A 115,343-nucleotide genomic window follows, 5' to 3' on the forward strand; every position below is an offset into this window, starting at 1 on the left:
CAGGCCCCACAGGTCGGTGTACTCCTCGGCGGAGGGGAAGTACGCGGCGTTCATGCGTTCCTTCTGGATGCGCAGCAGCATGACGGCGTCGGGGTTGGTGGCGATGGCTTCGTCGAAGTCGTGGAAGATTTCCAGGCCGGCTTCTTCAACCCAGGAGGCGGTGTTCAGCGGCAGCAGGGTCGGCGGTGCGACGAAGACGACCTGCGCGCCGAGGGTGTGCAGCAGCCAGAGGTTGGAGCGTGCCACACGCGAGTGCAGGATGTCGCCGACGATGAGCACACGCATGCCGGACAGGTCGGTGCCGCGGGGGCTGTCGAGACCGTCGCGTTCTGCCTTGTACTGGCGCAGGGATACGGCGTCGAGCAGTGCCTGGGTGGGGTGTGCGTGGGTGCCGTCGCCCGCGTTGAGTACGGGGATGTCGGTCCAGCCTGCCTCGGCGAGGCGCTGCGGTGCGCCGGATGCCGAGTGGCGGATCACGAACGCATCCGCGGCAATCGCCTTGAGGGTCTGCGCGGTGTCCTTGAGCGACTCACCCTTAGACAGGGAGGAGCCAGAAGCGGAGAAGTTGGTGACGGCGGCGCCCAGGCGCTTCTCTGCGGCTTCGAAGGAGAGGCGGGTTCGGGTGGAGTCCTCGAAGAAGAGGTTGACGACGGTCTTGCCGTTGAGCACGTTGAGGGTGCGGTTTTCGGCTTTGACCTGCGCCATGTAGTCGGCGACGTCAAGGATTTCGATGGCTTCTTCGCGGGTTAGTTCGCGGGTGTCGAGCAGATGCTTCATGAGAGCCCTCCCAGCTGGATAATGTCAACTCGGTCTGTTGCGTTGTCGGTTTCAGTCAGTACGACGCGCACGGTTTCGCTGGCGCTGGTGGGCAGGTTTTTGCCCACGTGGTCGGCGCGGATGGGTAGTTGCCGGTGTCCGCGGTCTACGAGGACTGCCAGGCGTACGAGGGCGGGTCGTCCGTGGGCGTTGAGTGCGTCGAGGGCGGCGCGTACGGTGCGGCCGGAGTAGAGGACGTCGTCAACGAGGACTACGGTTTTGCCTTCAATGCCGATGGTGGGCATGATGCTTTCCCCTGCGGTTTCTGGGGAGGTGGTGCCGCCGGTTCGCTGGTCGTCGCGGTAGGCGGTGATGTCCAGGGCGCCGATTCGTGTTTCTGCGTTGAAGTTCGGCTCGATGGCTTGGATGCGGGCGGCGAGTCGTACGGCGAGGGGCACGCCGCGGGAGCGGATGCCGATGAGTACGAGGTTTTCTACGCCTTTATTGGTTTCAATAATTTCGTAGGCGATGCGGGTTAGGGCGCGGCGGATTTCGTCCTCGCTGAGGATGGTGCGGCCGACGGTGGTCGTGTCCTCGGAGGTGCTTTGAGGGGTTGCCAAATGGGGGGCTGCGGTTAGATTTCGCCCCTGATTCGCGCCGGGTGTGGGTACAGTTGACCCAGGCATAGCCGTCTCCTTCCCCGCCTCACGGGACGGATTTAAAGGTTTTGTGCTTCTAGTAGGGTACCACAGTTCACAGGCTACGTTCAGGTTCGGCGAGAGTCCGCTCACGGTGAGACGGCTGCGGGAATGAGACACACACCAAGTCCCTAATCTGCTCCGCAATGAGCAGGCTCTCGACAAAATGGGCAAATAATATGCCGGGGTGTGTGTTCTACGAATGTATGTTAGGGTAATGGCATCAACCGATAACATTCCGCTGAATTCCACACGTTGCTGTATGGATAATTCTGCGGTTTACACAACCACACACCAGAAAAGAACCAACAATGATGTTTAACCGTAGTTCTATTGCCGCGCTTTCTGCGGCAATGATGCTCACCCTGTCCGCTTGTTCCGGCGGCGCGCAGGTCAGTGCAGAATCGAGCGCTTCTACTTCCGCGAGCGCTGAATCGGCAAGCGCCGAGGCTTCTGCAACTCCTGCCCCTTCGCCCACCCCGACCGGTCCGTCTGGCTCCGAAATTGTGCTGGTTCGCCCGAGCGTGGACACCAATAATGATTCGAAGGAAGCTGAAAAAGCGGCGCTTGTCGCAGCCTATGCCGTATTGGATCAGTATCTGCGTGTTAAGAATGCATGGGTACACGGAGATCTGGAACATACCAGTGATGAGGAGCTACTGCAGTACGTAGATAAGCGCATTCTTGAAAGCGTTAAAAAGCAGGTAGAGTCTATGCGTGAGCTCGCTACGTCCACCCCCGTGGAAGGCGATATTATTTTCCGTGATGTTCGCCTTCCCTCTATCTACAGTTTGGAGCACTCTGACGGTTCTAAACCGTCGCAGCCTAACGCGGGTATAGCCGTCACCTTCTGCGAAGATACTAGAAATGTTCGTCTGTCTGACGGGTCTAGGCTGAATGTTAGCCAAACGCGGAGGATTTTTATCGTTCGACGTGATGACGGGGCATATGTTCTTGGCACTATCGATATTGACCACAAAGGTTGCGACTATGAGGAAGATGAAGTCGTCTAACCCCCGCACCTGATGTATCGGGGCGCATACCGGGCACGCGAAGAGGATACTCCCGCCCGTGTTGCCCGGTGCGCCCCCCAACAGTCACCATTTCCATAGCCGTCTTTATCGGCACAACCACACACCAGAAAAGAACCAACAATGATGTTTACCCGTAGTTCTATTGCCGCGCTTTCTGCGGCAATGATGCTCACCCTGTCCGCATGTTCCGGCGGCGCGCAGGTCAGCGCAGAATCGAGCGCTTCCACCTCCGCGAGCGCTGAATCGGCAAGCGCTGAGGCTTCCGCAACTCCCACTCCTTCACCCACTCCGACGGGTTATGAGCCCGTGCTGATTCGTGCGAACGTTGATTTGGAGAACCCGTCGAAGGAAGCAGCAGATGCGACCCTCAAGGCTGCATACGATGCGTTGGAACAGTACCGACGCGTTTGGAATGCATGGATGCATGGGAGCATGGAGCACACGAGCGATGAAGAGCTGCTCCGATACGTGCATAAAAACTTCCTGGAAGACACAAAGGAGGAAGTGGAGAATATTCAAAAGTTCACAGAAGAAAACCACGGTCCTATCAAGGGCGAAATTGCCTTCAATAACATCGATCCAGTCACCTATGGAACCATGAACGACGATGGTTCTGTCTCATACAACACCGGCGCAACCATCACGTTCTGTGAAGACTGGAGCAACGTTCGCTCTGCTGAGGGTAAGAAATTTAAGGACCCGCAGCTAACGCGACGGGTCTTTGTTGTTCGCCGTTCTGAAGATAATGCGTTTGTTGTTATCAAGGCTGAGACCCTTCATAACGGTTGCGGAGACGAAGCAGACGCTACGAGCGAGGCGACCGCATCCACTCAAAGCAAGTAGCTGATACTGCACGAGGCGCATGCCGGGCACGCGGGGCGACCGCAGTTGCCCAAAGCGAGTAGTTAACACTGATGGAGGCGCATACCGGGCACGCGAGGCGGGGGCTCCGTCCTCAAGGCGCTCAGCGCCGCAGAGGGGGCACTCCCCCGCCTGCGTTGTCCGGTGAAGCCTCCATTGCTGCTACCACCAAACCTAGCCAGCGCATCCGGCTCAGCATCCCAGACCTGAGCACACGACAAGCGCAACCTAGACACAGAAAACCCCCGCCATCCTGTAGCGAACTACAGTACGGCGGGGGTTTCACGTACGCTCCCCTGCGGGCACATCCTCAAACAGCGAACCAACCAGCTACAAGCCAGCAGGCCGCGGCGGGATGTCTTACGCGAGCAGGGTCGGCTTCACCTGACGGAGCTTATCCAGCAGACCGTTCACGAACTTCGGAGATTCATTCGTGGACAGCGCACGCGCCAGACCGACAGCCTCAGAAATTGCGACAGCATCCGGAACTTCATCATTGTACAGAAGCTCCCAAGTGCCAATACGCAACACGGCACGGTCCACGGCGGGCATACGCTCGAAGGACCAGTCACGGGCGTAAGTCTCCACAAACTCGCGGATCTCTTCGTCGTGGTCGCGAACGCCACGAATGATTTCCTCAGAGTAAGCAGAGATCTGCGCTACCGTGTACAGTCGGCGGCGGCGGAGTACCTCAATATAATCTTCGTTGCGCTGATCCGCCTCGAAGAGCACTTCGAGGGCGCGCAATCGGGCTTTAGTACGCGAATTCATTAGTCGTTCACGCGACCGAGGTACTCACCGGTGCGGGTGTCAACCTTGACCTTGGTGCCGGTCTCCAGGAACAGGGGAACCTGGATCTCGTAGCCGGTCTCAACGGTTGCGGGCTTGGTGCCGCCGGTGGAGCGGTCACCCTGCAGGCCGGGCTCGGTGTAGGTGATTTCGAGGACCACGGATGCGGGCAGCTCGATGTACAGGGGGCTACCCTCGTGCATTGCGATGGTTGCGGTCTGGGACTCGAGCATGTAGTTTGCTGCGTCGCCGACAACGGTTGCGGGAACGTTGATTTGGTCGTAGGTCTTCATGTCCATGAAGACGTAGTCGTCGCCGTCCTGGTACAGGTACTGGTAGTCGGAGCGGTCAACGGTTGCGGTTTCGATCTTAGCGCCAGCGTTGAAGGTACGGTCGACGACCTTGCCGGAGGTAACGTTGCGCAGCTTGGTGCGGACGAATGCGCCACCCTTACCGGGCTTAACGTGCTGGAACTCTACGACGGACCAGAGGTTGCCGTCAATCTTCAGGACGGCGCCGTTCTTAATATCGGTAGTGGATGCCATGGGGCTCTCCTTCGTGTCATCGACGCTCACGCCGTAGTGGTACCCGGCGCGGCGCTAAGTTTTCAATGAGCAAAAATATGTCCCGTATATTCTACAGGATGCGCACGAATTTGCCTAGCAGGGGCGCCACAGTTTCTGTGGCACCCCGCTGGCTGTCGCGTACTGACTGTCATGTGCTGGCAGATACGTGCCGGGTGCGTCCGGTGAATGTACGGGACTCATCACCTACTCGGTAATTTCCTGGTAGGTCATGTACAGGATCGAGTCGTCCGGCACCTCGTAGACGCGCGGGCGAGCCAGACCGTCAAGAATGATGAAGCGCAGCAGGTTGCCGCGTGCCTTCTTGTCGCGGCGCATTGCTTCGAGCAGCTGGGGCCATGCGTCTGCCTTGTAGGAGGTGGGCAGGCCCAGGGATTCGAGAATGCGGCGGGTGCGTGCCACGAGTTCTTCGTCGGCGTGGCCGGTTGCCAGCGCCAGTTCGGCGGCGTAGACCATGCCGACGGACACTGCCGCGCCGTGACGCCACTGGTAGCGTTCGTTGCGCTCGATGGCGTGGGCGAGGGTGTGGCCGTAGTTCAGGATTTCGCGGCGGCCGGATTCGCGCAGGTCCTCGGAGACGACCTCGGCCTTCACGCGCACGCTGCGTTCAATGAGTTCACGCATCACGGCGGACTGCGAGTCTCGTACGGCGTTCGGGTTCGCCTCGATCAGGTCGAGGATTTCGGGGTCTGCGATGAAGCCGCACTTGACGACCTCACCCATGCCGGTCAGCAACTCGTGCTCAGGCAGGGTGCGCAGGGTGCCAATCTCGCAGAGCACCGCGGCGGGCGGCCAGAACGCGCCGACCAGGTTCTTACCCTCGGCGGTGTTGATGCCGGTCTTACCGCCCACGGCAGCGTCCACCATGCCGAGCAGGGTGGTCGGAATGTGAATAACGCGCACGCCGCGCAGCCAGGTTGCCGCGACGAAGCCGGCAACGTCGGTAATGGCGCCGCCACCCACGGAGATGATCGCGTCGGTGCGGGTGAAGTCGTTCTGGCCGAGCACCTGCCAGCAGAACGCCGCCACCTGGTAGTGCTTCGCCTCCTCAGCGTCCGGAATTTCGGCGCTGAACGATTCGTAGCCCATAGCGCGCAGGTCTTCCATGACCAGCTCACCGGTGGAACGCAGGGCACGCGGGTGAATCACGAGCACCTTCTTGGTGCGGTTGCCCAGAATTTCGGGGATTTTACCGAGCAGGTTGTGGCCGATGAGAACCTCATAGTTCTCACGCGGGGAGCTGCCGGTCACCGGGATGCGGGTGATATCTTCCGCGCCGGAGGCACCGAAAGTGGGGGTGGGCTGAGTGCTCATCATGTGTCCTTTCACAGGTGAGGGGTTATGCTTGGGGGCGCTGCGCTCGGGAGGCGCGGGTTGCGGTCACGTACGCCTGGATTTCGGCGGTCATCTCGGTGATGGGGCGGCCGCCTCGTGCGTCCAGGGTGAAGTGCGCCAACTCTTCGTATCGGCTGCGGCGGCGCTCAAAAATTTCGGTCCACCGCTCGACCGGGTTCGGCTGCAGCAGCGGGCGGGTCTTGTTGCCGGTAATGCGCGGAGTGACGGTGTCAGCATCAACGAGGATGTACACCACGCATTCGTCCTTGAGCAGCTCCGCGACCGAGTCGGTCATGGGCGCGCCACCGCCCAGGGAGAACACCGTGTTGCGGTACACGGGCGAGGTGAGGACCTCTTCGATGGTTTTGCGTTCGAGCTCGCGGAAATACGCCTCACCGAAGATCTCGAAGATTTCGGAGACTTCGCCGTAGCGTTCCACGATGAGCTGGTCGGCGTCGAGGAACTCGTAGCCGTAGAAACGCGCCAGGTGCGTACCAATGTAGGTCTTACCTGCCGCCATGGGGCCGATGAGCACAATGGGTCGGGAGCGTTCCGCGAAGTTCTCGTGCATTTCACGCACCTGCTGCGGGTGGATGCGCGCGCACTCCTCAAGCTCAACGGTCTCGGACTCGACATCCAGCTCCGCCTCGGATGCGGCGCGCGCCTCGGTTTCGGCAGCGGCCTCAGCAGAATCCACCGCCGCGATTTCCTCGGCCACAGACTCGGCCGCAGAAACCTGAACCTTGCCGAACAGCGCCGGGGTCGGACGCAACGGCTTGGGCGCAGCGGGCTTGGGTGCGGGGGCAGAGGTTGCGCTCTCCCCCGCCGCGGGCTGAGCCTGCTGAGGTGCGGTCGGCTTGGGAGCTACCGGCTTCGGGGCGGCGGGCTTGGGTGCGGGGGTTGCGGAAGTTTCGGCCTGTGCCGACTCCTCGCGAGGCTCCTTCTCAGCCATGCCCTGCAGGGCGCTGAGCAGCTTCAGGCGCAGGTCCTCGTCCAGGCCCAGCGCCGGGTCGGCGTCCTCAGACACCGAGGAGGCGTACAGGCGCACACCCTGCGTGCTCGCGGCAGCGGCGGGCAGGCGGCGAACCCCCGAACGCATCAGGTCAGCCGGGGTCGGCACGCGAGAAGCCGGGCGCGCAGAAGAAACCGACGCGACAGCCTCACGAGCCTCAACGCCCGCAACCTCAGTGCCCGCCGCCTCAACAGCCTGCTCAGCCGCGGCAGATGCACCGGATTCCGGGCGCGGCGAAGCGCCCCCTCGCGCACGCTGCGCAGCCGCAGCAATACGCGCAAGGGGGCTCGACGCGACGGGGTGAACGCCCGCAGGCTCAACCGGAAGAGGCACTACGCGTCCCAACCGGCAACGTTAGACTCCCACGCCAGAGACGCCGGAATAGCGTCCAGGTAGGAATCCATGTTGCGGCGAGTCTCACCAATCGAGTCGCCGCCAAACTTCTCCAGTGCCGCCTCAGCGAGCACCAGGGCGACCATGGCCTCCGCCACCACGCCGGCGGCGGGAACAGCACACACGTCCGAACGCTGGTGGTGGGCGCGAGCCTCTTCACCGGTGGAGGTGTCAATGGTCTTCAGTGCCTTCGGCACGGTCGCAATAGGCTTCATTGCCGCGCGCACGCGCAGCAGGTCGCCAATGCTCATGCCGCCCTCAATACCACCTGCACGGTTGGTATCGCGGGTAACGCCGTGCTCGCCGATGGAAATCTCGTCGTGAGCGGCAGTGCCGGGGCGGTCAGCGGTCGCGAAACCGTCGCCCACCTCAACGCCCTTAATAGCCTGAATACCCATCAGGGCTGCGGCAAGGCGCGCGTCCAGGCGGCGGTCCCAGTGCACGTACGAACCCAGTCCGGGAGGCATACCGTACGCGAGCACCTCAACCACGCCGCCGAGGGTCTCGCCGTCCTTGTGCGCCTCATCCACACGCTGAACCATAGCTTCCGAGGTGGGCTTATCGAAGCAGCGCAGCGGGTCAGCATCCAGCTGCTCAACGTTGCGGGGCGAAGGCACCGGAGCGCCCTCGGGAGCGTGCACGCCACCCACAGCAACAGTGTGAGAAACCAGCTCAACACCCAGAGCCTTCAAAATCTGGGCGGCAACCACGCCAAGAGCCACGCGGGTCGCAGTCTCACGAGCGGAGGCGCGCTCCAGCACCGGGCGAGCCTCAGAGAAGTTGTACTTCTGCATACCCGCAAAATCGGCGTGACCGGGGCGCGGACGGGTCAGCGCAGCATTACGCGCACGACCCTCAATCAGCTTCGGATCCACAGGGTCGGAGCTCATCACGTCAGTCCACTTGGGCCACTCGGTGTTCGCAATCTCAATCGCGACCGGGCCGCCCTGAGTCAGTCCGTGACGCACACCGCCCAGGATGCGCACGCGGTCCTCCTCGAACTTCATGCGGGCACCGCGGCCGTAGCCGAGTCGGCGGCGAGCCAGGGCGTCACGCACCATGTCGCTGGTGAGTTCCACACCGGCGGGTACGCCCTCAATGATGCCGACGAGCGCCTCGCCGTGGGATTCTCCGGCAGTGAGCCAACGCAGGGCCATAGGTTAACCTCTTTTCATCGCACCCGCACCGAAGCGCAGGAGGAAGGAATAATAATTCTTCACGTGTATAAATAGTGTATAAAATGCCCGTTTACTGAGCGAGTGAAAGCACGCTTTTTTCACGAAACGGAAGCACGAGGCTCAAGATCAACCGCCGCACACATCGCGTTGATTAGACCCAGCAGTTCGGCGGGCTGCAGTTCGCGGCCGGTAAACAGCAGAACCTGCTCCACCGCCTGGTACAGCAGCATCTCCAAACCGGAGACCACCGTGCCGCCGTTCGCCTCCCAGGCGCTCGCCAGCACCGAAGGCCACGGGTTATATGCAACATCCAGCAGTACCGGGCGGTGCGTCGCGGAAGCGCCCTCCAGCTGCTTCAGCTGGCTCGCCCACTCATCCGCCGCACGAGCAGGAAGAGTAGACACCACCGGATGGTGACCGCGCTCAGCAAGATTCTGCGGCAGCTCAGCTAGGGAAATCTGCTCCAGCTGAACGCCCAGACGGTCCGCCGCCTCCTGCACGCTACCGAGCTTATGCAGAGAACGGGCGTACACGCTCACACGGGAATACCCCAGCTGATGCAGTGCGGTCAGGGCGGAAATAGCGGTCGCTCCCCCACCCACAATCGCGGCAGAATCCTTGAGTGGCTGCGGCTCCAAACCGGCGTGGCGCAGCGCGTTCACAATGCCGATCACGTCCGTGTTATCGCCCAGCACCTTCTCACCGCGCGGATACACCGTGTTCACCGCACCGGTCACGCGGGCAGTCTCACTCAGCTCATCGCAATACTGAATGACCGCGGTCTTCAACGGCATCGTCACCGACAGACCCGCAATATACGGGGCGTCCTCCGTGCCGTCCGGATGGCGCACACCGTGCATAATCGCCGGCAAATCATCGGGCAGAGTATCGCGGCGATCATAACCCAAATTCTGCTCACCCAAAAAGTCATACGCGGCACGATGCAGCGCAGGCGACAGCGAATGCGCAATAGGGTGCCCCAGCACGTAGGCGCGGCGAAGATACGGGGCTTCACGGTACGGCTCAGTCTTCATCGATACTCTCTCGCTCTCAACGCTGGGGAACGCTCTCAACACTTGGGGCTTGCGGGCTTGCGGACACGCACGCCACGAACCCGCGTTCATAGGCGCACCCTCCCATTTTAAGGGACAAACCACTATTCGGGTATAGCCAAATAACCGACCGCAACCGAGTACAACCGAGCACCCCCGGCATTCGGGTACAGCAAAGGCGGGCACCTCCCCCACTCTCGTGGAGGCGGTACCCGCCTCAGCAAGAAACCTTCAGTCCAAAGCTACCGAATCGTAGCTACCGGCTGAACCAATCAGTAGCAGCTTAGCTACAACGGTTCGGATGCTTAGAACACCACTGGTTGTACTCTTCAACATAACGCTGGTGCTCAGCGTACGTGCGGGAGTACTTAGTCTCACCGGAATCCAGATCCACAGTCACCCAGTAGAAGTACGGGTTCTTCTCAGGAGCCGCAGCAGCCTTAATCGAAGCCAGCTGCGGAGAACCAATCGGACCCTTAGGAAGACCCTTATGCGCATAAGTGTTGTACTTATTGCTCTTATCGGCCTTCTGCTCTTCCGTCAGGTGGTACGAGCGGACACCCAGACCGTAAGTCACGGTCGCATCCGACTGGATCAGACCGGAGGTCTCACCATCGGGGTTGTTCAGACGATTCTCAATGATGCCTGCAACCGCCACGTAGTCCTTCGGCTGAGCCTCAAGCTCCACGATGGAGGCAATAGTCAGCACCTCAAAGATCTTCTGATCGCCGCTCACGCCGGCTTCCTTCAGGTCAGCCTTGGTCTTATCAACCATGGTCTGAATGACCTTCTTGATGTCGGTGCCCTTCGGGAAGCGGTACTCACCCGGGTGCAGCCAACCCTCAATCGAGGGGAAGTTGCTCGGCACACCGTACTGGGTGTAGTTGCTGACTGCGTCCTCAACCTGCTTGCGGGTGAACGCACCATCGGAGCCAGAAACAATCAGATCGATGGTTTCGCTCACGCGCTTACCCTGCGGAATCGCCAGGTACAGTACGTTGCTGTTCGCCTCAATAATGGTCTTAATCGCGCTCGAGCTGCTCATGTGCTGCTGCAGTTCATAGGTGCCAGGCTGCAAGTACTTACCCTTGCTCTCCTTGGTGTACACCTCAAGGAACTTATCAGCATCAGCAATGACGCCAGCGCTTTCCAGCTCCTCAGCCACCTGCGCGGTGGACTGACCGGAACGAATCGTGAACGTCACGGTCGTGCCGTTACCGCCACCCGAGTAGTCACGATTCTTGAACGGGTCGTAGCGAGTAATCAGGGCACCAGAAATGATGACCAGAGCCACGACAAACAGGGAAATTGCGCTCAGCATGACGGCGCGGCGGCGGCGCTTACGCGCACGCAACGTAGCCACCGACACGATTTCCTGTTCCATCGTAATGCCGGTAATACCCTTACGTTCGTCCTCGGCCGTGGGCCTAAAGAGGTCGAGCCCGCTCTCTTCGGGATGTTTATTCTGTTCGGTCACTGAAGGTTCTCCGTTTCGTTGACGGCACCAACCGCGGTCCCTTCTGACTCGGACGGTCGGTTTTCTTCGTGGGCCGGATCGCTCACCTTGTACCCGGCTACGGACTGCCCCGCCTTGAGGGCATCCAGGCTGTACTGCAAAATATTCACAGCCGCCACCTGGTCAACCATAGTCTTGAAATCTCGGCTGGAAACCCCAGCCTCGTGCAGTGCACGGTGAGCGCTCACGGTGGTGAGTCGCTCATCCACCAGCCAAATGTTAATGTGTGTTTTCTCTTCGGCATCCAGCTCGGAGCGCAGAGCCTGCGCGTACTCCCGAGCCATTTCCGTGGAGGGAGAATCCCCACCACGCATGGTCTTCGGAAGCCCGACGAAAACCTCCACCACCTCGTTCACCTCAATCAGCTTGCGCAAAACACGGCGGTCAGAGTTCTTCTTCGCGTCGCGGCGCAGCGTCTTGAGCGGGGTGGCGAGGATACCGTCGGGGTCGCTGAGGGCGGTGCCGACGCGGGCGTTACCCACATCGACGCCCATCCGCACTCCGCGCTGGAATTCTGCCATATTTAGGCCTGAGCCTGTGCGATAGCGTCGCGGACAGCGTCCAGAGCAGCACCAATCTTGGATGCATCCTGGCCACCACCCTGAGCGACGTCGTCCTTACCGCCGCCACCGCCGCCGAGAACACCGGCAGCAACGCGGACCAGAGCACCAGCCTTCACGCCAGCCTCACGAGCACCCTCGTTAGTTGCCACCAGGATGACGGGGCGGCCATTAGCCACACCCACCACAGCAACAACCGCAGCCTCGGAACCGAAGCGCGAACGCAGATCCAGAGCCAGCTCACGAACACCGTTAGCGTCCAGTTCGCCAGCGTCATGCGCCAGAACGCGAACAGAACCGATAGTCTGTGCGTTCTCCAGCAGCTTGCCAGCCTCAGCCTGCAGCTTCTCGCGGCGCAGCTGAGCCAGTTCCTTCTCAGCAGCCTTCAGCTTAGCCAGAGTCTGGTTAATCTTCTCCGGCAGATCAGCGGAGGACTGAACCTTCATTAGGCCGGTCAGCTGGTTCACCAGGGTACGCTCAGCAGCCAGGTGGTTGAAGGAATCCAGACCCACCAGAGCCTCAACACGGCGGTTACCGGAGCCAACAGAGCTCTCAGTCAGCAGGGTCAGCGAACCAATCTCAGCGGACGAACCAACGTGGGTACCACCGCACAGCTCGCGGGAGAACTCGCCACCGATTTCAACAACACGCACCACGTCGCCGTACTTCTCACCGAAGAGGCTCATAGCGCCCAGAGCCTTAGCCTCAGCCAGCGGCATCTCACGGGTAATCACCTCGTGGTTATCGCGGATTGCGAGGTTAGCGACCTCTTCAACCTCACGCTTAGCGGACTCGGACAGGCCCTCGTTCCACGCGAAGTCGAAACGCAGGTAGCCTTCCTTGTTGAAGGAGCCACGCTGAGTAGCCTCGTTGCCGAGCACCTGGTGCAGGGCAGCGTGAATGATATGGGTACCGGAGTGTGCCTTCTCACCGTCGCGGCGGCGCTGAACATCAACCTGTGCCACAACATCGGCACCGACGTGAACCTCGCCCTCACACACAACGGCGCGGTGAACGCTCAGACCCTTCACGGGCTGCTGAACGTCCTGAACGTCAATGATGAAGCCGTTACCGGTAATAACACCGGTGTCAGCTGCCTGGCCACCAGCCTCCGCGTAGAACGGAGTCTCATCCAGGACAACCTCAATCTTGTCGCCAGCCTTAGCCGCGGGAACAGACACGCCGTCCACCAGGATTGCGCGCAACTTAGTCTCAGTACGCAGCTCGGTGTAACCGGTGAAGATAGAACCGCGCTCGTCCACGAGCTTACGCAGCTCGGACAGGTCAGCAAACGCACCCTTCTTCGCCTTAGCGTCAGCCTGCGCACGGTGACGCTGCTCAGCCATCAGCTCACGGAAAGCCTTCTCGTCAACCTTCACGCCAGCCTCAGCAGCCATCTCGAGGGTCAGGTCAATCGGGAAGCCGTAAGTGTCGTGCAGAGCAAACGCCTCAGCACCAGAAACAGAGTTGGAGCCGTCCTTCTTAGCGGCTGCAACAGCCTCTTCCAGGCGCTCAGTACCGGTCTCAATGGTGTGCAGGAACGCCTTCTCCTCAGCGTACGCAATGCGGGAAATACGCTCGAAGTCCTCACCCACGTACGGGAAAGCACCCTTCATAGCCTCGCAAGAAGCCGGGAACAGCACGGGCAGGCAGGGCTCAGTAACGCCCAGCAGACGCATCGCACGAATCGCGCGGCGCATCAGACGGCGCAGAATGTAGCCGCGACCCTCGTTGGAGGGGGTCACGCCATCAGCAATCAGCATCAGCGAGGAGCGGATGTGGTCCGCCACCACGCGCATGCGCACGTCATCCTCGTAGCCCTCGTCCTCGGGGGACTCGGAGCCGTGGTACTTCTTACCGGACAGCTTAGACGCAGCGTCCAGAACGGGGCGGACCTGGTCGGTCTCGTAGAAATTCTCAACACCCTGCAGCAGCATTGCCAGGCGCTCAACACCCAGGCCGGTATCGATGTTCTTCTTCGGCAGATCGCCCAGAATCTCGAAGTCGTCCTTGCCGATGCCCTCGCCACGCTGGTACTGCATGAACACGAGGTTCCAAATCTCAATGTAACGGTCGTCGTCAGCCGCCGGGCCGCCTTCCTTACCGTAGGCGGGGCCACGGTCGTAGAAGATCTCCGAGTCGGGGCCTGCAGGGCCGGGCTGACCGGTGGACCAGTAGTTTTCCTTCATGCCCATACGCTGAATACGCTCAGCGGGGAAACCAACGGTCTTAGTCCAAATCTCGAATGCCTCTTCGTCACCCTCGTAAATGGTGACCCACAGGCGCTCGGGATCCAGGCCAAAACCACCCTGATCCTGAGGGGTAGTCAGCAGCTCGTAAGCGAAAGGAATAGCCTTCTCCTTGAAGTAATCACCGAAGGAGAAGTTACCAGCCATCTGGAAGAAGGTACCGTGACGTGCAGTCTTACCGACCTCTTCAATGTCCAGGGTGCGGATGCACTTCTGCACGCTGGTCGCGCGGGAGAACGGAGGGGTCTCACGGCCCAGGAAGTAGGGAATGAACGGCACCATACCTGCGATGGTGAACATAGCGCCGGGCTCGTTCGAAATCAGCGATGCCGAAGGCACCACAGTATGGCCGCGGGAAGCGAAGAAATCAATCCAGCGCTTGGAAATCTCCTGTGAGAGCATCTCGTTCCTTAGAGTAATCTGTGCGAAATTCTATATTAGTCTACTGACCTATGGTGCCTGCCCGAGAGCAAAATGGCTAATCGAGCCACCCTCGTACCGTGGTTAACGGACAAAAGCACCACCTTTTAAAACCTAGTTGAAGAAGCCGTCGCCGAGCTGACGGTCACGCGCAATACGCTGCTCACGCGCTCGCTTCTGAGCCTCTTCCAAGGAGGCAATCTCAGCCTCCACCTCAATGAGTTCACGCTCCGCCAAGCGACGGTTCGTGGACTCAATCTCAGCCGAGCTCATCTGTCGGTCCCAAGTATCCAGGGAGCCAGGACGCAAATCCTGCTTCTGGCGCTCCACCTTAGCGTTGAGCTCCATCTCCTTCTCCTGCATGCCCTCACGCACGCGGGCGGCGAACTCAACAGCACGCAACGCATACGGCTGCAGGGGCTTGCCAATCGGCGAATCGAAGAACTTTCCCATCTGAGACTCCGGGTTGAGGGCAAGCTCACCGTGCTCACGCATGAGCAGGGCGCTGCCGGGGGTACGCTGAGCAGGTTCGGAGGCGGCACGCCTAGAAGCGAAGTAACCAACCGCCGCGCCGGCGCCAAGCAGAAGAGCTGAACGAAGCAGACCCATTAGTTCTCACCGCCTGCAGAGTAAGAGCCACCCTGTGCCGAGCCGTACTGACCACCAGCGTTGCCGGCGCCGTGTGCATCGCCGGACTTACCGCCACGGAATGCCTGACGCACACCGTACGAGAAGGAAGCAACCTTAATCAGCGGCTGACCCACAGTCGAAGTCACCAGCGAGGACAGTGCAGAAACGTTCGCGGATGCGTCCGAAACGTTCGAGGTGATGTCGTCAACCTTCTCCAACTGCTCATTAGTAGTCACCACAGTGCGGGTCACCTCTTCAATGAGGGGGCCGGTGCTCTGGTTCAGCGAACGAATCGTCACGATCAGCTCATCAAACACCTTAGTCAAGCGAATAATGGGTAGCGCAAGCAGAGCCACCAGAATCGCAAAAACTCCCGCTGCAATCAGGCCCGCAATATCTCCGCCGGTCATCTATAACCCCATTCCGCTCAATGCATGATGCTTATCAATAGTCGTACAGGACCGCGTGCCACCGTGGCACGCAGCCGGACTGCATACACAGTTCAGGACTATATACACAGCTCAATCCCTTATTTTAGTCGATAAATCCTTCAAGCGCCCCTTAAACTCTCATGAAACTCCCAGCGACGGAAGATTCACAGGTTCAGCGGCGCCACTCCCCTCTGGTGTATAAGCCCCAAAACCCGCGCGTTAAACGGGAACAACCCGCCCCCACCGAACCGGTGCAGGACGGGTTGCTTCTCGAAAAATCGAGATTATGCCAGACGCGAGTAGTACTCAACGACCAGCTGCTCGTCGCAGATCACGGGGATCTCTTCGCGCTTGGGCTTGCGCTCAAGCTTTGCGTGCAGCTTCTCGATCTCAACGTTCAGGTATGCGGGAACCTCGGGCAGAACTGCCTGGTGCTCGCCAGCAGCCGCAGCCTGGAAGGGGGCAGTCTTCTCAGCCTTGGGGTGAACGTGGATCAGCTGGCCGGGCTTGACGTGGAACGAGGGGCGGTCCACGCGAACGCCGTCAACCATGATGTGACGGTGAACAACCATCTGACGTGCCTGTGCAATGGTGCGGGCGAAACCTGCACGCAGAACCAGGGCATCGAGGCGGGTCTCGAGCAGCTCGACCATGTTCTTACCGGTCTGGCCCTCGGTACGCTTTGCCTCGAGGTATGCGCGGCGCATCTGTGCCTCGCGGATGTTGTACTGAGCGCGCAGACGCTGCTTTTCCTTCAGCTGGGTAGCGTAGTTGGAGTCAGCCTTCTTGCGGGCACGGCCGTGCTGGCCGGGGCCGTAAGGACGACGCTCGAGGTACTTTTCTGCCTTCGGGGTCAGTGCAATGCCCAGGGCACGGGACTGACGCACGGTACGGCGGGTGCGGTTGTGCTTAGCCACAATCTACCTTTCTATGTGAGGCTCCTGCACCCTCACGGGTGGGGCCTCGGTCTGTTGAATACTGGCCTCCTCGGTTGACCCCGCCGGGACCCGTACGCGACCGACTCGGTCGTTGCTGTACGGTGGTGGGGCGGAGAGCTCGGGGCAGAGTACCCCGCAGCTACATTACTGACGCTCGCACAAATGCGGGCATAGTAATTGCCAGACCCGTCAAGCTTACCGGATGCACCCGGGCTTTACCAGCCTTTTGGGGAATCTTTGGTTCAAATCACTGTGCGTGTGGGTTTTTGATGGCTACCCACACGACCCCAACAGAAAATATTTGCACCCGTCAGCGCTATTTAGGTGCACCTTCCCCGAAAAATCACGGCGCCAAGATGTTGGATTGTAATCATTTCGTTATTTTTAACCTGTGAATCTATGGGAATAGCTTGCCTTCAGGCTCCCATATCGCCTAGACTAGAGACCATAACAAGCTTGACCTCCGCCCTTCCGGGATTGGCCGACAGTCAAGACGTCTATCACAACTCAAAACTCTGATGCGGTGCGCAGTACTACCGAGGTACTACGCACCGCTTTCTGTTTACCCTCATTTAGGCGGGGCGGTAAGCTGCCCGGCGAGCCCTCACGCGCGGCTAGTTTGGTGGCTAGTTTGCATGATGAATCCGCGCGCGGGCTGGTTTGGGCGATGAATCTGCGCGGCTGGTTTGGGGGATGAGCCGGCGCGGTTAGTTGCCGCCGTCAAGAATCCTGCGGATACGCTCACGACGCTCCGTCAACGTACGCTCAAAACCGTGCTGAGTCGGCTCGTAGTAGACTGTGCCGCGCAGGGTATCCGGCAGGTACTGTTGAGCCGCCACGTGGCCCGGCGCATCATGCGCATAAATGTAGCCGTCACCGTGACCAAATTGCTTAGCCCCCGCATAGTGAGCGTCACGCAAATGCACCGGAACCTGACCCGAAGCGCCCGCACGGACATCCGCAATCGCGCGGTTAATCGCGTTATACGCGGCGTTCGACTTCGGCGCGAGCGCACAATAAATCACCGCCTGCGACAGGATAATACGAGCCTCCGGCATGCCCACCAGTGCCACCGACTGCGCCGCAGCCGTCGCCACCTGCAACGCCTGCGGATCAGCCAAACCAATATCCTCACTCGCCAAAATCATGATGCGACGCGCCACGAAACGCGGATCCTCGCCGCCCTCCAACATGCGCGCCAGGTAGTGCACCGCGGCATCAGCGTCAGAGCCGCGCATGGATTTAATGAACGCGCTCACCACGTCATAATGCTGATCGCCCGAACGGTCATAACGAATCGCGGCGCGGTCTACCGCCTCCGTAGCGTGCGCCAGGGTGATGCGCACGGGCGCGGCGGGTTCGGGGTCCTTCTCCCCTGCTTCCCCCGCCGGTTCAACTGAGCCCTCGGCGGAAACGGCAGGTTCTGCCGAAGCCTGTTCGGCCTCGCTGAACGCGATGGCGGCCGCCGCCTCCAGCGAGGTCAGGGAGCGGCGAGCGTCGCCTCCGGAAACCGCCGCGAGGTGGGCGCGCGCATCCGCATCAATCACCGCCGCACCGCCAAAACCGCGCGGGTCAGCCAGAGCACGGTCAATCAGGTGCTCAATATCGGACTGCTCCAGCGAATGAACCCGCAACAACAGCGAGCGCGAGAGCAGCGGCGAAATAACGCTGAACGACGGGTTCTCCGTCGTAGCCGCAACCAGAATCACCCAGCGGTTCTCCACGCCGGGCAGGAGCGCATCCTGCTGGGCCTTCGTGAAGCGGTGAATCTCATCGAGGAAGAGCACGGTGGTCGTGCCGTACATATCGCGGTCGAGCAGCGCCTGGTCCATGACCGCGCGAACGTCCTTCACGCCCGCGGTAATCGCCGAAAGCTCCACGAACTTGCGGCCCGGCGCGCGCGCAATCACATGTGCCAGAGTGGTCTTACCCGTACCCGGCGGGCCGTACAGAATCACCGAGGAGGGGCCAGCCGGGCCGGCATTCTCCCCCGCCAACACGCGCAGGGGCGCACCCGGAGTCAGCAGGTGATCCTGGCCGAGAACCTCATCAATAGTGCGCGGACGCATCCGCACCGCCAACGGTGCACGAGACGCCGAACGGGCAGAGCGCGCACGCGACGCAGAAGTGCGCGAGGAGGCGGGCTCCTCAGCGGGCGCACCAATCAGGCTCACGCGGTCACCGTCGTCGGGCAGCTCAAGATCAAAGAGGGAATCAGCCATAGTCTTACTCTATCGTTTCACAGGCTTGAGGTGGGCGCGGGGTATGGACTTACGGGTGCGGATTTAGCTCGCGGCGTGACGCCACACGGGTTTTCGATGGGGTTTCGATAGGTTAGTGTCTTCGCCGTGGGTTTTAAACCCCTGGGCAATCCACTAACCTATCGAAAGCGCTGACCTTAGAGGGTCTCGCTGTCGAGGATCAGGGTCACCGGGCCGTTGTTGACGAGCTCCACCTGCATGTCCGCGCCGAACACGCCGGTCTCCACGTGTAGGCCACGCTCACGCAGCGCCTTAACGTAATCGTTGAACAGCGGCTCACTCACCGGACCCGGCGCTGCTGCAGACCAGGAGGGGCGGCGGCCCTTCTTCGCATCCCCATACAGGGTGAACTGGCTGACCGCCAGCACGGGTGCGCCCTCATCAAGGAGTGACTTCTCCCCCTCCAGCAGGCGCAGGTTCGCGGTCTTATCGGCAAGCTTCGCAACCTGGGCCGCGCCGTCGCCGTGGGTGATGCCGACCAGCACCAGGTAGCCGGGCCGGTCAATCGCGCCGACCGTCTCGCCGTTCACGCGCACCGCCGCGCGGGTTACGCGCTGAATAACTACTCGCATCGTTCACCTTTCATTTGGAGCCGACTCTCGCCGGGCTCATACATCTTCTTTTAGTATCGCGGCGGTCAGTCGGCAACAGCTTCAGAGCCCGCCGCGCAGCTGCACGGCACGCAAAAACTGGTTCGCCGCCCGCGGGGTACGAAACTCAATAAAACGCTTCTGCAGATGCTGCCCGCGAGCCTCCGCCAGCAGCTGTCCGACGTGCGGGTAGCTCCTCCACGTGTACCGAATCATGTTGTCCGGGTCGCGCAGAATATCCTTCAGCGGCGGCTCCACATTATCCGCCCAGAGCTTCTGCCCCGTCACCGCGCGGCGCACCGTCCGACGAACCACACGCCACATCACCACCGCGCGGCTATAGCGCAGATAAATCACCACATCCGCACGCTCCAGCAGGCGGCCACGCACCTGCGGATACTGCCACTCCGTAATCCACGCGGGCCGCTCAATGAGCGCCTGAACATCCGCCTCAAAACTAGGGCGCGGAGTCCAGTCCGGACCCCAATGCAACGAATCCATCTCCGTATGCGGAATATTCAGGATGCGCCCCAACCGCGCCGCAAACGTCGTCTTACCGCTACCGCTCGGGCCCGCAATCAGGATGCGCATGCTCCCCCTCCCCCTTGGTTAGTACACAGATCGGCACGCACGCCAGTTGATACAAAAGGTGGGCTGCGACCCTGCACAGCAGAATACACAGCCCACCCTCAACGGCGCCCCGGCAAGACCCGAGCCTCACAGCCCAGAACACCCTACCGGGTTCACGCCGCACGCCTCACACCCCAGCCGGGGCGCAAGACCAAAGACTGGAGAAGATTACTCCTCGTCCTTCTTCTTCGGCTTGAAATCAACGCCAGCTTCCTTACGCTGCTCCGGGGTAATCGGTGCAGGAGCCGCAGTCAGCGGATCGTAGCCGTTACCGGTCTTCGGGAACGCGATAACCTCGCGGATCGAATCAACGCCAGCCAGCAGAGACACAATACGGTCCCAGCCGAACGCAATACCACCCATGGGCGGTGCGCCGTACTTGAACGCATCCAGCAGGAAGCCGAACTTCTCCTGGGCCTCTTCCTCACCAATGCCCATCACAGCGAACACGCGTTCCTGCACGTCACGGCGGTGAATACGGATCGAGCCGCCACCAATCTCGTTGCCGTTGCAGACAATGTCGTACGCGTACGCCAGAGCCGAACCCGGGTCAGTGTCGAAAGTGTCCATGAACTCGGGCTTCGGAGAGGTGAACGCGTGGTGCACAGCAGTCCAAGCAGAGTGGCCCAGAGCCACGTCACCGGACTCAGTAGCCTCAGCGGAAGACTCGAACATGGGAGCGTCAACAACCCACACGAAGGACCACTCGCCGTCCTTAATCAGGCCGGTACGGTGACCAATCTCAACACGAGCAGCACCCAGCAGCGCACGGGAAGCCTTAGCCTCACCAGCAGCGAAGAAGATGCAGTCGCCGGGCTTCGCGCCGGTAGCCTCAGCCAGGCCAGCACGCTCAGCGTCGGTAATGTTCTTAGCCACCGGACCGGTCAGCTCACCGTCCTCCTGAATGAGAACGTAAGCCAGACCCTTAGCGCCGCGCTGCTTAGCCCACTCCTGCCAAGCGTCCAGGGTACGGCGAGGCTGAGAAGCGCCACCGGGCATCACAACGGCGCCCACGTAGGGAGCCTTGAACACGCGGAAAGTGGTGTCCTTGAAGTACTCGGTCAGCTCGGTCAGCTCCAGGCCGAAGCGCAGGTCGGGCTTGTCCGAACCGTACTTCTCCATCGCGTCCTTGTAGGTCATGCGCTGAATCGGGCGGGGAACCTTCACGTCAATCAGGTTCCACACGGCCTCAACGATGCGCTCGCCCAGCTCAATGATGTCTTCCTGATCAACGAACGACGCCTCAATGTCCAGCTGAGTGAACTCAGGCTGACGGTCCGCACGGAAATCCTCGTCACGGTAGCAGCGAGCAATCTGGTAGTACTTCTCAATACCGCCCACCTGCAGCAGCTGCTTGAACAGCTGCGGGGACTGCGGCAGAGCGTACCAAGAACCCGGAGCCAGACGAGCCGGCACCAGGAAGTCACGCGCACCCTCGGGGGTGGAACGGGTCAGGGTCGGGGTCTCAACCTCAATGTAGCCGTCCTCGGCCAGCAGGTTACGTGCCGCACGGTTCGCGTCCGAACGCAGGCGCATGATGCGAGCCGGCTCCGGGCGGCGAAGATCCAGGTAGCGGTAGCGCAGGCGCGCCTCCTCACCCACCTCAACGTGCTCGTCAATCTGGAAAGGCAGCGGGGCCGCGGTGTTCAGCACCTCGACGGCAGACACCTCAACCTCAATCTCGCCGGTCGCCAGGTTCGGGTTCTCATTACCCTCCGGACGCTTAGTCACCAGACCGGTCACACGCAGAACATACTCGTTGCGCAGGTGCTCAAAATCAGCCTCGTTGTGGAAAACACACTGGGTGACACCCTCACGGTCACGCAGGTCAACGAAGGCGACACCACCGTGGTCGCGGCGGCGAGCCACCCAACCGGTCAGGGTGACGGTCTCTCCAATGTTTGCGGCGGTCAGCTCGCCGTTGGTGTGAGTGCGAAGCACAGACATTCCTTTCATAGCGGGCACCTCACGACTATAGACAGTAGCCGGGTACTCGCGGTTGATGATATGCGCACACTGCGTGCGCCTCATATATTGTATCCCCTCCGGGCAGGTCGAGGGCGGGTCAGAGCAGGTTGGGGCAAGTCAGGCGCCAGTCAGGCGGCAGAAAATGGGGTGCGGAGGCGGGATGCGGGTAGGGCGGCAGGTTCGTGGGTGTCTGCGGTCGATAGGTTAGTGTCTTCGCCATGGGTCTTTAACCCGGGGTGAAGACACTAACCTATCGAAAAGTCACTAACCTATCGAAGTATTACCGAGGAATCCGCTCCATCTGCCTGTGGACAAACACTTTTTCGGTAGAATCCGCGAAGTTATCCACAGATTTCACAAACAAGCCCCACAACTCCACACAGCCTGCCAGGATAAAGCCTATGAACACCGCAACCATTCCATGGCAACGCAACCCGCACAAGCCACCGACTACACCAGAAATCACCCGTGCCGCAGAACTACACCCATTCGTGCTGAACTCCCAGATGCTCAACCTGCGAGGAATCGGGCCGAAACGCATTCGCAAGCTAGTGGCGGAAGGGTCTCTGCAGCGCATCCAACGAGGAGCCTATATTTATACCCGCGATGCCCAAGCGCTCACCCCCGAAGAACGACTCACGGTACGATGCATCGCTGCTCAGACGATGGGTCTTCAAGGGGTCTTCTCCCACACATCAGCCGCGGCGCTATGGGGACTTGATGTGCTCTCTGTTCCCCAAACGATAAGCGTGTATAGCTGCAGTCATAGCACCTCTGACAAGGGAAGAATCACCCGGCATTACAGTGCCACCGGCCCCGAGGAGGTCACCCGATTACCGGGCACATCCATCATGGTTACGACGGTGGCTCGAACGTTGCAGGATTGCGCTCGCAACATGCCCTTTCGGGAGGCAGTAGTTCTCGCTGACTCCATCATGCGGCGGGGACTCTTGGAACCCCACGAGGTAACCGAGATTCTGCTGAATCTTACCGGCTACGGCGGTTCCTCCGGGCGCATCCTGGCGCAGGCGGTGGATGCATCCAGCGAGTCAGCAGGTGAAAGCCTCACCCGGTGCCTACTCATGGAACACAGGCTACCCTCACCCGTTACGCAATACCCGGTTTCTTGCGAGGGTCGTAACTACCGGGTGGACTTCGCCTGGCCCGAGGCGCGGGTCATCCTCGAGTTCGACGGTGAACAGAAATACGTGGATTACCCCGGCAGGGACCGGTACGAGGCTGCTCGCGACCGTGCCCTAGCCCGCGCCGGGTGGACGGTCGTGCATCTAACCTGGGCTGACATTTTTCAGAAAGAACAGGAAGTCATTACCCACCTGCGGAAACTGCTTTTGAGGTAAAGCAAGGAAACACCTCGGTCGATAGGTTAGTGTCTTCCCTGCGGGTTAAAGACCCACGGCGAAGACACTAACCTATCGAAAAATCACTAACCTATCGAAAATCTGGGCCCGCACAAAAAGACCCGCCCGGCAGGGAGGTCAACATCCTCCCCACCAGGCGGGTACACATCCATATGCAGGCTTGCAGTGGCCAAACACTACAAGCAGCTAGATACTACAGCGGCCAAGCACCGCAGGCATTACAGTCCCTAAGATTACAGGCCCTCAGCACGCACGATCTGAACGTGCAGGTCCTCAGCCGGCGGCATCCACGAAGCCGGATCGGCAGCAACCTGCTCACCCGAACGGATGTCCTTCACCTCGTGAACCGGGGCGCCCGACTCATCCGAAGAAATGAACCACACGAACGGAATGCCGCGCTTCTCGGCGTACTTAATCTGCTTGCCGAACTTCGCCGCGTTCGCCGACACCTCGCAGGCGATACCGCGGGCGCGCAGTGCATCCGCAACATCGTTCGCAGCAGACCAGCCCTCATCATTGGTCAGGGCAACGAACACAGCCGAAGGCACCTTACGGCTCGCCTGCGCAAAGCCCTGCGACAGGATACGAGCCACCACACGGGTCACGCCAATGGACAGGCCCACGCCCGGGTACGTCTTCTTGCCGTTCGAGGCCAGCGACTCGTAGCGACCACCCGAGCAAATCGAACCCAGCGACTCGTGGCCGACCAGCACGGTCTCGTACACGGTGCCGGTATAGTAGTCCAGACCGCGAGCAATCGACAGGTCAGCCAGCACCTTACCCGGCGCACGGCGGGACGCCTCCTCAATGACCTCGGCCAGCTCAGTCAGGCCCTGGTCCAGCAGCTCGTGCTCCACCGAATACTTGGCGGCCAGCTCACGCACCTGCTCCACGAAGGATGCATCCTCGGTACGAATCTGGGCCAGCTCCAGGGCGGCCGCGGCAGCCTCCGCGCTCGCTCCGGCCTCGGACTGAAGCTCCTCGGCCACGCGCTCCGGACCAATCTTCTCCAGCTTGTCGATGGAGCGCAGCACGGCCGCGGTGTCGGTCAGGCCCAGGCCCAGGTAGAAGCCCTCGGCCAGCTTGCGGTTATTCACACGCAGCTTGAACTCAGGAATCGGCAGCTTCGACAGCGCATCAACAACAACCAGCGCCAAGGTCACGTCGTAACGGAACGGCAGCTCACCGTCGCCAACCACGTCAATATCAGCCTGAGTGAACTCGCGGGCACGACCCTCCTGCGGACGCTCACCACGCCACACCTTCTGAATCTGGTAACGCGAGAACGGGAAATTCAGGTAACCGGCGTTCTCCACCACGTAACGGGCAAACGGCACGGTCAGGTCAAAGTGCAGAGCCAGCTTTTCCTTAGCCTTAGCAGCCTCATCCTCCTGCAGGCGAGAAATTGCGTAAACTTCCTTGTCAATCTCACCCTTGCGCAGCAGCTGCTCAATCGTCTCTACCGAACGAGTCTCAATCGGGGAGAAACCGTGCAACTCAAAAGTCTCACGCAGAGTGTCCAGAACATGATTCTCAACCAACCGCTCAGCCGGAAGATACTCGGGAAAACCAGACAGCGAAGCCTTGCGAGCCATACGCGATACTCCTTGACAAAGAACTCGACAACAAAACCCCGGAACACCTCCGGGCATATCTACCCATCATACCAACACCCACCCCGGCACAGCACCCACTCCCCCACCTCACCCGGCACAAACCCCCACAAACCCGCGGACTGCAGGTTCGCCCACAACACAACACGACCAGACACTACTCACACACACCCCACAGAGGCTATGCTTAGGAGGTGCACACGCACACCCAAACGGGTGCCCACCACGGGGAACAGCGCAAAGGCGCCCCACCCCCAGCACCCCCGAGTGAAAGAGTTATAGCGGTGACTACCAAACCCGACGACACTGTAAACCTCGAAAAGGCACGCCAGTACGGCCGCGTCTCCGAGGACGGCCACGTCTTCGTCATTGTCGACGGCGAAGAATACGCCGTAGGCCAGCTGCCCGGCGCCTCCGAAGAAGAAGCGCTCAGCTACTTCGCCCGCAAGTTTGAAAACGTCGAGGCGCAGGTTGCCCTGCTCGAATCCCGCCTCGCCAACAACGCCCCCGCCGCAGACCTGCAGAAGGGCATCACCTCCATCGGTGCACAGATCGGTGTGCGCAACATGGTCGGTGACTACTCCGGCCTGCAGAAGCGCCTCATCGCACTGGCAGAGCAGATCGCTGAACTCGGCGAAAAGCAGCAGCAGGCACGCACCGAAAACCGTGAACGCGCCCTCGCCGTCCGTGAAGAAATCGTCGCGGAAGCCGAGCAGATTGCCGGCCAGGACCCCGACCAGATCCACTGGAAGAACTCCCACTCCCGTATGAACGAACTGTTCGAAGCGTGGAAGAAGGCACAGCGCGAAATTCACCTGGCAAAGAGCGTAGAGGACGAGCTGTGGAAGCGTTTCCGTGCAGCCCGCACCACCTTCGACCGCAACCGCCGCGCACACTTCTCGCAGCTCGACGACCGCAACGCACGCATCAAGCGCGCCAAGGAAGAGCTGATTGCACGCGCCGAAGAGCTGTCGACCTCCACTGACTGGTCTGAGACTTCCCGCGTATACGGCGACCTGATGCGCGCCTGGAAGCAGGTACCCCGCGGCCACCGTCGCGAAGACGACAAGCTGTGGGCACGCTTCCGCGCGGCACAGGACGTGTTCTTCAACGCCCGCAACGAAGCCGAAGCAGCGCAGGACGCAGTCTACGCCGAAAACCTCAAGGTCAAGGAAGCACTGCTCGAAGAAGCACGCGCACTCCTGCCCGTCGAAGACATTGAGAGCGCAAAGGCAGCCTTCGAGAAGATCCTGGACCGCTGGGATGCGGCAGGCCGCGTACCCCGCAACGACCTGCGCCGCGTCGACGGCGAACTGCGCCGTATTCAGGACGAAATCAACGGCGCCGAAGAGGCAAAGTGGAAGCGCAACGACCCCGCCAAGGCGGCACGCGCGAACTCCCTGCTCGCACAGATCGAGGACTCCCTCGCCGAACTGGAAGCAGAGCTCGCAGCAGCTGAAAAGGGCGGCGACTCCAAGAAGATCGCCAAGGCAAAGGAAGCTCTGGAGGCGCGCCGCGCCTGGGCAGCAACCCTGCAGGGCTTCGGCAACTAGGGTCTAGCCGACGGTCTAAATAACGGTCTAATTAACGCCGAGAAGCCACATGTGTTTCGAAAAGCCACTTCTTTGGTGGCTTCTCGAAACACATGTGGCTTCTGCATGTCTGCGGGGGTTATATTCGCGCCCGCGGTGGCGCAGATTCCACGACCGGTCAACAGATTGCTTGATAGGTTAGCATCTTGGCTACGAGCTAAAACCTCTCCTAAGTCAATACATTATGACTGAAGTTATAACTCATGAACCAATTTTCTACATAGATTGGCGCCTGCATTTATTTCATAGAACCTATAATCACATTTAATCACTACAATCCAAGTGTAGCAAAAGACCTTTTCACTTAATACGGCAGCACACCCCTGAGGTTAAATACTATCTAGTGAGTGCTATTCCATATAAGAAGTTCAGAAAAAGAGCAGTTGCGGTGACGAGTAAGTACATGCAAAAAACTTGAATACTAGATTTGATGATTATCTTTTGAGTATTTTTATGGTTCCCCTCTTCAGCGTCATCTACCATATATTTTACAAAATCGAGATATACCAGATATGAGCTCGCTCCGAGAATGGCACCAACCACCGGAATCGCTGTTGTAAGAACCCCAAAGGGTTCTCCTTGAATCAAGGCAATCGTGAAGCCAATAAACAACCCGATAGTCGTTCCCCTACCAGCATAATCAATAAATTCACGTATTAACGGAGTGAAGTACCCGACCTGCCACCTCGCTTTTATCCAGGAGCACTTCTCTAAGAAGCCCATTCCTTTAATAAGGTGCAGAGCGTCATCAATGCTAATCTCACTGGCATTTTCCCAAACTTCAATTGTAGAATAGAATTCTTTCAGAGATACATAAACCTCCTGGAATGAATCATTTTTGGGAGATAAGTTAGTCATTTTCTTCAGCTGATTCAGTGAATTCATGCATCGATTCCGAGCAGCAGCACTTGAGTTATCTTCAGCTTTTTTAATGAAATACTGAACCTTATCAATAAAGTCATTTTCTAAATCTTTCCTGGGAAACAGATTAAATGGGTGACGTAATTGATAAGCGAAATTCTTAAGTTCCTTCTTTCCAAATCGCTTCCAGTATTCAGTCCTAGTTTCCTTACCTATCCCAAAATAACTCAGAACATTTAAAATGATCTCTCGCCTTGCAGCAGAGTACCAGTAATATCCAGTTGCTTCAAGGACAATATCAAAAATAGTCCAGGCAATTGATAAAACCAGGCAAAGAGCTGTAACTGCTACGACCGTACCAAAACTATACAAAATTATTCCCTTCTTTTGAAATTGTAAGAGTACAAAAAACTGCCAATGCTACTACGTACTCTATAACCAAAGGTACGGGGCACCCCTGACAAGATAAGGGGCTACACCTGCAGAATTTGTGCCATGGTTTAGTGTCTTTGACCATAGTTTTTAACTACGACAGAAGTCACTAACCTATGGTCGAAATCGGCGCCAGGCAGAGGGACCGACCAGCAGAGTAAATCCGTGCCGATACCGCCCCCATAGACAGCGAGAAGCCACATGTGTTTCGAGAAGCCACCAAAGAAGTGGCTTTTCGAAACACATGTGGCTTCTCGGCGTAGAAAAGTATTTACGCCTCCGAGGGCTTCGCGCCGGTCAGGCGGTACGCCTTGTACACGCCCGTCACGTTACGGACCACGTTCAGCACGTGCTCCAGCATGAAGCGGTCACCCAGCTCCAGGGCGAAACGGTCCACCACGGTACGATCCTCCGAAGTGTGAACGCGCGCATCCAGGATGTTCACGCCCGACTCAGAAATCGCGCGAATCAGGTCGCTCAGCAGGCCCTTACGGTCCAGCGCCTCCACCTGAATCTGCACACGGTACGTAGCGGTCGGCGAAGACGCCCACTCAACCGTCGTCACGCGCGGCTCCTCGTCAGCGTTACGCATGTTCGGGCAGTCGCGACGGTGCACCGAAATGCCGTTGTAGCGGGTCACAATGCCGATAATGTCATCCGGCGGGACCGGGGTGCAGCAGCGCGCAATCTTCGTCAGCACACCCTCAGCACCCGGCACAATCACGCCGTTATCGCCAATCGCCTTGCGGGTCGACTTCAGCAGTGTCTCGTCAAAGTCGCTGACCTCAACCTCGGGTGCCGGCTCGTCGCCGCGGTGCACCTCAACGAGGGTGTCAATGACCTGCTTCGGCGCGATCTCGTGCTCACCAATCGCACGGTACAGCGACGCCACATCGTTCTTGTGCAACAGCTGAGCCACCTGAGTCATAATCTCCGGGCTCATCATCTTCTGCAGCGGCAACTCACTGTTACGCATGCTCTTGGTGAGCATCTCGCGGCCGGCGAGCAGCGCCTCCAGGCGGCGTTCCTTCGCGAAGTACTGGCGGATCTTCGTGCGAGCGCGTGAGGAGCGAACGAACTTCAGCCAGTCCTCGCTGGGGCCGGCGTCTTCGTTCTTCGTGGTCATGATCTCCACGGTGGCGCCGGTGGGCAGGACCGTGTGCAGCGGTACCAGGCGACCGTTGACCTTCGCGCCGACGGTGCGGTCGCCGACCTCACTGTGGATGGCGTAGGCGAAGTCCACGGGGGTGGAGCCGTTGGGCAGGGCAATTGCCTCGCCGTTGGGGGTGAGTACGACAATTTCGTCGGTGTCGAGGGTGTCGGCGAGCGACTCGTAGAACTTCTCCGATTCCGGGTTGGAGTTCGAAATCTCGGCGATGGACTGCAGGATGCCGACGTTCATCATTGCCGAGGTCTGGGTGCCCGGTTCCTTCGGGTCCTTTGCGGGCGCGCCGCCACGAGCCGCGACCTTCTCCCCGCGTGACGCCGCCTTGTAGCGCCAGTGCGCCGCCACACCGTACTCGGCCTCTTCGTGCATCTTGTAGGTGCGGATCTGAATCTCAAGCGGCAGGTTACCGGGGCCGTACACAGTCAGGTGCAGCGACTGGTAGTTGTTGTTCTTCGGGTTCTTAATGTAGTCCTTGAAACGGCCGGTCATCGACGGCCACAGGGACAGCACGTGGCCGAGCACGGTGTAGCACTCCGCCTCTTCCTCAACCATGATGCGCACGGCGAGGATGTCGTTAATCTCGTCGAAGCTGCGGCCCTTCGTCTTCATCTTCTGATGAATCGAGTAGTAGTGCTTGGGGCGGCCCGTCACGGTCGCGTCGATGCCCACTTCTTTCAGGCGGTCCGTAATCTTGGTGCGCGCCTCGTTCAGGAACTTTTCGAGCGCGGGGGTGCGTTCGCCGACCATGCGCACCATCTCGGCGTAAATCTCCGGGCTCATGGCGGCGAAGGACAGGTCCTCCAGCTCCCACTTGATCGTGTTCAGGCCCAGGCGGTGCGCGAGCGGCGCGTAAATCTTCAGGGTCTCTTCTGCCTTCTTCGCGGCGGAAGCCTGCGGCACGAAACGCCAGGTGCGGGCGTTGTGCAGGCGGTCGGCAAGCTTGATGAGCAGCACGCGGATGTCCTTGCTCATGGACAGCACGAGCTTGCGGATTGTCTCAATGGAGGCGTTCTCGCCGTAGGTCATCTTGTCCAGCTTGGTCACGCCGTCGACCAGGTAGGCGACCTCCTCACCGAACTCTTCGGTGAGCTGCTCCATCGTGTAGTCGGTGTCTTCCACCGTGTCATGCAGCAGGCCGGCGGCGAGCACGGGACCGGTCGCGCCCATCTCCGCAAGAATCGCGGTCACAGCGACCGGGTGGGTGATGTACGGGTCGCCACTCTTACGCTTCTGACCCTCGTGGCAGCGGTTCGCCACCTCGTAGGCGCGCTGCAGCACCTGAATGTCCTCATCCGGGTGGTAGCGGCGCACCGCACGCACGACCGGCGCAATCATCGGGGAGAAACGGATGGTACCGCCGTGCGAGTCGGAGGCTTCCATCTTGCTGCTGCGGCTACCAAAGACCAGGCGGTTCGGCACACGTCCGCCAGCAGCCATGACGCGGTGCGAGCCGCGTTTCTTCTTTGCGTCAGACGAATCAGTTTCAGGCAGAGGAATCGGGCCAGCGGGCCGAACCGCGGGCTTCTCGGCGGTCCCTGCGGGATTCTCAGCGTTAGCGTTCACGGCAGGTTCTGCACTCATTCCAGGCTCCTTTGGGCTCGAGATAATCAGCCGCACACTCAGGTTCCTCATCATTGAGGGCTATACCGGCCAAACCAGCCATCAGCAGGCTCAAACGCGAGCGCACAGTATCTTCACTTCTTATCCTACCCAGCGGCCTGGAAGGCGCCAAACTATGCGACGTTTTAACACGCCAAAGCGCGTTGTGTGGGAAATATTCGGGCACGCTAAAGGTTCAGGCACGCTAAAGGGGAGCCAACACCTCTCGGTATCGACTCCCCTATCGTTAGCAACGCCAGTAGCGCTAGCGGAACACAGCTTAGCCGTTCAGGTTCACGCGGTGAATCTCAATGGTTGCACGTGCCGGCTTCTTAGCGGGCTTCTCGGTTGCGTTGTCCGCATCGGTCGCCTCGTCGGCAGAATCCGCAGACTTCTCAGCCTTCTCAGACTTAGAGGATTCAGCGGACTCCTCCGAAGAGTCACCCTCAGCCTCGTCAGCATCCTCAGCGTCCTTGAAGCTGCCGCTCTCCACCTTCGCGGTGTGCTCACGAATCTGAGCCTCACCCAAACGCAGCGAAGCATACAGCGGCGCAGACACGAACAGCGTACCGAACATGCCCACCAGAATACCCACGAACAGCGACAGGGACAGGTCCTGCAGAGTACCCGCACCCAGGATGAACGCACCAATAAACAGGATCGCGCCCACCGGCAGAACACCCACAATAGCGGTGTTAATCGAACGGACCAGGGTCTGGTTCACCGCCAGGTTAATCTGCTCGGCAAAGGTCGTGTCGCGGCGTTCCAGCACATCCTCGGTGTTCTCACGGATCTTATCGAACACCACCACCGAGTCGTACAGCGAGTAGCTCAGAATCGTCAAGAAACCAATAATTGCACTCGGAGTGATCTCGAAGCCGAACGCGGCGTACAGGCCAACCGTCACCACCACGGTGAAGAACAGGCCCGCAATAGACGCCAACGACATCTTCCAGGTGCGGAAGTAGAACGCCATACCAATCAGCGCAAGCACCACAAACGCGATCAGACCCCAGAACGCCTGACGGGTCACATCCGCACCCCAGGTCGGGCCCACAAACGAGGAGGTCACGTCATTCTCAGAGACGCCGTACGCCTCCTGCAGGGCCGCCTTCACCTGCAGAGTCTCATCATCGCTAAGCTTGCTCATCTGGGCACGAATCGTACCCGGCGCAATATTGGTCACGCGAACATCCGAAGCGTCCTTCGCCTTCTCGTGAATAATGCGCTCACCTGTAGCAGTATCAACGTGCGCGGTCTTCGAGACCACGAACTCCGAACCGCCACGGAAATCAATACCCAGGTTGAAGCCGCCACCAACAGCCGGAATCAGAACCGAAACCGCCATCAGCACAGCTGCAAGCAGCAGCCACAGGCGGCGCTTACCCACGAAGGGGTACGAGCGGGCACCCGAATGCAGGTCATTACCGAAGCGGGCAAAAGCATTAGGTTTCACATCGGTAGCCATGCTTAGCTCTCCTTCTTCTCATCAGAAGCAGACTCGTCAGCGGCAGCACGCTCTGCACGGCGACGCTCAGCAATGCTCAGCTGCTTCTCCTCCGGGCTGCGGAGGCGACCGGCACCACGGTACAGCGGCGTAGCGCCCAGCGACTCAGGCGACAAGCCCGAGTGGCGGTGACCCTCACCGAAGTAGCGGGTATTCGCCAGCAGAGTCAGCATCGGGTGGGTGAACAGGTACACGACCACAAGGTCAGCAATCGCAGTCAAACCAAGGGTGAACGCGAAGCCCTTCACCGAACCAACCGACACCACATACAGCACCACAGCGGCCAGCAGGTTCACAGCCTTCGACGCCAAAATAGTGCGGGATGCACGCTGCCAACCGTGGTTCACCGCCGACGGGATCGTGCGGCCCGCACGGATCTCATCACGGATACGCTCAAAGTAGACGATGAACGAGTCAGCCGTAGCACCAATCGCCACAATCAGACCCGCCACACCAGCCAGGGACAGGCGGTAGTTCAACGCCCAACCCAGCAGCGCAATCGCCTCATACGAAATAATGCCAGCCACAACCAGCGACATCATCGTGACAAAGCCCAGCAGACGGTACTGGAACAGCGAGTACACGAACACCAGCAGCAGACCAATCAGGCCAGTCAGAAGACCCACACGCAGCTGCTCCGAACCCAGGGTCGCAGAAATCTGCTGCTCCGACTGGATCGTGAAGCTAATCGGCAGGGCACCGTACTTGAGCTGGTCGGCGAGAGCCTTCGCCTCCTGCTCGGTGAAGTTACCGGTAATCTGCGGCTTACCGTCAGAAATCACAGCCTGCGACACCGGGGAAGACAGCACCTTGCCGTCCAGCAGAATCGCGAAGCGGGCACGCGCATCAGTTGCGTTCTGTGCACGAATCGCGTTCAGGCGAGACGTAATGTTCTGGAACTTCTCACGAGCAGCATCGTTGAACTGAATGTTCACAGCCCAACGGCCCGTAGTCACGCCCTGACCGGTCGTCTCCTGCGAGTGGCTTGCGGTAGAAATATCGCTACCGCTCAGCTCCACAGGACCCAGAATGTACTTCTCCCGACCGTCAGTGGAACACGCCACCATCGGCTTAGTCGGGTCCGCACTATCGGCGTCCTCATTACGTGCCGCGGTGCAGTCCTTCGCCTCATACTGCTTGTACAGGTCCGCAGTAATCCAGTTACGGTCAGAGCCGTCAGTCGGCTCCGCAGAGGGCTTGGGCAGCTTATCGTCCGCAGTGCGGGCATCCTCAGCCACCGCAGTACCGGCACCAGACAGCAGCACCGGGCGGAACGTCATATTTGCAGACGCCTGAATCAGCTGACGAGTCTCAGCGCTAATCGTTCCGGGAACCGAAACAACCACGTTATTACCCGAGCCGAAGGAGGTGGTAACCTCCGCCTCCGAAACGCCGGCACCATCAACGCGCTGACGAATAATCTCAACCGCCTGGTTCAACTGCTCCTGGGTGACGTTCCCATCCGAAGAGCCATTGACCTTCGGAGAAAGAATCATCTGAGTACCACCCGAAAGGTCCAGGGCGAGCTTCGGTGCCCAAGAACCTCCCGAGTAGGTGCTGCCAAAAATACCGGCAGCCATAACAACCATGAGCAGGACCATCGAGAGGAGCGCCCCTCGCGCGGCTGCAAGCGGTGAACGCTTAGCCATAATGTTCCTTCTTCGTATGAATAGTATTGAGTGTTCTACAGATTCCGTAACGCGAAAACCCGACGCCGCTCATGGGCGCCGGGCTCATACGCTCTGAATTACTTGGCAGTATCAGAAGAGGTATCGGAAGCGGGAGCTTCGGATGCGGTAGCCTCGTACACGTCCTCGGTCAGGGGCGCTGCGGGGGCTTCATCCTCAACAAGGTTCAGAATCGCGTTCATGGACGCAGTAATCACAACGCCCTCTGCGATCTGAAGCTGCAGCTTGTTGCTCTCAAGGTCAGTGCTGACAACGGTGCCATAGACGCCGGAAGCAGTCATCACCTGATCACCAGGGACGAGCGCACGTCGCATTGCCTGCAGCTCCTCCATCTGCTTACGCTGACGCTTCTGCGCAGAGAACATCATCCATGCCAGCAGCGCCATCATGGCAATCATAATCAGGAGGTTAAAATCCATGGTCTCACTTTCACATCCGCACCCGTGCCGCTCACCGCGAGGGTTGAGCGTACCAGAAGGTGTGGAATCGTAGATACAGTACGTATCCATCCTACGCGAGAGCTTGAGCTTTAGTGACCCGAACCAGCATTTTTGTGAGGTTAACCTGAGTTTTGGACTCTCTCGGCGTAATTTTCTGTCCCCAATGAAGCCCGGCAGCGCCTACAGAGAAGCCCGCGGGAGGCCGATACCTCCCACGGGCTACTACTGTGTCATCACCTGCTGTGTTATCAGCTGGTACGGGTCTAGAGCTGAATCGGGCCTAGAGTTGAATTTCGGGTGCTTCCAAGCCGAGGTGCTCCCACGCCGCGGGCAGAGCCACACGACCGCGCGGAGTGCGACCAATCAGGCCCTCACGCACCAGGTACGGCTCGGCAACCGTCTCCACGGTCTCCGTCTCTTCACCCACCGCAATGGCGAGGGTAGACAGACCCACCGGGCCGCCGCCGAACTTGTGAATCAGCGCCTCCAGCACGGCGCGGTCCAGGCGGTCCAGGCCGCGCGAATCCACCTCGTACATATCCAGCGCGGTTGCGGCATCGGTCGCATTGATGCGATCCACACCGTTCACCAGCGCCCAGTCACGCACACGGCGCAGCAGACGGTTCGCAATACGCGGCGTACCGCGGGAACGACCGGCAATCTCGGTGAAGCCCTCGGAGGTAATCTTCATGTCCATCAGGCCCGCGCTACGGCGAAGCACCAGCTCAAGCTCCTCCACCGAGTAGAACTCCAGGTGACCGGTAAATCCGAAGCGGTCACGCAGAGGGCCGGGCAACAGACCCGCACGGGTCGTCGCACCGACCAGGGTGAACTGCGGCAGCTCCAACGGAATGGAGGTCGCACCCGCGCCCTTACCGACCACAATGTCCACACGGAAATCTTCCATCGCCATGTAGAGCATTTCCTCAGCCGGGCGGCTCATACGGTGAATCTCATCCAGGAACAACACCTCACCGGGAGTCAGCGAAGACAGAATCGCCGCCAAATCACCCGAATGCTGAATCGCCGGGCCGGAGGTGATGCGCAGCGGCGCCTCCATCTCTGCCGCAATAATCATTGCGAGAGTGGTCTTACCCAGACCGGGAGGGCCCGACAGCAGCACATGGTCGGCACTACGGCCACGCATCTTCGAAGCCTCCAGCACCAGGGACAGCTGCTGACGCACACGGCGCTGACCCACAAAGTCATCCAGGGACTTAGGGCGCAGTGCCGCCTCAATCATCTTCTCTTCAGGCTCTTCTTCCATCGCCACCAGGCGCTGGGCGGGAGCTGAAGACGCCTGAGTGCCGGGCACCTGACCGGGAAAATACCCGCCGGAAACCAGGGACGCCGCGGGCTGCGGCTCATAGGGATTCTGGCTCATAGAATTCTTCTTTCACAAAAGTTTGAGTGGGATACATCGAACAGGGCGCGCCGCTTAGTGGCGGCCCACCGTGTTCTGAGTACCCAAGGAGGCGAGCACACCGCGCAGAGCCACACCCACCGGCTCAGTCTCTGCGGCAGGGTTGTGCTGCACGTAAGCGTCAATAGCGGCGGAAGCGTCCTTCTCGCTCCAGCCCAGAGAGGTGAGAGCGTCAAGCACCTGCGGCTTCCAGACAATGCCCTGGCTCAGCGGCAGCTCATCGGTCTGACCATCGCTGAGAATCAGCTTGCCGGCCAGCTCCAGCACAATACGGCGGGCACCCTTCGGGCCAATACCGGGAACCTTCGTGAACGCCTTATCATCACCAGTCGCCACGGCGCGCTCCACCTCAGAAGCGGTGTGAACGCTCAACACCGCCAGCGCAATACGCGGACCAATACCGGAAACCGAAAGCATCATATCGAACACTTCACGCTCGGCAGGCTCCGAAAAACCGTACAGAGTCATCGACTCTTCACGCACAATCATGGTGGTCAGCACGGTAGCTTCCTCACCGGTGCGCAGCTTGGAGAGAGTACGCGCGGTAGCGTACACAAGCATGCCGAAACCGTTCACGTTAATCACCGCATGATCAAGGCCCACCTGAGCCACACGACCGGTCAGGGATGCAATCATTTCTCTCCACCTTTCAACACCGCGCCCCGAATCGGACTCGCGGCAGTGTGAGGGCACCGGGAACTCCGGCACCCACAGAACGCACTCCCCCAGTTCAACGGGGAGACACTACAAGTATATTAGAATATTTCTTCTGAAATCAAGCATATATTCGAACTTCTTAGCGAATACACGCGAGCGCGCAGAAGGCGGCACACAGGCCCACGAAGGCACCTCTAGCGGCGGCATCTCTAGCGGCGAGCGCGTGCCTCCGCGTCCATCCAGGCACGCTGCGCCGGAGTCAACGACCCACCACGGCGAGCCTTTGCCGGGCGTGAACCCTGGTGAGTCTGCGTCTGAGCGGACATATTAATGCCCGAACCGATACCGCCGCCACGCCAGCCGTGACAGATCGCAATCGCCAGGGCATCGGCAGCATCGGCGGGCTTCGGCATGGATTCCAGCCCCAAAATGCGGGTCACCATGCGACCCACGGACGCCTTATCGGCCCGGCCGCTACCGGTCACCGCCGCCTTCACCTCCGAGGGGGTATGGAAGAACACCGGCACGCTGCGCATCGCCGCAGCAGAAATCACCGCGCCCGAAGCGTGCGCCGTACCAATCACCGTGTTCACCTGCTCCTGCGCGAAGATACGCTCAATTGCCAGGGCATCCGGCTTGTAGGTATCCAGCCAGTGGGAGGCGGCGTTGAAAATCCAGAGAATACGCTGGTCCAGGGACTCTGCCGGGATCGTGCCGGCAACACCCACGTTCACGAAGTGCGCCTTACGGTCGGCGGTCATATCGAGCATGGAGAAGCCGCAGCGGGTCAGACCCGGGTCAACACCCATGATGCGGGTTGCACCCGGCACACGCTCCACGGCGGCGGCGGTACGGTTCTCACGCATGCTATCGCGTGCGGCAGGTTGAGCGGCGGCCATCATCTCCCCTTTCGACAAACTCCCTATAGAATCTCTAGATTCTAGCCCTTCAGAATCCTAGCACCCGGCACCGGGGCGTGCCACGAGCACGGTCGCTACAAGAGCAGTCACCACACGCACGGTCACCGCGTGAACAGTCACCGCGCGTCCCGCGAAAAGTACCCAGCGCCTTCCCAAAATGCAGCCAAGACGCTAAGAAGCCACTCCCCCAACCGGCCACCCTACGGCGGCTCGGTTAAAGGAGCGGCTTCTTCAAGCATCAGATATCAGAATCCGAGGATTACTCAGCTTCCAGCTCTGCCATAACCTCGTCAGAGACGTTAGCGTTCGAGTAGACGTTCTGAACGTCGTCGAGCTCTTCAATAGCGTCTGCCAGCTTCATGAACTTCTTAGCACCCTCAGCGTCCAGGTCAACCTGCATGGTCGGGCGGAAGACCGGGTCGTCGTTGTTGTACTCCAGGCCAGCCTCGTCCAGTGCCTTACGGATCTCGGGCAGGTCGGTCGCTGCGGAAACAACGGTGAAGATATCGCCCTCGTCCAGAACCTCTTCAGCGCCTGCATCCAGAACAGCCATCAGAACGTCGTCCTCGGTCAGGCCGTCAGTCTTGGTGACCTCAGCAACGCCCTTACGCTCGAACAAGAACGCAACCGAACCCTGGTCAGCCATGGTGCCGCCGTTACGGGTCACAGCCAGGCGAACCTCAGACGCTGCACGGTTACGGTTATCGGTCAGACACTCAATGTACAGAGCGGTACCCTGCGGGCCGCGTGCTTCGTACATGATTTCGGTGTAGTCAATGGTCTCACCGGTCAGGCCAGCGCCACGCTTGATTGCGCGGTCAATGTTGTCGTTAGGAACGGAGTTCTTCTTCGCCTTCGACACAGCCAGGTCAAGAGCGGGGTTACCAGCAATATCAGCGCCGCCCATACGTGCTGCAACTTCAATTGCCTTAATGAACTTCGCGAAAGCCTTCGCGCGCTTAGCGTCGATAGCAGCCTTCTTGTGCTTAGTAGTCGCCCATTTAGAGTGACCGGACATTCGTATCTCCCTTAGTCAAAACCTCCGTGCGGGCACGGCGAAACGTCCCACGCACCGTACTGTACTCACATAACTATACCGTAGCGGAGGCGCACACCACCTCAGAAAGTGCACGCCACCGCCAGGAATAGGCTAGCGGGGGCGAGACGCGGCCGAAGCGCGCGCCTTCTCCACCAGCGAGTCGTCAATCGTGTTCGGCGTGAACTCGCCAAACTTACGCTGAGCCGCCTGCTCAATCAGGTAATCCGAAATCTTCGGGTTCTTCGGCAGCAGCGAACCGTGCAGGTAGGTGCCAATCACGTTGTGCACGCGCGCACCCTCATACGCATCAGTCACGTTGTTGCCCTCACCCTTGGTGACGGTAGCCAGCGGGGTGCAGCCGGAACCCAGGTAAGTCAGGCCCGAGTGGTTCTCAAAACCAATCACAGTGCCAAACTCCTCAGACTCCTCAACAATGTTGCCGATCAGGCGGTCATCGCCGCCGACCGTGTGCGCATCAAAAATGCCGATACCCTTCAGCACCTCACCCTCACGGGTGCGGAATTCCTTGCCGAACAGCTGGTACAGGCCACAAATGACGAGCATCGGCACGCCAGCCTCAGCCAGCGAGCGCAGCGTGTCACCATTAGCGTGCAGGTCGTCCTGAATCACGGACTGACCCGAGTCCTGACCGCCGCCACCCAGAATAATGTCAACATCTTCCGGGAAAGGCTGACCGGGGTTGTGGTCCAGAATCTGCACGTCAAAGCCGTGCGCCTGCGCGCGACGAGCCAACGCCAGGGTGTTGCCCCAGTCGCCGTAAATGTTCATGTCGAGCGGGTACAGCTGCAGAATACGCAGAGTCTTACCGTTATTGGGGCCGGAGGCGGGGGTGCCCTCAAAAGTGTGAGTTGCCGTCATTAGGAGACCCTCTCAACGTCAGTGATCTTTGCGAGCTCTTCACGCAGAGCCAGCATTGCGGTGTAGGTGCAGAAAATACGCATGGGCGCGTTACCGCTGGAGGCAATGAAGCCCTTGAGCGCGTCGGCGAGGTTCTCGTTGACCTCGTCAACCTTCACGCCGTCATGCTCCAGGCGCAGCGCCATATCCCAGGCACGCACACCCGAAACCATCTGCACGCCGGTCTTCTTCAAGCTGTCGAAGTCAACATCCCACAGCCAGGACACGTCACGGCCGTCAGCGTACTGGTCGTTAATCGTGATCATGGTGGCGTAGTCGTCAGCGTTCGCGCTCGCCAGGGACAGGCGGAAACCGCTCGGGTTCTTCACCAGCAGCAGCTGCAGCGGGCGGCCGTTCACGTTCAGGGTCTCACCGCGACCGAAGGCGGGGGTGATCTTCGCCAGCTCCGCGATGAGCTTATCTTCGTTGAGCTTCTCGCCCATGACGGCGCGGGTCAGCGCCATAGCGCCAGCCGCGTTGAAGATGTTGTAAATGCCGTAGAGGTTGATTTCGCCGACTCGCTCCACACCCGCCAGGTCGAAGGTTGCGGAGGTGCCGGAGAACGCGGTCAGGGTGACGTCAGCCTCGGGCAGGGTCGCCTTCGCGACGGTGCCGCCGCGCATCTCATCATCCGAGGGGAAGTACGAGCGCAGGGACTCATCCAGACCGTAGTACTTGACGGTCACGCCAGGCTGCACGTTCTCAGCGAGGGAGCGGATGCGCGGGTCCTCACGGTTGAGCACCACGGTACCGGTCGTTGCGGAGGCGACGGTCGCCAGCATGCGGCGGGTCGTGTCAATCTCACCGAAGCGGTCTAGCTGGTCACGCAGAACGTTCAGCAGCAGTGCGTAGTCGGGCTTGACGGCCTTGACGAAGTGCACGGCGTGCGCCTCGTCCAGCTCAAGCACAGCGATATCAGCGTCAAGCTTGCCGCCGAGGGTCATCTCGCCCAGCAGTGCCGCGGCAACACCGCGCACAAAGTTCGAACCGGTGCGGTTAGTGAAAACCTTCAGACCCTGAGCTTCAAGCAGCTGCACAGCCATCTTCGTGGTGGTGGTCTTACCGTTCGTACCGGAGACAACAACCACGCCGTAGGGCAGCTTCGCGAGCTCTTCAGCGACGAAGTCGGGGTGCAATTTTTCCATGACAAGGCCGGGGAAGGCGGAGCCGCCGCCGCGAAGCTTAGTCGCGGCGCGTACGCCCTGGCCGAGAAGACGAATGAGGGGTTTGGACATGCTTACCATTTTAGTACACGCACGCCAGCGGCTGAATGGTCCGCCGGGCTCGTTCGCTCATGCCGGACGGGGCGGGGTTACTGGGGTTTTTGTACGGGGGTGCTGGGGTTTTGGTTCAGGGGGTTTGGTGCAGGGCTCCGGCTAGGGCGAAGCGCCGGGGGTATTAGAACAGAGAACCCTGTACCCTCACCCGCGTGAACTCCTGCGCCGGCTCCACCAGCACATTCCGCCACGCGGCAGTATTCACCAGGAACGCCGCGTCAGCATCGCCGGTGTGGGCGCTCAAAAACTGACCCGCCGCACCCGTGCAGAAGAAACCAGCCACCCCGCTCTCCAAACCGGATTCACACGGCGCCAGCGGTTCGGGCGATTGCGCGCGCAGAGCCGCGTATGGGCGGTTCATGGCGAGCGACGGAATCCACGGCTCATCCAGGGCGGTGAGCGGCACCTCCGGGTCGGTGCGCGCCAGTTCGGCGAGCGCTTCGCGGGCGCGGGCGACCGCCTCCTGATGTGCAACACGAAGCTGCGCGCCGGGCAGCGGGTTCGTCCAGGCGCGGTACTTGCTCGCCACCTGCTTGACCTGCGGAATCTTCGCGAGGGCGGTCACAGCGTCTTCGGCGCGGCGAATGGCAAGGCCGTCGGGTGCGAGCGCAATGTAGGTGGCGGTGGCGACCGCCTGCTCATCCAGGCGGCGCGGGGTCGAATGCAGGGAGCTCGTACCAACCTTGTGCGTGCCGTCCGGGAAGGTCGCGATGTAGAGGCGGTGCTCCAGCATTGCGTAGGCGCGCATGGATTCGGTGAGCGTTCCGGGGTACAGGTGCGCGCTGTGCAGGGCGGTAAATTCGTCGCGGGCGGTGCAGCGCGGGCACTGCTGGCCACGCTGGATGCGGGTGCCTTCGGGGCAGGGTACGCGGCGGATTCCCGCGGATTCGGGGGCGGCGTCATTGCTCATGCCGGTGGTGTATCCGGCGCAGTAGCGGTAGAGTTCCCCCTCGCTATCGCGCGGAATACGCAACCCCAGGTAGGCGCCGGGGGTCAACGGAATCTGGATGCGAACCCCGCTCGGAACGCCAGGCTGCGCGGGGCTGCTTCCCTGGATAGGGACGCTCTCCCCCGCCGCTTGAGATGCCCGGTTATGAGCTCCTTCAGCACCCCCGCCGGGCACGACCGGTTCCACCTCAATGAGCGGGCGGCGGTTGGACCAGCGGATCTGCCTCCAGATGAGCAGCTGCGGCGCGCCTGCAGAATCACCAGCGGCGGGCGCAGCAGCAAACTCATCGAAAGCAGTCTCAAGCAGGTTGGGGTAGTCCATAGCATTCCACTCTAGCGGGTCTGGCGGGTTCTTTCTCGCGGGTTCTTTCTCGCGGGGTGCGGTGCATCCGGGTATCGAACCATTGGCGGCGCATCTAAGCGTTCGATACAGGCGCACATCCTCGGAAAGCAAAAGAGGCCAGCGTCCTTCACGCTGATCCGCACCCCCGCAGTGTTGCCGTGCGTTCACGCACGGCGGGGTGGGTTCTCAGCTGAGGCGCTGACCTCTGTGGTTGAGGCAGGGCGCTTACCCTGCCAAGCCCGAAAGCGATCGGTGACCGCTATTTTTCGGTGAGCTATGCGGTGTTCATGGAAGCCGGAAGCTTCCCCGCAGCGTCGCTGCATTTAAAACTTTGCCATATCCAATGGACATAACATCATTCAAATACGCATCGACTGCCTAATCTGCGCATTTATGACGCAGAATTTCTATGCACTAGCTGGCAAATTGAAGCAATTAGTGCAAAATTTCAAAATCACCAAGCCACCCAGACTATCTGACGGATGATCCACGCCATCTAGCTGAGGCGAGCAAACCCCTCCGCAATAGCCACACGCATATCGTCCAGCGTGCGGGACATGGTCTTGGTGTGAGCGATAATCGGCAGGAAATTTGTATCCCCACTCCAGCGCGGCAAAATGTGCTGATGCAGGTGATCAGCAATGCCCGCGCCGCCAACCTTGCCCTGGTTGATACCGATGTTGAAGCCGTCATTATGCGACACCTCGCGCAGAACCTTCATGGCGAGCTGCGTCAGCTGCGCAATCTCAATGGTTTCCGCCTCGGTCGCATCATCGTAGAACGGGATGTGGCGGTACGGGCAGACCAGCAGGTGCCCGGGGTTGTACGGATAGAGGTTGAGAATCACGAAGGCATGCTCGCCGCGGTGCACAATCAGCGACTCCTCGTCACTGCGGCTGGGCGCGGTGCAGAAGGGGCAGGTCTTCTCGGTATAGTCCTTCTGGCCGCCACTCACGTAGGCGGTGCGGTGAGGGGTCCACAGGCGCTGGAACTGGTCCGGTGCGCCGGGCAGCTCGAAGGAATCCTGCACCGAGGCTGCGGTGCCATGCTCGGGGGTCGTGTTCTCGCTCATAGTCCCATTCTATAGCCCGCACGCGGCAACGGGAACGCCCCGTCCGTCATGCGTGTCAGATATGAGATAACTCCCCCGGCAGCGCGCTTAGCTGTGCTGCTTTTCCAGGCGAATGATGCGGGTGGCACCCTCAAAGGTCATGGGGAAGCTCAGCACGCCGTCCTCCATGACGAATTCCTTAGTTTCCTTATCGGAGGCGTACGGCGCGTGGCTCAGCTTCGCATGGTCCACGTGCGAAATGTAGCTGAAGTTGCCGGTCTTCGCCTCGAAAGTGCCCGCCCAGAAGGGGGTTGCCAGCTCTTCGTGGTTCAGGTGGTAGGTGACCTCGATAATGCCGTCGTGAATGACGGCGTCCATGTAGTTCTCAAGGTTGGTGGAGTCCTGCTGAACCCAGGTGCCGTCCATGATTTTCTGCGAGCGCGCAACGGCTGCCGAGGAAGGCATGGGCGCCGCGGTGTATGCGGCAGGCTCCTGGTTGCTCGTGTTGTCCGGCGCGGGGGTCTCAGTGGGCTGAGTCGCGGTCGGGTGAATCGACGGGTCATCCGAGGCATTAACCGCCGCCTTAATTCCGGTGCTGTCATCGCCGGGGGCGGGAACGGCACTAGGCTCGACGGTTTCAAAAGCTGCGGGGTCAACAACCGCACTTGCGGAGGCGTTATTCGGTGCGGGTGCGCACGCGGTGAGGGAGAGCGCGCCGAGTAGAGCGAGCGCGCCCAGAGTGGACTTAGGTACCACGAACGTGTCCTAACAGAGTTATGTGTTTGAGTGAGTTTGTGAGTTGAGTGGTGCCTCCCCGTGAGTGAGGTGGGGATACGACGACACCCCGTAGCGCATTGAGGCTACAGGGCGTTCGATAACCGGCACGGTAGATAGTTTATAGGCTCTGGCTAGGAGTTTCACCAGTGGCGGCCATTTTTAAAAGATAGTTTGGTCACATTAGACCTTAAGGCGGGGCATTTTTCACCGGCGCAACCCTCAATTTGCACTCCGCACAGGCTAATTTTGCCTCGACAAGGCAAAATATACCGCTCAGTGGCGAGTGCGGGGCTTGATTCCACCTTCACGTGGGCTCGGCACCCAAACCCACCGCCACAGCGGGCGGGCGGTGTGGGTTTGAGTGCCGAGCCTCAACCGAACTGCTATATCTGCGCTGCTGTCTGCGCTGCCGCCCGGCCACTATTCGCGGGCTACTATTCGCAGGCTCCTACTGCTTGCGGGAACGCAACGAGAACTTCTCACGAATAATCGTGAACGTCTGGCGGGTCTCCTCCAGCAGGGCGACCGGCTCCTGCTCGCGCACAGCGACCTCATGAGAGGTCGAAGGCTCACCGGGCTCCTCAGCAGGTGCGGCGTTTGGAGCATCTGCAGAAGCACCCGGTGCGGCAAAACCGGCAGCAGTAAAACCAGCGGAGTTGAAACCAGTACGGCGTGCCGCCTCCGCCTCCGAAGGAACCGGGTGCACACCGTCTTCATCCACGACCTCGCGCAACGTGTAGTCGTGGGCTTCACGGCGCGCATACTCACGAGCTAGCAGGGCGCGCAGCTCAGAAATCTCCTGGCGAAGGTCGTCCACGTCAGCCTTGGTGGCGGGGTGCTCCTGCTCCTCCACTCCCCCGATTTTCTCGATAATCCAGCTCGCGAGCGCACCGGTAGCAACCGCGACCAAGCCCACGCCGTACAGCATGACGATCACGGCGATGACCCTGCCGATGCCGGTGACCGGGTAAACGTCGCCGTAGCCGACCGTGGCGAGGGTCGTGAACGTCCACCAGTAGGCGGTGGGCAGGTCGCGAATCATCGCGCCCGGTTCGGAGGACTCCACCGAATAGATCGACAGGGCAAACATGATGATAAAGATCGCGGTGTAGCCGAAGAGCTTCATCCCCAGTTCGGAGAGCCTCTTGTACTGGCGGTTGGCGGTCAGGTGAATCATGGCGAGGAAGCTGACAATACGCCACGCGGGCAGCAACACAATCGCCAGGTTCATCAGGTTATGCGTGATGAAGTAGAGTCGCCGTGGCGCCAGGTACAGGCGAATGCAGTAGTCGGCGGCGAATAGGCCCCACAGAATCATCTGAATGATGTTGAGGTACCCGTCATACGGTTCCTGGATGCGCGTGCTCATGATGGGTGCGGCGAACGCGAGCAGGTACAGCACGGACGCCACGAACATGGGCGTTGAGGAGCGTTCCTCCCATGCCGCCAGGTTCTTCTCGCCGCGGTACTTGCTGAGCGTGCGGAAGAGGCGGGTTCGCGGAGTGCGACGCGGCGGGTCCGTGACGGTGCGGGTGACCGTGCGAATGGTCGTGGTGTGCGTTTCAGGCTCGCCCGTGTCAATGATTTCGGGGGTGCCATCAGGGTTACCCTGAGTACCCTTCTGGTCGCCCTGCTTGCCGCGCAGGTGATGCGTGGTGCGGGTGATGCGGCGTTCCTCGCGGTGCGTGCCGTCCGGTGCGTCAGTGGTGGCGTATTCTTCGACGACTTCTTCGTAGTCGTCGTCGGGGTCCAGGTCAGTGGAGTAGACGGCGTGGGCGCTGTCCAGGCGGGCGCTATCAATCTGCACGGCGTCTACGGGCAGGGCGGTAGGCTCTGCCGGACTCGCTGCAGCGGGGCTAGCTGCAGCGGGGGCGGTTTCAGATGCGGTAGTTTCAGGGCGCACAGACGCACCCGCCGGGCTGTTCCCCGCGCTATTCGCAGGGATATTGCCCGAGGTGTTCTCGGCCGAGGTATTCCCTGCCGACGTATTGGGTGCTGTGCCGTTCTTTACCGTGTTTTCTGCCTGGTTCTGTTCCGCCTTATCCATAGTGTGAATGATACTCCGCGCCGTTGCGTTTGCGTTTCTATTTCATTGCACTGCGAGCATTTAACCTGACACAATATGTGGTGTACCTATCACCTCGGTTGCGCTATCCCGCAGTGTTACTGCCCCGTAGCGTTGCCGACCCGCACATCGGAGTGCCTTATGCCTTCACACACCACCGCTTTCTTCTTCCGTCACCCGAGCTTCCGTCAGCTGGGCGTGAGCCTGTGCCTCTCCGGTGCGCTCGCCGCCGCCCTGGGCGGGTGCGCCTCCCTGAACCCCTCCCCTTCTGCGTCTGCTGAGACTTCGTCTGAGCCGACTGCGGCGAGCCACGCAACGGCGCCGGTGCTTCAGGATTCTGAGGGCTTCCGCCTGTTTACCGGTCGCGGTGCTGTTGAGGAGGCGGTCTTTGAGGGCCCGGCGGCGCCCGCCTCCTATTCGTATGTGGAGTTTGAGCGTCGCGGTGAGCCGGAGGGCACGATGAAGGTTTCGGTCACTGACGGTTCGGGCACTCAGGTTGAGGTGGTTGCTGGCGGTTCGGGTGAGGGTGCGGGCGTGTGGGTTCGTAATACGGCGAGCGCGTCTGCGCCAGCTCCTTCTGGTACCGCTCCTTCTAGTTCCGCGAAGTCTGCGGGGGCGGTGAGTGTGCCGTATAGTTCGGCGCGTGTGACGGCGTCGACGTCGCAGCTGATTGATGATGCGCAGTGGATGGTGTCGGTTCGTGCGGCGGGTGTTGGTTCTTCGGGTGAGTTTGAGGCGCCTGATGGTGTGCCGTTGACGAGTCAGAGCGCGGAGGTTGGCGAGATTCAGATGCAGGGCAGCCGCGGTTTTGTGCACGATACGGTGTCGAGTGGCGCCTCGGTTGCGGTAGAGAACCGTTCGGGTGCGAAGATGACGGTGTATTGTGCGGGTGTGGATCGTAAGGAGCGTAGTGTGCCTGCGGGTGGCCGCGTGTTTGTGGAGGATTTGGGGGTGCGTGGTTCGGCGGGTTCTCCTCTGTTTTGTGGTGTGGTGACTTCTGATAGTACTGCTAGCTGGAATGTTACGGCGCTCGGCGGCCGCGCCTAAGAAAACCTGACCGGCATCCGGGTGGTGGGTGCGCCTCCTCAGATATACCCAGGTAGCCCCGCACGACACCCTGGAAAGCCAGTAAATACGCGGCAAACCTACGCATCGGCACGGTGTATAACCCACCCCCTTTATGGTGACAAGTAGTCGCCAAGCTTAGCCATAGCTAACCGGAAAAGACGGTGTTCAAAGGAAGATACTGGAATAAGGACAGCATTCACACACCTGTCACCAGTAAGGAAGCAAGATCATGACCACCGTTGTGTCAAATACGTCCGAAGCCCTCAAGTCCCCCTACGAGGACACCCTCAAGCGCCTACTCTCCGACGCGCGCGCCGAGGCAGTCGAATCCAGCGTCTCCGAACTCGAACGCCTGGCAATCTCGCACGACGCATCCCACTACCTGCTCGTGCCCGCCGGCCTGATTCGCCCCGACTCCGCCGAAGACGTCGCAAACATCTTCCGTGCAGCCGGCGACCTCGGCCTGCCGCTGACCTTCCGCTCCGGCGGCACCTCCCTCTCCGGCCAGTCCAGCGGCGACGGTCTGATGGTCGACACCCGCCGCCACTTCAAGAAGATCGAGGTCCTTGAAGACGGCAAGAAGGTGCGCGTGCAGCCCGGCGCGACCATCATGATGGTCAACAACTACCTGGCACCATACGGCTACAAGCTCGGCCCCGACCCGGCATCCTGGTCCGCCTGCACCATCGGTGGTGTGGTCGCGAACAACTCCTCCGGCATGTCTTCGGGTACCAAGTACAACACCTACAACACCCTGGACTCCATGGTGTTCGTGCTGCCCAGCGGCACCATCATTGACACCGCCGAGCCGGACGCCGACCAGAAGCTGCGCGCCCTCGAACCCGAGCTTCACGAGGGCCTGCTGCGCCTGCGCAAGCGCGTGCTTGAGAACCCCGAGTCCATGGCGAAGATTCGCCAGCAGTACTCCATGAAGAACACCATGGGTTACGGCCTGAACTCCCTGGTCGACTTCGAGACCCCCGTGGACATTCTGCAGCACCTGCTGATCGGTTCGGAGGGTACCCTCGGCTTCGTGGCTTCGGCAACCTACCGCACCCTGCCGATTCTGAAGAACACCTCGACCGGCCTGCTCGTGTTCGACAACCTCATCGATGCGGCACGTTCCGTGCCCGAACTGGTCGCCAACAAGCTGGCAACCGTCGAGCTGATGGACGCCACCAGTATTCGTGTGGCTCAGCGTACCGGCCAGGCTGCGGAAGCACTCGCCGCCATCGACGTGAAGGATCACGCCGCGCTGCTGGTTGAGTTCCAGGGCAACTCCGAGCAGGAGCTGAACGACCTTGCCGCTGCTGCAGCACCCATGTTTAAGAGCCTGCCCGTGGCTTCGCCGGTGTCGATGACCAGCAAGCTGTCCGAGCGTAACGCCCTATGGGCGGCACGCCGCGGCCTGTACACCACCGTCGCGGGCAACCGCCCCTCCGGCACGAACGCACTGCTTGAAGACGTGGTCGTGCCCGTCGAGGTTCTGGGCAACACCTGTAGCGACCTGACCAAGCTGTTCGACGCCCACGGCTACAAGGACTCCGTGATTTTCGGTCACGCGAAGGACGGCAACATCCACTTCATGCTGAACGAGCAGTTCCGCGACCCGAAGCAGCTGGACCGCTACCGCGAGTTCACCGAAGAAATGGTTCAGCTGATCCTTGCCGCTGACGGCTCGCTGAAGGCTGAGCACGGTACCGGCCGCATCATGGCTCCGTTCGTGAGCCGCCAGTTCGGTGACGAGCTCTTCGACGTGATGCGCCAGATCAAGCGCCTCATCGACCCGAAGGGCTTCATGAACCCCGGCGTGCTGATTGCCGAGCCGGACACCGACTACGTGACCGACCTGAAGGTCGCCGAGACCGTTGAGGAAGAAGTCGACCGCTGTGTGGAGTGCGGCTACTGCGAGCCGGTCTGCCCTTCCCGCAACCTGACCCTCACCCCGCGTCAGCGTATTGTGATGCGCCGTGAGATTGCCGCCGCCGAAGTGAACGGCGACCACGAGCTCGCCGAGCGCCTGCGCAAGGAGTACGAGTACAACGGCATCGACACCTGCGCCGTGGACGGCATGTGCCAGACCCGTTGCCCCGTGAACATTAACACCGGTGACCTGATTCGCCGCCTGCGTTCTGAGAACCAGGACAAGCTCGCCGCCGCCGGCTGGAAGGTCGCCGCGCAGCAGTGGGGCATCATGGACAAGGTCGCAGGCAAGGCCCTGACCGTAGCCAAGAAGATGCCGTTCCCCATCGTGCACGGCACCACCGACATTGCCCGCAAGGTCATGGGCGACGACATGGTTCCCTCCTACAAGAAGGACCTGCCCGTCGGTGGCCCGGCACGTAAGCCTCACAAGGATGCAACCGCCGAAATCGTGTTCTTCCCCGCCTGCGTGAACTCCATGTTCGGCGGCGTGGACGGCGACGGCAAGCACGACCCGGTCAACGCAACCCAGGCGTTCATCCGCCTGTGTGAGCGTGCGGGCGTGAAGTACCGCATCCCGGACAACATTGGCGAGATGTGCTGCTCCACCCCGTGGAAGTCGAAGGGCTTCACCGACGGCTACTCGATCATGAGCGACCGCGTGCTGAAGTCCCTGTGGGAGGCTACCGACGGTGGCCGCCTGCCGGTCGTGTGTGACGCTTCGTCCTGTACTGAGGGCCTTGAGGTGATGCGCCAGAAGGTTATTAAGGCGCTTGAGCACAAGATCGTGAACGGCCTGCAGCCGGGCGAGCCGGACTACTCGCGTCTGCGCATGTACGACGCGGTGCAGTTCGCCGCCGACAACTTGCTGGACAAGCTGACTGTGTCTGCTCCCCTGCCGTCGGTTGCTCTGCACCCGACCTGTTCGATGACTCACCTGGGCACTCAGCCTGCGTTTGAGAAGATTGCGAACGCGATGAGTGACGACGTGTACGTGCCGAAGCACTGGGGTTGCTGTGGCTACGCGGGTGACCGCGGTATGCTGCACCCCGAGCTGACCGCAAGCGCTACGGAGGCTGAGGCTACGGAGCTGAGCGAGCAGAAGGAGTTTGCCGCATACATTTCGGCTAACCGTACCTGCGAGCAGGGCATGACCGAGGCGACCGGCCACACCTACCAGAACGTGCTGCAGCTGCTGGAACGCACCACCCGATAAACGGGCTGAGCGCATAAGCTGACGAAAGAAGGGACCCGGCGGGCTATCTGATTGATAGTCCGCCGGGTCCGTTTATGCTTGTTTCCTTCTAGGCTGTCTTTAGGCAGTGACCAGGTGGGTTCCTAGCGCGTTCTGGGCAACTGCCTGTACCGGGCTCAGGTCGCCTTCTAGAACAACTGAGCCGTTCGGGATCATCTGTGCGTACTGCAAGAAAGTGCCGATTGTCAGGTCTTCGTGTGCGGTTTCTGGCTGGGTAACACCGGATGCGCTGGCAACGGTTGTTACGCCTCGTGAGTCTTGTCCGAGGTTTCGGACGCGTTCGGCTTGGATAATCTGGGCGTAGAGCGTTCCGTTGATTTCGGTGACGATGATGACGGCTGATTCTCCAGCAATGTTACGGGAGCGGCGGAATACGTCAGCGACTTTCTCGCCGGGTGCTGCGGGGATGACGTGGCATTCTCCTCCGGCACGTTGAGCCGCTAGGGCTACGAGTGCGCGGTGTTCTGGATCGCGGCGGGCAGACAGGTTGAAGCGTCCCGCGATGCGAGCTCGTTCTTTCATCACTTCGATGCTTGCCATTCTTCAATCCTTTCAAATGCGCCTTCTACGATAAAGGCTGTTGCTTCTTCGTAAGCGGCGTTGCTTTCCATAATACTATTCAGAGGTCGGTTCTCTTCGACCATGTAATAGCGAAGGCACAGGTATACCCGCGCAAGCACCGTGCTTGACCGCCGCCGTCGCGCAAAAAGATTGGGAACAACTAGGTGCGAGTACAGGATTTCAAACGAACCCTAGTGCGCTACCGTAGACACACCATATGGCACAGACACACAAAAGAGAGGTAGGGCTGACAATAGCCCTACCTCTAAGATGTTTTAAGATAGCACGGTTGACTAGTCATGATTCCTGAATGCAAAGAAGTACATGGTAGCCGATGCCAAACCCATACCTAAGGAAATCATAAGAACGTTTGGTGAACAAAGATTTCCCATTCCCTGAATCACTGTCAAGAACAGACAGGAAAGAGAAAATACGAGGATAAAAGCACCGATGCTCTGAAAACCAATACTTTTCATAATATACCTCCTTGGTTGCTTATAATTTATCTCGGCAGGTCCATGCAGCTACTGCCAGCTGAGCGGCCAAACCGGGAAGACCCCCAGCCCCCTTTTCTCAGTTGCAGCACCTATTTTCGGCTATTAGATAGTCCAATAATCAATACTGCTATCGAGATGCCGTAGAGAATTCCAAGCACCAGGTCGCTGACATTTGACACTACGTTCAAGATAATTGCCAGGATCAAGAACAGCATCCCAACAGGAACATACTTATTCGACTTCATACGCTCGTGCTCCCTCAACAATCAACAGCGATACATCATTTTCAAGACCATCCAGCTACCCATTTTCTGAATGACTATGGACGTTCGCCTTACTACCACGCTAGCACTCTGGGGCTAAAAACTCCCTTCACGACACAACTTTCTTCACCCAACATCCCTCTCAAAGCACACATAAAACCACCCCTCCGCAAGTTGTTCAATATTTAAAAATCTCTATTTTACTAATGAAGTAAAAATATTGGTATTACAGTGAAACACAAAATATGATACAATAAAAAATTAATAGTTTGATTATTTATCAAAGGGTGGTAAGCATTATGAAAAATATTTATATGTATGTTCAAGATACTATGGCCGATTGGGAACACGGCTATTTGATGCATGCACTAAGTTTGCAGGCTATGTTAGAAGAACCTAAAGTAAAATTATTAACGGTTTCTAAAGGGAAAAAGTCTATAAAAACTGCTGGAGGAATGACAATTGTTCCAGATTTTAATCTATATGATATAGATATTGCAAATACAGATGCTCTATTGCTTATCGGAGGAGATAGTTGGTTAAACAATGAGCAAGATGACGTGTTAGAACTTGCCTCTAAACTACTACAAGAAAATATCTTAGTTGGAGCTATCTGTGGAGCCACTTTGGGATTAGCCGAAAAAGGAATTTTAGATAATCGATATCATACGAGTAATGCTTCATTCTTTTTAAGCCAGATGAGCCAACATTATCGAGGACATAGTTATTACAAAGATGAGACTGCAGTTCAAGACGGAAATCTTATTACCGCAAGTTCAGCCGGCTCTTTATTATGGGCTAAGTTAATTGTCGAGGAGTTGGGCCTGTATTCAAAAACTACAGTTGAAGCATGGTTTAATTATTTTTCAACGGGAGCCCCTCAATATTATGGGGAAATGATGAACTCTCTAGCAAAAGACGCATTGTAAAGTTAATATGAAAAAAATTATTTTCCTTCGTGGAGTAACACCGACTGGTACCAATAAAATTCCAAAAATGTCTTATTTAGTAGAAATCCTAACGGAAGTTGGGTTTTTAAACGTTCAAACATATATTCAGAGCGGAAATGTAATGTTAGAATCAGAGTTATCTGACGAAGAAATCAGAAAGTTAGTTCATGATACAATTTTGGATAAAATTGGAGCTGATTTATCAATAATTATCAAAGAAATTAATCAATTAGAGATTGCTATTCAAGAAAACCCATTTGATAATACTTATGATAGTTCTCGCGTTCATCTAGTTTTTACTAATGAACAGATTCCCGAAAGTACTCTAACAGAACTTAGTAGAGAGAATTTTGGAGATGAAGAGTTCTATGGTGGTCACGAGTGCTGTTACCTATATTTACCACGTGAAGCTCGAAAAAAACGTTTAAATACTAATTATCTTGAAAAGAAATTTGGAATTCGGATGACTATGCGAAAATTAAGTGTAGTTAATCGACTTTCAAAGTTTTAACCAGACAGAAAAGGATGGTCAAGTCCATACCACACAGACAAAAGAAGAGTTCTATCAATATTACGATCTAGATAAGGCAGGCAAAGCCTATCATGAGATTGATTAAAGTAAGATATACAAAGGAGAAGAACGATGGTAGAAGAACGAATCCATGCTACAAAGCAGTATGTTAAAACTTTATTTGCTGATCGAGCGGATGGCCATGATGTAGAGCATACCCTTCGCGTCTATACCAATGCTATGAGAATCGCACAAGCAGAAGGTCCATGTGATATGGAGATAGTGGGCTTGTCAGCTCTTCTTCACGATGCTGATGATGATAAATTATTTCAAACAGAGAATAATGTGAATGCTCGCACGTTTCTAGAAGAGATTGGTACTCCTCAAAACCAAATCGACCAGATTTGCCAGGTTATCAATGCTGTTTCTTTCAGCAAAAATCGCGGTAAACATCCAGAAACCATAGAAGGCAAGATTGTCCAGGATGCAGACCGCCTGGATGCGATAGGAGCTGTAGGAATTGCGCGAACTTTTTCCTATGGTGGCCACAAAGGGAGGCCCCTTACTGATACCATTCAACATTTCCATGACAAGTTGCTCCTCTTAAAAGATGAAATGAACACGGAGACTGCCAAACAAATGGCAGAAAGTCGCCATCAATTTTTAATCACCTTCCTAAATGAACTAGAAAAGGAATTGTACTGAATAAAACATTGAAATTAACTTTTATAAAAGACTCATTTGATAGGAAGATATGCTAAATCGACTATTACCCCCCCCCCATTTTAAGTTGTTCAATGCATTCAGACATCCTTATCTAAATCGAACAATTACCGGCACCTCCGAACGGCAAGGAACGTTAGCGCCATCGCTTACACTAGCACGAAGACACCCGCGCCTCCTCAAAGCAAACAAAAAACCACCCCCTCCGCAGCTTGTCGCCGCAAAGGGGGTGGTTTCTATATATGAGCTAGACCAGAAAGCCTAGTACTACTCAGCAGCTTCAGTGCTGGGCTTGGGGTCTTCGTTCACGCGGTTGCGGATATGCTCCACAATACGTGCCACAGCCTCATCCACGGGCACACCGTTCTCCTGCTTGTTACCGCGGAAACGGAACGAAACAGCGCCGTGCTCCGCATCCTCACCGCCAGCAATCAGAATGAACGGAACCTTCTCAGTAGACGCAGTACGGATCTTCTTGGTGAAGCGGTCCGAACCGTAGTCCACCTCAACACGCACACCGTGCGCGCGCAGCTTGTCAGCGATCTCAGTCATGTAGTCGTTGAACGCCTCAGCCACCGGCACACCAATGACCTGGACCGGCGACAGCCACGCCGGGAACGCACCCGCATAGTGCTCGGTCAGCACGCCCAGGAAGCGCTCAATCGAGCCGAACTTCGCCGAGTGAATCATGACCGGCTCCTGCACGGTGCCGTCCGCAGCCTGGTACTCCAGACCGAAACGGCTCGGCTGGTTGAAGTCGTACTGAACGGTCGACATCTGCCAGGTACGGCCGATAGCGTCCTTCGCCTGAACCGAAATCTTCGGGCCGTAGAACGCAGCTCCACCGGGATCCGGGACGAGCTCCAGGCCGGTCTCCTTCGCAACCTGCTCCAGAACCGCGGTAGCCGCCTCCCACTGCTCATCAGTACCGATGAACTTATCCTTCTTATCACCCTCAGTGTCGCGAGTCGACAGCTCAAGGTAGAAGTCGGTCATGCCGAAGTCCTCAAGCAGGCTCAGCATGAACTTCAGCAGGTGACGCACCTCGTCCGGTGCCTGCTCCTTCGTCACATACGAGTGCGAGTCGTCCTGAGTGATCATGCGCACACGGGTCAGGCCCTGCAGCACGCCGGACTTCTCGTCACGGTACACGGTGCCGAACTCGAAGAAACGCAGCGGCAGCTCACGGTACGAACGGCCACGAGAACGGTAAATCTCGTTGTGCATCGGGCAGTTCATAGCCTTCAGACGGTAATGACCGTTATCCAGCTCCATGGGCGGGAACATGCCGTCCGCATAGTACGGAAGGTGACCGGAAGTGTAGAACAGGTCTTCCTTCGAAATGTGCGGGGTGCTGACGTACTGGAAACCCTCCTGAATGTGGCGGGTACGCACGTAGTCTTCCATTTCGCGCTTGATCACGCCACCCTTAGGGTGAATCACCGGCAGGCCGGGGCCAATGTTCTTCGGGAAGGAGAACAGGTCCAGCTCACGGCCCAGGCGGCGGTGGTCGCGGCGCTCTGCCTCAGCGATGCGCTCCTTGTACGCCACCAGTTCGTCCTTAGTCGGCCACGCGGTACCGTAAATACGCTGCAGCATGGGGTTCTTCTCAGAACCGCGCCAGTACGCGCCACCGGCACGCATCAGGGCGTAACCGTTAGCGATTAGCTTGGTGTTCGGCAGGTGCGGGCCGCGGCAGAGGTCCTTCCAGACGGTCTCGCCGGTCTTCGGGTGCACGTTGTCGTAAATGGTGATTTCACCCTCGCCGACCTCCACGGATGCGCCCTCGGCGGCATCCGCACCAGAACCGGGGCCCTGGGTCAGGGAGAGCAGCTCCAGCTTGTACGGCTCGTTTGCCATCTCGGCGACAGCCTCGTCGTGGGTGACCACGCGGCGGCGGAACAGCTGACCGGACTTGATGATCTTAATCATCGACTTCTCGATCTTCTTCAGATCTTCCGGGGTGAACGGCTCAGCCACATCAAAGTCAAAGTAGAAGCCGTCAGTAATGTACGGGCCGATGCCCAGCTTGGCGTCCTTGCGGTACTCCTGCACCGCCTGCGCCATCACGTGCGCAGCGGAGTGGCGCAGAACGTTCAGGCCGTCCGGTTCGTGAATGAAAACCGGCTCAACGGAATCGCCAGCAGACAGCTCGTGGGAGAGATCAACCAGCACGCCGTTCACGCGTGCCACAACGATCTTCGGGTCGTCAGCGAACAGCTCAGCGGCAGTCTTCGCGGTGACCTCGCGCTCCTCACCAGAAACGCTAATAACAATTGCTGAAGAATCAGCGGCAGACATAAGTCTCCTTAACTCAGGCGCAAGCGTGCCACTCGGGCGCCGCCGGTGCGCATACTATTCCGCACTGTACTGGTGCACGGACACACACCATCTTACAACGGCTCCCAGCCAACGCTCAGCTTGAGGGCAGACTAGTCCGCATGATGCTCACGCGTATGCTCATACACGTCAACCACAATGTGGCTAATGTGGTCGTCCTTCAGACGGTAAATGGTGGTGCGGCCCTGCTGCTCACGGTCAATCACGTGCGCCTCACGCAGGATGCGCAAGTGGTGCGATGCGAGCGGCTGCGAAATGCCCAGGCAGGTGTGCAGTTCGCTCACGCTGTGCGGGCGGTGCATCAGGTGGTGCGCAATCGCCAGGCGCAGCGGATTCGCGAGCGCAGAGAAAATCGCCACGGATGCGCCGAACTGCTCCTCCCAATCTTTGGGGCCGCTACCTTCGAGGAGGGGCGCGTTGGCGGGCACCTCGTGGGCATGGTCCGATGCATGCTCGTGGGCATGGTCAGTGTGGGTGGTGTTAGTTTCGGTCTGGTCTGTGTGGTGGCTCTGAGTCATAGTATTTTCACCTTATGTACAGGAAAGGGGGCACGTCAAGGAAGTTACGCCTGCACGGCGTGCTTTCTTGAGCGTGCCCCTCTCCCCTATGTGCGCTGATGCTCGCTGGTATGCAACCCTAGCGGGCCCTTAGCGGTTAGCGACTGCCACCTGCAGGTAACCCTCAGCGGACTTTACGCCCTTGTCGGTCACTGCGCGGTAGCGGACCAGCGGTGCGAAGCCCTGCTTGGACTTTGCAGAAACCGCGATGCCCTGGGTGCCATTCGGCAGGGTCACCACGCGGTAGGTGCCGTATTCATCGCTGTATGCGCTGACGACCTGGCCTTGCTGGTTGAGCAGTTCCAGCTTCTTCACAGTCTCGCCGCGGCTGTATGCACCGAAGGATGCCTCGTCGTTGTTCAGGACCGCCACGTTCTGGGTGGTGCCCGAGTACAGGGAGACGGAGTCCTCACGTGCAATGGGGCTGTTCTTGTCGACCACGTGTACCTTCAGCGGGATCGAGTACAGCTGCGCGGCAGAACCCTTCTTCGCCTTCACATCGGACATGCGTGCGGGCGCCTTGTCGGTGCGGTTCACGGTGATGTTCGTACCGTTATCGCGGCGCAGGTCCCAGGTGGTGCCGGTGACGTCGTGGGTATTCAGGTCAATCGAGTAGGTGCCGGTCTTGCCGTTGGAAGCAAAACGGATGCCGGTCTCTGCACTGGAGAACTGGCCGCCAGCAGTGTTGACCTTCTCCTTGTTGACCCAGCGGCTGGGGCGGAAGTTCGGGGTCTGCTCGATTTCCTGGAAGTTGTAGTCACGGGCGTAGCGGTAGTTCGGGGAAACCTTGTGCGACTGGTGCACGCTCTGCGCAACTGCGGTCTCGCCGGAGTAGACGGTGGCGTGGTGCTCAGCGGGCTGGTAGATCACGCCAGAGCCGGTGCCGGTCTTACCGTAGGAGTCCGAGGGGTACTTGAACTTCACGCTGGTATCTGCGCTGGCGGTGTTGCGGCCTGCACTGTTTTCAGCGGACTCGGTGTAGTTCACGGGCATCCACTGCACCTGCTGCCAGGGGAACTGGTTGCCGGTGAAGCCACTGGGCACAAAGTTCGCGAACATTGCCGCGAGCTTCGGGTCTTCCTTGTACACGTTCTTACCCTGGCGGGCGTAGGGCGCGTAGGAGCTTGCCGCCTCCAGGTTGAATGCGTTGGTGAAGAGGTTACGGTCCGTGATGATGAAGCCGTACTCCTTCATCGCGGTCAGAATCATGCGGCTGAGCTGGTCGTCAGCGTGGCCGGTGTTACGCAGGTGCTCTTCCACGTCAAAGTTCGCGGGCAGGAAGCCGCGCTGACCGGCACGGGGTGCGTTCGGGTACTTGCTCACGTCAATCTTGCCGTCGGTGCCCTTCGCCGGGAAGGAGGAGGTCAGCGAGGAATAGTCAGCCGCGGTGATGGACACCATGTGGTTGATCTTGCCCGCCTTGAGCTCGTCCACACCAATCTGGGTGAGCTCGTTCGCCATGCCCACCACGGAGGAGGTGCCGTTCTTGAGGGTCAGCCAGTAGTTGTCTTCGCCCACGCCCCCGAAGTTCGGCTTAGCGAGCATGTAGCCGCCGGAGGACACGTGGTAGGTTGCCGGGTAGTCAACCGCAACGGGGATGTCCACGGTACCGCGGGTGCCTGCGGGAATCTTGTAGGTGATAACGCCGGTGTTCGCGTCGATGGACGCGCCGGGTACGTTCTTTGCCAGGCGGAACTTCGCGCCGCGAGCAATCGGGTAGGAGGTGCGGGCGTTGCCGGACTTCGCGTCGATGCTGACGGGTGCGTTGATGGTGACGGTCTGACCTGCGTTGCCGCGGCCGACGTTGTCGTACTGAATCTTTGCGCTCTTGGGAGTGGATACGTTGCCGCCGCCCACCTGCACGCGGGCGGTGCTGGTGTAGGTCTGTGCGTCTGCATCCTTGACGAACTTGAAGTAGGAGCGCCAGATGCCGGTTGCCTCATCGTACAGGGCGACGGACTGGTCACCGGAGAGGCCGTGGTCCTCGGCAAGCCACTTCGGGATCGGGATGCCGCCGGTCAGGATGCGCTTGTTCTCCGCGTTAGCGTTGACGCGGTTGTCGCGGGAAACAACCTCGACGTACTCCTGGTGCGGATTCGCGGAGTTCACGGCGAGGGTCGGGATATTTTCGTGGCCGCCAACGGTCTGGGCGCGGTCCTTCTTCACAGTGCCGGCGTTGATGGCGGTGGTGACGGGGTGGTTACCCGCATCGCCGGTGTATTCGAGGAAGGTGCGGCTGATTTCGCTACTGTTGGGTGCGACGGCTTCGGTGCCGGTGAGCTTCTTGGCGGCGAATGAATCGCGGGCGAGCTTGCCGCTCAGGGGCGAGGTGTTCTCGGTGGTGGTCAGCTGCGCCTTGGTGAGGGAGGAGTTGACCGGCGCGAGAGTGTTAATGGTCTGCGCCTTCTGGTCGGGGTTCCAGTAGCAGGTCGGACCGGGCGCCACGTTGGTGAGGTTCGCGAGGGTCGGCACGGTGCGGTAACCTGCGTCGACGCAGGTGGTACCAGCTACGTTACGGGTGGGGGCGGTTGCACCGAAGGTCGCGGGGAGGTTCGCGCCGGTGATGACGGTTGCCAATGCTGCGGAGGCAGCGATGGTGGCACGGCGGCGGTTTGCCGGGCGCTGTGCCGGGTTTTTGGATGCAGTTATGGTCATGTTTTTCTTCCGTTCGTGTCGGCTTGTTTGAGTGAGTGCGTTTGTATGAACAAACACGGACGTGAGTGAAATATTCATCTGAGGGTGTGCCCGGGTGGGCCCTGATCTTCTGGCAGGAATTCTCAGGAAACTCTCAGATAATCCCCATACCCTACATAGTCTTTGGGGTGAACGCAAAACGAGTTTGTGATTTGGGGCACCGATTTTTTGCTAAAGGTTCAGGTTTAGACTCATATTTCTTTACACCTTTGTGCACCGACAGGTGTTTAGTCTCTCAAAATTTGCACCGTAGTGTTTAAGCTTTACCCCTAGTCAGGCAAAGGTAACTTGAGAAAAACGAAAATTGCGCACGGAAAACTAAACCTTCAACCACAAACTTCCCGGAATGACGCGCCAAAACCCTCTGTTGAATTTCTCACACGTGCCCACAATTTGGAATTCTGTACCGAGGGTAGATATGGTCTCAATCACTGAAACAGGGGCTTCTATACACAAAATCAGCAGTCTTCAAGCAGGGGCCACACCCACAGAACACCCCTCGTTTCATTCCCGCAGACCCACAAACCCCACCTGAAACCCTAAGATTTAGGTCAAAGTTTAAAGTTTTTGTGTGTTTGACAGCGTGTAACCATGCATGCGCCACACTCCCCTAGTCGAGGCACTCTCCGCTGCATACCCCAGAAAATCTAAGCCGCCCACCGGGAGCTTTAAAAGGAATAAAAACACCCCGCATGTGCCTCAAAAACACATGCGGGGTGCATAAGTATTCATTTATGGGTGCTTTCCAACGCACCCAACACGAGGTGCTGCAGGCGCCTCCGTGGGTTCACGTGGGTTCATTCGCGGTTGCGTACAGAGCTACCGGATAACTACAGCGCGCCCGCTTCCGAGCAGACATTCACCAGCTCTCCAATACCCTCAATGCGGGTGCGCACCGTCTGCCCCGGCTTCAACCACTGACGCGGATGTAGCGACAAACCAACCCCAGCCGGGGTACCCGTCGCCACCAGGTCACCCGGCTCCAGGGTCATAAACCGCGAAATATAGGAGAGCAGCTGCGCCGGAGTGAACACCATATCCGCCGTCGTGCCGCGCTGACGCACCACACCATCCACCTCACAGACCAGCTCCAGACCGGCAACCGGGTCAACCTCATCGGGGCCCACAATCACCGGACCAAACGGAGTCATCGCATCCCAGTTCTTACCCTGGAACCACTCCGAAGAACGACCCTGCCAGTCACGCACCGACACATCATTCATGACCGTGTACCCCATCAGAGCCTCAAGTGCCTGCTCCTCCGTGGCATTACGCAGGCGAGCGCCCACGACCAGGCACAGCTCAACCTCCCAGTCGACCTTCGTGCTACCGGTGCCGTCGGCGGCGGGCATGCGAATCTGCTCGCCGGGGCCAATCAGCGCGTTCGGGAACTTCGCGAACAGCGCCGGATGCTCAGGCACCTCAAGGTTCATTTCCGCGGCATGGTCGCGGTAGTTCAGGCCGGCGCACACAATCTTGCCGGGCTTATCCAGCGGGCGAATAAAGGGTAGGGAGTTCCACAGCTCCTCGCCGTGACCCATGACGGTCGCGCCGTTCTCCTTCAGGATCGCCACGGCGTTCTTCGGGTCGCCAAAGTTCAGGCGGAACCGGCTGTAGAAATTCAGTAGCGGGCTGAGCTTCGCCGGAAGCTCGTACACGGTCTCTTCGAAGAAGCAGACCGCGCGGCTGCCCTTCGAGTCTTTAATCTGTGCCCAACGCATGGATGCTCCTTCGCTTCAGGTGGGGATATATCGAATAAGTTACGGATAAAAGTCAGAAATAAAACAACCTAGTGAAAACCGTTTTGGGCGTACACCTCAACGATGGCGTCTTCCAGGTCTTCCATGAGCAGGGCGGGGTTCGCGTCCTGCGCCGCGCCAACCGTGGCGGGATCCAGCTCCATGCCGAGGGCACGGTACACGTCCGCGGTGACCGCCCGCAGCGGCGCAGAGTCGGAGACCACGATGCCGGTGCTGAACCACCAGCCGCCGGTCACCACACGCTGGGCGGTGCCAACCAGTTTAATGCGGCCACCACCTGCGGAGGCGGGAAGCTGCGCGTGCACCGAATACTCGCCGGGGCAGTACTCCCCCGGGATCTCGCCCATGCGCGCATCCACGCCGACCTCGCGGAGCGCCTGCGCGTACATGGAACCGAACAGTTCGTAGCGTAGGGTGTTGCCGCTGCGGGCGTCGGAGGCGGGCTGAAAATGGTCCACGACCAGGCACCCCTGATGGTAGGCGGCGGCGTGCCCGCCGACCTTGCGCACCAGCACCTCGAAACCGTGCTCGGCGCACGCCGCCGAGGCCTCCGCGAAGCCGGGGTTCAGTTCGTCACGGCGGCCGAACGCGACCGTCGGGTTCGGCTGATACATGCGCAGGGTGGCTTCGCGCTTGCCGGTTGCCACCTCGCGGAGCATCTGCACCGTCTGGTCGTGGTGAATGAGGATATCGCCGGATTCGGGACCGGTCTCTCGAATAATCTGCACGTTCCTATTTTACGGTTACGCCCGTCACTTACGGTGCGTGATCGGTGGGGCGTCTCAGGAGCGACGCGGAAGCAACTCAGAGGCAACCCGGAAGCAGCCCGGAAGCGGTTCAAGAGGCGGCACTCCCCCGCTACGCCTCACGCCGATTCCCCTTTGAATCTGTGCAAAGTCATCGCCGAAACCCCGCAGAATCCCAGCCGCCGATATGCCCCGCCATATTCACATTTTTTATGCCGATTTTCTTCACTCCGTGAATCCAAACCATTACGATTAAAAAACTACGTGGCATCCCACACATTGCCATAAGTACACAACACAGCATGACAACGCAGAAGAAACGCGCACACCGTGGCGGAACCACCCACCACGGACCAAACTGTACGTTTCACATAAGGAGTACGGACATGACACAGTCCACCAACACAGCAGCAGCCGCTGCCCCCAGCCAGGAGGTGAGCGCAGCCCGCAAACAGCGAAACAAGCTGATCCTGCACGTTGCCATCATCCTCGTAGCGACCCTCGCCATCTGGTTCGTTCCCGCCCCCGAAGGCGTCGACCCGCGCGGCATGCACATGCTCGCCATCTTCGTCGGCACCGTCCTCGGCCTGATCCTGCAGCCGCTGCCGACCCCGTCCGTAGCGCTCGTCGGCCTGGGCGCCGCAATGATTACCGGCACCATGGCGGCAAAGAACGAGGCACTGACCGGCTTCGGTAACTCCTCCATCTGGATTATTGTTGCCGCGTTCTTCATCGCCGACGGCTTCCTCATCACCGGCCTGGGCAAGCGCATCGCACTGCTGTTCGTGCGTGCGCTCGGCAAGTCCTCCCTGGGCCTGTCCTACGGTATGGCAATCACCGACCTGGTTCTCGCCCCCGCCACCCCCTCCAACACTGCGCGTGCCGGTGGCGTGATTTACCCGATTATCCGTTCCCTCTCCGAGGTCAACGGCTCCACCAACGAAACCCCCGAATCGCGCCGTAAGCTCGGCTCCTACCTGCTCATGACCGAGGCGCAGGTCAACACCATCACCTCCGCCATGTTCCTGACCGCAATGGCGGGTAACCCGCTGGCGCAGAAGTTCGCGCACGACCGCGGCATCAACCTCGACTGGGGCACGTGGGCGCTCGCCGCTATCGTTCCCGGTCTTGCCGCGCTGATTGTGATGCCGTGGATCATGTCAAAGATTTACCCGCCGACCATCAAGAAGACCCCGGACGCACCCGAGCACGCCCGCCAGGAACTGCACGAAATGGGCCCCATGAGCTCCAAGGAATGGATTATGCTCGGCACTTTCGTGCTGCTGCTGGTCCTGTGGATTACCGGCACCGCCCTGGGTATTGACGCCACCAGCGCCGCATTCTTCGGCATCGCAATTCTGCTGGTGACTAAGGTCCTGACCTGGAAGGACATGGCGAAGAACTCCAGCGCATGGTCCACCCTCATCTTCTTCGCCGTGCTCGTCGGCATGGCAGACCACCTGAAGAAGCTCAAGGTCGTCGACTGGATCGGTCAGCAGGCGGCGCACAGCATCAGCGGCATGGCCTGGCCCATGGCGTTCGCGATCCTGATTCTGGCGTACTTCTTCATCCACTACATGTTCGCTTCGAACACCGCGCAGGTTGTGGCACTGTACGCCGTGTTCCTCGGTGCGGCGGTAGCTGCCGGTGTTCCGCCGATGTTCGCAGCGCTGTTCCTCGGCTTCATGGGCAACCTGATTGGCGGCATCACCCACTACGCCTCCGGCCCGGCGGGCGTGTACTACGGTTCCGGCTACTTCAGCGTGGGCGAATGGTTCAAGATCGGCTTCATGGCGGCTATCGTGAACCTCGTCGTCTGGGGCGTAGTCGGTACCGCGTGGCTGTTCGCGCTCGGCTTCGCCAACTAGTAGCGCAGGCCCCGCGGCGGCCTAGCTCAGCGTAAAAGCGCTGTATAAAAGCCCGGTGTTCTCACGTGAATTTTCGTGTGAGGATGCCGGGCTTTCGCATGCCCGATAGCGTCCCAAACAGCGCAAAACCTAGTAATCCCCCACCCCCTCCGCTAGGGTAGAAGAAAGACCTAAAGCACCTTGGAGGATGCCGTGCATCAGGATCAGCACATCACCGCCCAAACCACCGCTCTGCCCAACTCCAACCCGGCGCTGACCGAGCTGCAGCCGCTCGGCGCGTTCCCCGCCGGGTTCCTCTTCGGAGGCGCCACCGCCGCCAACCAGTTCGAGGGCGCCTGGAACGAAGACGGTAAGGGCCCCAGCCTGCAGGATGTGCTGCCCGCCGGCGGCCTGTACCCGCGCACCGCGGAACCCACCGAGGACAACCTCAAGCTGGAGGGCATTGACTTCTACCACCGCTACCGCGAAGACATCGCCCTGCTCGCGGAGATGGGTTTCAAGGTCTTCCGTTTCTCCATCGCCTGGTCGCGTATCTTCCCTCGCGGCGACGAATCTGAGCCCAACGAGGCGGGCCTCGCCTTCTACGACCGCGTGCTCGACGAGCTCGAAAAGCACGGCATGGAGCCGCTCATCACCCTCAGCCACTACGAAACCCCGCTGCACCTGGTCGAGCAGTACAACGGCTGGACCAGCCGCGAGCTCATCGGCTTCTACGAACGCTACGCCCGCACCGTGTTCGCCCGCTACGGCAAGCGCGTAAAGTACTGGCTGACCTTCAACGAAATCAACTCGATGCTGCACCTGCCGTTCATGTCCGGCGGCATTAACACCCCGGCGGAGCAGCTCAGCGACGCAGACCTGTACCAGGCGATGCACCACGAGCTGGTCGCCTCCGCGCGCGCCACCGCTGCGGCACGCGAACTGGCACCGGGCGCGCAGATTGGTTGCATGATTCTTGCCATGCCCACCTACCCGTTCACCCCCGACCCCGCCGACGTACTCGCCGCCATGCAGACGGAACAGGCGAACTTCGCGTTCGGTGACGTGCACGTGCGCGGCGCCTACCCCGGCTACTTCCTGCGCTCCCTGCGCGAAAAGGGCGTGGAGCTGACCATCACCGAGCAGGACCGCAAGGACCTGAAAAACACCGTGGATTTTGTGTCCTTCAGCTACTACATGTCCACCTGCGCGACCGGCGACCCGGCACGAGGCGAGCGCGGCGAAGGCAACATCCTCGGCGGCGTGGTGAACCCGACCCTGCCTGCGAGCGAATGGGGCTGGCAGATTGACCCGACCGGCCTGCGCGTGGTCCTCAACCAGTATTGGGACCGCTGGCAGAAGCCGCTGTTCATCGTGGAGAACGGCCTGGGCGCCCGCGACGAACTGGTCGAGGTGAATGGTGAGCTCACCGTGGAAGACGACTACCGCATCGACTACCTGCGCCAGCACCTGCACGCGGTACGCGAGGCGATTGAGGACGGCGTGAACGTGCTCGGCTACACCACCTGGGGTTGCATCGACATGATTAGCGCCTCCACCGCGCAGATGTCCAAGCGCTACGGGTTCATCTACGTGGACCGCAACGACGACGGCACCGGCACCCTGGCACGCTACCGCAAGAAGTCCTTCCACTGGTACCGCGAGGTGATTGCCAGCAACGGCGCGGAGCTGTAACCGGTCAGGTTCTACCTCCCCCTGAAACTAGCACGCGAATCTCAGTACATAAAAGGCCCCCGAGATGCAGAATCTCGGGGGCCTTGCGCACATGCTGCGTACCTATTGTCCGTTATGCCCAGCGCGGGCAATTCTAGTCCATGGGCAGGTCGTTCAGGCTGGTGGAAACGTACTCCCACCAGGTCGGCACCAGCCCGGCGTTCATCGCCACCCTCTGCGACAGCATATGCGACGGGCTCGTACCGTAGAACGGCAGGTACCCCTCCGCCAGAGTCAGGCGGGCGGCATCGCGCACCAGAGCGCTCGCAATGCCGGCACCGCGCCAGGCGGGCAGCACATCGATACCGATCTGACGCATAATCGGCGAATCATCGCTCAGACCAACCATAGCGATAGGGTCTGCGAGCGCGGGGCTCTCCCCCGCTGCGGGTGCGCCAGGCGCATCCTCGTCCACCGGGTATGCGGCAAGCACCAGCACATCCGGGCGGCGTTCGCTAAAGCCCAGCGCGTTTGAGTAACGCTTATCCCCGCGGAAGCGCTCAAACTGTTCAGCGTCCAGCAGCTCCACACGCAGGCGGGTTACGCGCGCCTCCGTGTCTTCCGGGTCAACCTCAAGCGCACCGGCGGAGGCGTTCGCCTCCTTACGAATGGTGCGCTCGCCTGTGATTTCGGCGAGCAACGCCGCCTTCAGCTCTGCGGGGTCAACGCGACGCATCATACCCACACCGGGCACGGCACACTTCACTTCCTGCGCCTGCACGCCCTCGGGTACGACCGAGTTCAGCAGGGCGCGGCCGGGCGTGTAGTAGATGCTCGTGCCGCTGACCTGCTGGGTGTAGGGGGTGAGCAGTTCGTTGAGCTGGCGCAGCTGCGCGTAATCACCCAGCCAGTTCGACTGGTCACCGAGCATGTAGTCAATCGCCTTCTCCAGCACGCGCGGATGCTTAGCGCAGAGAATGCCGACGCTCGCGTAGTTGGCGACGCGCAACTCCCAGATGTCGTCGTTGCGGCGGCGTGCGGCACCCATCTTCTCGGAGGGAGGCTGCACGGTGGCGAGCAACGGCAGGCTTTCGGCTTCCGGGTATTCGCGTAGCTCTTGAAGGGCGCGGCTAATCGAGCCGGGCGCCTGGCAGAAGTCCGCCTCCAGCTGGGTGTGCAGGATGTGCCGCGCCCGGTCCACGGTGGTCACGGCGCCGCGAATCGCAGTGCCGCGGTTCACAGTGTCTCGGCGCGCGCCGAAGCCCGCAGCACCCGCAGAGCGCTCGGCTCCCTGGGCAGGTTCGGTTCCTTGAGTATCAGTCACGTAGGTTTCCTCTAGTTCAAGTCTCGGCTAGTTCAGGATCTCGACTAGCTCAGAATCTCAGCAAGGAACGCGCCGGTGTGCGAGCCCTTTACCTGAGCCACCTGCTCCGGGGTGCCCTCGGCAATTACGGTGCCGCCGCCGCTACCGCCTTCGGGGCCCATGTCAATAATCCAGTCGGCGCACTTGACCACATCCAGGTTGTGCTCGATGGTGATGACGCTATTGCCCTTGTCGACCAGCGACTGCAGCACGGCGAGCAGCTTGCGGATGTCCTCAAAGTGCAGGCCGGTGGTCGGCTCGTCCAGCACGTAGATGGAGCGGCCGTTGGAGCGCTTCTGCAGTTCGGTTGCGAGCTTCACGCGCTGCGCCTCACCGCCGGAGAGGGTGGTCGCGGGCTGACCCAGACGAATGTAGCCCAAGCCCACGTCCACGAGGGTGTTCAGGTGGCGCGCAATCGGGGTGAACGCGGCGAAGAACTCGGCGGCCTCCTCCACGGGCATTTCGAGCACGTCGGCAATGGTCTTGCCCTTGTAGTGCACCTCGAGGGTTTCGCGGTTGTAGCGCTTGCCGTGGCAGGTTTCGCAGGGCACGTACACGTCCGGCAGGAAGTTCATTTCAATCTTCAGGGTGCCGTCGCCGGAGCAGTCCTCGCAGCGGCCACCCTTGACGTTGAACGAGAATCGACCGGGGGTGTAGCCGCGCATCTTCGCCTCGCTGGTCTCTGCGAACAGCTTGCGGATGTGATCGAACACGCCGGTGTAGGTCGCGGGGTTCGAGCGCGGGGTGCGGCCGATGGGCGACTGGTCCACGTGAATGACCTTGTCCAGGTGCTCCAGGCCGTCGATGCTCTTGTGGCGGCCGGGCACCTGCTTGGCGCCGTTGAGCTTGTTCGCCAGGGAGGTGTACAGAATGTCGTTGACCAGGGTGGATTTGCCCGAGCCGGACACACCGGTCACCGCGGTGAACACGCCCAGGGGGAAGGACACGGTCACGTTCTTAAGGTTATTTTCGCGGGCGCCGCGCACGGTCAGCTGACGCTTCTTGTCCACGGGGCGGCGGGATGCGGGCACCTCAATGCGGCGGCGGCCAGCCATGTAGTCGCCGGTAATGGACTTGGTGTTCTTCAGCAGTTCTTCGAAGCTGCCGGAGTGCACGATTTCGCCGCCGTGCTCACCTGCGCCGGGTCCTACGTCCACAATCCAGTCGGCTTCGCGCATGGTGTCTTCGTCGTGCTCAACCACAATAAGCGTGTTGCCCATGTCGCGTAGCTTGGTCAGGGTTTCGATGAGGCGGCGGTTATCGCGCTGGTGCAGGCCGATGGAAGGCTCGTCGAGCACGTAGAGCACGCCGACCAGGCCGGAACCGATCTGGGTTGCGAGTCGGATACGCTGCGCCTCACCGCCGGAGAGCGTACCAGCGGAGCGCGAGAGGGTCAGGTAGTCCAGGCCCACGTCCAGCAGGAACTGCAGGCGCGCGTCGATTTCCTTGAGGACCTGCTCGCCAATCTTGGCTTCGCGGGCGCTGAGCTGCAGGCCGCGCATGAAGGCGAGTGCGTCAGCGAGGGACAGGTCGGTAATGTCTGCGATGGACTTGCCGCCGACCTTCACGCCGAGGATGGTCGGGTTCAGGCGCGCGCCACCACAGCTGGGGCAGGCGACCTGGCGCATGTACTGTTCGTAGCGGTCGCGGGCGAAGTCCGATTCGGTTTCTTCGTGCTTGCGCTTGATGTACGCCTTCACGCCCTCGAATCCGGAGGTGTAGCGGCGTTCGCGGCCGAATCGGTTGCGGTAGGACACCTCGACCTTGTAGTCCTTGCCGTCCAGGATGGCGGCGCGGGTCTTGGCGGGCAGGTCCTTGAAGGGGGTGTTCAGGTCGAAGCCGAGCTCCTCCCCCAGGCCGGCGAGCAGGCGCAGCCAGTATTCGGTGGTTGCTTTGCCCTGCGACCAGGGGGCGATGGCGCCCTCGCCGAGGGTCAGGTCGGGGTTGGGTACGAGCAGTTCGGTGTCTACTTCAAGGCGCGAGCCGATGCCGTCGCAGGCGCTACACGCGCCGAACGGCGAGTTGAAGGAGAAGGCGCGCGGTTCGATGGTGTCGATCTGCAGCGGGTGGTTGTTGGGGCAGGCGAGGTTCTCGCTGAAGGAGCGGGTGCGTTCGGGGTCGTCCGGATCGCGGTCTACAAAGTCGATGAGCACGCGGCCGTCGGCGAGCTTGAGCGCGGTTTCGATGGAGTCGGTCAGGCGCTGGTGAATACCGTCCTTAATGACGATACGGTCGACGACCACCTCGATGGTGTGCTTGTACTGCTTGGCGAGCTTGGGCGGGTCGGAGAGCTGCACGGTTTCGCCGTCCACGCGGGCGCGCGAGTAGCCCTGGGTGAGCAGGTCCTTGAAGAGGTCCACGAACTCGCCCTTACGTGCGCTAACGACGGGCGCAAGGATCTGCAGGCGGGTGCGTTCGGGGTATTCCTGCAGAATGTCCACAATCTGCTGCGGGGTCTGCTGGGTGATTTCTTCGCCACATTCGGGGCAGTGCGGGTGGCCGATGCGCGCCCAGAGCAGACGCATGTAGTCGTAGATTTCGGTGATGGTGCCGACGGTTGAGCGCGGGTTTTTGGAGGTGGACTTCTGATCGATAGACACCGCCGGGGAGAGGCCCTCGATGAAGTCTACGTCGGGCTTATCAACCTGGCCCAGGAACATACGCGCGTAGGAGGACAGCGACTCGACGTAGCGGCGCTGACCCTCGGCAAAGATGGTGTCGAAGGCGAGGGAGGACTTACCGGAGCCGGAAAGGCCGGTGAAGACAACCATCGCATCGCGCGGAATGGTCAGGTCTACGTTCTTGAGGTTGTTTTCGCGGGCACCCTGAACCCGGATGCTGGTCAGGTCGTTCGCTTTGAGTGCGGTGCTTCCGTGTGCCGGGCGGGGTGTCATCGAAAATCCTTTCGTCTTATCTTCGAACTTAAATTCTACACCCTCACGACTTTCACCGGCTGGATTATGCGGGCGGTGAAGGCATGAGGGTGCAGTACTTATATGAGGCGGACTAGGAGGCGCAATTCGTCAGGCGCAGTTTACCAGCCGCGGGTTGCCCAGTCTTCCAGGTGGGGGCGCTCGTCACCGAGGGTGGTGGAGCGGCCGTGGCCGGGCAGCACGATTGCGTCATCTTCGAAGCCGCCGAAGAGCTTTTCGAGCACGTTGGAGAAGAGCTCGCCGAACTGCTGCGGGGAGTCGGTCTTACCCACGCCGCCGGGGAAGAGGGTGTCGCCGGTGAACAACAGGGTTACAGGGGTGCCGTCTTCCCATGCGGTTTCGAGGGTGTAGACGATGGATCCGGGGGTGTGGCCGGGTACGTGCAGGGCACGAATGACGGTGTCGGAGCGGTAGAAGTCGAAGCTTTCGCCGCCGGTCAGTTCCTCTTCGACAGTGTAGTCTTCCTGTTCCTTAATGGCGGCTGCGTCAGCTGCACCCGCGGAGGTCACGGCACCGGTGAGGTGGTCGAGCTCCTTAATAGCGCGAATGTGGTCCCAGTGGCCGTGAGTAACGAGGATGCCGGTCAGGCCGATAGCGCGCGGCTTGAGGGAGTCGAAGTCCTCTTCCTTCTCCATAACGCGCACGCGGCGTTCTTCGCCGTCGGTCAGCTCAAGCTGCGGGCAGTCGTTCAGGAGCGCATCGAGAGTGAATGCGTAGAGTTCTTCTGCGTCGTCTGCGGGGTCGATGAGTACCTGCTCGCCGGTGGCGCGCATGGTGATGAGGTAGACGCTATTGTCCATCTCGGAGACACTGAACGCACGGACGGTCAGCTCGGGGTTCTCGAAGATGAGGGTGGGTTCGGGGTAAGTAGTCATAGTTCCAGTTTAGGGGCTGTGGCGATGCAACAGGCACCTATGCGTAACACTCCCCTATGAGCGCATTCGGCATTGAACGCACGGGATGCATGTGCCGGATGCAGATGGCACAGACATTGGAGCAAGCTCGGCTCGGAACAGGCTCTAGCCAAGAGCTTGTCCTTCTGAGGCTCCATCTGATGCTCCGGTGAAATCCAAAAGTTAAACAGAGAAGCGACTGCGCATCGATACACAGTCGCTTCTCATGACACCCAGGGGTATCTATCACTCACTCAAACACAAGCAACCCGAGGACTTTGGAAATCTCACGATTACTTGATGACTCAATAGTAGCGAACTTTTTGGGGGCTGTTTTACCACCCCACTTGGTACGGAGAGCCGGTTTTAGTGACCCGCGCCTCATTGTAATCATTCTGTAATAAAAATGGGTGTTTTTTAGGGTATCCATACGTACCAATTTCATTTTTTTCGAGTTTTGATGTGACTTATTTCACCCAAAATAATTTTAGATTTTCCCTCATTTGGCACTTTAGTGCACCTTTAACTTGAGCTTCATGCTCACCAATCTTGAAGGCTTAATGCCCGGTTTTAGCCCGATATTCCGCGGAAGTAGAGGGTTAAGGTAAAAGTATCTTCAAGTAGTTGCAACTTCATTAACCGGAAAAAATGTACCGCTCACCGTTCAAAATCTGCACGATTATTCGCGCGAGGGCAAAATCAATTGGTCTGTTTTACCCCTCAAGGCACCCCCTAAAGTAGAGGTTTTATTACAAAACAATAACATTGCACCCCCTACTAGGTTCACTGAGTGCACCCAGTGAGCCTACCCCAAAAAAGTAAAATAACTAGTCAATGCTATATTTTCACAAAATGCAAGGTGGTAAGCGGGTTAAAAATCAACCTCTATAGATTGTTTAATAAAACCTGACCTTCAAGCATACATAGAGCCCAATTATTAACCAGCCCGTACCAATTCCACCTTCAAAACAGGTGTACTGGAAGCCTCAAGGAAAGGTTGAAACTCCCCTCCACTAGGGGTTTTAGAATCCTTCACTCCCCCGCCATTCAGCGCTATTCAGCACCGTTCAGCGCCCAAAACACCGATACGCTCCACCTTTCGCCGGCAATCGCACCGGCAATCACGCTGGTATTCACACCGGCATTCACCCCATCCGCCGCCCGGTACCTGCCGCCCGGTATCTGCCACCACTGGAGCACAGCAAAAGCGGCGCCCCTCCCCCGCTGTGGGGAAGGAGCGCCGCCTCCACTAGCTATAAATCAGCTGGAACAGCCGCCTTAGGACAAGCCCTTAGGACAGGCCGACCATCACGCCGTTCTCATCGAAGCCGATGCGCTCAGCTGCGGGGCTCTTGCTCAGGCCCGGCATGGTGCGCATGGTGCCGCAGATAGCGTAGACGTAGCCAGCACCTGCAGCCAGGCGAACCTCGCGCACGGGCAGGGTCCAGCCGGTCGGTGCGCCCTTCAGAGTTGCATCCGAAGAGATGGACAGGTGGGTCTTCGCAATGACCACGGGCAGGTGCGAGTAGCCCAGCTCAGCGAAACGCTTCAGCTGCTTAGCTGCAGCGGGAGCAATGGAGATGCCGTCCGCACCGTAGACCTTGGTGGCGACCTTCTCAATCTTGGTCTCGATGGAGTCCTCAAGGTCGTAGGTGTACTTCAGATCCGAAACGTCGTCACATGCCTCAGCAACCACGTCTGCCAGGTCGGTGGTGCCCTTACCGCCCTCAGCCACACCGCGGTGGATAGCTACGCGAGCGCCAGCTTCCTCAGCGATACGGCGGATGGTCTCGTGCTCAGACTCGAAGTCGGTCGGGAACGCGTTGATTGCCACGACCGGCTGAACACCGAAGTTGCGCACGATCTCGATGTGCTTCTTCAGGTTCTCTGCGCCCTTCTCCACGTCGGAGGGGCTTTCCTGCAGCATGCCCTCGGGCAGGGGCTTGCCCGGAACGATCTTGTACAGACCGGAGTGGGACTTCAGGGAGCGCACGGTGACGACCAGCACTGCTGCGTCGGGCTTCAGGCCGGAGACGCGGCACTTGACGTTGAAGAAACGCTCCGCACCCATGTCGGCACCGAAGCCAGCCTCGGTAATCACGTAATCGGAGTACTCCAGGCCAACGTAGTCGGCGACCACGGAGGAGTTACCGGTTGCGATGTTGCCGAAGGGGCCCGCGTGAATCAGTGCGGGGGTGTGCTCCAGGGTCTGCAGCAGGTTCGGGTTGATAGCGTCTGCCAGGATGACGGACATTGCGCCGTCAGCCTTCAGGTCGGCTGCGGTGACGGGCTCGCCGTCGTAGTTCAGGCCGATCACAATCTTTGCCAGGCGCTCGCGGAGGTCCTTGAAGGAGGTTGCCAGCGAGAGAATCACCATGATTTCGGAGGCGCTGGTGATGTCGAAACCGGTCTCGCGGACCACGCCGTCCATGCGTTCGCCCAGGCCCACGACGATGTTGCGCAGGGAGCGGTCGTTCATGTCGATAACGCGGCGCCACTCGATTGCACGCGGGTCGATGCGCAGCTCGTTGCCGTGGTGCAGGTGGTTGTCAATCATGGCGGCAAGCAGGTTGTGTGCTGCGGTGACGGCGTGGAAGTCGCCGGTCAGGTGCAGGTTCAGCTTCTCCATGGGAACGATCTGGGAGTAGCCGCCGCCTGCTGCGCCGCCCTTAATGCCGAAGGTCGGGCCCATTGCGGGCTGACGCAGAGCCAGGATTGCCTTGCGGTCGGTCTGTGCGAAGCCCTGTGCGAGGGAGACGGAGGTTGCGGTCTTACCTTCACCGAGCGGGGTGGGGGTGACTGCGGTAACCACGATGTACTTGGAGCCGCGCTTGCGGGCGGTCTCTGCGTTGGTGGTTTCGTCGAGGAGGACCTTAGCGACATACTTGCCGTAGGGTTCAAGGCGATCTTCGCTGATGCCGTTGTCTGCTGCGATCTTGTTAATAGGCCAAAGATCGGCGGCAAGTGCGATTTCGAGGTCGGAAGGGAAAGGCTTCTTCGTCATTGTCATCCTTCGAGTTGTACGAATCATGCTCTTTTATTCTATGCCTTGGCTCACTCATTTGTCCCTCACCTCGCCGGAACGTGGCAAATAAACCCAATTTTTAATGCACTAATCCCCGCGACCGGCACCCTACGCTCACGTGGAGCGGCAGGGTCGGTGCGAGGATCAGTAGCGCATACACGCCGGGCTTCCGGTACAGGAACCGGCATAGGAACCGGCGATACGAGCGGCTATTACGGCATGGTCAGCAGAACCTTGGTGGCGGTACGCTGGTCCATTGCCTCGTAACCCTTAGCTGCCTCGTCAATGGGCAGAACCATGTCGAAGACGCGGCCGGGCTCAATTTCGCCCTTGTAAATCAGGTCGATGAGGGTCGGCAGGTACTTGCGCACGGGGGCGGGGCCACCCTCAAGGTGAATCTGCTTGCCGAAGAGCTTATCGGTGCCGATGGAGCTGTCGTGCGGAACGCCCACGAAGCCGATGTAGCCGCCGTGGCGTACGCAACCGAGAGCCTGATCGAAGGACTGCTGGGTGCCAACAGCCTCCGCAACGCCGTGTGCGCCCACGCCGTCGGTGAGCTCCAGAACCTTGGCGATACCCTCTTCGCCGCGCTCTTCCACGATGTGGGTTGCGCCGAATGCCTTAGCGAGCGCCTGACGTTCGGGGTTGCGGGACATGATGATAATCTTCTCCGCGCCGAGCTGCTTAGCGCCGATGACTGCGCTCAGGCCGACCGCGCCGTCGCCAACAACGACGATGGTCTTGCCGGGGCCTGCCTGCGCTGCGTCTGCCGCGTACCAGCCGGTGCCGAGCACATCGGATGCCGCCATCAGGTGCGGGATCTGCTCTTCGGTGGGGGTTGCGGGGGTCTTGACGAGGGTGCCGTCTGCGAAGGGTACGCGAGCGTATTCTGCCTGGGTGCCGTTAGAGCGCATGCCAATGAAAGCGTCGCCTGCTGCGATTGCCTTGAGGCAACGGGAGGGGTAGCCTGCGGTGCAGGTTTCGCATTCGCCGCAGGAGATGCAGAAGGAGCCTACGACGAAGTCGCCGGGGGCTACGGTGGTGACCTCGGAGCCGACTTCGACGACTTCGCCGATGTATTCGTGGCCCATCGCCCGGTGGTCGACGGGCTGTGCGCCGCGGTAGGACCACAGGTCGGAGCCGCAGATGCAGGATGCTGCGAGCTTGATGATGGCGTCGGTGGGTTCGAGCAGGGTCGGCTTGTCGACTTCGTTGACGACGACCTTGCCGGGAGCTTCCATAACAACTGAACGCATGATATTCCTTTCAAATCTGCGTTGATGGTTAGTCGTATCAGGGTACGCCCCGCACCCCGATATATCAATAATTTTTTATGCTACGGGGTGAAGGTAAAAAATCCGACAACCGGAACCAGAAAGGAACCAGAAAAACCGCTCCTACTCCCCCGATTCCCGAGCGCTTCCGCGCCAGGTTAAACCGGGGAAGCCTGGGCATCCCGGCACGCTAAGTAGCCCAGTTAAACGGCGGAACCCCCGCGCATCCACAGTGGATACGCGGGGGTTCCGCTCGGTTTATCTCAGCCTCATAACTAAAGGCAAGAAAGGGGGCTCAGAAGTCCCAGTCCTCGTCCTCGGTGTTCACGGCCTTACCAATCACGTAGGAAGAGCCGGAACCGGAGAAGAAGTCGTGGTTCTCATCAGCGTTCGGGGACAGCGCCGACAGAATCGCCGGGGACACGTTAGTCACGGTCGCCGGGAACATCGGCTCGTAGCCCAGGTTCATCAGAGCCTTGTTAGCGTTGTAGTGCAGGAACTTCTTCACGTCCTCGCTCCAACCCACACCGTCATACAGGGAGTGGGTGTACGCCACCTCGTTCTCGTACAGTTCGTACAGCAGGTTGAAGGTGTACTCCTTCAGCTCTGCCTGACGCTCCGCGGATTCCTTCGCCAGGCCGCGCTGGAACTTGTAACCAATGTAGTAGCCGTGCACTGCCTCGTCACGAATAATCAGACGAATCAGGTCAGCGGTGTTGGTCAGCTTCGCGTGCGAAGACCAGTACATGGGCAGGTAGAAGCCCGAGTAGAACAGGAAGGACTCCAGCAGAGTGGAGGCAACCTTCTTCTTCAGCGGGTCGTCACCGGTGTAGTAGGACAGAACGATCTTCGCCTTCTTCTGCAGGTGCTCGTTCTCAGAAGCCCAGCGGAACGCCTCGTCAATCTCCTTGGTGGAGGCGAGGGTCGAGAAAATCGAGGAATACGACTTTGCGTGCACGGACTCCATGAACGCAATGTTGGTGTACACGGCCTCTTCGTGCGCGGTCACAGCGTCCGGCAGCAGGGACACGGCACCGACAGTACCCTGGATGGTGTCCAGCAGGGTCAGACCGGTGAAGACGCGCATGGTCAGCTGCTTCTCTTCCTCGGTCAGGGTCTTCCAGGAGGGCACATCGTTGCTCAGAGGCACCTTCTCCGGCAGCCAGAAGTTACCGGTCAGACGATCCCAAACCTCAAGGTCCTTCTCATCCTCAATACGGTTCCAGTTGATAGCCTCGATCACGTGGTCGACGAGCTTCACCTTTTCGCTCATTAGTAATTCTCCGATTCTTAAGGGGCGGTTACGGTCCCACGCGCGCCCAGCCAGTCGCGCAGGCGGTTTGCGTGTTCACCGTAACCGCCCCTTCCAGTCTTTAGTTATAGTGTGCCAGCTCAAGCTGAATGCGTCACAGCATTCGGGCTAGAGCATGCAGGATACGCAGCCTTCAACCTCGGTACCCTCAAGAGCCATCTGACGCAGACGGATGTAGTAGATGGTCTTGATGCCCTTACGCCATGCGTAAATCTGGGCGCGGTTGATATCGCGGGTGGTTGCGGTATCGCGGAAGAAGAGGGTCAGCGACAGGCCCTGGTCCACGTGCTGGGTTGCCACAGCGTAGGTGTCGATGATCTTCTCGTAACCAATTTCGTAGGAGTCCTGGTAGTACTCCAGGTTGTCGTTGGTCATGTACGGCGCCGGGTAGTAGACGCGGCCGAGCTTGCCTTCCTTGCGGATCTCAATCTTCGAAGCGATCGGGTGAATCGAAGAGGTCGAACCGTTGATGTAGGAGATGGAGCCGGTCGGCGGAACAGCCTGCAGGTTCTGGTTGTACATGCCGTACTGTGCCACGTCAGCAGCCAGCTGAATCCACTCTTCACGGGTGGGGATGTGGTGCTTAGCGAACAGTTCGCGAGTACGCTCGGTCTGCGGTGCCCATTCCTTCTCAATGTACTTGGCGAAGAACTCACCGGATGCGTACTTCGAGTTCTCGAAGCCCTCGAAACGCTGGCCGCGTTCCTTAGCGATCTGCATGGAGGCGCGGATTGCGTGGTAGGCGACGGTGTAGAAGTACATGTTGGTGAAGTCCAGTGCTTCTTCGGAACCGTAGTAGACGTGCTCGCGTGCCAGGTAGCCGTGCAGGTTCATCTGGCCCAGACCCACGGCGTGGCTCATGTTGTTGCCGCGCTCGATGGAGGGTACGGAGCGGATGTCGGACTGGTCGGAGACGGAGGTCAGCGAACGAATCGCGGTTTCCACGGTCTTGCCGAAGTCGTCGCCGTCCATGGTCAGTGCAATGTTCAGCGAACCGAGGTTGCAGGAGATGTCCTTACCGACGGTCTCGTAGCCGAGGTCAGCGTGGTAGGTGGACGGCTCAGAAACCTGCAGGATCTCGGAGCACAGGTTGGACATGATGACCTTACCGGCGATGGGGTTCGCGCGGTTGACGGTGTCTTCGAACATCACGTACGGGTAGCCGGACTCGAACTGGATCTCTGCGATGGTCTGGAAGAACTCGCGTGCGTTGATCTTGGTCTTGGTGATGCGTGCATCGTCGACCATCTCGTAGTACTTCTCGGAGACGTTGATGTCGGAGAAGGGCACGCCGTAGATGCGTTCCACATCGTACGGGGAGAAGAGGTACATGTCCTCGTTCTTCTTCGCCAGCTCGAAGGTGATGTCGGGGATGACAACGCCCAGGGAGAGGGTCTTGATGCGGATCTTCTCGTCAGCGTTCTCACGCTTGGTGTCCAGGAAGGCGTAGATGTCGGGGTGGTGTGCGTGCAGGTACACGGCACCGGCACCCTGACGTGCGCCGAGCTGGTTTGCGTAGGAGAAGGCGTCTTCCAGCAGCTTCATGACGGGGATAACGCCCGAGGACTGGTTCTCAATCTTCTTAATGGGCGCACCGGACTCGCGCAGGTTGGTCAGGGCGAATGCCACGCCGCCGCCGCGCTTGGAGAGCTGCAGTGCAGAGTTGATGGAGCGGCCGATGGACTCCATGTTGTCTTCCATGCGCAGCAGGAAGCAGGAGACGAGCTCGCCGCGCTGCTTCTTACCTGCGTTGAGGAAGGTCGGGGTTGCCGGCTGGAAACGGCCGGAGATGATCTCGTCGACGATGTCTTCGGCAAGCTTCTCGTTGCCTTCTGCCAGCAGCAGCGCGACCATGCAGACGCGGTCTTCAAAACGCTCCAGGTAGCGCTGACCGTCGAAGGTCTTGAGCGCGTAGGAGGTGTAGAACTTGAAGGCGCCCAGGAAGGTCGGGAAGCGGAACTTCACGGCGTAGGCACGCTTGAACAGGTTCTTAATGAACTGGAAGTTGTACTTGTCGAAGAGTTCCGGCTCGTAGTACTGGTTCTCGATCAGGTACTCGATCTTCTCTTCCAGGTCGTGGAAGAAGACGGTGTTGTTGTTGACGTGCTGCAGGAAGTACTGACGTGCAGCCTGACGGTCTGCATCGAACTGAATCTGGCCGTTCTCATCGTAGAGGTTCAGCAGTGCGTTCAGTTCGTGGTAGCTCATACCCTTGAACTTCTCGGGCACGCTCTTGCCGCTGTGGCTCGCACCGAGAGTTTCTAGTGCTGAGGGCAGTTTTGCGTCCAAAATGCTTCCAATCCTTCGTTGACTTTTTCTACATCTGAATCGGTGCCCATGAGCTCAAACTTGAAGAGCACGGGCACATCGCACTTCTTGGCGACAATGTCTGCCGCGATACCGAAGAGCGGACCAAAGTTGGTGTTGCCGGAGCCAATCACACCGATCATGTGGTTGCGATTTTGCTCCACGTTCAGGAATTTAACCACCTGCGGGGGAACGTTACCGGCGCCTTCAGGCTTGCCGTAGGTGGGGACGACGAGCACGAACGGCTCATCAAGAATGAGGGTGTCTTCGCCGGTGCGCAGCGGCAGGCGGAGGCGGCGGGCACGAATCTTCTCCACGAACTTGTGGGTGTTACCTGAGATGGAGGAGAAGTACACGATGAGTGGCGCTGTGTCGTCCAGTTCGACCTCGGTCGCTCGACCCTCGGAGGCGTTGCGTGCATCCATAAGAATCTTGCGGATTTCTGCGTGCTCGTCGACGGGGTTGGGCGTGAGGGCGGTACTCAACGTGTACTCCTTATCTCGTGTGCCGGTGTGGTGCCGTGCCGATTCTCCGTTTGTACGGGTTTCGGCAGGGTTGTTACGCTGCCAGAGCGTTGATCTTGTCGGGCTGGAAGCCGGACCAGTGGTCCTCGCCTGCGATGACGACGGGTGCCTGCATGTAGCCGAGGGACTTGACCATTTCGAGTGCCTGAGCGTCTTCGGTGATATCAACCTTGGTGTAGCTGATACCCTTCGCGTCGAGGGCGCGGTAGGTCATGTTGCACTGGACGCACTGCGGCTTGGTGTACACGGTCACTACCATGGGAATGCCTCTTACTTTCTCCCGCTCAGGCGGGGTTATCTCGTGAATGAATCTGGCGTGTTTCGTCTGTGGTTCACCACGTGGTGTTGACGGTGAGCGCGGTGCCGTCCGCTACCCCTCCTAGTGGGGTGTGGCGGTTTCCTGCGCGGGGGCAGGGCGCTCAAAGTGCCGTAGTGGTGGAACCGAGTATTAATACTACATCTAGTGTCGAGATTTTTCTGCACCACAAGATGATGTGGTGTGAGGGGCGTGTTTCGTTCGATAAACCCACAGCTGAACCCACTTAAGATGGGGTGCCTACAGCTTATCCACACCCTGCCGCGGGGCTAGTTCGTTGGATTTTCGCGGGGTGCGCCGGGTTATCCACAGGTGGGGTTTAAGTTGGTCAGGATTTTTAAGGGTTCATTCGCCCGCCAAGTTGAGGTTCACTTAACCTCATGTATGCTTTCGGGGGCATAAAACCCGGCAGATTCGGGCTTGATTTTAAAGAGATCTCCGCTCTCGCCCGTTCTTGCGCGGAACGGCGCGGTTTTAAAGCAGAACGGACTTTCTTAAAGGCGAGGGTTAACCCCCTTCGAGCGGGTTTAAGCTATGTGATTAAGGCTGTAGAAAAGATTTTTAACTCTTTTTGATGAGCCGGTGTGTCGTGGGTTTAAGTTGGTTAATTCCGCTGAAACAGCAAAACCCACCGCATATACCGGTATTTCGCGGTATTTGCGGTGGGTTTACTGGGTATCGGCACTGGTTTTAGCAACCGGTGAGGCGCAGGAGAAACACAGCCGGCTAGAAATCGATCAGGCCCAGCTCACGCAGCTTCTTACTCAGCGTTACGCCGTCGGTGGCTTCAATCCACAGCGGCGAGCGCATCATCTGTTCGGCGCGGTAGTCGCTCCACACGCGGCCGGAGGCGAGCATGGTCTCCCCCACGGTCAGGTTGCGGATGACGATTGCCGCCACGTTGTCCGGGTAGCGTACCGCGAAGCCGTTGTAGATGTACGGGTCGCGCTGCCCGTCATCGCCGACGAGGATCCACTTCATCTGCGGGAATTCCTCGGCGAGGCGGCGCAGGGACTCGACCTTGTGCTTGGTGCCGGAGCGGAACCAGCGGTCAGGGGTGGGTCCCCAGTCGGTGAGTAGGAACGTGCCGCGCGGGTAGCCGTTGCGGCTGAGGAAGCGGCGTAGGGTCGGGGTGATGTTCCAGGCGCCGGTGGACAGGTACATGAACGGCGCATCCGGGTGGCTACGGCGGATACGGTCGGTCATGACCGCCATGCCGGGGGTGGGGATGCGTGCGTGCTCGTCGAGGATGAAGGAGTTCCAGGCGGCGACGAGGGGGCGCGGCAGCATGGTGACCATGACGGTGTCGTCCACGTCCATGATGACGCCGAGCTTCTGGCTTTCGGGAACGATGTAGACGCTGGTTGCTACGGCGCGGGATCCGGGCACGTACATGACGACTTCGTGGATTCCGGGTTCCAGGTCGATGCTGAGTTTGACGTCGAGCACGCCGCCGCGGTCGGTGTACGCCTCGTACTTGGTGCCGCCGATGACGATGGTGACGGGCGCATCGGACATTGCGGTTGCGGTGAAGGAGCGCCAGCCGCGCATGGGGTTGGCAGTGTCTTGGGTGCCGTCGACGACCTGCAGGAGGCGTTCGAGGGTGACCGTCTTGTAGAGGGCGCGGGCAATGACGCGGACCCAGCCGGGGTTGCCGTCGGAGGCGGCGCGTCCATAGCCTTCGGTGGGCACGAGGATAGGCTCGCGGCCGGCGGCGATGGCGCGCTTTTCTCGCCACCGGTGTAGCCGGTCTGCAACGCGGTAGCCGATGTTGACTGCCTCGTCGGCAGCATCGTTCACAAGGTTGCGCAGTTCGTGAGTGCCCAAATTCTCCATCCCACTAGTGTAGCGGAGCGTTACCGGCTTGCGGCTTCTTGGTTCTGTGTTCTTACGCCTAGTTCTTATACCTATTAATACTGTGGTGCTGAGCGCGGGGTGTGATGTGCACATTATTTAGGGTGTATTCGCTGTTCAGATTCGTTCCTTGCAGGTGGGGGCGTTATCCTGGAAGGTATGACCCACTCACAGCCTAACCGCCGACTTTTTGTGCTCGGCACTGCTATGCTTCCGCTGATTGCTGCTTGCTCGAAGAAGTCGAATGACTACGACGGCACCAGCGGTAATTTCACTCCGTATCAGGCTGGCGGCGAGACCTCTGCTGCCGCTACTCGCCCCGCCGCAACGAATTCGCCGACGGTTGCCGCTGCTGGCAACCCGGTTGATAAGCCGCGCGAATGGCCCGGCATCGGCAACTCCCTCGTTGGTGACGGCAAGTATGTTGCGTGGACTGTTGATGACGGCGCGAGCCCGGAGGCGATTCGCGGCTACGCTGAGTTCTCGAAGCGTACGAATACTCGCCTGACGTTCTTCATTAACGCGTCGTACACCGGTTTCAAGGAGCACGTGTCGCTGTTGCGTCCGCTGGCTCAGAGCGGCCAGATTCAGATTGCGAACCACACCTACAGCCACGCCGACCTGACCACCCTGGACGCTGAGGGCGTGAAGGAAGAGTTGCAGCGTAACGAAGACGAGATTATGAGCATGTTCGGTGTCTCGTCGAAGCCGTACTTCCGCCCGCCGTACGGCCGCTACAACGATGCGGTGCTGAAGGCTGCTGGCGAGATTGGTTTTACCCGCCCGGTCATGTGGAACGGCACCACCGGTGACGAGGCGAAGACCAGCTCCCGCGTGATTTACATGCGCTGCATCCGATACATGCTGCCGCAGCAGATTGTGCTGGGCCACCTGAACTACGAGACGATCATCCCGATCCTGGATAAGGTGAAGGGTCTGATTGATGACCGCGGCCTGACTGCGGTGACGGTTCGTGACTACTACGGTGACGCATCCGAGGAAGAGATTAAGGCGGCGGCACCTTCGCCGACCCCCACCCCGGAGGAGCACACCCCCTCCCCCGAGGCGACCACGGAGGCAGCCCCTACCCCGGAGCCGACCACTGAGGCTCCGACTCAGGCACCGACCACCCGCTATGAGGATGAGGTTGCGGCTAGCCAGCAGGCGACGACCGCACCTGCGGCTACGACTGCTCCGCCGGCTCGTGCGACGGCGGCTCCGGCGGCGACGACCGCGCCGGCTGCTACGACGAGCGCTTCGGCAACTGCCCGCCGCTAGCCGCTTCGGCTACATCTTTAGATACAGTAAAGGCCCCCTCGTACCGGAAGAACCGGTTCGAGGGGGCCTTGCATTCTCACAATGCGTTCATTCGTATGGTGTCCGCACCTTGCCGCGTGGGTTACGCGTGACGGTGTTCAGTACGGTATGCGGAGGGCGTGGTACCTGTCCAGAGAGTGAAGGCGCGCACGAAGCTATTAGCTTCAAGGTAGCCGAGCATGAACGCGATAGAGTCCATGCTCATATCCGTGGTGGATAGGTACTGCTTGGCAAGGAGCAGACGCACATGGTTGAGCTGCTTACGGAAGGTGGTGCCTTCCTCAGAGAGCTGCCGCTGCAGGGTTCGGGCGCTGGTGACGAGCTTACGGGCTACGTCTTCGATGGTGCTCTCCCCTACCGGGAGAAGTTCCACCAGGGCGGCACGCACTCGTGCTGAGGTGCTGTCCTCCACGTCCAGTTGCGAGAGCCTGCGTGAGAGCTCCGGCTCAAAGTAGGACCACATGCTCTCATTGTGGGAGATGAAGGGAATCTGCAGGTCCGAGAGTTTGAAGGTGATGGCGTTGACTCCGGTCACTTCTACCGGCACACCGAGCAGTTTCTCGAGGGAGGAGCTGACCGGGTAGACGCTTTCCGCTCGAAGGGGCTGTATCTGCTCTTTGGTTGCTGAGCGGATAATGTGCAGGATAAAAGCGAGTTCGCCTTCAGCCAGGAATGCGGGGATTTGGATTCCGGGTTCATCTGCCTCAATGGAGAGGGTGCTTTCCTGCCCCAGGGTTTCGAGGCGGTAGCGAACTGGCCCGATGAGGGGCTTGTGCTGAGCTAACCGTTCGATGCACCGCTGACCGTTTTGAGCGCAGTACGCCGCGAATATGGGCGGGCTGAAACGCTCAACACCGTCAGAGGTCGCCAGGCGGATAGCGAAGTCCTCGGAGGAAGCCAACTGCCCTACCGCATCCATGAGAGCTAGATAGTCGGAGCCGGACAGGGCGGGTGTTGCACGGCTGAAGAGGTCTTCTGCCAGGCCCGCTTTGCGGAGCACTTCACCGGGATCAATGCCGAAGGCGGTGAAGAGCTGTGAGAACTGGGCATCCAGTATGTAGGTTTTCATGAGGGGTTACTTTGCGCTACCTGCAATCTGCTGGTCGTAGACGAAGTTCAGCATTGCCTTGCGCGGCATCATCGGGGAGAGGGAAATGAGGGGCTTCTGCCATGCGACCAGACCGGAGACAACGTTGATTTTGCCCGCGAGCATGCCGTCGTAACCTTCCTTCGCAACCTGTGCCGGGGAGACGGCGTTAGCGAAGAGCTTGGTGTCATCCAGGCCGCCTGCCGCCGCGAAGCCGGTTGCCATAGCGCCGGGCATCAGGCAGGAGACGGTCACACCGGTGCCCTGAACCTCACGCCACAGAGCGTTGGACCAGCTGGTGATGTACGCCTTGGTAGCGTAGTAGACTGCCTGCAGCGGGCCGGGGATGGTAGCTGCGGTGGAGGAGACGTTGAGGACCTTACCGGAGCCGCGCTTGATCATTTCGGGCAGGAAGAGCTTGAGCAGGCGGGTGGGGGATTCGATGTTCACGGCGATCATGGACATGTCATCTTCCATGGAACGCTCACGAGCGAAGTCACCCTGACCGCCGAAGCCTGCGTTGTTGATGAAGTAGTCGGGCAGGATGCCGAGCTGCTGGCACGCGTCGAAGATCTGCTGGGCGGCTGCTTCGGTGGAGAGGTCAGCGGCGATGGTGTATGCCTTCACGCCGTAGTCCTTTTCGACCTGTGCTGCCTGTGCGTCGAGCTTGCTCTGGCTGCGGCCAACCAGGATGACGTCGCCGCCGGTTGCTGCGTGGATGTTGACGAATTCGGTGCCGAGGCCGCCGTAGGAACCGGTGATGAGTGCGGTTGCCATGAGATGTTCTCCTTGAAATTTAGAAACTTGTTTGTGGATTCCGCCGAGCTTTTCGGTGGTTTCCGTTGCCTTACGGTTACAACTATACGGAGCAAAAGACGCCAGCAATACAGCAATTCGCGCCAGGAATCTGCAAAACGCGCCAACTCTGCTGGCGTTTTTGGCGTTGTCTCCGCCGGCGCTTCGTAACCATGCATCTTTTCTGGGAACGGCACGCGGGAGAGCGCACGGCGGGGCTTGAAGACTCGCGGCGGGAATAAACGCTGGGGGAATACTGGGGAATAAACGCCGGGGAATAATCACGACAGCAGGGGCGTTAGGTGAGCGTACAGTTGCGGTAGCTGCCGCATCCGAGTGTGAAAGGAATAGATACCATGCGTATTGATATTTGGTCCGATATTGTGTGCCCCTTCTGCTACGTGGGCAAGCGTAACCTGGAGCAGGCGCTCGCCGAATTTGAGCACCGTGACGAGGTTGAGGTGGTGTGGCATAGTTTTGAGCTGGACCCGTCGGCTACGGAGCATCCGGCAGGTTCGCTGCCTGAGCTGATTGCTAAGAAGTACTCCATGCCGTTGGAGCAGGCGATTGCGAGCCAGGAGTCGCTGGCGGAGCGTGCCCGCGAGGTGGGTTTGGAGTTCAATTGGCGGCAAGCACGCTACGGTAACACGTTTGATGCGCACCGCGTGATTCAGTATGCGGCGGAGCAGGGTTTGGCGTCGGCGGCGCAGGAGGCGTTTAAGATGGCGTACTTTACGCAGGGCCGTTCGGTGCAGGATCACGAGTCGATTCTGGATATCGCCTCTGAGATTGGTTTGGATACCGCCGAGGTTGAGGCGGTGCTGAAGAGCGACCGTTACGCGGTGCAGGTGCGTGCTGATGAGCAGTTGGCGCATCAGCTGGGTATTACCGGTGTGCCGTTCTTCTTGTTTGAGTCGAAGTGGGCGGTGAATGGTGCGCAGCCTGCGGAGGCGCTGGTGCAGGCGCTGCGTCATGTGTGGGAGCAGACCCGTCAGGTTGAGTTGTTGAACCCGCTGGCGGGCGCCTCGGGTGACGCGGCGGGTGACGGCGTTGCGGAGGCGGGCTCGGCTGCTGCTGGCGCGTCCTGCGATGTGAACGGCAACTGCTCCTAGCCTGTTTTCCCGCCGCCTCTTTCTGAGGCGCTACTCCCCTAGCGCCTCCGGCTGGTGCCCCCTAGATATAGCGAATATATAGCGAAGCCCCCTTGTGCCGGTTCCTGTGTGAACCGGTACAAGGGGCTTTGCCGTGCCAGGTTGGCGTTTCTTCCCTTGTCAGAATGTTTGAAAGGCTCAATATGACCTGCGGGTGAGATAGTTTTCCTTTACACTTGAGTTTGTGTTCTACGGTGAACACCCTTGTCCACTCACTTTATAAAGGAATATTGTGTTGAAAATTCACGCCGCGACCGCTGGTGTTCTTGCGGGTGCTCTGCTGCTGACCGGCTGCTCTTCGTCTATTCGTGCTCCGAAGGTTACGCCCTCTGCTTCGTCATCGTCGACGTCTGCTTCTGCGTCCCCTTCCGTTTCGGCTACCCCTAGTTCTTCTCCGACGCCGAGTGCGTCTGCGACTCCTTCAGAGTCTCCTTCTCCGACGGTAACCCCGTCTCCGGTTCCGACGACTGAGACTCCCGCGCAGGCACCGGCGGCTGAGGCTCCCGCTCAGGCACCGGCGGCTCCGGTTTCGGAGGCTCCCGCGCAACAGGCTGAACCTGTTCAGCAGGCGCCGGTAGCTACGGAGGCGCCCGCCCAGCAGGTGCCCGCGCAGGCTCCGGCGGCTGAGGCTCCTGCTCAGCAGGCACCGGCTCAGCCTGTTCAGCAGGCTCCGGCGCAGTCGAGTGTTTACTACGAAACATGCGCTGATGCTCGTGCGGCTGGCGCGGCGCCCTTGCATCGTGGTGAGCCGGGTTACCGCCCTGGTCTAGATAGAGACGGTGACGGCGTGGCGTGCGAGCCGAAGAAGAAGCACTAGGCTTCTGCCCGTTCTTATAGCGAAAGCCCCCTTGTACTATTTCTAGTACGAGGGGGCTTCGTCGTATCAGCCTAGAATCCGTGCGGGGTAAGAACCTGCGGAAGCAGGGCTAGCGCGGCTGGTAGGCGCGGGCACGCTCAGCCCGAGCACGGCGCGCCTCCGCATCCTGCAGGACCGGCACCAGCATACGCACCACCTGGCCCATGCCGCGCAGCACCAGATTCAGCCACAAACCCACAGACCACACCGCCGCCACACGCGGATGCCCCGAGCGCACCCACCGCACACCCAAAAAAGACAGCGAATAATACAGCAGAAGCAGCAGCGACTCACGGAAACGGTGCACCTGCCGAAGAATAGGGTTCTGAGGAAGCTTCATCATGCCTCCCAGTATACCCACCGGAACCCCCGCCAGGACTCCCCCGCACTACCCGTAATAGTCACGAATCGTCACCGTCGTCAAACCGCGCCGATCCAACAACGCCCGAATACGGTCCAGCTCAGACACCACACCCCGATAATTCAAATGCCCAATCACAATATGCTGAGCCAAAGCGTACTTCTCCGCATAGGCATACACCTCAGCCGAAGAAATATTAGACGAATCCGCCAACGACCCGTACCACAACACCAGGCGCGTAAAACCACAGGACGCCGCAGCCGCCAACACACGCTCATCATAATACCCGTACGGCGGGCGGAAATACGGCTTCGAAGACACCCCAAAAAGCCGCATAATCTCCTCATCATTACGGGTCAGCTCATGCACAATCTGCTCATCCGTCAGGCTCGTCAACGCCGCATGACTATACGTATGGTTCGCAATCTGCAGCTGACCGCTCTTCACCAGCGGCAACAACAGGTCACGATGCTGCTTAAACGCCGGGTACTGACCATTAATAAAGAACGTGAGGCGCGTGCCGGTACGGTGAGCAAACTCCGCGTAGGCGCGCACCACCTCCGGGTCGGCGCCGTCATCAACCGTCCACGCAATATACTTTCCCTCACCCGGCAGGCCGGTCTGCGGGCCGGTCCAGGCGCGCGCTGCGGGAACCGGGTTCGACGAGGTCGCAGTCGCAGATGCGGTCTTAGACACCGCGGCGGTCGGGGATGCAGTACCCGTTGCGGAGCCAGTCGCAGATGCGGAGGGGGTAGCCGCCGAGCTTGCCGAAGGGGTCGAAGAGGGGCTCGCCGAGGCGCTACCGGACGGGCTGCTCGATGGGGTGTTCGACGGGGTACAACCGGTGAGGCCAAGACCCAGCACGCCGAAGCCCACCGCGCCCAGACCAAAGATACCAACATGCCGCAAAAGTTCCCGTCGCCCCATGGAGGCGCGGGCAGAGTCGCCCAATACCGCCTGGCCAGTAGCGGGGTTGGCGATAGCGGATTGACGAGGAGCAATAGGTGTTTCTGAGTGTGGAACAGTGTTCATATTATGAGTGTATGATGAGACCACTGTTAGATATCGAAAAATTCAAAATATTACGTAATGATTAATAACGCCGCAATAAAAGAACCTTTACACGCATTCGTTCCACTCGCTCACCGAAGCTCGCCGAAGACCACGCTCAGCGCACTAAGCTACCCCCGCCAGGCAATCCAGGTACAGCTCCAGCTACAGCGCAAGGTGCAACTCTAGGTAAGTACAGCGAGGCCCCTCCCCCAGAACACGTTCACAACGCGCCCGGGAAAGGGGCCTCAATATATAAAGTTCACGCAATCGTACTGCCAAGTACGCAGATACGATCAAGTACGCGGAGTGAAACCTACTCGGACTCCGAAGTTTCCGACTGCTCCGCCTTAGCGGATTCCAACGCATTCAGCGCCTCCAGAGCTGCAGCCTCCGCAGCCTCTTCGGCGTCTGCCTCAGCCACACGCTCAGCATCCGACTCAGCAGAAGTCACCGCCGCCGGGTTCGTCAAAACCTTCACACCCATGCTGCGCAGCGCATCCGTATTCGTGATCGTCTCGTCATTATCAATCAGGTACACCTTGTACCCGTCATTCCGCAGACGACGCATCAGCTCCAGGAGCATACTCTGAGCGACCTCATCCACCGCGTACACGCGAGTCACGTCCAGGGCAACCTTGGAACCCTCCATCGGGGATTCCACAATCTCACGAATCACGCGCTCCACACCCGCAAAACGGATACGGCCCTGCAACTGAATCAGGCGCATAGACTCATCGCCCGAACCGATCTGGTAGTTCGCGCGCAACGCCGAACGAGCCACCGTCGGCACGTTCATCACGTGCATGCCCATGTCATCAGAGAACTGCTCGAACAGCTCCACACCGCGCACACTGTTACCGTGACCGTCCAGGCGCGGCGAGAACGTCGCCACACCCAGCTGACCGGGCACCGCACCAATAATGCCGCCGCCCACGCCGCTCTTCGCCGGAACACCCACCTGGGTCGCCCAGTCGCCCGCCGCGTTATACATACCGCACGTGAACATGACGCTCAGCACCTGACGCACCACCGTCTTAGGAACCACCTGCTCACCCGTCACCGGATGCACACCATAGTTCGCCAAAGTCGCCGCCATCAACGCCAAATCCTTGACCGTCACCATCAGCGAGCACTGGCGGGTATAACCCTGCACCGCCACGGTCGGGTCACCGGTCAGGATGCCGTGGCCGCGCAGCATGTGCGCAATCGCGTAGTTGCGGTGCGCGTGCTCCAGCTCAGACTCGTACACGCGCTCGTTCACCGACAGGCGGCGGCCCGCAAACGCAGACAGACCAGAAATGACGCGCTCCATGCGCTCACCCTGAGTCGCACCGGGAGGACCCACCAGCGAATGGGTGGTAATCGCACCCGCATTAATCATCGGGTTCAGCGGCTTACCGGAGCCGTCCTCCAGGGACAGCTCGTTGAACGGCTCACCGGAAGGCTCCACACCCACCTTCGCAAGCACATCATCATAGCCGCGGTCCGCGAGCGCCAGGGCGTACACGAACGGCTTAGAAATCGACTGGATCGTGAACTCCACATCGGAGTCACCGGCGGCGTACTGCTCACCATCAACCATGGCGATAGACGCGGCAAGCTTGTCCGGGTCCACGGCGGCAAGTTCCGGAATGTAGTTTGCCAACTCACCGGAGGTATCAGAAGCGACCGACTCGAGGGTCTCGGTCAGGTAAGTGGCAATAGGTGAATGCATAGTGTTCCGTATCTGCTGCTAATCGTGGTTGTTCTCGTCAAAAATTCCAGGATGCGCCCGCCCGCTGCTCCGTTTCAGCTATTCCGTTTCAGCTGGGCTGAGGCGCTCATCGTTACAGGCTACCGCGGCTACCAAACTAAAGAGCCAGCCAGCGGACCTGTCAAAGTGTGTGGGTGAGGAGCACCTTTTGCTCCCTAAAGAGTGTATCTTTTGCGTGTTGAAGCCACCAAATATAACGGTCACTTCTCCCCCGCTATTTCAGGCTCTGGTACCTGTTCTGGCATGCCGTTTTCTGCCGTAATTTACCGCGGCGGGCAGAACCGCCGACGAAGCCCGGGCAAAACCTACGAGCAAAACTTACGCAAGCCAGCCTACGGGTGGCGAATCGAAGCCGGCTCACGGCCACCCAACTCGGCAGTCTCCAGCTGGAAGGTTGAATGCTCCACCGACACCTCAAAATGGGTCGCCACGCAGGAGCGGATACGGTCCAAAATCGTCACCGCAGACCCGTCATGGAAGCAAGAATCGGCAACCACCACGTGCGCGGTCACCACCGGCAGACCGGTCGCCACCATCGAGGCGTGCACATCGTGCACCTCTACAACGCCCTCAACGCGCAACATGTGCTCACGCATCGCATCCAAATCCAGACCGTCAGGAGTGAACTCCATGAGCACCGCAGTCGTCTGCCTCATCAGGCGCATCGCACGCGGCACAATCAGTGCCGCAATGAACAGACCCGCCAGGGCGTCCGCCTGGTAGAAGCCGGTCAGCCAAATCACGATAGCCGCTGCAATCACACCCAGCGAACCCAGGGCGTCATTGAGCACCTCCAGGAACGCAGCACGCATATTGAAGTTCGCGTTCCTCGCCGTAGCCAGCACCGCAATACCAATAGCGTTCGCCACCAGACCAACCACACCAAAGATCAGCAGCTCGGTGCCGGGCACCTCCGGCGGGGCGAACAGACGATGCACACCCTCCACCGCCGTATAGATACCCACCGCCAGCAGCAGCACCGACTGACCCAGCGCCGCCAGCACCTCAATACGGCGAAAACCCCACGTGCGGCGGGACGTTGCCGGGCGCGTCATGAGCGAAGCCGCCGTCAACGCCACCAGTAGACCCGAGGCATCCGTAACAGCATGCGCCGTATCAGTCAGCAGCGCGAGACTTCCGGTGACCAACGAACCGATCGCCTGCGCCAGCACAATAACGACCGCCAAACTGAACGCAATCAGCAGGCGCGGACGCATCGAGGCGGCGTCCTCCGGGCTCGGGGCATGCGAATGGTCGTGCCCATGGTGATGCCCGTGGTGGCCGTGATGTGCGTGCGATCCCATGCGCTTCTCCTCAACTATGAACTGCGTTGTTGACTATCGAGAGTTATCAGTGAATAGCAAAATCGCCCGATTCACAAGAACCGGGCGATAAGCTCCTCAACCGAGGAAAACGTGGAGATAAGGGGACTTGAACCCCTGACCCCCTGCATGCCATGCAGGTGCGCTACCAGCTGCGCCATATCCCCATATTCTGTTAGTGACCTCAACGAGGCAACATGAATATATTACACACACCACGGACAGCGATGCAAACCAGCGCCCCCAAAACTCCAAAAAAGTTCCCGGCGGCTAAGCAAGAAGGGCGGCCCCCGCGGCACCATACAACGCCAGCAGAGCCCACCCCTCATCAGCTAAAAATCAAGCAGAAGCTTACGCCTCATCCTGAGCGGGAATGATGCGTGCAGCATCTTCCTCAGTCTCACCCTCAATGTCGAAGGGAGCCTCGTTCTCAACGCCCAGCTCAATACGCGGAGCCTCAGCCCACAGACGATCCAGAGCGTAGAACTCGCGGTCCTCCTCATGCTGAACGTGCACGACAATATCGCCGAAGTCCAGCAGAATCCAACGACCCGAGGAACGACCCTCACGGCGGACCGGCTTCAGATCAGCCTGCTCACGCAGAGCGTCCTCAACCTCATCCGCAACAGCGTTCACGAGGCGCTCATTGTGGGCAGAAACCACCAGGAAGCCATCAATCAGACCCATCGCGTCGGATGCATCCACAGCGAACAGGTTCGTTCCCTGCTTCTCCTCCGCAGCGCGGGCGGCAATGCGCAGAGCCTCAATCGAGGACTGTGCAGCAGTCATATTTTCCTTCCTTGCCGGCAGAACACCCGCCGGCAGCACCCGCAACAGGGGTGCATTGTTCACGGCCTACTTAGGGCCAAAAATCATAATCAGACCAACAACGACCAGGGCGAGCAGCAGCACAATCCACAGCCACGCCAGGGAGGCCTTCTGCGCAGGCTGCAGAACCTCTTCAGCCTTCTCAACAGCGCTCTTAGAAGCGGACTCTTCCTCAGCTTCCTTGGAAGCCTCAGCGGAAGGTACCGGAGCAGACTTCGACTCAGCAGACTTAGACTCAGCGTCCTTCGCGGCTTCCTCAGACTCTTCGGCTTCCTCGGTGACCTCTTCAACCAGGGCAGCAGACTCTTCGGGATCCTGACGATCCACCATGCGCTGCAACAGCTCCTCCACCTCATCCGGGCTCAGAGCAACAGTCGGGTCGCCGTCCACCGAATCCACGGTGTCACCAGCGGAGGCGCTATCCAGCACGCTCAGGTCAAGACCCTGCGCGTTCACGGCGCTCACGCGGGTGGGCAGCTCGTCAGCCGACTCTTCAACCTCAGCAACCTTAACGGTCTCTTCCTCAACGGAAGCAACCTCGGTCTCCTCGACCTCAGCGACGGAGCTATCCAGCTCCTCAACCTTCGGCTCATCGCGCACCAGGTACTGGTGCAGCTTGGGCTCCGGCTCCTCCTCCTTAACCACGGCAATGACCGGGATCGAAGAAGTCATCGGGTTATCCACCGCGGAGGGGCTGGTCGCATCCACACGGTTCTGCGCAATCTCCTCGGGGCGCAGAACACGCAGGCTACTGGTCAGAGGAGCAGGTTCGTGCAGCTTCTCCTCATCGTTCGCCTCAGTCTCAATCTTGCCCTGAGCCGCCAGCGCCGCAAAACGACGCTGAACAGCCAGAACCTGCGGGTCAATAGCACCCGCATGAATCACGGAGCCCATGTTCGCAACAGGCTTCGCGGGCTCACCGCGGCGGGCTGCACGCAGGTACTCGGCAACTTCTTCACGGTAGCGGGCAAGACGACGCGGACCCATCACCTTAGTAGGCGGCGGCACCTCAATGCCGTCCTCGGTCACGTACGTCTCGTAGAGGTACGCTTCGTCCTCGCTATAGGGCTTCGAACCCGTAGCTTCACTCATGTGTTCCCTCATTATTCGTCGATTGGGGTGCCTGCCCAGACTCTTCCTTCACGCGGGGCAAGCCGTCACGGTACGCCGTCAAAGCGTCCTTCTTGTACAGGCCATACTTAGCAATGTACTGCACCACACCATCGGGCACCAGGTACCAGATGGGGGCGTCTTCAGCTGCGCGGCGACGAATATCAGTCGAAGAAATCGCCATCGCAGGAATCTTCAGGGTCGTAATATGACGACCCTCTGCCAGCGGCGGATCCAGCTCATGATCGGGGCGGGTCACACCCACAAAAGTCGCCAAATCCCACAGCTTATGGGCGTTACGCCAGGTCATAATCTGGCTAATCGCATCCGCACCGGTAATGAAGAACAGGTCAGCATCCGGGCGCAGGGCGCTCAGCTCGTTAAGCGTATCAAAGGTGTACGTGGCGCCGCCACGGTCAATATCAATACGGCTCACTGTAAAACGCGGGTTCGACGCGGTCGCAATCACCGTCATCAGGTAGCGATGCTCAGCGTCACTCACGTGCCGCTCCCCCACCTTCTGCCAGGGCTGACCGGTCGGAACGAACACGACCTCGTCCAGGTCGAACACGGCGGCAACTTCACTAGCTGCCACCAGGTGTCCGTGGTGAATCGGGTCGAAGGTTCCACCCATCACACCCAGACGCACCCGACCGGGAGTGCGCGGGGGAATCGACTCGGTGCTCGGAGCACCAAAATCAAGGTGAACAGGCTGGTCAGTCACAAATGCCGTCCTTGCTGGGGACAGAGACCGCACCAAGGCAACTCAAGAGCCACCCCAGGGCGGATGCGGGCAGGTACACAGAAGGTACGCAACACCGAAAACGGTGCCCGCGTACATTCCCCTCTATGCTACCTTCTTACGGTCAAAAACACCGAAATGACGGGGGTGAGCTAAGCCGCCAGTGGAATACCCAGCCAGCACGCCCACCCACACGCCCACCCACACGCCCACCCGCATGTTCCGACGCGCGAAACCAGTGCAAGAGGCTGCGTAAAAGGCAGTCAAAGCGTCAGGAAGAAAGAGCGCCGCGCACCGGAGCGAACCCCGGCACGCGGCGCCAATACCTAACGACCAAGCCTCAGCCAGGCAACAGCTAACGCTGAGCTATTAGTCGTCAACATTCGGCATGTCGATATTCTCGTCGACCTTGCCTTCCTTCAGCTTCTTGCGGTACTCGACCGACTCGGTCCACACGCCTGCAACACGCTCGGACTCCAGCTCGGCACGAGCCTCCGCCTTCGCGTCCATGCGCTCCTTGTACTCCACACGCTTCTGCGCACGAGTCGGGCGAATAATCTCTTCCAGACGAGCGTCGGTACCACGCGGGGAGGACAGCAGCTCGGCGCCACCGACCATGGTCGGCTCCCAATCGAAGATGACCGAGTTGTCGTTCTCACCAATCACCACGGCGTCACCGGCACGAGCACCAGCCTTGAACAGCTCATCCTCAACACCCAGACGCGCCAGACGGTCCGCCAGGTAACCGACAGCCTCATCATTATTGAAGTCAGTCTGCTGAATCCAACGCTCAGGCTTCTCACCAATCACACGGAACAGCGGCTCAAGGTTACGCTCCTCGCGGCGAATAATGAACTCCTGCTTCTTCTTACCGCGGAAGCCCTTCGGGTGAACCACAGGAGCCTCAACAACCACGCGCTCCGCTTCCTTCTCGGCAGCGGCGCGGGCGGCGCGGTCCTCCTCCACAAGCTTCGCCATCGCGAAGATGAGAGGCTTCAGGCCCTCATGGGATGCAGTCGAAATCTCGAAGACCTTGAAGCCCATCTCCTCAAACTCGGGGCGAACAAACTCCGCCAGCTCACGAGCCTCAGGAACGTCAATCTTATTGAGCACCACAATCTGCGGACGCTCATGCAGCGGCACGGTCACACCCGCAGTCGGGTCAACCTCATAGTTCTGCAGCTCGCCGCGGATCACCTCAAAGTCACTGATCGGGTCGCGGCCCGGCTCCAAAGTAGCGCAGTCAATCACGTGCACCAGAGCCGAAGAACGCTCCACATGGCGCAGGAAGCGGTGACCCAGACCGCGCCCCTCCGAAGCCCCCTCAATCAGACCCGGAACATCCGCCACGGTGTAGCGAACATCGCCCGCCTGCACCACACCCAGGTTCGGGATTAGGGTGGTGAACGGGTAATCAGCAATCTTCGGACGCGCCGCAGAAATCGCAGCAATCAACGAAGACTTACCCGCCGAGGGGTAACCCACCAGAGCCACATCCGCAATGGACTTGAGCTCCAGAACAATATCAGCCTCTTCACCGGGAGTGCCCAACAGAGCAAAACCGGGGGCCTTACGCTTAGCCGAAGCCAACGCAGCGTTACCCAGACCGCCCATACCGCCGCGGGCAGCAACATACTCGTCGCCCACACGCAGCAGGTCAGCCAAAACATTACCCTCGCGGTCCTTCACCACAGTACCCTGCGGCACGGTCAGAATCAGGTCCTCACCGTTGAAGCCGTGGTGCATATCGCCACGACCAATATCGCCATTCGGGGCGTGCTGATGCGGGCTGTGGTGGTACTCCAACAGGGTCGTGGTCTGGTTATCCACGCGCAGAATCACCGCGCCACCATTACCACCGTTACCGCCGTTAGGGCCGCCCAGGGGCTTAAACTTTTCACGTCGCACGGAGACGCAGCCGTTACCTCCGCGACCGCCAGATACATGCAAGACCACGCGGTCCACGAACTCTGCCACGGGTTCTCCTTATCTTGGAAAATCTTCACTTCGCCACCGCACGGCACACACCAATCATGCTGCGGATGCGGCGGCAGGCGCGACCGGGTTGGGGTGCGCCTCATCGTGGAGCCCAGCACAGGCGGGCATCCACGGCATTCGAGGTCATAGCGAGAGGGGGTAGACTAACGCCTACCCCCTCTGCCCTAGCGGTGAGTATTACTCAGCTGCTGCCAGGATGTTAACGACCTTGCGGCCCTTGCGGGTACCGAATTCGACGGTGCCTGCTGCCAGAGCGAACAGGGTGTCGTCGCCACCGCGGCCAACGTTCAGGCCGGGGTGGAAGTGGGTGCCGCGCTGGCGAACGAGAATCTCGCCTGCGTTGACGGACTGGCCGCCGTAGCGCTTAACACCGAGGTACTGGGGGTTCGAGTCACGGCCGTTACGGGTGGAGCTTGCGCCCTTCTTGTGTGCCATTCTGTATTCCTACCTTAGGGTTGAATTCCGGTCGTTTCGATTACGCGTTGATAGCGGTAATCTTGACGGTGGTCAGCTCGGCGCGGAAGCCCTGACGCTTCTTGTAACCAGTCTTGTTCTTGTACTTCTGAATAACGATCTTCGGACCGCGCAGGTCCTCAACCTTCTCAGCAACAACCTTGGCGGAAGCCAGGGACTTTGCGTCAGCGGTGACCTTGTCACCGTCGACGAGCAGCAGCACGGGCAGCTCGATGGTGCTGCCGGGCTCGCCTGCAACACGGTCAAGGGTAACGAGGTCGCCTACGGAAACCTTCTCCTGGCGGCCGCCAGCGCGTACAATCGCGTATGCCACTATGGGACTCACTTTTCTCGACAACTTGCTTCTTGAATCTCACACGAATGAGCAGCCTGCGCTTTCATTGCTGTGCGCCCTCCCCCGCCAGTCAAATGACCGCGAACAAGGAGGAACGGCCCGTGCGTTCCGACGGGATTGCCCGCCGAAGCCAACACGCGAGGCTCACCGGTGGTGTCTCTCTCCCGCACGTTCCAACCTCAGCCGAATACTCGACCGCGCCGAAGACGATGCGGGTGGGAGCGGTGTCTCCCGCTGGCCCTGCGTCGATAGGGCTTCACTGAGATAAACACCAGTCCTTAAGGATACGGCATGATCTACGCGCCGCGCAATAGATAAATTTGCGGAACGCACGAAGTCGGCACGTGATACTACTCAACCCCGGCAGATACACCGCAGGTAGACCGGGCATAAAAACCCCGGCGAGGTGGATTACTCCACCCCGCCGGGGCGCAACATACACACCATCGGAATTCCGATGATCGGAAGCTAAAGACTAATCGTCCTTACCTTCACGCTTAATATCGGCAGCGGCAACGCCAATGCCGAACAAGACAGGAGCCGAAGCGTCATCAGCCACCGGAGCCACATCCGCAACAGAAGCGGAAGCAACCACGGAACCCTCAGCACGCTCGGAAGCGTCAACAGTTACTACCTTAGCACCAGCACCAGCGCTCGACGCCGCACGGCGAGTGCGACGCTTACGCGGGGTTGAACCCGGCACCTGAGCCGCAGGCTTCTGAGCCTCCTCAACCGGAGCCTCAGCCTCAACTGCGGCAGGAGCCGAACCGATCACACCGGTCACAGCCGGAGCACCAATCACGCCGGTCACCACCGGGCGAGACTCAGTCTTCGCGGACTTCTCAACTTTACCATCCTTTGCGGGTGCCTGCTCAGATGCCACATTCTGCTCAGTTGCCACGCTCTGCTCAGCAGCCTTCTCGGCACGCTTCTCATCAGCGGCACGACGCGCACGGCGGCGGGACGCACGCGGAGTCTCGCGGACATCCTCAATGCGCAGATCCTCACGCTCAACACGCTTGGACTCCTGAGCCTTCTCGGAGGTTGCCTCAGCGTTCTGCTGCTCGCGGTTCTGACGCTTCGCCGCACGATCCTCGCGGTTCGAACGGAACGACTCACCCTCAGTGCGGGCAAGACGGCCAGCCTTCTGAGAAGCACGAGCCTTCGCCTCGCCAGCGCGAATCGCCTCGAAACGATCCGAAGAGCGGCTAAAGCGCGGGTCGAGCTCCGGGTCAACGTGGTGCTCGTCCTCCAGCGCACCCGCACCGGAATCCTCCACAGCGGCAATATCCGCATCGGTCAGCTCGCGGCGCTGGCGGTTACGAGAAGACTTCTTCTCGCCACGCTTGGACGAACGACGCTCCTCCGAACGGTCCTCTGCAGAACGCTCCTGGTCAGAGCCCTTCGAAGAATCCTCAGCGGATTCCTCCACACGGTCGAACGCGCTCGCCAGCTGCTCCAGGGAGAAACCGCCCTGCTCGCCAATCCAGTTACCGCCGGTCACCTCAGCGACCTTGTCCTCACGCTGAGCAACCTCCGCGTGAGCCTGCTCGCTGGCAGCCTCGGCAATACCCTGAATCTCCTGCTCAAGCGACAGCTCAGCGGTCTCCGCGCGGCGCGAACGCTTACGGCGCTTACGCTTCTTACGGGTCGAAGTGGTCTCCTCCGAAGCCTCATCAGCCTGAGCGGACGCGGCAGCCACCGCAGCCATAGCGTTACGGCGCTCAGCCTTCTTCGACTCCAGGGCGTCCTGCTTCTGCTGGTCACGAGAATCCTCGCGAGCAGCCGCACGGGCACGCTTACGGTCATTACGCTCGTGACGGTGGATGTAATCTGACGCGCCACCGCTACGACCGCTCAGCGGCTGATCGTGCACAATCAGGCCACGGCCAGCACACTGCTCACAGGGCTCCGAGAAGACCTCAAGCAGACCGGTACCCAGACGCTTACGGGTCATCTGAACCAGACCCAGCGAGGTCACCTCAGCCACCTGGTGCTTGGTGCGGTCACGGCCCAGGCACTCAATCAGGCGACGCAGAACCAGGTCACGGTTCGACTCAAGCACCATGTCAATGAAGTCAATGACGATAATGCCGCCGATGTCGCGCAGACGCAGCTGACGGACAATCTCCTCAGCAGCTTCCAGGTTGTTCTTGGTGACGGTCTCTTCCAGGTTGCCGCCGCTACCGGTGAACTTACCGGTGTTCACGTCCACCACGGTCATGGCTTCGGTGCGGTCAATCACCAGCGAACCCCCCGAAGGCAGGTACACCTTACGGTCCAGTGCCTTCGCCAGCTGCTCGTTGATGCGGTAGTGGTCGAAGAGGTCGTCATCGCCATCCCACTGCTGCAGGCGGGAAACCAGGTCCGGCGCCACGTACGTCACGTACGCCTCGATGGAATCCCAGGCGTTCTCGCCCTGAACGATCATCGCGGTGAAGTCCTCGTTGAAGACATCACGCACGGTCTTAATCATCAGGTCGGGCTCCTGGTAGAGCATCTCCGGAGCCAGCACCTTGCGGGAGTTAGCCTTCTCCTGAATCTCTTCCCACTGCGCACGCAGACGGTTAATGTCGTGGGTCAGCTCCTCCTCAGAAGCACCCTCCGCCGCGGTACGAACAATCACGCCAGCACCCTCGGGCAGCTTGTCCTTCAGAATCTTCTTCAGACGAGCACGCTCGGTGTCGGGCAGCTTGCGGGAAATACCGGTCATCGAACCACCCGGCACGTACACCAGGAAGCGACCGGGCAGGGAAACCTGGCTGGTCAGGCGGGCACCCTTGTGACCAATCGGGTCCTTGGTGACCTGCACCAGCACCGAATCGCCGGGCTTCAGGGCGTTCTCAATCTTGCGGGGTGCACCGTCCAGGCCGGTCACATCCCAGTTGACCTCGCCCGCGTACAGCACAGCGTTGCGGCCGCGGCCAATGTCAACGAACGCAGCTTCCATGGACGGCAGAACGTTCTGAACCTTACCCAGGTACACGTTGCCAATCAGGGAATCCTGCTGAGTCTTGGACACGAAGTGCTCAGCCAGCACGCCATCCTCAAGCACGCCAATCTGGATGCGGCCGTCCTTCTGACGAACCAGCATCTGACGGTCCACGGACTCGCGGCGAGCCAGGAACTCAGCCTCAGTCACAATGTGGCGGCGGCGACCCAGCGAACGGGACTCGCGGCGGCGCACACGCTTCGCCTCCAGGCGGGTAGAACCGCGCACACCGGTCACGGTGTTGGATGCGTGAGAGTCAGCCAGGCGCGGCGCACGCACCTTGGTGACGGTCTCAACGTCATCATCAACGCCGCCCTCAATCTCAATATCCTCGGTACCGCGGCGACGGCGACGGCGACGGTGGCTCGTCACCTCAGCCTCAGCGGCAGCCTCCTCGCGGCGGCGCTCCATGCGCTCCTTACGCTTCTGCTCCTCAGCAGCGGCGCGGCGCGCTTCACGCTCCAGCTTGGCGGCAACAGCGAGCTCGCTCAGCTCCTCCGGCTCGGGCGCCATGAACAGCGGCATCGCACCCATGGGGGTACGCGAGCGCAGCTCCTGCAGCTTCTCGCGCTGCAGGTCGCTAATGGTCTTCACGGGCTCGGGAGCTTCTGCGGGCTCCTCAGCTGCGGGCTCCTCAGCTGCGGACTCCTCAGCAGACTCTTCTGCTGCGGGCTCTGCCTCTGCGGAGTCAGCCTCAGTGTTCTCAGCCTGTTTCTCGGCGGCCTCCTCAGCCTCGGCAGCAACCTCGGTCTCCGCGGCGGCCTCGCCCTCAACGAATTCAGCTTCGGCAGTCTCTTCTGCGGCTTCTTCGGTCTTTTCTGCCTTGGTCACCTTCTCGACCTTGGCGATCTCTTCGACCTTGGCGGTCTTCTCCACGGTCTCGGTCTTAGCGACCTTCTCAACCTTGGCGACCTCTTCAACCTTCGCGGTCTTCTCGACGGTCTCGACCTTAGCGGTCTTCTCCTCAACAGCAGGCTCAGCCGCCTTCTTCTCAGCAGCCGCAAACAGGCTATCCAGAGTAGAAGCAACCTCAGTCTCAGACGCAACGGGAGCGGCAACCTTCGGTGCCGGCGCGTGCTTAGCCTTCGCATTACGCAGGTTGGTCAGGCCAGCAGCAATCGCCTCATCCAGGGGAACCTCAGGAGCTTTCTCCTTCTTCGGGCGACCCGGACGGCGACGCTCAGTACCCTGCTGGGCGTCAGAGCTCTCACGAACATTCTTACGCAGAGTTTCACGGGTCTCTGCAGAGGCGTTCTTCTCCTCCGCGAGGGCGTTCAGCGCCTCAAAAACCCCAAGTTCGACGTTCTTCTCGTCAGACATTAATCTTCTTTCGTTACACCCTGCTCCGCACCGCAAGGATTTTAACAGCGCGCATACAGCGCAAAGCCTAGTTGCTGCCACCGCGGCTCAAGCCTCACCCTACGGTGCGCGTTCTTCGCGGGCACTATCTCATTCAGTGCTTCTGCCGTAGGGGGCGAGCGGGCGGAACGCAGAGCGCGCCGCGACGGTCACAGCCACCTCGCTCTCGAGCACGGCACGCTCACACCCTTCCTGGGTGCCCTGCCGGTCTTCGGGTTTCTTCGCCGAGGCGGGCGGCACGCGCGGTGCGACAGTTATGCTCCGCGGCTTATAGCCGGCGCTCATCGGGTACTCTCCCTCGATGCGTTGGTGGGGATCTTCATGCGCGTGCGGGGCGCACAAGACACCGTCTTTCATTATACCCGGTAGAGGGTGCCTCTAAGCCACCCAGGGCCCCTAATCCAGGCATCACTTCCCAGTCGGATGCGCGGCATACTGCGGCGAGCACCATAGCGGGCACAGCAAAGCCGGGCGTGCCACTACGCACCACCCGGCTTCAAAAGTTCTTGAGAGGAGGGACTAGTTCAGACCCAGCTCCGCATCGCGCGCCTCACGAGCCTGCTGAGCAAGCTTCGGGTCGGTCGGCAGGTACTCCGGACCGGAACCGGTCGCAAACGGAACGCCCAGAATGAAAACAAACGGAGAAACCACCAGCAGAATCACCCACAGCAGCGAGAAGTGACCGGCGGTCAGCAACAGCAGGGCAGTCAAAAAAATAACGGCAGCAGCGCCCATTGCGGCAATTCCGGCAGTCTTCACGGTTCTCCTCGAAGGGGTATCAAGAATCTAGTGTCCAGCAGAACGGCGGGCAGCCGACGCCGCAGGCAAAACCCGCGGACGGCTCCGGCTGACGCCGCTCAAGAATATACCTGACCATTATACGCACCCGCGCCGCCTCCCCGCTGACCGTCACCGGCAAAGTCACCGGCGCCTCCCCCGCTACCAGGCGCCCCAGCCCAGCGCCCCAGCCCGGCATATTCTGCGCAGCCTCACCCGCCCGCAGACGCAACAACGCCCCGGCACCAACAGGCACCGGGGCGTTGCACGTTCGGGGCATCAGCCCTCAACTGCTTAGCGCATCATATTCACAATGACCTCAAAGAAGCGGATCACAATAATGCCGAAAATCAGGATCAACCACAGGCTAATCGCAAACCACGACCAGCCGCGAGCGCTCTCACGCATCGACTGCGATGCCGGAATAACACCCGCCGAAATATTGCGGACCGTAGTCTTCACAAAAAGCGTGATGGTCATAACCCACACGATCATGCAGAACAGGCACAGGGCATTAATCTGGAACGTCGTCTGGTACCACAGCCACATAATGAAGGCGGTCGCCGCAGCCAAACCAATGTTCATGCACACCCAGAACCACTTCTTAAACTGTGCACCCGCCATGATTGCGGCACCGATAGTCACCACAATCGAGAAGCCCACCAGACCAATGAACGGGTTCGGGAAGCCGAAAGCTTCCGCCTGCGGGGTGCGCATCACCGTGCCGCAGCTGAGCAGGGCGTTGATATCGCAGACCGTGGAGTGGCCGGCATCAATGTAAATCTGCAGGCGCTCGTACACCAGAATCGCTGAAGAAATGAGTGCGATCAGGCCGGCGCCAACCAGCCAGAATCCGAGCTGTCGGTCTGAGTAGCTGCCCGGGGTTCCCGTGTGCCCGTGCTGCGCTTCTTTTTCAGCGTGGGTGGGCTCGGTAGTACTCGATGCGGCGGTACTCATACGACTCCTTTAGATAGTGTTTTACGGTGATACTTACCGGCGCGGCATAGCCAGCACCCCGGAAGCGGTACCTCATTTATCCTAGCCTCTCACACCGCCAAATGGCACGCCATCAGCCTATATGTTCCGTTTTATGACGTGCTATTTTACACAGGTGGGCGCGTTTTCAGGGCACTTTCGGGGCTAGCTCCGGGCGCTTTCAGTGCGTCTTCAGCACGCAAAAACCCCCGGGAGGCGCCCGCAATTCAGCGGCGAGCGGAACCTACCGAGGGTTTCAACGGGATATTTCTAGGGCTTTATCCGGGGCATCACTTAGGGCGGTATTACCTAGGGCAGCGGGTGGGTGTACGACTCGTCAAAGAACAGTTGCTCCAGCTCCACCGCGCGGCTAAAGAACTCGCGGGCACGCTGCGCATCCGACGGGCCCACACGGTCCAGTTCGCGGCGCAGGAAATCAACCAGCTCACGGAACTCCGGGTAGTCGTGCAGGGTAATCCACTCGTGGTGCACAAAAGATTCAGGACGCTTGGCGGGAGCCTTCGACGCCCAATCCAGGTACAGCCCCTCGCAAACCACCAGCACCGACAGGATCGCCGCGTAGCTGCCGCTTGCCGCCGCGTCGAGGAAGAGACGCTTGAAGCCGGTGGTCGCCTCCGTATCGGGCATGGAGTTACGCTGATGCTCAGTCACGCCCAGAGTCTCAAAACAACGCAGGAAGTAGGTGTTCTCATCGCCCGCAATCTCGCCGGCAAACTGCGCCAAGCGCAGGCGACCCGCGAGAGTATCAGCGTTAGCAATCGCGCCACCAATCAGGGCGAGGAAGGTATCGAGGAAACGGTAGTCCTGCACCAGGTACCCCGCCATGACCTGCGGGGCGATTGAGCCGTCAAAAAGCTCAGCAACAAAGCGGTGATTCGTGGCGGAAAGCCAGGTGGCGAGGTTCTCCTGACGCAGCGTCTCCGTGAACGAATCGGTGCCAATCAAATCGGTGAAAGGTGCGGGCATGATGGGTGCCTTTCGCTATGTGGCATACCGTCACTGGTATGCGTATGTGTGCGGGTGTGTTGGTGCGGCCTCAGACATTGGGGCCGGCGCCTCAGCGAATATAGCACCGTGACGCCAAGGCGTGCCCGGTTTTGGGACCCCGGTGCCCAAAATTTTCGTTCTTTTCGATTTTTTGGGTGGGTGAGGGCGGATGATGCCGGTCAAACTCGCGCGATTGGGGTTAGGTGAGAGCCCATGGGAACACGTGAGAAATCATGCGTTCGAGTGGGAGCATGAGGACAGAGCACGAGGGCAGAGGCACAAAAAAGCGGAGGCACGAAAAAGCGAGGCGCCACTCCCCCAGCCGGTAAAACCAACTAGGGGCGGCACCCCGCCTCATGTCTGCAACCTCAACAGGTCACCTTAGTGATCCGCATCGTCCTCGGAATCGTCGTCACCGAAGAAATCATCGGTGTACGAATCGCCCAGCGGCAGACCCAGCGAATCCTCCAGCGAAGAACCCGCCGCAGACTCGCCACCCAGCTCAGCCATGATGCCGTCCAGCAGCTCATCCGGCTCAGCAGAGGCAGCCGCAGCCGCCGCGGCAGCCAGGGTCGAAGCTGACGCCGCGCCCGCAGAACCCGCATACGCACCCTCGGTGCCCAGCTCATCCGGCAGCTCCTCAGCCTCAGCGCCGGGGGTCTTCGCCTGCTCATGCGCCGCCAGCAGGGTACGCGCCTCACCGATGACCGTAATCGAACCGGTAATCAGCACACCCGCCGACTCCTGCTCAAAGAGGGCGTTCTCCATGGCGGTGGCAATTGCCTCATCCAGGTGCTCAAACACCTCGATTGAGTCTTCATCAATGCCAGCGTCCAGCGCCAGCTCGTGCAGACGCTCCGGCGCAATCGCACGCGGCGAATCCGACGCCGCCAGGTACAGGCGGAAGGTACCGTCAGAAGCGTCCACGTACTCTTCGCGCATGGTCTCAAACATGCCCAGAGCATCCTTCTCACCCAAAATACCGACCACGGAATGCAGGTGCGACAGCTTGAACGCCTCGGTCAGCGCAGCCGCGGAAGCACGCACACCGTGCGGGTTGTGGCCCGCATCCAGGATGGTCAGTGGCTCGGTGCGCACAACCTCCAGACGGCCCGGCGAGCGCACCGTCTCAAACGCGGTACGCACCACGTCCTCGGGCAGCTGACGCTGACCGCCGAAGAACGCCTCCACGGCGGCGAGAGCCACCACTGCGTTCTGCGCCTGATGCGCACCGTGCAGGGACAGCGGCACATCCGGGTACTCCCCCGCCAGGCCGCGCAGGGTCAGCAGCTGACCGCCGACCGCAAGCTCACGGGAGACAATGCCGAACTCCACGCCCTCGAAGGCGAAGGATGCTTCCTTCTCACGAGCGGAGGAGAGCAGCACGTCCGCCGCTTCCGGGTCCTGTGCTGCAGAAACCAGGAAGCCGCCGGGCTTGATGATGCCGGACTTTTCGGTCGCAATCTCGGCGAGGGTATCACCGAGCATATCGGTGTGGTCCAGACCGATCGGGGTGACCACAGAAACCACGCCGTCGGCAACGTTCGTGGAGTCCCAGGTGCCGCCGATGCCGACCTCGAGCACCACCACGTCCACCGGCTCGTCCGCGAAAATCGCGAAGGCGAGCACGGTAACGGACTCGAAGAATGTCAGGGCGGGCTCGCCGCGGGAGGTCATCTCCGCGTCCACAATCTGCAGGTAGGGGGCGATTTCCTCCCAAATGCGCACGAAGGTGGCATCCGGTACGGGTGCGCCGTTAATGCAGATACGCTCGGTGACGCTTTCGAGGTGCGGGCTGGTAAAGCGGCCCACGCGCAGGTCGTGGCCGAGCAGCAGCGCCTCAATCATGCGGGCGGTGCTGGTCTTGCCGTTCGTGCCGGTGATGTGGATGACCGGCGCGGCACGGTGCACGTCGCCAAGGATTTCGACGGCACGCGCCACGGCGTCCAGGCGAGGCGCCATCTTGTTTTCGGGTGCTCGCGCCAGCAGTTCACCGTAGACCCGCTCCACGCCCTCGGGGTCGGGAATTGCGGGGTAATTCTTCTCGCTCATTGTTCTCCTCACTGGGATAGCCGGTCGATGCCGGCAGGGGCCCGCCGTGTGGCGGGATAGACGACGGGCCGCCCCGCCCGTGAAGGGGGCGGGACGGCCGTACGGTTCAGGCGTTTTATGCCTTGGCTACGCTAATGCTCAGCTCGGCTGCTTCGCTCAGCTGCAGGGACACCGCGAGGGTTTCGCCGGTCACCAGTGCTTCGTTGGTGCGCAGAGCTGCCAGAGTTTCCTCCGGTGCCACGATGCTCAGGTTGATGCGGTCCGCAACGTTCAGGTCGGCGTCCTTACGTGCCTGCTGAATAGCGCGGATGGTGTCGCGGGCGATACCCTCGGCAACCAGCTCGTCGGTCAGCTCAATGTTGAGGACCAGGAAGCCGCCGGGCAGAACCGCAGCCGCAGTGTGCTCAGCACCCTCAGCGTCAGCGGCAACCACGGTTGCCAGCTCGTATTCGCCCTCTTCCAGAGCCAGGCCGCCGTCCAGAGCTGCCACGCCGACCAGGACGGTACCGTCCTCGGTCACGGTCCAGTCACCGGACTTGGATGCCTTAATGGCAACCTGCACCTGCTTGCCCAGGCGGGGGCCTGCCGCACGTGCGTTGACCTTCAGCTGCTGGGAGATGCCGTAGTCGGCGGGGTCGACGGTGTCGGCGCTGACCAGCTCCACCTGGCGCAGGTTCAGCTCGTCCTCGACGATGTTCGCGAAGTACTCCGCGCCCTTCTCGCCGAAAGCAGTACCCAGGGCTGCGAACTGCTCGGGTGCGATCGCCACGGTCATCTTCTGCAGCGGCTGGCGCACGCGAATCTTCTTTTCCTTGCGCAGTGCCGAACCGGCGGAGCAGACCTCACGCACGGTCTGCATGAGAGCCAACAGGTCGGACTCATCAGCGAAGGCGGACGCCTCGGGCCAGTCAGCCAGGTGCACGGAGCGTTCACCGGTGAGGCCGCGGTAGATTTCCTCGCTGCTGAGCGGCAGCAGGGATGCGGCGACCTTCGACACGGTCACCAGTGCGGTGTAGAGGGTGTCGAATGCGTCGGTGTCTTCGTTGAAGAAGCGCTCGCGGGAGCGGCGCACGTACCAGTTGGTCAGTGCGTCGGCGTACTGGCGCAGGGATTCGCAGGCGTTCCAGATGTCGTAGGAGTCCATCGCTGCGGTGACCTGCTCGATGAGTTCGCGGGTCTTGCCGAGGATGAAACGGTCCATCACGTGCTGCGAGTCGTACTTGAGCTTTGCGCTGTAGCCTTCGCCGTTGTTGGCGGCGTTAGCGTACAGGGCGAAGAAGTGGTAGACGTTCCACAGCGGCAGCATGACCTGGCGAACACCCTCGCGGATGCCCTGCTCGGTCACAATCAGGTTGCCGCCGCGCAGGATCGGGGAGGACATCAGGAACCAGCGCATCGCGTCGGAGCCGTCGCGGTCGAGGACCTCAGAGACGTCCGGGTAGTTACGCAGGGACTTGGACATCTTCTGACCGTCCGAGCCGAGCACAATACCGTGGCTGATGACGTTCTTGAACGCGGGGCGGTCGAAGAGCGCGGTCGCCAGTACGTGCAGCACGTAGAACCAGCCGCGGGTCTGACCAATGTACTCGACGATGAAGTCTGCCGGGTAGTGGTTCTCGAACCATTCCTGGTTCTCGAAGGGGTAGTGCACCTGTGCGTAGGGCATGGAGCCGGAGTCGAACCAGACGTCGAGCACGTCTTCCACGCGGCGCATGGTGGACTTGCCGGTCGGGTCGTCCGGGTTCGGGCGGGTCAGCTCGTCAATGTACGGTCGGTGCAGATCGGGTTCGCCGTCCTTGTTCAGGGGCAGGCGGCCGAAGTCTGCCTTGAGCTCTTCGAGGGAGCCGTACACGTCCATGCGCGGGTAGTTCGGGTCGTCCGAAACCCACACGGGAATCGGGGAACCCCAGAAGCGGTTACGGGAGATGGACCAGTCGCGTGCATTCTCAACCCACTTGCCGAACTGGCCGTACTTCACGTTTTCCGGGATCCAGTTGATCTGCTTGTTCAGCTCGTACATGCGGTCCTTGAAGTCGGTGACCTTCACGTACCAGGAGGTGATTGCACGGTAGATGAGCGGGGTGCGGCAGCGCCAGCAGTGCGGGTAGGAGTGCACGTAGGACTTCTCACGGATCAGCACATCGTCTGCCTTGAGGGCGTTGATGATGGTGCGGTTCGCGTCGAATGCCTGCACGCCTGCAATCTCAGCCAGGGCGGTGGAGCCGGAGGCGGTGGGCTCAGCGAAGAGGTTCAGGAACTTTGCGCCTTCGTCGAGGGAGAGGATCACGGGGATGCCGTAGCCTTCACAGACCTTCTGGTCGTCTTCACCGTAGGCGGGTGCCTGGTGGACGATGCCGGTACCGTCACCAGTGGTGACGTAGTCAGCGACGAGGATCTGCCAGGAGGTTTCGGTGCCCCACTTTTCGGCGTCTGCGAAGTAGTCCCAGAGCGGGGTGTAGCGTACGTGCTCGAGCTGGGAGCCGGTGTAGCGTGCGGTGACGGCTGCGGCTGCGTCCTTTTCGGGCTGGTCGCCTTCGTAGCCGAGGTCCTTGGCGTAGGAGCCAAGCAACTCGGAGGCAATCAGGAAGGAGCGGCCCTCGAACTTGCCTGCGCCGGGTACAACGGAGTATTCAATCTCGGGTCCAACGGCGAGCGCCTGGTTGGTGGGCAGGGTCCAGGGGGTGGTGGTCCATGCGAGTGCTTCGACGCCGTCGAGTTCTGCGGCGACCTTCTCGTCAGCACCGAGGGCGGTGTCTGCGGTGAGGCGGAATGCGACGGTGACGGTCTGGTCCTGGCGGTCCTTGTACACGTCGTCGTCCATGCGCAGCTCGTGGTTGGAGAGGGGGGTCTCGTCCTTCCAGCAGTAGGGCAGCACGCGGAAGCCCTGGTAGGTCAGGCCCTTGTCGTAGAGGCGCTTGAACGCCCAGATGACGGACTCCATGTACTCGACGTTCAGGGTCTTGTAGTCGTTTTCGAAGTCGACCCAGCGTGCCTGGCGGGTGACGTACTTTTCCCACTCGTTGGTGTACTTGAGCACGGATGCGCGGGCAGCGTCGTTGAAGTTGTCGATGCCCATTTCGAGGATTTCGCGCTTGTCGGTCATGCCGAGCTGCTTCATTGCCTCGAGTTCTGCGGGCAGGCCGTGGGTGTCCCAGCCGAAGCGGCGTTCTACCTTGTGGCCGCGCTGAGTCTGGTAGCGTGCGACGAGGTCCTTGGCGTAGCCGGTGAGCAGGTGGCCGTAGTGGGGCAGGCCGTTAGCGAAGGGAGGGCCGTCGTAGAAGACGAATTCGTTTTCGCCGTTTTCGCCTGCGGGGCGGTTCTCGACGGATGCGGAGAAGGTGTTGTCCTTCTTCCAGTAGTCGAGGACTGCCTCTTCGAGTGCGGGGAACTTGGGCGATGCGGTGACGCCGCTTCCTGCGGCTTCGAAGGCGCTCGCCTTGGGGTAAACATGGGACATGTGTTTGTGCGCCCTTATCTGTTGTTCTCAACGCTGAGAGGCTGGGCGACAGGGTACGTAGCACTCGTCGTCCGCACCGTTTCAGCGGGTGAGGATTGACATGACGGGTGCAAGGACGCCTGGGCATCGCTGACTTGCCCGGGCTGTGCCGGGGTCGGGATGCGGCGCGGTACCACCTTGCTTACTGATTTAACAGCTCAACGCACCGAACCCTCCCGGGGCTACGTGGCGTCGCGTGTCCGCGATACCTAGCCACCGGAAGAGCGGCGCGTTGGGCGGGTATCAGTCGCTTATTACAGCTATATCGGGCTTAACCGTCCGGTTCTACTGGGACTACATCTCTTCCGCTAAGACACCCTCGCCGCAGCGATTGGCGGGTGCCCGCAGGTGCGGTCCGTTCTTCCGAATTGCTCGCCGGTGATGGCCGGGTCGTTGCAAACACTAATAGTTTATGTGGCTTTTGTGTCTGTATGCAACCCCGCGGGGTGTGGGTTTGAACAGTACTTTTCGGATGCGCCGACACTGGGGGTACAAAACAGAATGGTTCTTCGTTCGGCGATATTTAGAGCGAGTAGGGGGTTTAAGGGGTCTTACCTCACCCCGCACTCGGGCGTGTTTAAGGATGTATGTTTTTACATTCCCCCAGTGTTGCTTTAAGTGGGTTTCGATTTTTTCGAGGGAGCCCATGGGGCTACAGTCAGTGTAACCACAAGATATGGGGTGAACACCGATGTAATTCCACTAGATATTCACCTCTGTACGTTTTCATCTCTTCAACACCCCGTGTGGGAACCGGTTTTTCTGAATGATTCAGCAATGCATAGCGGGTGAATAGAGTGCATATTTGGGGATTGTCGAGCGGGTTTCCCCTTATTGAATCGGGTATTTTCGCCACCTTCTCGGGAGTGCTTGGCACTCAAAACACTAGAAGGGAGTCACCCCTCTCCCCCACCTGTTTTTGTGTAGCGCCACCGAAAGCGCCCCTCACGGTACCCGTGAAAATATGACTAAAATCACTTATTGGAACCTAGGTTCCTCACCCTCACTGCGCCACCATGCCTGGCTGCCGAGGTGCGCAAACTGCACTTTATAACTACCGGTACCTTATATGTCTATTAAACTATCAGGGATTACTAAGGTGTATTTTCGTGCATTTTGAACTCAAAATAGTCTAAAATGAATCGTGCAACACATCAATGATGATTCGATAGCATCTACCCTCTCACCGGGGTGTGAACATAGCAGTCTCAACGATGAGTTCATAGCGTATCCGTTCGCTCCACCAGCAGCGTGTACGCACCCGAGGCTCCTTCCGGGCAGGGAATATACCTGACGGGGTCTGAAACCACGGCAGACAACGCAAGGTTTCACCCCTCTATGCAGCCTCACCCAACACGCCATACAACCACGCGCCCGCCGCCGGGTGCCCCGAGCCCGCCTCGGGAATAATCAAGGAGTTCACCGATGCTCTCACCCTCTTCGAGCACCCGTTCCGCCGTTTCCCGCCTTATGAGCCGCCGTACCCTGCTGCTCGGTGGCGCGGTTTCCCTCATGGCCGGTTGCGCCTCCGATATTCGCCCGCTGAGCGAAGAGGCGAAGGTTAAGGTCGGCTCCCCCACCCCTTCCGCGAGCGCAACCGCTTCTGCGTCTAGTTCGCCGTCTGCTTCACAGTCTGCTTCGGCGACCGCATCAGCAAGCGCTAAGAGCAGCTCGTCCAGCGCGGCACGCGTACCCGTATCTAAGGATGCGCTCGTTGAGGGTTGGGAAAAGTACCCCGGCCCTCTGAAGCTGACCGGCGAATACATGGGCGAGTACCAGCCCGCAACGGATTCTTCCCCTGCGAAGAACGTACCCAAGCCCCTCAAGACCGTTCCCCACCGTGAAGAACCGACCTTCCAGGGCGCCTACGAGACGTTGCGTGCCTACTACAGTGCTCAGATTACCGCACTCAAGGATGGCCACTATGCAGATCAGGCGATTGAGCTGACCTACCCGGCAGACAAGAGCGCTATCGACGAGGTTAAAGCAGTCAAGGAACTGTATGAGCAGAACGGCTGGTACATGGACTTCACGTGCAGCATTTCCATGCGGAATACGGAGCCTCGAACCGCCCTGAAGAACGGTGACGGCTACGTAGAAATCATGATGGACGCCAAGTATTCTGCCACCGCCATCCATCAGCCGGACGGCACCGAGCGCAAGATACCGGCGATTACTCAGGTGGCCATTCCGCACGTGATGCTCTACACCGAGGGTAAGTGGTGGCGAATCGGCAACGATTATCTGAACGAGCGTCTGAATGGCGGCAAGGGCTCTTCCGCCTCTTCTGGCTCCGGAGGTTCCAGTTCTGCCGGTTCTAGCGGTTCTTCGTCCTCGGGTCGCGGCTCCACTAAGGTCTAAATCCGGCAAGGTCTAAACTAGCCCCGTTTCATCAATTTCATACGCACTAGCCCAAAGTCGTTGAGGCACAGTTTCCCCTGCACCTCACCGACTTTGGGTTATTACGTCTTAAAGACAATGTCCAGGGTTTTTTGACGAAGTTTTAAAACCAGTCTTCTATAGTAAGAAGTGGATACTTCATACCGCCGCAGTTCACGCTCCGGCACACCCGTATCCCGGTACCCCCCCCTGTACCGAGCACCATACAAAAACGATGAGGCGGATCCTTTCGTGCGCATCACAGCGTTGTGAAGCGAGCTACCTCAATCAACCACTTTCAGGAGATACCATGTCCTTCCGGCCGAGTGCACACGCCAGCTTCTCTGCTAACGACCGAAACGGATTGACCCGCCGCGCCGTTCTTTTTGGCGGTCTGACCGCCGGTGCTTTGGCTCTAGCCGGATGCGCTTTCAACAAGGATATTCGCCCCACCGGTAGCGGCGACACTTTCTCCGGCTCCCCGAGCGCCTCCGCTTCCCCCTCGGCGTCTGCGTCGGCTTCGCCTTCTGAGTCTGCCTCGGCTTCGGCATCCGCTTCGTCTTCGTCCTCGTCAAGCCGCAACAACGCGAAGATTATTCCGTCCGACGAGTTCTTGAAGGACTATAAGAAGTACATTGGCGACGTCAAGTACGAGTACAAGCCCGCCATTGCGCACTATGTTGAGCCGACCGACACCTCCCCCGCGAAGAACGTTCCGATTCCGGTCATTGATACGGTGGCTCAGCGTACCGTCAGTCTCGAGGGCGCCTACAAGACCCTGGCCGCTTACCAGAGCGCGTACATTGCCGCGATGTACAGCGGCGATCTGCAGTACCTCAAGGGTCTGGTCCACGGCGCTGACAGCGGTCTGGTCAACAATCTGAAGGCTATTGCTAAGCTCTACGCCGCGGGCGGTTGGACTAAGGACTACGAGAGCAAGCTGAGCATCCGTGACGATAAGGACGGGAAGGCTCTTGCCTCTTCCGATTTGGCTGTTGTGGCGTTCCCCTGCCGGGATGTCGTCAAGGAATACACCATCTACCAGAAGGGCACCGGTGAGGTTCAGAAGGCAAGCACCCTGGATGTCGTTATCTATGTGGTGTACGCCGAGGGCAAGTGGCGCGTGACTAGCCGCGAGTACTTCGTGTCCCAGTACAGCGACCAATTCCGCAAGGTCTTTGAGGGTCCCTCCTCATCGGCTTCGGCAAGCAAGTCCAGCGGTGGCGGCTCCGGTGGCTCTAGCTCCGGTAGCAGCAACGATTTCAAGGTCTAGGCTCTGAGCGCACCCCCCTAACGAAGCGGGGCGGGTATCAACTGATACCCGCCCCGCTTTCGTATGTTTTTGTGCCGCGGCGTTCCCGGCGCTACTCCGCCTGCGGGCGCCTCAGCCGCCCAACTTCTAGCATCTACACGCGCAGCAATAACAGCAGGCACAGCAACAGCCCCGCTCCTTGGCAACTAGGAAAACCAAGGATGCGGGGCTGTGCAATACTATCTAACGCGCCGCCTCTAGGAGGTGGAACGCTCACGCAGACGCTCGTGAACCTCGCTCACAAAGCGGTTCTGATTATCGCGAGCATAATGCACGACCTCACCGATGACGGTAATAGCCGGCGCCCTAACCGATGCGCAATCCGCCTGAGCGTTCTCAAGGGTCGTGACAGTCACGCGCTCCTTCTCCGAGAAACCGTTCTCAATGGTTGCCAGCGGCGTGTCAGCCTCAATCCCACGAGAGAGCAGAGACGCCACCGTATCGGGCAGGGTACGAACGCCCATCAGCAGCACCACGGTACCCTGGGCGCGCAGGGTCGCCTCAACCGCCGACACTTCGGTCTCCGACAGGCCGGAGTGACCAGAAATGACGGTGAAAATCGAGGACACCTTACGCAGGGTCACCGGAATAGCCGCACGCGCAGGAACCGCGATGGCGCTGGTAATGCCGGGGATAACCTCAGCCTCCAGGCCTGCGGCGATGCACGCATCCAGCTCTTCAGCACCGCGACCGTACACGTACGGGTCGCCACCCTTCAAACGCACCACGGTCTTACCCGAAAGCGCGTAATCAATCATGAGCTGCTGAATGCGGGACTGCGGAACAGCGTGCTTACCGGGAACCTTGCCCACATCAACAATGAGGGCGTTCGGCGCGTACTCGCCGTACTCCTGCGGGGCGAGGTGATCCAGAAGGACCACGTCCGCCTCGCTCAGGGCACGTGCCGCACGCAGGGTCAGCAGGTCAGCGGCACCGGGGCCACCACCCACAATGTAGACCTTGCCAGGGTTCTCAGCAGGCTCGCCAGGGAGCAGAATGCCGCGTTCCGTCACGCTATCGTCCAGGCTGTGCCCGGGCGCCCCGCCCGCGAGAATTTCGTCAATAGTGGCGAACTCGCGGGGCGGGAACGGAGGAATCTTCGGGCACATACTACGCTGCCGGGACCGGGTTGAGGTCACTGGGCTTGCCCACGGGAATCTTGGTGCCGGTCAGCAGGACGGTGTTGGACTCGCCAGCTTCTGCCGCCGCAATTTCCTCGGGGGTTGCGGGGCGAATCTGCTCGCGCTCCAGCACGTACAGGTGCGAACCCTCGTCGCTACCGTTGGGCTCGTTGATGAAGGCGCGGAAGCGGCGCAGGCGGCGCTCGTCGCGCAGGGTTGCTGCCCACTCGTCCTCGTAGGAGTCAACGTGACGCTGCATGTCGCGCTCCAGATCCTCGCACACGCCCAGGGAGTCCTCAATGAGGACGGACTGCAGGTGTGCCAGACCGTCGCCGTGCTCCTCATCCAGATCCTCGAGCCAGCGAGCGGTACGCTGCAGCTTGTCTGCGGTACGGATGTAGTACATCAGGTAGCGGTCAATGTAGCGGATGATGTCCTCGCTGGAGGCGTCCTTGACGAAGAGGCGACCGTGAGCGGGGTTTGCACCACCGTTACCACCCAGGTACAGGTTCCAGCCGTTGGTGGTTGCAATCAGACCAACGTCCTTGCCCTGTGCCTCAGCACATTCACGGTTACAACCGGAAACACCGAACTTGAACTTGTGCGGGGAGCGCAGACCGCGGTAACGGTTCTCGAGCTTGACTGCCATGCCGGTCGAGTCCTGAACACCGAAGCGGCACCAGGTCGAACCCATGCAGGACTTCACGTTACGCAGGGACTTACCGTATGCCTGACCGGACTCGAAGCCGGCATCCACCAGACGCTCCCAAATGTAGGGCAGCTGCTCCAGGCGAGCACCGAACATACCGATACGCTGAGCACCAGTAATCTTCACGTACAGACCGAACTCTTCAGCGACCTCTGCGATGACGCCCAGCTTCTTAGCGGGAATCTCACCTGCAGGAATACGCGGAACGACGGAGTAGGTACCGTTCTTCTGCATGTTCGCCAGCGCACGGTCGTTGGTCTCCTGAATACCACCGCGGCCTGCGTCCAGGACGTAGGAGTTGCGGAAGGAGGAGAGAATCGATGCAACGGTCGGCTTACAGATAGCACAGCCGTCGCCACCGCGGCCGAAGCGTGCCAGCACGGAGTCGAAGTCGTCCAGGCTGGTCAGGCGCACAGCCTCAGCCAGCTCTGCACGGGAGAAGTCGAAGTGCTCACACAGTGCCTTAGAGACGGTCAGACCCATCTTCTTCATCTGCTGTTCCAGAGTCTTCTGCAGCATCGGGACGCAGGAACCACACTGGGTACCCGCGGTGGTGCAGGACTTCAGGGATGCAACATCGTGGTTGCCGTCTACGATTGCCTCGCGGACAGCACCGAAGCTGATGTTGTTGCAGGAACACAGGATTGCGTCGTCGGGCAGTTCGGTGTCGGGGATGCCGTCGCCGCCGCCAGCTGCGGTCAGGTAGACGTTCGGTTCAGCGGGCAGTTCGCGACCGAGCAGGGGCTTGAGGGAGTCGAAGGGAGCGGTGTCACCGACGAACACGCCACCGAGCAGGGTCTTTGCGTCGCCGCTGGTCACGATCTTCTGGTACATGCCGCGTGCGGGGTCTGCGAACAGAACCTCGAGGCAGCCCTCGGTGGTGCCGCGGCGGTCACCGAAGCCAGCGACCTGAACGCCGGAGAACTTCAGCTTGGTTGCGATGTCGAACTCTTCAACCTGAGCTTCTTCGTTGTCGTTGAGCAGGTTAGCTGCCACAGCGTCAGCCATAGCGTTAGCCGGTGCGACCAGACCCCAGGTGCGGCCCAGTACGCAGGCGACCTCACCGATAGCCCAAATGTGCTCGTCGGAGGAGTGGCATGCGTCGTTGACGAGAATACCGCCGCGCTCGCCCAGTGCCAGGTCGGCGTCGCGTGCCAGCTCGTCGTTGGGGCGAATACCGGCACCGAAGACCACCATGTCGGCGGGCAGGGTGCGGATTTCTGCATCCTC

86 protein-coding genes and 1 tRNA gene (2 of these 87 only partly in view) are annotated in these 115,343 nt (G+C 59.8%); 16 read left to right on the forward strand and 71 right to left on the reverse strand.

The window, feature by feature from the left end; genetic code table 11:
- A protein-coding gene (locus tag QZ822_RS00660) for an aspartate carbamoyltransferase catalytic subunit (RefSeq protein ID WP_049337443.1) crosses the window boundary here: on the reverse strand, nt 1-777 show its 5' portion. Its footprint begins 225 nt before the window's first position; 777 of the gene's 1,002 nt are visible here — the first part of the coding sequence; it begins with the start codon at nt 775-777; its stop codon lies beyond the left edge, outside the window.
- Nucleotides 774-1,442, reverse strand: coding sequence for a bifunctional pyr operon transcriptional regulator/uracil phosphoribosyltransferase PyrR (gene pyrR / locus QZ822_RS00665; protein WP_294641828.1), 669 nt, complete (start codon nt 1,440-1,442; stop codon nt 774-776). Before pyrR ends, QZ822_RS00660 begins: the two co-directional genes overlap by 4 nt.
- A gap of 323 nt (nt 1,443-1,765) precedes the next feature.
- Between pyrR and QZ822_RS00670 the strand changes: the two genes are divergently transcribed.
- A complete protein-coding gene (locus QZ822_RS00670; RefSeq protein ID WP_294641830.1) occupies nt 1,766-2,467 on the forward strand; it encodes a methyl coenzyme M reductase subunit gamma in 702 nt (233 codons plus the stop codon).
- A gap of 141 nt (nt 2,468-2,608) precedes the next feature.
- The gene (locus tag QZ822_RS00675; protein WP_294641833.1) at nt 2,609-3,331 is read left to right on the forward strand and encodes a methyl coenzyme M reductase subunit gamma; all 723 of its coding nucleotides are present in this window, start codon (nt 2,609-2,611) and stop codon (nt 3,329-3,331) included.
- A gap of 378 nt (nt 3,332-3,709) precedes the next feature.
- Here QZ822_RS00675 and nusB read toward each other — a convergent pair whose 3' ends face one another.
- The 16 genes from nusB to aspS all read right to left on the reverse strand — a co-directional run bounded on the left by nusB (nt 3,710) and on the right by aspS (nt 21,858).
- On the reverse strand, nt 3,710-4,120 hold the full coding sequence (nusB, locus tag QZ822_RS00680) for a transcription antitermination factor NusB (RefSeq protein WP_294641835.1): 411 nt from the start codon (nt 4,118-4,120) through the stop codon (nt 3,710-3,712).
- Complete coding sequence (efp, locus tag QZ822_RS00685; RefSeq protein ID WP_005505932.1) at nt 4,120-4,683, reverse strand: elongation factor P; 564 nt, start codon at nt 4,681-4,683, stop codon at nt 4,120-4,122. Before efp ends, nusB begins: the two co-directional genes overlap by 1 nt.
- A 225-nt stretch (nt 4,684-4,908) precedes the next feature.
- Complete coding sequence (gene aroB / locus QZ822_RS00690) at nt 4,909-6,036, reverse strand: 3-dehydroquinate synthase (RefSeq protein ID WP_005505930.1); 1,128 nt, start codon at nt 6,034-6,036, stop codon at nt 4,909-4,911.
- A 25-nt stretch (nt 6,037-6,061) separates the two neighbouring features.
- Nucleotides 6,062-7,402 carry a shikimate kinase gene (locus QZ822_RS00695; RefSeq protein WP_294641837.1) on the reverse strand — a complete coding sequence of 447 codons (1,341 nt, stop codon included), beginning with the start codon at nt 7,400-7,402 and terminating at the stop codon, nt 6,062-6,064.
- Nucleotides 7,402-8,619: a chorismate synthase gene (aroC, locus tag QZ822_RS00700; RefSeq protein ID WP_294641839.1), complete on the reverse strand. Its 1,218-nt coding sequence runs from the start codon at nt 8,617-8,619 to the stop codon at nt 7,402-7,404. Before aroC ends, QZ822_RS00695 begins: the two co-directional genes overlap by 1 nt.
- 119 nt (nt 8,620-8,738) lie before the next feature.
- Nucleotides 8,739-9,674 (reverse strand): shikimate dehydrogenase, encoded by a 936-nt coding sequence (locus tag QZ822_RS00705; protein ID WP_294641841.1) that lies wholly within the window; start codon nt 9,672-9,674, stop codon nt 8,739-8,741.
- 301 nt (nt 9,675-9,975) lie between these two features.
- Nucleotides 9,976-11,169 (reverse strand): endolytic transglycosylase MltG, encoded by a 1,194-nt coding sequence (gene mltG / locus QZ822_RS00710; protein ID WP_294641844.1) that lies wholly within the window; start codon nt 11,167-11,169, stop codon nt 9,976-9,978.
- Nucleotides 11,166-11,729 (reverse strand): Holliday junction resolvase RuvX, encoded by a 564-nt coding sequence (ruvX, locus tag QZ822_RS00715; protein WP_005505922.1) that lies wholly within the window; start codon nt 11,727-11,729, stop codon nt 11,166-11,168. The genes mltG and ruvX overlap by 4 nt, the downstream gene beginning before the upstream one ends.
- Nucleotides 11,730-11,731: 2 nt before the next feature.
- Nucleotides 11,732-14,419 carry an alanine--tRNA ligase gene (gene alaS, locus QZ822_RS00720; protein ID WP_294641846.1) on the reverse strand — a complete coding sequence of 896 codons (2,688 nt, stop codon included), beginning with the start codon at nt 14,417-14,419 and terminating at the stop codon, nt 11,732-11,734.
- A gap of 132 nt (nt 14,420-14,551) precedes the next feature.
- On the reverse strand, nt 14,552-15,046 hold the full coding sequence (locus QZ822_RS00725; protein ID WP_005508736.1) for a hypothetical protein: 495 nt from the start codon (nt 15,044-15,046) through the stop codon (nt 14,552-14,554).
- Complete coding sequence (locus tag QZ822_RS00730; RefSeq protein WP_049352477.1) at nt 15,046-15,477, reverse strand: DUF948 domain-containing protein; 432 nt, start codon at nt 15,475-15,477, stop codon at nt 15,046-15,048. Before QZ822_RS00730 ends, QZ822_RS00725 begins: the two co-directional genes overlap by 1 nt.
- 305 nt (nt 15,478-15,782) lie before the next feature.
- Nucleotides 15,783-16,415 (reverse strand): 30S ribosomal protein S4, encoded by a 633-nt coding sequence (rpsD, locus tag QZ822_RS00735; protein ID WP_012903479.1) that lies wholly within the window; start codon nt 16,413-16,415, stop codon nt 15,783-15,785.
- A gap of 728 nt (nt 16,416-17,143) precedes the next feature.
- Nucleotides 17,144-18,658 (reverse strand): replication-associated recombination protein A, encoded by a 1,515-nt coding sequence (locus QZ822_RS00740; RefSeq protein WP_294641849.1) that lies wholly within the window; start codon nt 18,656-18,658, stop codon nt 17,144-17,146.
- Between the two features lie 176 nt (nt 18,659-18,834).
- A complete protein-coding gene (dtd, locus tag QZ822_RS00745) occupies nt 18,835-19,269 on the reverse strand; it encodes a D-aminoacyl-tRNA deacylase (protein WP_294641850.1) in 435 nt (144 codons plus the stop codon).
- Nucleotides 19,270-19,350: 81 nt separating this feature from the next.
- Entirely contained in the window at nt 19,351-19,878 is a 528-nt protein-coding gene (locus QZ822_RS00750; RefSeq protein WP_294641852.1) for an adenylate kinase, read from the reverse strand.
- 207 nt (nt 19,879-20,085) lie between these two features.
- Entirely contained in the window at nt 20,086-21,858 is a 1,773-nt protein-coding gene (gene aspS, locus QZ822_RS00755) for an aspartate--tRNA ligase (protein ID WP_294641854.1), read from the reverse strand.
- 428 nt (nt 21,859-22,286) lie between these two features.
- Between aspS and QZ822_RS00760 the strand changes: the two genes are divergently transcribed.
- On the forward strand, nt 22,287-23,243 hold the full coding sequence (locus tag QZ822_RS00760; protein ID WP_294641855.1) for a DUF559 domain-containing protein: 957 nt from the start codon (nt 22,287-22,289) through the stop codon (nt 23,241-23,243).
- 254 nt (nt 23,244-23,497) lie between these two features.
- Here QZ822_RS00760 and hisS read toward each other — a convergent pair whose 3' ends face one another.
- Entirely contained in the window at nt 23,498-24,859 is a 1,362-nt protein-coding gene (gene hisS, locus QZ822_RS00765) for a histidine--tRNA ligase (RefSeq protein WP_294641856.1), read from the reverse strand.
- A gap of 302 nt (nt 24,860-25,161) precedes the next feature.
- Here hisS and QZ822_RS00770 point away from each other — a divergent pair, with 302 nt between their 5' ends.
- Nucleotides 25,162-26,430, forward strand: a complete 1,269-nt coding sequence (locus QZ822_RS00770) for a DUF349 domain-containing protein (protein WP_294641858.1) — start codon at nt 25,162-25,164, stop codon at nt 26,428-26,430.
- 375 nt (nt 26,431-26,805) lie between these two features.
- Here the strand turns inward: QZ822_RS00770 and QZ822_RS00775 are convergent, their stop codons facing one another.
- From QZ822_RS00775 to QZ822_RS00845, 15 genes are all read right to left on the reverse strand, one after another.
- Nucleotides 26,806-27,702, reverse strand: a complete 897-nt coding sequence (locus tag QZ822_RS00775; RefSeq protein WP_294641860.1) for a hypothetical protein — start codon at nt 27,700-27,702, stop codon at nt 26,806-26,808.
- 331 nt (nt 27,703-28,033) lie between these two features.
- Entirely contained in the window at nt 28,034-30,511 is a 2,478-nt protein-coding gene (locus QZ822_RS00780; protein WP_294641862.1) for a bifunctional (p)ppGpp synthetase/guanosine-3',5'-bis(diphosphate) 3'-pyrophosphohydrolase, read from the reverse strand.
- A gap of 298 nt (nt 30,512-30,809) precedes the next feature.
- Complete coding sequence (gene secF / locus QZ822_RS00785) at nt 30,810-31,997, reverse strand: protein translocase subunit SecF (protein ID WP_294641864.1); 1,188 nt, start codon at nt 31,995-31,997, stop codon at nt 30,810-30,812.
- 2 nt (nt 31,998-31,999) lie between these two features.
- Entirely contained in the window at nt 32,000-33,685 is a 1,686-nt protein-coding gene (secD, locus tag QZ822_RS00790) for a protein translocase subunit SecD (protein ID WP_294641866.1), read from the reverse strand.
- Between the two features lie 98 nt (nt 33,686-33,783).
- On the reverse strand, nt 33,784-34,143 hold the full coding sequence (yajC, locus tag QZ822_RS00795; RefSeq protein ID WP_294641868.1) for a preprotein translocase subunit YajC: 360 nt from the start codon (nt 34,141-34,143) through the stop codon (nt 33,784-33,786).
- Nucleotides 34,144-34,444: 301 nt separating this feature from the next.
- A complete protein-coding gene (gene ruvB, locus QZ822_RS00800; RefSeq protein WP_294642157.1) occupies nt 34,445-35,431 on the reverse strand; it encodes a Holliday junction branch migration DNA helicase RuvB in 987 nt (328 codons plus the stop codon).
- Nucleotides 35,432-35,602: 171 nt separating this feature from the next.
- Nucleotides 35,603-36,223 carry a Holliday junction branch migration protein RuvA gene (ruvA, locus tag QZ822_RS00805; protein ID WP_294641869.1) on the reverse strand — a complete coding sequence of 207 codons (621 nt, stop codon included), beginning with the start codon at nt 36,221-36,223 and terminating at the stop codon, nt 35,603-35,605.
- Nucleotides 36,224-36,453: 230 nt separating this feature from the next.
- Nucleotides 36,454-37,143 (reverse strand): crossover junction endodeoxyribonuclease RuvC, encoded by a 690-nt coding sequence (gene ruvC, locus QZ822_RS00810; protein WP_294642159.1) that lies wholly within the window; start codon nt 37,141-37,143, stop codon nt 36,454-36,456.
- A gap of 280 nt (nt 37,144-37,423) precedes the next feature.
- A complete protein-coding gene (locus QZ822_RS00815; protein WP_070506196.1) occupies nt 37,424-38,182 on the reverse strand; it encodes a YebC/PmpR family DNA-binding transcriptional regulator in 759 nt (252 codons plus the stop codon).
- A gap of 132 nt (nt 38,183-38,314) precedes the next feature.
- On the reverse strand, nt 38,315-39,082 hold the full coding sequence (locus QZ822_RS00820; RefSeq protein WP_049342026.1) for a type 1 glutamine amidotransferase: 768 nt from the start codon (nt 39,080-39,082) through the stop codon (nt 38,315-38,317).
- A complete protein-coding gene (locus QZ822_RS00825) occupies nt 39,082-40,365 on the reverse strand; it encodes a Mur ligase family protein (protein WP_070543618.1) in 1,284 nt (427 codons plus the stop codon). Before QZ822_RS00825 ends, QZ822_RS00820 begins: the two co-directional genes overlap by 1 nt.
- A 154-nt stretch (nt 40,366-40,519) precedes the next feature.
- Nucleotides 40,520-41,668, reverse strand: coding sequence for a hypothetical protein (locus tag QZ822_RS00830; protein ID WP_294641872.1), 1,149 nt, complete (start codon nt 41,666-41,668; stop codon nt 40,520-40,522).
- A 517-nt stretch (nt 41,669-42,185) separates the two neighbouring features.
- The gene (locus QZ822_RS00835; RefSeq protein ID WP_294641874.1) at nt 42,186-42,761 is read right to left on the reverse strand and encodes an HIT domain-containing protein; all 576 of its coding nucleotides are present in this window, start codon (nt 42,759-42,761) and stop codon (nt 42,186-42,188) included.
- 87 nt (nt 42,762-42,848) lie between these two features.
- Nucleotides 42,849-43,496 (reverse strand): aspartate ammonia-lyase, encoded by a 648-nt coding sequence (locus tag QZ822_RS00840; protein ID WP_294641876.1) that lies wholly within the window; start codon nt 43,494-43,496, stop codon nt 42,849-42,851.
- 469 nt (nt 43,497-43,965) lie between these two features.
- Nucleotides 43,966-45,420: a potassium channel family protein gene (locus QZ822_RS00845; RefSeq protein WP_294641878.1), complete on the reverse strand. Its 1,455-nt coding sequence runs from the start codon at nt 45,418-45,420 to the stop codon at nt 43,966-43,968.
- Nucleotides 45,421-45,723: 303 nt separating this feature from the next.
- Here QZ822_RS00845 and QZ822_RS00850 point away from each other — a divergent pair, with 303 nt between their 5' ends.
- Nucleotides 45,724-46,629, forward strand: coding sequence for a hypothetical protein (locus QZ822_RS00850; protein ID WP_294641880.1), 906 nt, complete (start codon nt 45,724-45,726; stop codon nt 46,627-46,629).
- Between the two features lie 250 nt (nt 46,630-46,879).
- A complete protein-coding gene (locus tag QZ822_RS00855) occupies nt 46,880-49,789 on the forward strand; it encodes an FAD-binding and (Fe-S)-binding domain-containing protein (RefSeq protein ID WP_294641881.1) in 2,910 nt (969 codons plus the stop codon).
- A gap of 99 nt (nt 49,790-49,888) precedes the next feature.
- On the opposite strand, the gene QZ822_RS00860 is transcribed toward QZ822_RS00855, so the two are convergent.
- The gene (locus QZ822_RS00860) at nt 49,889-50,368 is read right to left on the reverse strand and encodes a hypothetical protein (protein ID WP_294641882.1); all 480 of its coding nucleotides are present in this window, start codon (nt 50,366-50,368) and stop codon (nt 49,889-49,891) included.
- Between the two features lie 1,095 nt (nt 50,369-51,463).
- Here QZ822_RS00860 and QZ822_RS00865 point away from each other — a divergent pair.
- The 3 genes from QZ822_RS00865 (at nt 51,464) to QZ822_RS00875 (ending at nt 53,315) form a co-directional block, all read left to right on the forward strand.
- On the forward strand, nt 51,464-52,078 hold the full coding sequence (locus QZ822_RS00865; RefSeq protein ID WP_294642161.1) for a DJ-1/PfpI family protein: 615 nt from the start codon (nt 51,464-51,466) through the stop codon (nt 52,076-52,078).
- 7 nt (nt 52,079-52,085) lie between these two features.
- Nucleotides 52,086-52,610 carry a DUF1697 domain-containing protein gene (locus QZ822_RS00870; protein ID WP_294640725.1) on the forward strand — a complete coding sequence of 175 codons (525 nt, stop codon included), beginning with the start codon at nt 52,086-52,088 and terminating at the stop codon, nt 52,608-52,610.
- 132 nt (nt 52,611-52,742) lie between these two features.
- Complete coding sequence (locus QZ822_RS00875; protein WP_294641885.1) at nt 52,743-53,315, forward strand: HD domain-containing protein; 573 nt, start codon at nt 52,743-52,745, stop codon at nt 53,313-53,315.
- 285 nt (nt 53,316-53,600) lie between these two features.
- Here the strand turns inward: QZ822_RS00875 and thrS are convergent, their stop codons facing one another.
- The 5 genes from thrS to QZ822_RS00900 all read right to left on the reverse strand — a co-directional run bounded on the left by thrS (nt 53,601) and on the right by QZ822_RS00900 (nt 61,412).
- Entirely contained in the window at nt 53,601-55,634 is a 2,034-nt protein-coding gene (gene thrS, locus QZ822_RS00880; protein ID WP_070642434.1) for a threonine--tRNA ligase, read from the reverse strand.
- A 131-nt stretch (nt 55,635-55,765) separates the two neighbouring features.
- Nucleotides 55,766-56,191 carry a helix-turn-helix transcriptional regulator gene (locus QZ822_RS00885; RefSeq protein WP_294641887.1) on the reverse strand — a complete coding sequence of 142 codons (426 nt, stop codon included), beginning with the start codon at nt 56,189-56,191 and terminating at the stop codon, nt 55,766-55,768.
- Nucleotides 56,192-56,320: 129 nt separating this feature from the next.
- Nucleotides 56,321-58,885, reverse strand: coding sequence for a Rib/alpha-like domain-containing protein (locus tag QZ822_RS00890; protein ID WP_294641889.1), 2,565 nt, complete (start codon nt 58,883-58,885; stop codon nt 56,321-56,323).
- Nucleotides 58,886-59,754: 869 nt separating this feature from the next.
- Nucleotides 59,755-60,645 carry a fumarylacetoacetate hydrolase family protein gene (locus QZ822_RS00895; RefSeq protein WP_294641891.1) on the reverse strand — a complete coding sequence of 297 codons (891 nt, stop codon included), beginning with the start codon at nt 60,643-60,645 and terminating at the stop codon, nt 59,755-59,757.
- Between the two features lie 68 nt (nt 60,646-60,713).
- The gene (locus QZ822_RS00900; RefSeq protein ID WP_005505814.1) at nt 60,714-61,412 is read right to left on the reverse strand and encodes a lipoyl protein ligase domain-containing protein; all 699 of its coding nucleotides are present in this window, start codon (nt 61,410-61,412) and stop codon (nt 60,714-60,716) included.
- Between the two features lie 404 nt (nt 61,413-61,816).
- Between QZ822_RS00900 and QZ822_RS00905 the strand changes: the two genes are divergently transcribed.
- Together QZ822_RS00905 and QZ822_RS00910 are read left to right on the forward strand one after the other, a co-directional pair.
- Nucleotides 61,817-63,298 (forward strand): anion permease, encoded by a 1,482-nt coding sequence (locus QZ822_RS00905; RefSeq protein WP_294641894.1) that lies wholly within the window; start codon nt 61,817-61,819, stop codon nt 63,296-63,298.
- A gap of 192 nt (nt 63,299-63,490) precedes the next feature.
- Nucleotides 63,491-64,972: a glycoside hydrolase family 1 protein gene (locus QZ822_RS00910; protein ID WP_294641896.1), complete on the forward strand. Its 1,482-nt coding sequence runs from the start codon at nt 63,491-63,493 to the stop codon at nt 64,970-64,972.
- Between the two features lie 133 nt (nt 64,973-65,105).
- On the opposite strand, the gene QZ822_RS00915 is transcribed toward QZ822_RS00910, so the two are convergent.
- From QZ822_RS00915 to QZ822_RS00960, 10 genes are all read right to left on the reverse strand, one after another.
- Complete coding sequence (locus QZ822_RS00915; protein WP_294641897.1) at nt 65,106-66,275, reverse strand: GNAT family N-acetyltransferase; 1,170 nt, start codon at nt 66,273-66,275, stop codon at nt 65,106-65,108.
- Between the two features lie 44 nt (nt 66,276-66,319).
- Complete coding sequence (uvrA, locus tag QZ822_RS00920) at nt 66,320-69,208, reverse strand: excinuclease ABC subunit UvrA (RefSeq protein WP_294641899.1); 2,889 nt, start codon at nt 69,206-69,208, stop codon at nt 66,320-66,322.
- Nucleotides 69,209-69,348: 140 nt separating this feature from the next.
- A complete protein-coding gene (locus tag QZ822_RS00925; protein WP_294641901.1) occupies nt 69,349-70,122 on the reverse strand; it encodes an MBL fold metallo-hydrolase in 774 nt (257 codons plus the stop codon).
- A 1,309-nt stretch (nt 70,123-71,431) separates the two neighbouring features.
- Nucleotides 71,432-73,144 (reverse strand): formate--tetrahydrofolate ligase, encoded by a 1,713-nt coding sequence (locus tag QZ822_RS00930; protein WP_294641903.1) that lies wholly within the window; start codon nt 73,142-73,144, stop codon nt 71,432-71,434.
- A 233-nt stretch (nt 73,145-73,377) separates the two neighbouring features.
- On the reverse strand, nt 73,378-74,421 hold the full coding sequence (locus QZ822_RS00935) for a zinc-dependent alcohol dehydrogenase family protein (protein ID WP_294641904.1): 1,044 nt from the start codon (nt 74,419-74,421) through the stop codon (nt 73,378-73,380).
- Nucleotides 74,422-74,734: 313 nt separating this feature from the next.
- A complete protein-coding gene (gene nrdF, locus QZ822_RS00940) occupies nt 74,735-75,712 on the reverse strand; it encodes a class 1b ribonucleoside-diphosphate reductase subunit beta (protein WP_254755678.1) in 978 nt (325 codons plus the stop codon).
- Nucleotides 75,713-75,859: 147 nt separating this feature from the next.
- On the reverse strand, nt 75,860-78,040 hold the full coding sequence (nrdE, locus tag QZ822_RS00945; RefSeq protein ID WP_060824704.1) for a class 1b ribonucleoside-diphosphate reductase subunit alpha: 2,181 nt from the start codon (nt 78,038-78,040) through the stop codon (nt 75,860-75,862).
- Nucleotides 78,013-78,543, reverse strand: a complete 531-nt coding sequence (gene nrdI, locus QZ822_RS00950; RefSeq protein WP_294641909.1) for a class Ib ribonucleoside-diphosphate reductase assembly flavoprotein NrdI — start codon at nt 78,541-78,543, stop codon at nt 78,013-78,015. Before nrdI ends, nrdE begins: the two co-directional genes overlap by 28 nt.
- 73 nt (nt 78,544-78,616) lie before the next feature.
- Nucleotides 78,617-78,841, reverse strand: coding sequence for a glutaredoxin-like protein NrdH (gene nrdH, locus QZ822_RS00955; RefSeq protein ID WP_294641911.1), 225 nt, complete (start codon nt 78,839-78,841; stop codon nt 78,617-78,619).
- 783 nt (nt 78,842-79,624) lie between these two features.
- The gene (locus QZ822_RS00960; RefSeq protein ID WP_294641913.1) at nt 79,625-80,734 is read right to left on the reverse strand and encodes an App1 family protein; all 1,110 of its coding nucleotides are present in this window, start codon (nt 80,732-80,734) and stop codon (nt 79,625-79,627) included.
- A 177-nt stretch (nt 80,735-80,911) separates the two neighbouring features.
- On the opposite strand from QZ822_RS00960, the gene QZ822_RS00965 reads away from it, so the two are divergent.
- Nucleotides 80,912-82,030, forward strand: coding sequence for a polysaccharide deacetylase family protein (locus QZ822_RS00965; RefSeq protein ID WP_294641915.1), 1,119 nt, complete (start codon nt 80,912-80,914; stop codon nt 82,028-82,030).
- 121 nt (nt 82,031-82,151) lie between these two features.
- Here the strand turns inward: QZ822_RS00965 and QZ822_RS00970 are convergent, their stop codons facing one another.
- Nucleotides 82,152-83,138, reverse strand: a complete 987-nt coding sequence (locus QZ822_RS00970; protein WP_294641917.1) for an AraC family transcriptional regulator — start codon at nt 83,136-83,138, stop codon at nt 82,152-82,154.
- 6 nt (nt 83,139-83,144) lie between these two features.
- A complete protein-coding gene (locus QZ822_RS00975; RefSeq protein ID WP_294641918.1) occupies nt 83,145-83,933 on the reverse strand; it encodes an SDR family oxidoreductase in 789 nt (262 codons plus the stop codon).
- A gap of 374 nt (nt 83,934-84,307) precedes the next feature.
- Here QZ822_RS00975 and QZ822_RS00980 point away from each other — a divergent pair, with 374 nt between their 5' ends.
- Both QZ822_RS00980 and QZ822_RS00985 read left to right on the forward strand, forming a co-directional pair.
- Nucleotides 84,308-85,063, forward strand: a complete 756-nt coding sequence (locus QZ822_RS00980; RefSeq protein WP_294641920.1) for a DsbA family oxidoreductase — start codon at nt 84,308-84,310, stop codon at nt 85,061-85,063.
- Nucleotides 85,064-85,334: 271 nt separating this feature from the next.
- Nucleotides 85,335-85,919, forward strand: coding sequence for an excalibur calcium-binding domain-containing protein (locus QZ822_RS00985; RefSeq protein WP_294641921.1), 585 nt, complete (start codon nt 85,335-85,337; stop codon nt 85,917-85,919).
- Nucleotides 85,920-86,028: 109 nt separating this feature from the next.
- Here QZ822_RS00985 and QZ822_RS00990 read toward each other — a convergent pair whose 3' ends face one another.
- The 17 genes from QZ822_RS00990 to ileS form a co-directional block, all read right to left on the reverse strand.
- Nucleotides 86,029-86,301, reverse strand: coding sequence for a hypothetical protein (locus QZ822_RS00990; protein ID WP_294641923.1), 273 nt, complete (start codon nt 86,299-86,301; stop codon nt 86,029-86,031).
- 45 nt (nt 86,302-86,346) lie between these two features.
- Entirely contained in the window at nt 86,347-87,351 is a 1,005-nt protein-coding gene (locus QZ822_RS00995; protein ID WP_294641924.1) for a polysaccharide deacetylase family protein, read from the reverse strand.
- Between the two features lie 334 nt (nt 87,352-87,685).
- Nucleotides 87,686-89,086 (reverse strand): glutaminase, encoded by a 1,401-nt coding sequence (locus QZ822_RS01000; protein WP_294641926.1) that lies wholly within the window; start codon nt 89,084-89,086, stop codon nt 87,686-87,688.
- Nucleotides 89,087-89,457: 371 nt separating this feature from the next.
- Nucleotides 89,458-90,429 carry a cation diffusion facilitator family transporter gene (locus tag QZ822_RS01005; protein ID WP_294641928.1) on the reverse strand — a complete coding sequence of 324 codons (972 nt, stop codon included), beginning with the start codon at nt 90,427-90,429 and terminating at the stop codon, nt 89,458-89,460.
- A gap of 112 nt (nt 90,430-90,541) precedes the next feature.
- A tRNA-Ala gene (locus tag QZ822_RS01010) sits at nt 90,542-90,614 on the reverse strand.
- 184 nt (nt 90,615-90,798) lie between these two features.
- On the reverse strand, nt 90,799-91,236 hold the full coding sequence (gene rsfS, locus QZ822_RS01015) for a ribosome silencing factor (protein WP_005505774.1): 438 nt from the start codon (nt 91,234-91,236) through the stop codon (nt 90,799-90,801).
- Between the two features lie 66 nt (nt 91,237-91,302).
- Nucleotides 91,303-92,367, reverse strand: a complete 1,065-nt coding sequence (locus tag QZ822_RS01020; RefSeq protein ID WP_294641930.1) for a sulfite reductase subunit alpha — start codon at nt 92,365-92,367, stop codon at nt 91,303-91,305.
- Nucleotides 92,360-93,109, reverse strand: coding sequence for a nicotinate-nucleotide adenylyltransferase (nadD, locus tag QZ822_RS01025; RefSeq protein ID WP_294628040.1), 750 nt, complete (start codon nt 93,107-93,109; stop codon nt 92,360-92,362). The genes QZ822_RS01020 and nadD overlap by 8 nt, the downstream gene beginning before the upstream one ends.
- Before the next feature lie 387 nt (nt 93,110-93,496).
- Nucleotides 93,497-95,104, reverse strand: a complete 1,608-nt coding sequence (obgE, locus tag QZ822_RS01030) for a GTPase ObgE (RefSeq protein ID WP_294641932.1) — start codon at nt 95,102-95,104, stop codon at nt 93,497-93,499.
- A 198-nt stretch (nt 95,105-95,302) separates the two neighbouring features.
- Nucleotides 95,303-95,560: a 50S ribosomal protein L27 gene (gene rpmA, locus QZ822_RS01035; protein WP_005505766.1), complete on the reverse strand. Its 258-nt coding sequence runs from the start codon at nt 95,558-95,560 to the stop codon at nt 95,303-95,305.
- Nucleotides 95,561-95,600: 40 nt separating this feature from the next.
- Nucleotides 95,601-95,912 (reverse strand): 50S ribosomal protein L21, encoded by a 312-nt coding sequence (gene rplU, locus QZ822_RS01040; RefSeq protein WP_005505764.1) that lies wholly within the window; start codon nt 95,910-95,912, stop codon nt 95,601-95,603.
- 496 nt (nt 95,913-96,408) lie between these two features.
- Nucleotides 96,409-100,245: an Rne/Rng family ribonuclease gene (locus tag QZ822_RS01045; protein ID WP_294641933.1), complete on the reverse strand. Its 3,837-nt coding sequence runs from the start codon at nt 100,243-100,245 to the stop codon at nt 96,409-96,411.
- Nucleotides 100,246-100,803: 558 nt separating this feature from the next.
- A complete protein-coding gene (locus QZ822_RS01050) occupies nt 100,804-101,043 on the reverse strand; it encodes a hypothetical protein (RefSeq protein WP_012903409.1) in 240 nt (79 codons plus the stop codon).
- 312 nt (nt 101,044-101,355) lie between these two features.
- Complete coding sequence (locus tag QZ822_RS01055) at nt 101,356-102,018, reverse strand: vitamin K epoxide reductase family protein (protein ID WP_294625629.1); 663 nt, start codon at nt 102,016-102,018, stop codon at nt 101,356-101,358.
- Nucleotides 102,019-102,345: 327 nt separating this feature from the next.
- Complete coding sequence (locus tag QZ822_RS01060) at nt 102,346-103,023, reverse strand: TenA family protein (protein ID WP_294641934.1); 678 nt, start codon at nt 103,021-103,023, stop codon at nt 102,346-102,348.
- A 402-nt stretch (nt 103,024-103,425) separates the two neighbouring features.
- On the reverse strand, nt 103,426-105,096 hold the full coding sequence (locus QZ822_RS01065) for a folylpolyglutamate synthase/dihydrofolate synthase family protein (RefSeq protein ID WP_294641936.1): 1,671 nt from the start codon (nt 105,094-105,096) through the stop codon (nt 103,426-103,428).
- 115 nt (nt 105,097-105,211) lie between these two features.
- Nucleotides 105,212-108,553: an isoleucine--tRNA ligase gene (ileS, locus tag QZ822_RS01070; RefSeq protein ID WP_294641938.1), complete on the reverse strand. Its 3,342-nt coding sequence runs from the start codon at nt 108,551-108,553 to the stop codon at nt 105,212-105,214.
- Nucleotides 108,554-110,017: 1,464 nt separating this feature from the next.
- Here ileS and QZ822_RS01075 point away from each other — a divergent pair.
- A complete protein-coding gene (locus QZ822_RS01075) occupies nt 110,018-110,953 on the forward strand; it encodes a DUF6318 family protein (RefSeq protein ID WP_294641940.1) in 936 nt (311 codons plus the stop codon).
- Nucleotides 110,954-111,281: 328 nt separating this feature from the next.
- The gene (locus QZ822_RS01080; RefSeq protein ID WP_294641942.1) at nt 111,282-112,244 is read left to right on the forward strand and encodes a DUF6318 family protein; all 963 of its coding nucleotides are present in this window, start codon (nt 111,282-111,284) and stop codon (nt 112,242-112,244) included.
- Between the two features lie 236 nt (nt 112,245-112,480).
- On the opposite strand, the gene cobA is transcribed toward QZ822_RS01080, so the two are convergent.
- Nucleotides 112,481-113,392, reverse strand: coding sequence for a uroporphyrinogen-III C-methyltransferase (gene cobA / locus QZ822_RS01085; RefSeq protein WP_294641944.1), 912 nt, complete (start codon nt 113,390-113,392; stop codon nt 112,481-112,483).
- 1 nt (nt 113,393) lies between these two features.
- A protein-coding gene (gene nirB / locus QZ822_RS01090) for a nitrite reductase large subunit NirB (protein WP_294641946.1) crosses the window boundary here: on the reverse strand, nt 113,394-115,343 show its 3' portion. 720 nt of this gene lie beyond the right edge of the window; 1,950 of the gene's 2,670 nt are visible here — the last part of the coding sequence; its start codon lies beyond the right edge, outside the window; it ends in the stop codon at nt 113,394-113,396.

Origin of the sequence: uncultured Rothia sp. (assembly GCF_916715725.1) — a bacterium.
Classification (GTDB): Bacteria; Actinomycetota; Actinomycetes; order Actinomycetales; family Micrococcaceae; genus Rothia.

What these genes read in the sequence shown, in the direction of transcription:
- QZ822_RS00925 (WP_294641901.1), bottom strand. Translation starts at nt 70,122, where the DNA reads ATGACTACTTACCCCGAACCCACCCTCATCTTCGAGAACCCCGAGCTG.
- QZ822_RS01000 (WP_294641926.1), bottom strand. Translation starts at nt 89,086, where the DNA reads ATGCATTCACCTATTGCCACTTACCTGACCGAGACCCTCGAGTCGGTC.
- QZ822_RS01055 (WP_294625629.1), bottom strand. Translation starts at nt 102,018, where the DNA reads ATGAGTACCGCCGCATCGAGTACTACCGAGCCCACCCACGCTGAAAAA.
- QZ822_RS00825 (WP_070543618.1), bottom strand. Translation starts at nt 40,365, where the DNA reads ATGGTAAGCATGTCCAAACCCCTCATTCGTCTTCTCGGCCAGGGCGTA.
- nrdH (WP_294641911.1), bottom strand. Translation starts at nt 78,841, where the DNA reads ATGGTAGTGACCGTGTACACCAAGCCGCAGTGCGTCCAGTGCAACATG.
- QZ822_RS00780 (WP_294641862.1), bottom strand. Translation starts at nt 30,511, where the DNA reads ATGAGTGCAGAACCTGCCGTGAACGCTAACGCTGAGAATCCCGCAGGG.
- QZ822_RS01080 (WP_294641942.1), top strand. Translation starts at nt 111,282, where the DNA reads ATGTCCTTCCGGCCGAGTGCACACGCCAGCTTCTCTGCTAACGACCGA.
- QZ822_RS00865 (WP_294642161.1), top strand. Translation starts at nt 51,464, where the DNA reads ATGTATGTTCAAGATACTATGGCCGATTGGGAACACGGCTATTTGATG.
- QZ822_RS00885 (WP_294641887.1), bottom strand. Translation starts at nt 56,191, where the DNA reads ATGACTCAGAGCCACCACACAGACCAGACCGAAACTAACACCACCCAC.
- QZ822_RS00870 (WP_294640725.1), top strand. Translation starts at nt 52,086, where the DNA reads ATGAAAAAAATTATTTTCCTTCGTGGAGTAACACCGACTGGTACCAAT.
- QZ822_RS00930 (WP_294641903.1), bottom strand. Translation starts at nt 73,144, where the DNA reads ATGACGAAGAAGCCTTTCCCTTCCGACCTCGAAATCGCACTTGCCGCC.
- QZ822_RS01045 (WP_294641933.1), bottom strand. Translation starts at nt 100,245, where the DNA reads ATGTCTGACGAGAAGAACGTCGAACTTGGGGTTTTTGAGGCGCTGAAC.
- QZ822_RS01065 (WP_294641936.1), bottom strand. Translation starts at nt 105,096, where the DNA reads ATGAGCGAGAAGAATTACCCCGCAATTCCCGACCCCGAGGGCGTGGAG.
- QZ822_RS00965 (WP_294641915.1), top strand. Translation starts at nt 80,912, where the DNA reads ATGACCCACTCACAGCCTAACCGCCGACTTTTTGTGCTCGGCACTGCT.
- QZ822_RS00815 (WP_070506196.1), bottom strand. Translation starts at nt 38,182, where the DNA reads ATGTCCGGTCACTCTAAATGGGCGACTACTAAGCACAAGAAGGCTGCT.
- QZ822_RS00725 (WP_005508736.1), bottom strand. Translation starts at nt 15,046, where the DNA reads ATGGGTCTGCTTCGTTCAGCTCTTCTGCTTGGCGCCGGCGCGGCGGTT.
- QZ822_RS00970 (WP_294641917.1), bottom strand. Translation starts at nt 83,138, where the DNA reads ATGAAAACCTACATACTGGATGCCCAGTTCTCACAGCTCTTCACCGCC.
- QZ822_RS00895 (WP_294641891.1), bottom strand. Translation starts at nt 60,645, where the DNA reads ATGCGTTGGGCACAGATTAAAGACTCGAAGGGCAGCCGCGCGGTCTGC.
- QZ822_RS01020 (WP_294641930.1), bottom strand. Translation starts at nt 92,367, where the DNA reads ATGAGTGAAGCTACGGGTTCGAAGCCCTATAGCGAGGACGAAGCGTAC.
- dtd (WP_294641850.1), bottom strand. Translation starts at nt 19,269, where the DNA reads ATGCGAGTAGTTATTCAGCGCGTAACCCGCGCGGCGGTGCGCGTGAAC.
- QZ822_RS00860 (WP_294641882.1), bottom strand. Translation starts at nt 50,368, where the DNA reads ATGGCAAGCATCGAAGTGATGAAAGAACGAGCTCGCATCGCGGGACGC.
- QZ822_RS00820 (WP_049342026.1), bottom strand. Translation starts at nt 39,082, where the DNA reads ATGACGGCAACTCACACTTTTGAGGGCACCCCCGCCTCCGGCCCCAAT.
- QZ822_RS00750 (WP_294641852.1), bottom strand. Translation starts at nt 19,878, where the DNA reads ATGCGCATCCTGATTGCGGGCCCGAGCGGTAGCGGTAAGACGACGTTT.
- ruvC (WP_294642159.1), bottom strand. Translation starts at nt 37,143, where the DNA reads ATGGCCGCCGCTCAACCTGCCGCACGCGATAGCATGCGTGAGAACCGT.
- QZ822_RS00850 (WP_294641880.1), top strand. Translation starts at nt 45,724, where the DNA reads ATGCCTTCACACACCACCGCTTTCTTCTTCCGTCACCCGAGCTTCCGT.
- QZ822_RS01060 (WP_294641934.1), bottom strand. Translation starts at nt 103,023, where the DNA reads ATGCCCGCACCTTTCACCGATTTGATTGGCACCGATTCGTTCACGGAG.
- QZ822_RS00830 (WP_294641872.1), bottom strand. Translation starts at nt 41,668, where the DNA reads ATGGACTACCCCAACCTGCTTGAGACTGCTTTCGATGAGTTTGCTGCT.
- QZ822_RS00740 (WP_294641849.1), bottom strand. Translation starts at nt 18,658, where the DNA reads ATGGCTGATTCCCTCTTTGATCTTGAGCTGCCCGACGACGGTGACCGC.
- QZ822_RS00705 (WP_294641841.1), bottom strand. Translation starts at nt 9,674, where the DNA reads ATGAAGACTGAGCCGTACCGTGAAGCCCCGTATCTTCGCCGCGCCTAC.
- alaS (WP_294641846.1), bottom strand. Translation starts at nt 14,419, where the DNA reads ATGCTCTCACAGGAGATTTCCAAGCGCTGGATTGATTTCTTCGCTTCC.
- hisS (WP_294641856.1), bottom strand. Translation starts at nt 24,859, where the DNA reads ATGGCTCGCAAGGCTTCGCTGTCTGGTTTTCCCGAGTATCTTCCGGCT.
- QZ822_RS00990 (WP_294641923.1), bottom strand. Translation starts at nt 86,301, where the DNA reads ATGATGAAGCTTCCTCAGAACCCTATTCTTCGGCAGGTGCACCGTTTC.
- ruvX (WP_005505922.1), bottom strand. Translation starts at nt 11,729, where the DNA reads ATGGCAGAATTCCAGCGCGGAGTGCGGATGGGCGTCGATGTGGGTAAC.
- rpmA (WP_005505766.1), bottom strand. Translation starts at nt 95,560, where the DNA reads ATGGCACACAAGAAGGGCGCAAGCTCCACCCGTAACGGCCGTGACTCG.
- secF (WP_294641864.1), bottom strand. Translation starts at nt 31,997, where the DNA reads ATGGCTACCGATGTGAAACCTAATGCTTTTGCCCGCTTCGGTAATGAC.
- cobA (WP_294641944.1), bottom strand. Translation starts at nt 113,392, where the DNA reads ATGTGCCCGAAGATTCCTCCGTTCCCGCCCCGCGAGTTCGCCACTATT.
- uvrA (WP_294641899.1), bottom strand. Translation starts at nt 69,208, where the DNA reads ATGACACCCCGCCCGGCACACGGAAGCACCGCACTCAAAGCGAACGAC.
- QZ822_RS00835 (WP_294641874.1), bottom strand. Translation starts at nt 42,761, where the DNA reads ATGAGCGAGAACACGACCCCCGAGCATGGCACCGCAGCCTCGGTGCAG.
- QZ822_RS00935 (WP_294641904.1), bottom strand. Translation starts at nt 74,421, where the DNA reads ATGCGTTCAGTTGTTATGGAAGCTCCCGGCAAGGTCGTCGTCAACGAA.
- thrS (WP_070642434.1), bottom strand. Translation starts at nt 55,634, where the DNA reads ATGTCTGCCGCTGATTCTTCAGCAATTGTTATTAGCGTTTCTGGTGAG.
- nusB (WP_294641835.1), bottom strand. Translation starts at nt 4,120, where the DNA reads ATGAATTCGCGTACTAAAGCCCGATTGCGCGCCCTCGAAGTGCTCTTC.
- QZ822_RS00995 (WP_294641924.1), bottom strand. Translation starts at nt 87,351, where the DNA reads ATGAACACTGTTCCACACTCAGAAACACCTATTGCTCCTCGTCAATCC.
- nrdF (WP_254755678.1), bottom strand. Translation starts at nt 75,712, where the DNA reads ATGAGCGAAAAGGTGAAGCTCGTCGACCACGTGATCGAGGCTATCAAC.
- ileS (WP_294641938.1), bottom strand. Translation starts at nt 108,553, where the DNA reads ATGTCCCATGTTTACCCCAAGGCGAGCGCCTTCGAAGCCGCAGGAAGC.
- QZ822_RS01005 (WP_294641928.1), bottom strand. Translation starts at nt 90,429, where the DNA reads ATGGGATCGCACGCACATCACGGCCACCACGGGCATCACCATGGGCAC.
- QZ822_RS00890 (WP_294641889.1), bottom strand. Translation starts at nt 58,885, where the DNA reads ATGACCATAACTGCATCCAAAAACCCGGCACAGCGCCCGGCAAACCGC.
- secD (WP_294641866.1), bottom strand. Translation starts at nt 33,685, where the DNA reads ATGGCTAAGCGTTCACCGCTTGCAGCCGCGCGAGGGGCGCTCCTCTCG.
- QZ822_RS00960 (WP_294641913.1), bottom strand. Translation starts at nt 80,734, where the DNA reads ATGGAGAATTTGGGCACTCACGAACTGCGCAACCTTGTGAACGATGCT.
- QZ822_RS00760 (WP_294641855.1), top strand. Translation starts at nt 22,287, where the DNA reads ATGAACACCGCAACCATTCCATGGCAACGCAACCCGCACAAGCCACCG.
- ruvA (WP_294641869.1), bottom strand. Translation starts at nt 36,223, where the DNA reads ATGATTGCATCCCTGACCGGTCGTGTGGCTCAGGTGGGCCTTGATCAT.
- QZ822_RS00980 (WP_294641920.1), top strand. Translation starts at nt 84,308, where the DNA reads ATGCGTATTGATATTTGGTCCGATATTGTGTGCCCCTTCTGCTACGTG.
- aroC (WP_294641839.1), bottom strand. Translation starts at nt 8,619, where the DNA reads ATGGCCCTGCGTTGGCTCACTGCCGGAGAATCCCACGGCGAGGCGCTC.
- aroB (WP_005505930.1), bottom strand. Translation starts at nt 6,036, where the DNA reads ATGAGCACTCAGCCCACCCCCACTTTCGGTGCCTCCGGCGCGGAAGAT.
- QZ822_RS00975 (WP_294641918.1), bottom strand. Translation starts at nt 83,933, where the DNA reads ATGGCAACCGCACTCATCACCGGTTCCTACGGCGGCCTCGGCACCGAA.
- QZ822_RS00855 (WP_294641881.1), top strand. Translation starts at nt 46,880, where the DNA reads ATGACCACCGTTGTGTCAAATACGTCCGAAGCCCTCAAGTCCCCCTAC.
- QZ822_RS00670 (WP_294641830.1), top strand. Translation starts at nt 1,766, where the DNA reads ATGATGTTTAACCGTAGTTCTATTGCCGCGCTTTCTGCGGCAATGATG.
- pyrR (WP_294641828.1), bottom strand. Translation starts at nt 1,442, where the DNA reads ATGCCTGGGTCAACTGTACCCACACCCGGCGCGAATCAGGGGCGAAAT.
- QZ822_RS00730 (WP_049352477.1), bottom strand. Translation starts at nt 15,477, where the DNA reads ATGACCGGCGGAGATATTGCGGGCCTGATTGCAGCGGGAGTTTTTGCG.
- efp (WP_005505932.1), bottom strand. Translation starts at nt 4,683, where the DNA reads ATGGCATCCACTACCGATATTAAGAACGGCGCCGTCCTGAAGATTGAC.
- QZ822_RS01075 (WP_294641940.1), top strand. Translation starts at nt 110,018, where the DNA reads ATGCTCTCACCCTCTTCGAGCACCCGTTCCGCCGTTTCCCGCCTTATG.
- ruvB (WP_294642157.1), bottom strand. Translation starts at nt 35,431, where the DNA reads ATGGAAGAAGAGCCTGAAGAGAAGATGATTGAGGCGGCACTGCGCCCT.
- QZ822_RS00675 (WP_294641833.1), top strand. Translation starts at nt 2,609, where the DNA reads ATGATGTTTACCCGTAGTTCTATTGCCGCGCTTTCTGCGGCAATGATG.
- yajC (WP_294641868.1), bottom strand. Translation starts at nt 34,143, where the DNA reads ATGGATTTTAACCTCCTGATTATGATTGCCATGATGGCGCTGCTGGCA.
- QZ822_RS00905 (WP_294641894.1), top strand. Translation starts at nt 61,817, where the DNA reads ATGACACAGTCCACCAACACAGCAGCAGCCGCTGCCCCCAGCCAGGAG.
- rsfS (WP_005505774.1), bottom strand. Translation starts at nt 91,236, where the DNA reads ATGACTGCTGCACAGTCCTCGATTGAGGCTCTGCGCATTGCCGCCCGC.
- QZ822_RS00875 (WP_294641885.1), top strand. Translation starts at nt 52,743, where the DNA reads ATGGTAGAAGAACGAATCCATGCTACAAAGCAGTATGTTAAAACTTTA.